The organism is uncultured Caldilinea sp. (assembly GCF_937128415.1).
In the GTDB taxonomy this organism is placed as follows: Bacteria; Chloroflexota; Anaerolineae; order Caldilineales; family Caldilineaceae; genus Caldilinea.
This window is the reverse complement of record NZ_CAKZMJ010000036.1, coordinates 1-86,306: the sequence shown is the minus strand read 5'-3', so window position 1 is coordinate 86,306 and position 86,306 is coordinate 1. Positions and strand designations below refer to the sequence as shown.

The 86,306-nt window shown below is 63.4% G+C and carries 66 protein-coding genes and 1 pseudogene; 40 read left to right on the top strand and 27 right to left on the bottom strand.

Going from position 1 to position 86,306, the window contains the following annotated elements:
* Positions 1-159: 159 nt before the first annotated feature.
* Complete coding sequence (locus tag Q0367_RS06270; protein WP_363325840.1) at positions 160-1,425, bottom strand: ammonium transporter; 1,266 nt, start codon at positions 1,423-1,425, stop codon at positions 160-162.
* A 240-nt stretch (positions 1,426-1,665) separates the two neighbouring features.
* Here Q0367_RS06270 and Q0367_RS06265 point away from each other — a divergent pair, with 240 nt between their 5' ends.
* Positions 1,666-2,541, top strand: coding sequence for a DUF72 domain-containing protein (locus Q0367_RS06265; protein WP_298981257.1), 876 nt, complete (start codon positions 1,666-1,668; stop codon positions 2,539-2,541).
* Between the two features lie 129 nt (positions 2,542-2,670).
* Here Q0367_RS06265 and Q0367_RS06260 read toward each other — a convergent pair whose 3' ends face one another.
* Positions 2,671-7,986, bottom strand: a complete 5,316-nt coding sequence (locus tag Q0367_RS06260) for a trypsin-like serine protease (RefSeq protein ID WP_298981256.1) — start codon at positions 7,984-7,986, stop codon at positions 2,671-2,673.
* A gap of 323 nt (positions 7,987-8,309) precedes the next feature.
* Between Q0367_RS06260 and trpB the strand changes: the two genes are divergently transcribed.
* Genes trpB through Q0367_RS06245 form a run of 3 tightly spaced genes read left to right on the top strand, consistent with a single transcriptional unit; the run spans position 8,310 to position 11,007 of the window.
* Complete coding sequence (gene trpB, locus Q0367_RS06255) at positions 8,310-9,557, top strand: tryptophan synthase subunit beta (RefSeq protein WP_297636096.1); 1,248 nt, start codon at positions 8,310-8,312, stop codon at positions 9,555-9,557.
* Entirely contained in the window at positions 9,554-10,372 is an 819-nt protein-coding gene (trpA, locus tag Q0367_RS06250; RefSeq protein WP_298981255.1) for a tryptophan synthase subunit alpha, read from the top strand. Before trpB ends, trpA begins: the two co-directional genes overlap by 4 nt.
* Positions 10,369-11,007 (top strand): NUDIX hydrolase N-terminal domain-containing protein, encoded by a 639-nt coding sequence (locus tag Q0367_RS06245; protein WP_298981254.1) that lies wholly within the window; start codon positions 10,369-10,371, stop codon positions 11,005-11,007. The genes trpA and Q0367_RS06245 overlap by 4 nt, the downstream gene beginning before the upstream one ends.
* Before the next feature lies 1 nt (position 11,008).
* Here the strand turns inward: Q0367_RS06245 and Q0367_RS06240 are convergent, their stop codons facing one another.
* The gene (locus Q0367_RS06240) at positions 11,009-12,040 is read right to left on the bottom strand and encodes a dipeptidase (protein ID WP_298981253.1); all 1,032 of its coding nucleotides are present in this window, start codon (positions 12,038-12,040) and stop codon (positions 11,009-11,011) included.
* Between the two features lie 129 nt (positions 12,041-12,169).
* On the opposite strand from Q0367_RS06240, the gene Q0367_RS06235 reads away from it, so the two are divergent.
* The gene (locus Q0367_RS06235; RefSeq protein ID WP_298981252.1) at positions 12,170-13,111 is read left to right on the top strand and encodes a DMT family transporter; all 942 of its coding nucleotides are present in this window, start codon (positions 12,170-12,172) and stop codon (positions 13,109-13,111) included.
* A gap of 92 nt (positions 13,112-13,203) precedes the next feature.
* Here the strand turns inward: Q0367_RS06235 and Q0367_RS06230 are convergent, their stop codons facing one another.
* Together Q0367_RS06230 and Q0367_RS06225 are read right to left on the bottom strand one after the other, a co-directional pair.
* Positions 13,204-13,425 (bottom strand): hypothetical protein, encoded by a 222-nt coding sequence (locus Q0367_RS06230; protein WP_297636082.1) that lies wholly within the window; start codon positions 13,423-13,425, stop codon positions 13,204-13,206.
* Entirely contained in the window at positions 13,416-13,697 is a 282-nt protein-coding gene (locus Q0367_RS06225) for a hypothetical protein (protein ID WP_298981251.1), read from the bottom strand. The genes Q0367_RS06230 and Q0367_RS06225 overlap by 10 nt, the downstream gene beginning before the upstream one ends.
* Before the next feature lie 244 nt (positions 13,698-13,941).
* Here Q0367_RS06225 and Q0367_RS06220 point away from each other — a divergent pair, with 244 nt between their 5' ends.
* The gene (locus tag Q0367_RS06220) at positions 13,942-14,574 is read left to right on the top strand and encodes an ABATE domain-containing protein (RefSeq protein ID WP_298981250.1); all 633 of its coding nucleotides are present in this window, start codon (positions 13,942-13,944) and stop codon (positions 14,572-14,574) included.
* Here the strand turns inward: Q0367_RS06220 and Q0367_RS06215 are convergent.
* Genes Q0367_RS06215 through Q0367_RS06205 form a run of 3 tightly spaced genes read right to left on the bottom strand, consistent with a single transcriptional unit; the run spans position 14,571 to position 17,340 of the window.
* Positions 14,571-15,173, bottom strand: coding sequence for an N-acetyltransferase (locus Q0367_RS06215; RefSeq protein WP_298981249.1), 603 nt, complete (start codon positions 15,171-15,173; stop codon positions 14,571-14,573). The two genes, Q0367_RS06220 and Q0367_RS06215, sit on opposite strands and share 4 nt — an antisense overlap.
* A gap of 29 nt (positions 15,174-15,202) precedes the next feature.
* Complete coding sequence (gene trxA / locus Q0367_RS06210; RefSeq protein ID WP_297636070.1) at positions 15,203-15,919, bottom strand: thioredoxin; 717 nt, start codon at positions 15,917-15,919, stop codon at positions 15,203-15,205.
* A gap of 41 nt (positions 15,920-15,960) precedes the next feature.
* Positions 15,961-17,340: a PLP-dependent cysteine synthase family protein gene (locus Q0367_RS06205; protein ID WP_298981248.1), complete on the bottom strand. Its 1,380-nt coding sequence runs from the start codon at positions 17,338-17,340 to the stop codon at positions 15,961-15,963.
* Between the two features lie 292 nt (positions 17,341-17,632).
* Between Q0367_RS06205 and Q0367_RS06200 the strand changes: the two genes are divergently transcribed.
* Positions 17,633-18,952: a LysM peptidoglycan-binding domain-containing protein gene (locus Q0367_RS06200; RefSeq protein ID WP_298981247.1), complete on the top strand. Its 1,320-nt coding sequence runs from the start codon at positions 17,633-17,635 to the stop codon at positions 18,950-18,952.
* Positions 18,953-18,956: 4 nt separating this feature from the next.
* Here Q0367_RS06200 and Q0367_RS06195 read toward each other — a convergent pair whose 3' ends face one another.
* From Q0367_RS06195 to Q0367_RS06185, 3 genes are all read right to left on the bottom strand, one after another.
* Positions 18,957-21,410, bottom strand: a complete 2,454-nt coding sequence (locus tag Q0367_RS06195) for a hypothetical protein (protein ID WP_298981246.1) — start codon at positions 21,408-21,410, stop codon at positions 18,957-18,959.
* Between the two features lie 325 nt (positions 21,411-21,735).
* Positions 21,736-22,401 (bottom strand): LysE family transporter, encoded by a 666-nt coding sequence (locus Q0367_RS06190; RefSeq protein WP_297636058.1) that lies wholly within the window; start codon positions 22,399-22,401, stop codon positions 21,736-21,738.
* A gap of 5 nt (positions 22,402-22,406) precedes the next feature.
* Complete coding sequence (locus Q0367_RS06185; RefSeq protein WP_297636055.1) at positions 22,407-23,495, bottom strand: alanine--glyoxylate aminotransferase family protein; 1,089 nt, start codon at positions 23,493-23,495, stop codon at positions 22,407-22,409.
* A 194-nt stretch (positions 23,496-23,689) separates the two neighbouring features.
* Between Q0367_RS06185 and Q0367_RS06180 the strand changes: the two genes are divergently transcribed.
* The 26 genes from Q0367_RS06180 (at position 23,690) to Q0367_RS06055 (ending at position 56,280) form a co-directional block, all read left to right on the top strand.
* Positions 23,690-25,798 carry a hypothetical protein gene (locus tag Q0367_RS06180; RefSeq protein WP_298981245.1) on the top strand — a complete coding sequence of 703 codons (2,109 nt, stop codon included), beginning with the start codon at positions 23,690-23,692 and terminating at the stop codon, positions 25,796-25,798.
* Between the two features lie 280 nt (positions 25,799-26,078).
* Positions 26,079-26,858 (top strand): sorbitol-6-phosphate dehydrogenase, encoded by a 780-nt coding sequence (gene srlD / locus Q0367_RS06175; RefSeq protein WP_297636049.1) that lies wholly within the window; start codon positions 26,079-26,081, stop codon positions 26,856-26,858.
* Between the two features lie 13 nt (positions 26,859-26,871).
* Complete coding sequence (locus Q0367_RS06170) at positions 26,872-28,425, top strand: FGGY-family carbohydrate kinase (protein WP_297636045.1); 1,554 nt, start codon at positions 26,872-26,874, stop codon at positions 28,423-28,425.
* A gap of 76 nt (positions 28,426-28,501) precedes the next feature.
* Positions 28,502-29,518, top strand: a complete 1,017-nt coding sequence (locus Q0367_RS06165; RefSeq protein ID WP_297636042.1) for a zinc-binding dehydrogenase — start codon at positions 28,502-28,504, stop codon at positions 29,516-29,518.
* The gene (locus tag Q0367_RS06160; protein WP_297636039.1) at positions 29,511-30,512 is read left to right on the top strand and encodes a sugar-binding transcriptional regulator; all 1,002 of its coding nucleotides are present in this window, start codon (positions 29,511-29,513) and stop codon (positions 30,510-30,512) included. The genes Q0367_RS06165 and Q0367_RS06160 overlap by 8 nt, the downstream gene beginning before the upstream one ends.
* 50 nt (positions 30,513-30,562) lie before the next feature.
* Positions 30,563-31,627, top strand: a complete 1,065-nt coding sequence (locus Q0367_RS06155; RefSeq protein ID WP_298981244.1) for a 2-dehydropantoate 2-reductase N-terminal domain-containing protein — start codon at positions 30,563-30,565, stop codon at positions 31,625-31,627.
* A 12-nt stretch (positions 31,628-31,639) separates the two neighbouring features.
* The gene (locus tag Q0367_RS06150) at positions 31,640-32,797 is read left to right on the top strand and encodes an iron-containing alcohol dehydrogenase (RefSeq protein ID WP_298981243.1); all 1,158 of its coding nucleotides are present in this window, start codon (positions 31,640-31,642) and stop codon (positions 32,795-32,797) included.
* A 281-nt stretch (positions 32,798-33,078) separates the two neighbouring features.
* On the top strand, positions 33,079-33,849 hold the full coding sequence (locus Q0367_RS06145) for an SDR family NAD(P)-dependent oxidoreductase (RefSeq protein ID WP_297636028.1): 771 nt from the start codon (positions 33,079-33,081) through the stop codon (positions 33,847-33,849).
* Positions 33,850-33,997: 148 nt separating this feature from the next.
* Positions 33,998-35,539, top strand: coding sequence for an extracellular solute-binding protein (locus tag Q0367_RS06140; protein WP_297636025.1), 1,542 nt, complete (start codon positions 33,998-34,000; stop codon positions 35,537-35,539).
* A 96-nt stretch (positions 35,540-35,635) separates the two neighbouring features.
* Entirely contained in the window at positions 35,636-36,592 is a 957-nt protein-coding gene (locus Q0367_RS06135) for a carbohydrate ABC transporter permease (RefSeq protein ID WP_297636022.1), read from the top strand.
* 1 nt (position 36,593) lies between these two features.
* Entirely contained in the window at positions 36,594-37,427 is an 834-nt protein-coding gene (locus Q0367_RS06130) for a carbohydrate ABC transporter permease (RefSeq protein WP_297636019.1), read from the top strand.
* A 1-nt stretch (position 37,428) separates the two neighbouring features.
* Positions 37,429-37,716: a hypothetical protein gene (locus Q0367_RS06125; protein ID WP_297636016.1), complete on the top strand. Its 288-nt coding sequence runs from the start codon at positions 37,429-37,431 to the stop codon at positions 37,714-37,716.
* Positions 37,717-37,743: 27 nt separating this feature from the next.
* On the top strand, positions 37,744-38,850 hold the full coding sequence (locus Q0367_RS06120; protein WP_297636013.1) for an ABC transporter ATP-binding protein: 1,107 nt from the start codon (positions 37,744-37,746) through the stop codon (positions 38,848-38,850).
* Between the two features lie 4 nt (positions 38,851-38,854).
* A complete protein-coding gene (locus Q0367_RS06115) occupies positions 38,855-39,967 on the top strand; it encodes an ABC transporter ATP-binding protein (RefSeq protein WP_297636011.1) in 1,113 nt (370 codons plus the stop codon).
* 49 nt (positions 39,968-40,016) lie between these two features.
* Positions 40,017-41,090, top strand: a complete 1,074-nt coding sequence (gene dhaK, locus Q0367_RS06110) for a dihydroxyacetone kinase subunit DhaK (protein ID WP_297636008.1) — start codon at positions 40,017-40,019, stop codon at positions 41,088-41,090.
* Positions 41,087-41,737 (top strand): dihydroxyacetone kinase subunit DhaL, encoded by a 651-nt coding sequence (gene dhaL / locus Q0367_RS06105; RefSeq protein WP_297636005.1) that lies wholly within the window; start codon positions 41,087-41,089, stop codon positions 41,735-41,737. The genes dhaK and dhaL (Q0367_RS06105) overlap by 4 nt, the downstream gene beginning before the upstream one ends.
* The gene (ptsP, locus tag Q0367_RS06100; protein WP_298981242.1) at positions 41,734-44,283 is read left to right on the top strand and encodes a phosphoenolpyruvate--protein phosphotransferase; all 2,550 of its coding nucleotides are present in this window, start codon (positions 41,734-41,736) and stop codon (positions 44,281-44,283) included. The genes dhaL (Q0367_RS06105) and ptsP overlap by 4 nt, the downstream gene beginning before the upstream one ends.
* Positions 44,280-45,242, top strand: coding sequence for a carbohydrate kinase family protein (locus Q0367_RS06095; protein WP_298981241.1), 963 nt, complete (start codon positions 44,280-44,282; stop codon positions 45,240-45,242). The genes ptsP and Q0367_RS06095 overlap by 4 nt, the downstream gene beginning before the upstream one ends.
* An 18-nt stretch (positions 45,243-45,260) precedes the next feature.
* Positions 45,261-46,364 carry a RuBisCO large subunit C-terminal-like domain-containing protein gene (locus Q0367_RS06090; protein WP_298981240.1) on the top strand — a complete coding sequence of 368 codons (1,104 nt, stop codon included), beginning with the start codon at positions 45,261-45,263 and terminating at the stop codon, positions 46,362-46,364.
* On the top strand, positions 46,361-46,801 hold the full coding sequence (locus tag Q0367_RS06085) for a cupin domain-containing protein (RefSeq protein WP_297635993.1): 441 nt from the start codon (positions 46,361-46,363) through the stop codon (positions 46,799-46,801). The genes Q0367_RS06090 and Q0367_RS06085 overlap by 4 nt, the downstream gene beginning before the upstream one ends.
* A gap of 199 nt (positions 46,802-47,000) precedes the next feature.
* Complete coding sequence (locus tag Q0367_RS06080; protein ID WP_297635990.1) at positions 47,001-47,999, top strand: dihydroxyacetone kinase subunit DhaK; 999 nt, start codon at positions 47,001-47,003, stop codon at positions 47,997-47,999.
* A 10-nt stretch (positions 48,000-48,009) separates the two neighbouring features.
* Positions 48,010-48,651, top strand: coding sequence for a dihydroxyacetone kinase subunit DhaL (gene dhaL / locus Q0367_RS06075; protein WP_298981239.1), 642 nt, complete (start codon positions 48,010-48,012; stop codon positions 48,649-48,651).
* A 249-nt stretch (positions 48,652-48,900) separates the two neighbouring features.
* Positions 48,901-49,215: a stage V sporulation protein S gene (locus Q0367_RS06070; protein WP_298981259.1), complete on the top strand. Its 315-nt coding sequence runs from the start codon at positions 48,901-48,903 to the stop codon at positions 49,213-49,215.
* A gap of 18 nt (positions 49,216-49,233) precedes the next feature.
* Entirely contained in the window at positions 49,234-51,357 is a 2,124-nt protein-coding gene (locus tag Q0367_RS06065) for a YafY family protein (RefSeq protein WP_298981238.1), read from the top strand.
* A 173-nt stretch (positions 51,358-51,530) separates the two neighbouring features.
* Entirely contained in the window at positions 51,531-54,926 is a 3,396-nt protein-coding gene (locus tag Q0367_RS06060; RefSeq protein WP_297635978.1) for a UTP--glucose-1-phosphate uridylyltransferase, read from the top strand.
* A gap of 7 nt (positions 54,927-54,933) precedes the next feature.
* Entirely contained in the window at positions 54,934-56,280 is a 1,347-nt protein-coding gene (locus tag Q0367_RS06055; RefSeq protein WP_298981237.1) for a C69 family dipeptidase, read from the top strand.
* Positions 56,281-56,853: 573 nt separating this feature from the next.
* Here the strand turns inward: Q0367_RS06055 and Q0367_RS06050 are convergent.
* From Q0367_RS06050 to Q0367_RS05995, 12 genes are all read right to left on the bottom strand, one after another.
* A complete protein-coding gene (locus Q0367_RS06050; RefSeq protein WP_298981236.1) occupies positions 56,854-57,624 on the bottom strand; it encodes an inositol monophosphatase family protein in 771 nt (256 codons plus the stop codon).
* Positions 57,621-58,439 (bottom strand): carbohydrate ABC transporter permease, encoded by an 819-nt coding sequence (locus tag Q0367_RS06045; RefSeq protein WP_298981235.1) that lies wholly within the window; start codon positions 58,437-58,439, stop codon positions 57,621-57,623. Before Q0367_RS06045 ends, Q0367_RS06050 begins: the two co-directional genes overlap by 4 nt.
* Complete coding sequence (locus Q0367_RS06040) at positions 58,436-59,290, bottom strand: carbohydrate ABC transporter permease (RefSeq protein WP_297635967.1); 855 nt, start codon at positions 59,288-59,290, stop codon at positions 58,436-58,438. The genes Q0367_RS06045 and Q0367_RS06040 overlap by 4 nt, the downstream gene beginning before the upstream one ends.
* Positions 59,291-59,346: 56 nt before the next feature.
* Positions 59,347-60,672 (bottom strand): ABC transporter substrate-binding protein, encoded by a 1,326-nt coding sequence (locus tag Q0367_RS06035; protein ID WP_298981234.1) that lies wholly within the window; start codon positions 60,670-60,672, stop codon positions 59,347-59,349.
* Positions 60,673-60,732: 60 nt separating this feature from the next.
* Positions 60,733-61,524: an ABC transporter permease gene (locus Q0367_RS06030; protein WP_297635954.1), complete on the bottom strand. Its 792-nt coding sequence runs from the start codon at positions 61,522-61,524 to the stop codon at positions 60,733-60,735.
* Between the two features lie 3 nt (positions 61,525-61,527).
* Complete coding sequence (locus Q0367_RS06025) at positions 61,528-62,364, bottom strand: ABC transporter permease subunit (protein ID WP_298981233.1); 837 nt, start codon at positions 62,362-62,364, stop codon at positions 61,528-61,530.
* Between the two features lie 146 nt (positions 62,365-62,510).
* Positions 62,511-63,617: an extracellular solute-binding protein gene (locus tag Q0367_RS06020; protein WP_298981232.1), complete on the bottom strand. Its 1,107-nt coding sequence runs from the start codon at positions 63,615-63,617 to the stop codon at positions 62,511-62,513.
* A gap of 59 nt (positions 63,618-63,676) precedes the next feature.
* A complete protein-coding gene (locus Q0367_RS06015; RefSeq protein ID WP_298981231.1) occupies positions 63,677-64,750 on the bottom strand; it encodes an ABC transporter ATP-binding protein in 1,074 nt (357 codons plus the stop codon).
* 19 nt (positions 64,751-64,769) lie between these two features.
* Complete coding sequence (locus Q0367_RS06010; protein WP_298981230.1) at positions 64,770-65,549, bottom strand: SDR family NAD(P)-dependent oxidoreductase; 780 nt, start codon at positions 65,547-65,549, stop codon at positions 64,770-64,772.
* 90 nt (positions 65,550-65,639) lie between these two features.
* Entirely contained in the window at positions 65,640-67,127 is a 1,488-nt protein-coding gene (locus Q0367_RS06005; RefSeq protein WP_298981229.1) for an FGGY-family carbohydrate kinase, read from the bottom strand.
* 37 nt (positions 67,128-67,164) lie between these two features.
* Positions 67,165-67,977 (bottom strand): BtpA/SgcQ family protein, encoded by an 813-nt coding sequence (locus Q0367_RS06000; RefSeq protein WP_297635935.1) that lies wholly within the window; start codon positions 67,975-67,977, stop codon positions 67,165-67,167.
* A gap of 448 nt (positions 67,978-68,425) precedes the next feature.
* Positions 68,426-69,187, bottom strand: coding sequence for a DeoR/GlpR family DNA-binding transcription regulator (locus Q0367_RS05995; protein WP_298981228.1), 762 nt, complete (start codon positions 69,185-69,187; stop codon positions 68,426-68,428).
* A gap of 271 nt (positions 69,188-69,458) precedes the next feature.
* Between Q0367_RS05995 and Q0367_RS05990 the strand changes: the two genes are divergently transcribed.
* On the top strand, positions 69,459-70,700 hold the full coding sequence (locus tag Q0367_RS05990) for an aspartate aminotransferase family protein (protein ID WP_297635930.1): 1,242 nt from the start codon (positions 69,459-69,461) through the stop codon (positions 70,698-70,700).
* 83 nt (positions 70,701-70,783) lie between these two features.
* The gene (locus Q0367_RS05985; RefSeq protein WP_297635920.1) at positions 70,784-71,731 is read left to right on the top strand and encodes a DUF6206 family protein; all 948 of its coding nucleotides are present in this window, start codon (positions 70,784-70,786) and stop codon (positions 71,729-71,731) included.
* A gap of 252 nt (positions 71,732-71,983) precedes the next feature.
* Here Q0367_RS05985 and Q0367_RS05980 read toward each other — a convergent pair whose 3' ends face one another.
* Positions 71,984-76,240, bottom strand: coding sequence for an alpha-amylase family glycosyl hydrolase (locus Q0367_RS05980; protein WP_298981227.1), 4,257 nt, complete (start codon positions 76,238-76,240; stop codon positions 71,984-71,986).
* 260 nt (positions 76,241-76,500) lie between these two features.
* On the opposite strand from Q0367_RS05980, the gene Q0367_RS05975 reads away from it, so the two are divergent.
* The 3 genes from Q0367_RS05975 to hutI all read left to right on the top strand — a co-directional run bounded on the left by Q0367_RS05975 (position 76,501) and on the right by hutI (position 81,323).
* On the top strand, positions 76,501-78,699 hold the full coding sequence (locus Q0367_RS05975) for a Tex family protein (RefSeq protein WP_298981226.1): 2,199 nt from the start codon (positions 76,501-76,503) through the stop codon (positions 78,697-78,699).
* A 121-nt stretch (positions 78,700-78,820) separates the two neighbouring features.
* Positions 78,821-80,035 (top strand): M20 family metallo-hydrolase, encoded by a 1,215-nt coding sequence (locus tag Q0367_RS05970; RefSeq protein ID WP_298981225.1) that lies wholly within the window; start codon positions 78,821-78,823, stop codon positions 80,033-80,035.
* Between the two features lie 10 nt (positions 80,036-80,045).
* Entirely contained in the window at positions 80,046-81,323 is a 1,278-nt protein-coding gene (gene hutI / locus Q0367_RS05965; protein ID WP_298981223.1) for an imidazolonepropionase, read from the top strand.
* Positions 81,324-81,325: 2 nt separating this feature from the next.
* On the opposite strand, the gene Q0367_RS05960 is transcribed toward hutI, so the two are convergent.
* From Q0367_RS05960 to Q0367_RS05950, 3 genes are all read right to left on the bottom strand, one after another.
* On the bottom strand, positions 81,326-82,261 hold the full coding sequence (locus Q0367_RS05960; RefSeq protein WP_298981222.1) for a patatin-like phospholipase family protein: 936 nt from the start codon (positions 82,259-82,261) through the stop codon (positions 81,326-81,328).
* Positions 82,258-82,584, bottom strand: a complete 327-nt coding sequence (locus tag Q0367_RS05955; protein ID WP_297635902.1) for a hypothetical protein — start codon at positions 82,582-82,584, stop codon at positions 82,258-82,260. The genes Q0367_RS05960 and Q0367_RS05955 overlap by 4 nt, the downstream gene beginning before the upstream one ends.
* Positions 82,585-82,704: 120 nt before the next feature.
* Positions 82,705-83,970, bottom strand: coding sequence for a hypothetical protein (locus tag Q0367_RS05950; protein WP_297635899.1), 1,266 nt, complete (start codon positions 83,968-83,970; stop codon positions 82,705-82,707).
* Between the two features lie 270 nt (positions 83,971-84,240).
* On the opposite strand from Q0367_RS05950, the gene thrC reads away from it, so the two are divergent.
* Both thrC and Q0367_RS05940 read left to right on the top strand, forming a co-directional pair.
* Positions 84,241-85,563: a threonine synthase gene (gene thrC / locus Q0367_RS05945; RefSeq protein WP_297635896.1), complete on the top strand. Its 1,323-nt coding sequence runs from the start codon at positions 84,241-84,243 to the stop codon at positions 85,561-85,563.
* A 363-nt stretch (positions 85,564-85,926) separates the two neighbouring features.
* Positions 85,927-86,306: pseudogene (locus tag Q0367_RS05940) on the top strand (hypothetical protein); the annotation flags it as partial.

The following is an 86,306-nucleotide window of genomic DNA, read 5'->3' as shown; positions in this document are numbered from 1 at the left end:
CGAGGAAGAGCAGAATGACGCGCCTTCGTTCGCTGTCCATAGGCTGCATCATAGCACGAATCGCACCTGGAGGGTAATCGATCGACGGAAAAAACAAAGGCCGCTTCTGGACACACGCATCCAGGAGCGGCCCTGAAACGAGGTGGAAACCAGGTGAAATCAGTCGCTGCTGAGCACGCCCAGGCCGGTCAGCGAATAGGCGGCGGTGCCGTGCTCGGTGAGGTCCAGGCCGATCTCCTCCTCCTCAGGCGAGACGCGCAGTTGGCCGATCGCTTTGAGGGCGGAGAAGAGGGCGAAGCAGGTGAGGAAGGCCCAGGCGGGAATGGCGATCGAGCCGATAATTTGCGCCACCAGTGAATGCCCACCGAAGATCGCAGCGGCCAAACCGCCCCAGATGCCGGCCGCGCCGTGCACCGGCCATGCGCCCACCGGGTCATCGATCTTCAAACGTTCAAGCAAGATGGTTGCAAGCACCATGATCACGCCGGCGATGGCGCCGATCAAAATGGCGGACGCATTGGTGACCGAGTCGCAGTTCGCCGTGATGCCCACCAGCCCCGCCAGCGCGCCGTTGAGCGTCGCCCCGAGGTCGGGACGCTTGATCAGAAACCATGTAAAAAGCATGGCGGCTACTGCGCCTGCGCCAGCGGCAAGCGTTGTGTTCACGGCAATCAACATCACGGCGTCGGTGTTGGCGGAGCCGACAAAGGCAAGCTGGCTGCCGGGGTTGAAGCCGTACCAACCGATCCAGAGGATAAAGACCCCCAGGCCGGCGAAGGCGTAGTTGTGCGGCGCAAACATGTGCTTCGGCGAGTCTTTGGCGAAGCGCCCGATGCGCGGGCCGAGCACGATGGCGCCCGCCAGCCCGGCGAAACCGCCCACCGCATGCACCACCAGCGAACCTGCAAAGTCATGGAAGCCCAGCTCGCTCAGCCAGCCGCCGCCCCATTGCCAGAACCCACTGATAGGATAAATCAAACCGGTGATGAAGATGGTGTAGATCAAATAGGCGCTCACCTTGATGCGGCCTGCCACAGCGCCGGATACGATCGTCGCCGCCGTCGCAGCAAACGCCACCTGGAAGAGGAAATCGACCTGGGGATTCAGCCCCTCCAGATCGGAGCCAACCTGACTCACCCCTACGCCGCCCCAGGCGAGCACGCCGGGGATCAATGCGCTTGCGCCGTACATCAGCCCAAAGCCGACCAACCAGAAGACGATGACGCCCGCTGCCAGGTCGAGCAGGTTTTTGAACATGATGTTCACAACATTTTTGGAAGAATTGAAGCCGAGCTCCACCAACGCAAAGCCCGCCTGCATGAAGAGCACCAGCACAGCGCAAATGAACAGGGCGAAGTTGTTGATGGCGTACGTGATCTCGGCTGCGCTGACGTCGCCATCTTGGGCAAATGCAGCGGTCGCCATTAAACTCAGCAGTACGCCAATCAATGCTGCGTGAACAAATCGTTTAATCATTGACACAAACTCCCATGACAACAAAATGATGGTGAAAGGTTTTTCAAGATGCCCCATTGCCGGATGCGCCGTTGCGTATAACCGCTTTTGAATCATAAGGCGGGAGGCGGCAACCGTGCAATGTGCGTTTTGCACAAAAAGTGCTGGCGACGATTTGTGTATGACGACGAGAGATCGTAGATTGTGGATATGAACGAACTTGATTTACAGCAGAATGAACAAAAATTGGCGCCGATCCATCTCGGCGCCTCTTCATGGACGTTCGATGGCTGGCGCGGGGTCTTTTACCCTGAAAAATTGCCCAAGACGCAGTATCTGGCCTACTACATCCGCCAGTTCGACACCGTGGAGGTGAACGCCAGCTTCTACGCCATCCCGGCGCCGGCGACGTTGCTCGCCTGGGTGGAAAGCGCACAGCCGGGTTTCACCTATGCGCTCAAAGCGCCTCGCCTGATCACCCATGAGCGTCGGCTGGTCGATTGTGAGACGCCGACGCGAGCGTTTTTGGATGCGTTGCGCGCCCTGGGCGACGCTGCGGCGCCTGCGCTCTTTCAATTTCCGCCTGATTTCACGCGCAGGTTGTACGGCCGCGCGCTGGCGGCCTTTCTCGACTGGCTGGCGCAGGAGGCGAGTGATCTACGGCTGGCGGTCGAGGTGCGCGCCGCCGACCTGATGACGCTGGCGTTCGCCCGCTTCCTCGCCGAACGAGGCTTTGCGTTGGCGCTGGTCGATCGAGAAAAGAGCAGCGATCTTTTCGATGGGTGGCTGGAGCTGCTCGGCGCAGGCGCTCCTTCGTTTGCCTACATCCGTTGGATCGGCGACGACCGCAACGGCCCCCAGGGAGATCGGGAATTGCAGGTGTTGCGCGATGAGCAACTTGCACAATGGGCGGCTCGCATCGAGCGGTTGGCGCGGCGCGGCGTGGAGGTCTTCGGCTACATGCACAACACCTACGAGGGGCATTCGCCCGCCAGCCTGCGTCGCCTTCAAAATCTGCTGGCGTCTCGCATCCCGTTGCCAGTGTGGCCGCCCGCCCCTCCCAACGCACAATTGAGCATGCTGTGACCGGCGCGTGTCGTCCCCGGCTGGAGGACGAAAAAGGCGAAGAGCAAGGAAGATGAAGGACGAGACAGAAAGAACGAGCGCCTTCTCCCGGCGTGCAGCCCAACGAGAGAAGGCGCTCGTTTGCGTCGCTCAGCGAGAGATGATGGGCAGCATCATCTGCAGCGTGCGCACGATGGTCGTGATCCGATCGTCGCCCACGTAGCTGTGGCCGGGCAGGTTGGTGCCGTCCGTCACCATGTAGCGACCGGTCGTCAGCGTGTCCTGCTGGAGCTCGATCCAGTCGATGAAATTGGCGACGCGTGTGTAGACGCCGGGCAGGCCGGGGCGAGCGCACCCGATGCCCCAGCTGACGACGCCCGCCAGCTTGAAGCCGCCGACGCCGTCCGGCACGATCAGCGGGCCGCCGCTGTCGCCCTGGCAGGCGTCCTTGCCGCCGATGGGCACCCCTGCGCACAGCATATTGTTCGTGATCTGCGCGCCCTGCGCCGCATAGGTGAAAGCGCAGATATCCTGCGCCACGATCGGCACGTTCACTTCATAAAGTTCATTCGGGAAGTCCAGCGCGCCTTCGGTGCGCGTGCCCCAGCCGGTGACCGTCGCCTCCACGCCCGGCGCAAAGAGCGCTGCATGCCCCGCCGTGGCCAGCGCAATCGGCTGCACCGTCGTCGTCAACGTGGCCGGATAGCGCAGCCGCAGGAGCGCAATGTCGGAGTCGAACGTGACCGGATTGTAGTTCGGATGCACGTGCACCTCGGCGACCGGGATGCGCTGCCCGGCGTTGGTGGTGAGGTCATGGCGGCCCACCACCACATGCAGCGCCGATGGCGAAGTGACGACGGAGCCACCCTCGGAGACGCAGTGTGCAGCCGTGGCGACCCACGACGGCGAGATCAGCGAGCCGCCGCAGCCCCACCATTGACCGGTGTTCGCCTGCAGCAGCGCCGCCTGCCACGGATACTCGCCCGGGTCGGCCGGCCCGCCGCCGATGATGGCCGGCGAGTGCGCCGACGCTGCGCCGACCTGACCGGCCGCCACGCTTTCATCCAGGCGCACGCTGTACTGCAGCTGCGTCGTAGCGCCCGGCCCCAGCATCGGCACGGAGAAGGAGACGATGCCGCCGGAGACGCTTCCGCCGGCCACGTGTTGTGAGCCGACCGGCATTTCCGCCATCACGGTCAGATTGTTGGCGGCGGCGGGGCCGCGGTTGGCGACCGTCAGCGTGTAAGTGACCGGCGAGCCGGTGAAGACGCGGCTCGGCCCATCGATGCGCATGCTCAGCGCTACGCCCGTCACAAAGAGAGCGCTGGTGGAGCTCTGCACGCCGAATCCCGGGGCGCTCAGCGCGCTTTCGATGACCGTCGTCTGGAGCGAATCGAGCGCGGCGTCGTTCTTCACCTGCGTGCGATAGGTGAGCGTGATCTCCTCAACCGTCCAGTCGAAGCAGATGAGCAGTCCGTTCCTGAGCGCATCGGTGAAGCTGATCCCCTGAGACCCCGCCAGGTTCTCAAGGCCGGTCACCGTCGAAGGCAACGCCGTCGTAATGTTGTTGTAGGCGAAGACGATTTCCGGGAAGTCTGGGAGAACCTCCCGCCACATGTGAACCTGCATATCCAGGCTGCCCGGTTGGGCGTCGTTGCGTTGAAGGCGATTGTATTCCACGACCATCAGCGCGCCGCCGTAGGCGCCGGCCACGCGCACGCCAGCGCCGGCGTTCTCATCGTAGACGATCTTGAAATCCGCCCAGGCGGGAGCTATCAGGCCGTTCGGCGCCGCCGGCGTGGGGATAGGCGCATTCACGCCAGCGGTGAGCGCCGGGTCGAAGCCCACCACCGAGAGTACGCCGTCGTCGGTGAAGAAGAGCGCAGGATGGTTCTGGCCGAAGAAGGCGTATGGGCCGGCGCCGCCGAAGAAATCATCCACGTTCCAGCGCTTGCCGTTGCCCTCCACTCCAGGCAGCAAGGGAATGCCGACCTCGCCGAGGCTGACGTAGGCGTCGCCCAGAATGGTGGCGCAGGCGGGGCTGTAGTCCGCCCGATTCGGGTCATTGGTGCTCATAATATAGCGAGGCGTCGTGGCCACGTTGGGAAGCGACCAGATCAACCGATTGCCGCTGACGATCGGATCGATTTGCACCTGGGAGGCGCTGCTGGCCAGCACGGCGCTGCCCGGAATGTACGTCTGGCCTGCGGGCAACGTCGCCGTGATGGTGTAGTTCACCGGGCCCGGTGCATTTCGTTCAGGTCGCAGCGTCAGCGTATGGGTCACTACTTCTCCGGGCAAGACATATCCGCCCTGCGCCAGGTTGGGGCTTTCCGAAGTCGCAGTGACGTCGTCTTGCAACCTGCGCAAAATAACCGGAAGCGAGAGGATGTTGTTGGGTTGACTGTTGCTCGTTCCCACCTCGAGCAGGGCGAATCGTCTTTCACCCGCCTGCATGCCGGGGAAGTTCCACGTCAGTTGCAGGTTAAAGGGGACGCCGAGCGTGGCGCCGGGAGGCCCCGTCACGGTGAACGCCGGGCTTTGATTGCTGCGGCTCACTTGCGACACGGTCAGCGTGAAGGAATCGGTCGCTGCGCCGGAGCCTTGCCAGTTCTGCACGATCGCCCAGTAGTTCCCCGGCGTCGGGTCGTCGAGCACACAGTATTCATCCCAGGAGGGCGAGGCGCTGAAGCACAACAGTTCTTCAATGTCCGGCTGTCCGTTGTTGTTCTGGTCGAAGCCTACAAACAGGTCCAGGTCAGGCGCTGTCGAGCTATCGATCGAGAAGGCCAGTCGCGCAGTCTGGGGATCGGCGACCGAGACGAGTGTGGTGAAGACGCCGCCGCTCTCAACGTCGAAGGGGTCGAAGTTCGTCGGGTCCTGAGCCACAGAGCCGGTGATCGTTTGAGTTGCGCCGAGATAAAGCGCCTTGGTCAGCGTCGACGTATGGATGGCGCGCACGCCCTCCAGTGTGACGATCCCCTGGCTACGCCGCGTGTCGATGACCACTTCGGAAAGCCCGGCTGGCGCTGCGCCCCCGCGCGTGTACACGGCCACCGGCATGTGACCATCCGCAATCGCCGGGTTCGCTGCGTCGAACGTAATCTCGCCGAAGATCCAGGCGTTGAGGTTGGCGGCGGTTACGTTCGCCGTGATGGTGATCACCTGCGTTCCGCCAGCCGGCAAGGTGAAGGCGCTGGGCTGCACGCTGAGCGTCATGCTCACCGGCGCGGCGACGTTGACCGTGTAGCTCTCCGCCGTAGGGCGCACGCTCTTGAGGGGGCGCGTCCAGGTGCAGACGCCCACGCACTGTGGGTCGCTGAGGCTGGCGAGGTTGAGAGTGCGAGGGTCGCCGCCGGTGTTGGGATTGGCCTGATAGAAGTTCAGTGCGCTTTCGTCGAGGACGAAGCCCGTGCGCGCCGCCTGCGCCACGTCGATGCGACCGGCGCCGCGGTCGAAGGGTTGTCCGGCGGTGGCGCCATCCTCCTTGAGCACGGGGGACTTGGAGGTCAACATCAAGGCGGAGCGAATCTCGGCGGGCGACCAGCCGGGGAAGAGCGCGCGCAGGAGCGCCGCTGCACCGGCGTTGTGCGGCGCAGCCATCGACGTGCCGCTGAGCAGCCCGTAGTTGCCGCCGGTGTGAATGGCGGCGATGATGTCCACGCCCGGCGCAGTGACGTCCGGCTTCAACACGAATGGCGAGGTCGCATCCGGCCCGCGCGAGCTGAAGGCCGCCAGAACGTCGCCAGACGCCGGGTTCAAGGTGGGCGTTGCGCCGGCGATGGCGGCTGTAGTTGCGCCGCCGCCGGCGATCCAGTTCTTAAGCGCCACGCCATCTGCATAAGTGATGTGCACGCCGGGGATGGCGTAGGCGTCGGAATTCAGGGAGGCGCCGCTGGTTGCGTCATTGGCCAGGACAAAGCCGCCTGCGCCGCCTGCGGCGACGTTGTAGCTCTTTTCCACGCGAGAGACGAGGCCGCGATCGCAGACCACAATCTCGCCGTTGAACGTCCCCAGCGGGAAGGGCGCCTGGCAATAAGGGTCCGGCTCTCCCAACGTGCTGGTGTAGTTGCCTGCGTACACGATGCGTGCAGGCCCATACGGGCCGGTCATGCCCTGACCGGTGATGTTCGGCGGAGGCGCCAGGTTGCCGCCGGCCAGATTGATCAGGCCGTTGACAAAGGTGCGATGATGCGTGGCCGCCGCCACGGAGGTGACCCAGGGCGCATTCGACGGCGAGCCGATGGTCTCGGCGCTTGGGCCGGAATTGCCGGCCGAAACCGAGACGTACACGCCCGCGTCCAGCGCAGCCAACATCGCCAGGGCGTCGGGGCTGTTCCATGGGTCGCGCGAGCCGCCGCCGATCGAGTAGTTGATGACGTCGACGCCGTCGGCGACCGCCTGGTTGATCGCCGCCAGCAGCGAGCTGCCGGGGCAGGCGGAGCCGGCGCAGGCGTCGTAGGCGATGATGTTGGCGCGCGGGGCCACGCCGGAGATGACATTGGTGTACACATAGGTGGGCGCCAGGACCGAGGCGAAGACGACGTTGCCCGCCGCCGTGCTGGCCGTATGGCTGCCGTGGCCGTCGTTGTCATAGGGGCCGTCAGGCGTCTCGAAGACGTCTGCGAAATCCCAGGCGCCGATCAACTTGTTGTTGCAGGGAAAAGAGGGATCGTAGATAGCGTCGTTGGCGGGATCGCAGACGCCGTAGAACTTGCCGCGCGGGTTGCTGTGCACGTGCCCGTCTGCGCCGACGTTGGCGAAGGAGAGGCTATAAGGATTGACGCCGGTGTCGATGACGCCGACGACGATCCCTTCGCCTCTGGTCGCCGGCGCGCCGCTCCAAATCGCCGGCGCGCCGATCCAGGCCGGGCCGGCGTCCGTGTGCACCTGGTCGATAAAGTCCCGATAGAGGCGCGCCACGCCCGGCGCATTCGCCAGCTTCGCCGCCTCCACCGGCGTCAGGACCAGGGCAAAGCCGTTGAAGGCGACCTGATAGGTGAATTTCACCTCCACCGCGCGTCCCAGAATTTGCTGAATGACGTCGAGCGCGGCGCGCTGCTCTTGTGAAAGATGGTCGAGGTAGGCGCGCGCCTCGGCGCTGCGCAGGTCGAGCCTGCGGCCGGTGACGGCGGGGCTGGTGGCCGGTAGATTCGCGAGGCCGCCGCGATAGCTGGCAAGCGGCGCCCCGCTCAACTGCACGATGTAAATCGCTTGCTCCGTTCCTCCCGGATTCGTCTCGCCGATCACGCGCGGGGCGGGCTGATTGCGTTGCGCGTTCGCTTTGGGCGCGCGGGTGGTGAGGCGCGTCGGCGAAGGCGAGGCAGGTCGAGCCCATTGCTGTTTCGGAGCGTTTTGCAACGCCGTTCCGTTCATTTCATCGACGAAAGGCGCTGCATGCGCCGGCATGACGAAAGCGAACAATAGCAAAATCGTGATTAACCATTGCGAAGATTTGTGCAGCATGATTCCTCCAGTGCCACTTCCAAAGCGCTATTCATAGACGTTACGCTGCTGACAACCTTTCACAAGAGCCCTTCCTCCAACGCTGCTGAAACAAACTTACCTCGGCCTTGTAAAAACGTTGTTAACGATGATTATGATTTGTGGATGGCCGCGGAAGTTTCCGACAATTGTCTGTTTACTCCCTGTGACTTCCATTCGACTTTGAGTATACTAGCAGTGTATAAGCAAGGAAACAATCGCCTATTTTCGCCCATGCGGGCATGCAGGGAACTTTCATAGCCGAAAGGCAAGATCACACCATCACCGCGAGCGGAGTGAATTCAATGACCAGTCTTCCCGTCACGCAGTCCAAGGTGAACTATACAGCCTGGCCCGATGAAGCCGGCCACTTCGGCCCCTACGGCGGCAAGTTCGTGCCCGAAACGCTCATGCCGGCCCTGGATGAGCTGGAGGAAGTTTACCTGAAGGCGAAACACGACAAAGAGTTCCAGGCCGAGCTCGATCATCTGTTGCGCACCTTCGTAGGCCGACCGACGCCGCTCACCTACGCGCGTCGATTGACCGAATACTTCGGCGGGCCGCGCATCTACATCAAGCGCGAAGACCTCGCCCACACCGGCGCACACAAGATCAACAACGCGCTGGGCCAGGCGCTGCTGATGAAACGCAAGATGCAAAAGACGCGCATTGTGGCCGAAACCGGCGCCGGCCAGCACGGCGTCGCCACCGCCACCGCCGCCGCCATGCTCGGCATCGAGTGCGTGGTCTACATGGGCACGGTCGATATGGCGCGGCAGGAGCCCAACGTCTATCGCATGCGGCTGCTCGGCGCAGAGGTGCGCGGGGTCGATTCCGGCAGCAAGACGCTCAAGGACGCCATCAACGAGGCAATCCGCGACTGGGTGACCAATGTGCGCAACACGCACTATCTGCTCGGCAGCGCGCTTGGCCCCCATCCCTACCCGACCATCGTGCGCGACTTCCAGAGCGTCATCGGCCGCGAGGCGCTGCGCCAGATGCTCGACCCCGAAACCGGCCCTGGACGCCTGCCCGACGCCATCGTCGCCTGCGTCGGCGGCGGCTCGAACGCCATCGGCATCTTTCATCCTTTCCTGGAATACGAACACGTGCGGCTGATCGGCGTGGAGGCGGGCGGCCGCGGCATCGAAGGGGGCGAGCACGCCGCTCGCTTCGCCGACCCGAAGCTGGGCCGTCTGGGCGTCTTGCAGGGGACGAAAAGCTACGTGCTCCAGGATGAAGATGGCCAGATCGCCCTGACCCACAGCATCAGCGCCGGCCTCGACTACGCCAGCGTGGGGCCGGAGCACGCCTGGCTGCGCGACCTCGGACGCACCGAGTACACCTACGCCACCGACGACGAGGCGCTCGAGGGCGTGCGGCTGCTCAGCCGGCTGGAAGGCATCATCCCTGCGCTGGAGAGCGCCCACGCCGTTGCGCATCTGGTCAAGCTGGCGCCACAGATGAGCAAAGATGAAGTCATTCTGGTCAACCTCAGCGGCCGCGGAGACAAAGACCTCGGCACCATCATGAAAGAGCTTGGCGCACTATGACCGGCCTTGAACGCATTGAAGCGGTCTTTCGTCGTTGTCGGGCGGAAGGCCGCGCCGCCTTTATGCCCTATCATGCGATGGGCTATCCGGATCGACAGAAAACGTTGCACATCATTCGCACCCTGAGCGAAATCGGCGCCGACCTCTTCGAGATCGGCATTCCGCACAGCGACCCGCTCGCCGACGGGCCGACGATCCAAACCGCCACCTATACGGCGCTGATGCAGGGAACCACGGTCAAGGACTGTCTGGCCATGGTGCGCGAGCTGCGCGCCATGGGGGTGGATCAGCCCTTCTGCGCCATGAGCTACTACAACCCGATCTTCGCCTATGGCGTGGAGCGTTTTGTGGAGGACGCGGCCACCGCCGGCGTCGACGGCCTGATCGTGCCCGACCTGCCGCCTGAGGAAGCGGGAGAGCTGGAGGCCGCCTGCCGTCAGGCCGGCCTGGCGACGGTCTACCTGCTGGCGCCGACCAGCACCGAGGAGCGCATCCGCTACGTAGCTTCCCACTGCACCGGCTTCATCTACCTGGTCAGCGTGACCGGCATCACCGGCGCGCGCAGCGAGCTGCCGCCGGACCTGGCCGAGTTTGTGGCGCGCGTGCGTCGTCACACCGACCTGCCTCTCGCCGTCGGCTTCGGCATCGCCAACGGCGCGCAGGCGGCGGCGGTTGCCCGCATCGCCGAAGGGGTCATCGTCGGGTCGGCGCTCGTCAAGGCCGCCGGCGGCGAGGATGGCCTGGCGCGCGTGGCTGCGCTGGGCCGCGAGCTGGCGCACGGCGCCCATCATCCTCGAACGAACGGAGCGTCATGACCCTCTCACCGGCGCAACAGATTGCACTGTGGGCGGACGCATTGCGGCACATGGCTGCATCCGGCCTGCGTTTTGCGCCGACCCTCTATGACCAGGAGCGCTACCACGCCTTGCAGACGCTGGCGATGGAGATGCAGGCGTATGCCGGCGGGCAGGCGCCGGAGGCGTTGGAGCCGTTGCGCGCCGGCGTCTTCTCCCATGTGACGCCCTTCTGCACCGCCGACGCCGCCATCATCGACGCGGAGGGTCGGCTGCTCCTTATCCGTCGCGCCGACAACGGGCTGTGGGCGCTGCCCGGCGGCGCGCTCGAGGTGGGCGAGACGCCGGCGCAAGGTGCAGCGCGCGAGGCGCTCGAAGAGAGCGGCGTGGCGAGCGAACCGGTGGCGTTGGCGGGCGTCTGGGATTCGCGATTGTGCGGCAGTATGACGCGACATCATATGTACCATTTCGTCGTCCTCTGCCGCCCGCTTCCGACGCAGCCGAAAGCGCCCGCCTCTCACGCGCATGAGGTGCTGGGCGTCGGTTGGTTCCGGGAAGCGGAGCTGCCGACCGATCTCGACCCGGGCCATGTCACGCGCATCCCGCACGCCTTCAAAGTGTGGCGAGGAGAGGCGTCGGCTCATCTCGATCTGTGAATCATCCGATCACTTGCTGCAGCACGCGCAGCCAGTTGCCTCGCAGCACCTTTTCGATCTCGTCTGCGCGAAAACCGCGTTCCCGCATTCGCCGTCGCAAATTGGAGGCGTGGCTGTGATTGGTGAGCCCAGGCGGCTGGTGCGCTTCAATCATGCTGGCGGCGAGAGCGGCCTGCTGCTCCGGCGTCCAGTAGCGGAAGAGGAACTCAATAAAGTCGAAGCCGACGCCGACTGCGTCAATGCCCGCCAGGTCGGCGACATAGGCGATATGGTCGATGTAGTGGTCGAGCGTCGCCTTCTCTTTTTCGGCGCTCAGCAGAACGGCGTTGATCCCAACGACGCCCCCGCGTGCGCCGACGGCGCGAATATGCGCATCGCCGGTGTTGCGTTCGATGTCGTGAAAGCGCCGTGGGTTGGTGTGAGAAATAATCACCGGTCCATCGGTCAGCGCCAGCGCGTCGTCGACGCCCGCCGGGTTGAGATGGGCCAGATCGATCACGATGCCCAGCCGCTGACACTCCTTCAACAAAGCCTTCCCAAAAGGGCTGAGGCCCGCAGGCGAGGAGCCTGCCGACGCGAAGACGCCGCCGTCGCCTGCGGCGTTGCGTCGAGCGTGCGTCAGGCCGACGCTGCGCACCCCTAGCTCGTAGAAGACGCGCAACAGATACAGGTCTGTTCCCAGCGGCTCGACGCCCTCCATGGTGAGCAAGACGCCGATCTTGCCTTCTCGTCGGGCGCCTTCGATGTCGGCGTAGCTGCGACACAAGGTTACGTCCTGGCCGGCAAGCTCGATCTCCTCGAGCAGCCGGGCCGCCTGATCCAACGCCACGCGCAGCGCCATTTCCGGCAGGTATTTCTCCTCGATGTACAGCGCTGCGCCGATTAGCTCGACGCCGCCGGCGCGCAGCTCGGGGACGAACTCATCTCGCAGCAGGCCGCGCTGGGCGCGGCGGTCATAGAGCGCCAGCGGCAGATCGAAGTGCATATCGACAAGCCCTGGAAGATGATCGGAAGTTGGTCGTGCAGATGCCATGGCGACGCCTTTCTGTGTTGAGGTCGCGTCTCCAGCGTGACGTGGGAGACAATTGTATGCAATCGAACAGAGCATAGTACAATCTGGGTGCTGTTTCAAACTTCACTTCACAGAGAAGCGAGCCTCATCATGTCTTCAACGCACATCGGGCTGCGCGCCCGTCTCCACGAATGGGCGCAGGCGGGGTGGCGTGCTCACACCGGCTGGGTGTTGGCGATCTTCGCCACAATTTCGTTCAGCATGGCGCCGCCGCTGGTGCGTTACGCCATCGTCGATGGCTTCGATCCGGTGGCGCTGCTCGTGGCGCGTATGATTTTAGCGTCCGCCCTGTTGGGGATCACCCTGGGAGCGCTGGATTGGCGAAAGTTGAGGTTGTCGCCGCGCGGCATGGCCGCCTGCGCGCTGGTCGGGGCGGTTAATGCCGCGGGCATGGTGCTCTTTTTTGTGGCGCTTGGCCTGCTGGAGGCGTCGCTGGCCTCGATGATCCTGGCGCTGAGCCCGCCCATGGTGCTGAGCCTGCTGGCGCTGCGCGGGGAGCAGCTGACGCAACGCCATCTGGTGCGTCTCGGCCTGGCGTTGAGCGGCGTCTATCTGCTGGTCGGCCCGAGCGGGGAGGTCAACTGGGTCGGCGTTGCGCTGGCGCTGCTGGCGACCTTTCTGTTCTCTTTACAGATGGCGTTGACGCAATGGACGCTGGCGCCCTACCCGACGCGCACGGTGGCCTTCTATGTCACGGCGTGGATGACTGCGTGCGTGGTGGGGTGGTGGCTGCTGCGCGGGGCGACATGGAGCGCCCCGTCGATGGGCGGTTGGCTGGCCGTCATCGCTCTGGCGATCGTCAGCACGTACATTGCGCGTCTCGCCTTCTTTGCCGCAGTCGGCGCCATCGGGGGCGCGCAGGTGTCGTTGCTGGGGCCGGTGGAGACCTTGCTCAGCGTGACCTGGTCGGTTCTTTTCTTGCAGGAGCGGCTGACGCTCTGGCAATGGCTTGGCGGCGGGTTGATTCTCATCAGCGCGCTGCTGGCTGTGCAGCGACTGGGGCGAGTCAATCTGCGGTTGCCGAGACGGTAGCTCCCAAGGCAAGGGAAAGGCTTCTTGGAATTGCGCTCAGCTCTTCGGCAACCGCCGCAGGGAGCGTCACAGGAAGGTGGGCTGCTTCCAGTCTACTGATCAAACTCCCTCTGTCGCCATCTCCGTCGACGCTCCCATTCCAGGCTGTCGAATCCATCCGTGCTGTCTACGGCGTAGAACCATACGAGCAATTCAAACGCCAACACCGTTATCGCCGCGGCGAGAATCTCGACCATTTCACCCTCCCATTTTTCCTCGGCCTCTTCTAAATCTTCTGCAACGTTCGACCATCTTACGGCCTCTCTCAATTGCATGTCTGCTCCATCTCTTCCGCCAACGGCGTTCCTTGGCTTTCGAGCCAGCTTCCAATGCGAACGAGCACCTTGCCCAGCAGCGCCAAGACGAATAAAACCACGGAAACGCGTGCACCCTCTTTTGGAGCAGTTTGCCGAAGCTGCCGAATCAGCCTGGCTTGCTCAGCAGCGCGCAGCAATTCATTGTGCCGTTCCTTCTGCATCTCCCACTCCCACCCCGGATGATTCCACATCGCTTTCCCCCTTTTTCCCTGTAGCCAGTGCGGCAACATGTAACTATAAAATTAATTTTAGATGGTTACATGGTATCATGTATTTTGTAACTTGTCAATATGCAAATTGATAGTTACAATGAGTATTGATAGTTGCAATGAGTTTGTCTGCGCTATCCGCAATCTCCACGATTCGAGAGTGGGAGCCGCGATTTCGATCGAGAATTTGCGAAGCAGTTCCGTTGATAGGGACGCCATACAGACAGATCAAACAGACAGATCAAGACGAGGAGGAAATGTACGAATGGAAGGCCAGCATGAAGTGCATGGGGATTTCAAAGCTGTCGGGGGATCGCTTTGTCTGGATTTCACCAACACCGCCAGCGCTCGCGACACCGGCTCTCCAAACGAACGTTTACATACGTATGAAGAGCTGCTGACCTGGGGTGAGGTGGTGGGCGCCTTGCCGAAGGAAGGCATCGAGGCGTTGCGGAGAGAGGCGGCGCAACGACCGGCCGAAGCTGAGGAAGCTCTTCGCCAGGCGCTTCACCTGCGAGAGACGCTGTTTCGGATTTTTCTGCGCGTCATCGAAGGCGCAGCGCCGGAGCCAGCCGATCTGACGTATTTGAACGAGGCTGTCGCCGCCACCTATGCTCATCTTCGTTTGGAGCCAGGCGCGCCGTACTACATCTGGAAGTGGGATGAATCCCCCGGGCGTCTTGATCGGATCCTGTGGCCTGTCGTGCACTCTGCGGCGGAACTGTTGACCGGCGGCGAGCTAGAGCGCGTGCGCATTTGCGATGGCGAGCATTGCGGCTGGCTTTTCATCGACCGCAGCAAAAACCATAGCCGCCGCTGGTGCGACATGCGCGACTGTGGCAATGTGGCGAAAGTGCGCCGTTATCGACGCAAGCACAAAATGGAAGCGAGCGTTTAGTCCTCGAGCTTCATGCCATAGCCGATCCATCCATCCCCTTCAAAGACGCGCTGAAAGCCAACACGCTCGTAGAAGTGAATGGCGCGCGTGTTGCGCCGACCCACCCCAAGGTGAACGGCTGGGACGCCCAACGTCTGCAAGCGCTCGAGGAACGTCTCGATCATGCGGCGCCCCCATCCCTGGCCTTGGGCATGCGGCAAAAGGTCGATGTGCAGATGCGCCGGATAATCTTGCAGGGCTGGCTCTGGCCGATAGCCGTGATGAATGCCGCGGATCGCCTCGGCGTCAGGGGAGTGGTCGTCTGCTGCAGGCAGTGGGTAGCGGGTGCGCAACACCGGAAACCACTCGCGTTCGCACCAATCGGCGAAGGTGTGCGAATCGCGCGTGCCCAACACATAGCCGCAGGGCGCGCCGTCCGCCGTCAACATAAAACAAAGATCAGGCTCGGCCACAGCGTAGGGGCCGACGTAGATGTGCCCTAGCAGCTCGGGATCGCGGAAAAGGCGGGTGGCGTCCTTCCCGCTGTCGCCGGTTTGCAGGCAGATGCGATAGAGCGCGCAGAAGTCGCTGGGGTGATATGGACGAATGGCGAAGTGCATAGGGATCACAACGTTGATGCGCCTGGACGTTAAACAAACTTTGCCAGCCGCTGCTGCAACACCGCATAGGGCTGGGCGCCGACGATCTGATCGACGGGTTGGCCGTTCTTGAAAATGATCAGGGTGGGGATGCTCATCACCCGATAGCGCTGAGCGGTCATCGGGTTCTCGTCGACGTTGAGCTTGCCGACGACGGCGCGGCCGGCGAACTCTTGCGCCAGCTTTTCCACCGAAGGCGCCACCATGCGGCAAGGGCCGCACCAGGGCGCCCAGAAATCGACCAGCACCGGCCTCGGCTGATGGATCGTCTGATCGAAGTTGGCGTCGGTCAAGATGAGGGGCTTGCCATCGCTCGCCGCCTGGCCAGTTGGCTGTTGGGCGGCGGCTGACCGCTGGGCGGTTGTAGGCTGCGGCTTGCCCTCGACGAAGTGCGCCAGCCAGGCCGCCACGTTGCGCCGCGCTTCCTCGCTTGCCAGCGCCAGTTCCGGTTTGCCGTTGCGGATAAGCAGATAGAGCGGCGTAGTCGCCACGCGGAAGCGCTGCACCAGGGCAGGCTCCTCGTCCGCGTTGACGCGCGCCAGGATGGCGCGTCCGGCGTAGCGCTTCGCCAACTCCTCTAGCTCTTGCTCCTGGGCAGGCGTCAGCGGCGTCGAGGCCCGCCAGAAGACCAGCATCACCGGCAGCCCGGCGTTTAGGATGCGATCAACGCTCTGGGCGTTGGTGTTGAGCACGTCGGCGATTGTCATAGATGGCTCCTTTTTATCGAAATAACGATCTCTTCGCGCACTCAGGGCAAATTGCCCCGCACCTCGGCGATTATCGGATCAATTTCTTTGATTTTTTCATATTCGGCGTCCCAAAACTCCTGATCGGCCATGCGTCGGATGTATTCGGCGCTATAGCCGAACTTCGTCCACAGGTCGAGCTTCATCTGCTGCAGCCGTTCATGGTGGCCGCCCGTGGTGAGATCGATAATTTCTCCCAGGCTGGCGCCGAGGAAGACGCTCTTGGCCCACATCTCCAACTGATCGTCCGTCGGCTTGCCGCCGTTGCGTTCGTAGAGCGCTTCGCTTACGGAAGGATAGCGGTCGTAGGAATCGGTGGCGATGGTGACGACGTTGTCCTCCGGCCCCAGGCCCAGATATTTCGCCGTCTTGATGGCGCCGATGATGTTGCAGATGCAGCTTGGCCCGAATTTCCCCCAGAGCTGGCAGGCGGCGTCGCCGGGCACGCCGAGTCGATCGGTCAAAATGTGTGTTCCACTCTGGATCACCTCCATGCCGCGCACGGTGTCCTCATCGTGGACGAGCATCAGCAGGTCGGTGTTAAAGACATTGTGGATGAGCGTCACCATCTTGTCGCCGATGCCTTCGATGCGATGTTGGCCTTGCCCGCCATTGTAGAGAGTGCTGCATTCGCGCGGCTCCAGCGCCACAATTTTGGCGTCGGGGTAGACGGCCTTGATGGCGTCGCCGGCGGCGAGCGTGCCGGCGCTGCCCGGCGCACTGGCGAAGGCGGCGATGCGACCGTTGCCGACGCCCTTTACGGCGTCGAGCGCCGCCTTGCCGGTCACGTGGCGATGGAAGCGATAGTTGGGCAGCAGCTCGAACTGCGCCAGCGTCACGTACCTGTCGGGCTTGCTCACATATTCCTTGTGCGTGCGCTCCAGGGTCAGAATCACATCGGATTCGGTGCCGGGCGTAAGGTCGAGTTCGCCTTTGTATTTGCGGATGCGTTCGTACCGTTCCTTGCTCATGTTGTCGGGCATGACGACGACCGCCTTGTAACCCTTCAACATGCTGATGTAGGCGGTTCCGATGCCGAAGTTGCCGGTGCTGGGGCCGACCACGATGCGCTCGCCCGGCCGCAGCCCTTCGAGCGCTTCATGTTCGGCGAGCGTGGCGTAGGCCGGGCCGACTTTCATGCTGCCGCTGGGAAAGTTGCGACCGCTGAGCACGACGATGTTGGCCGGAACGCCCGTCAGCTCCTTGGGCAGGACGATCTTCTCCACCTCTTCGTCGGTGTTTTTCCAGTTGATGTTGAAGAGGTTGAGCGGATCGGTTTCGTCAGCGCGGGCCGCGTTGGCGCGTGCGCGCAGCGCAGCAGGCAACAGCATCGGATTGCGCATTTCGGCGTAGGTGGGGCCGGGGACAATTGGGCGCGACACGGGTCGTTCTCCTTTGCAACCTTCTTATTTTTGATCGAAATGATCGACTCAGCGCTTCCAAGCATAAGCATAATTGGCGATTGTGGCAATCTGATTTTGTCCTCAGGTGCGATTTGCGCCGAAGCCGATGCCGGCGGGCTCCATCCGAGTGTTATACAGGTCTAAACATTTCGGTAAGGAATCCTTAAAGTGCGCGGGTTTGTTCGATGGACGGACTGTCTGGTATTCTGGCCGCATGATGCGTTCGGCTTCAGCGCCTTGCGGAGCTCTGCTCCGCCCACAAACTCGCCCGATGATTTTGCGGACCCTCGTGACGTTGGCCCTTTTCTGCAGCGCAATCCTGCACGTTGCGCCGCTTCGCGCGCAGGAGGATGTCCAACTGAGTGCGGAAGCGCAGCAGATTTTCAACGACGTCAACCAGGCGCGCATCGACAACGGTCTGCCGCCCCTCCGCCTCGACCCTGCGCTGACGCTGGCGGCGCAACGTCACGTGGATGACATCATCGCCAACGGCAACTGGGGGCACTACGGCAGCGACGGCAGCAACGTGCGCACGCGTGCGGCCCGCGTCGGCTATGGCAGCAGCTCGGTCAGCGAGAACTGGGTGGCCGTCCGCTCGCCGGAGCGCGCCATCGTCTGGTGGATGAACGATTGGATTCATCGCGTCAATATTCTCGGCGGCCACTGGGACGACATCGGCGTCGGCGCCGGCAAGGCGCCGAACGGTTTTTATCTGTTCGTCACCGTTTTCGGCAACGCCGATGGAAGCCCGCCTGTCTCTGTGGCTGCGCGCTCCGCAACGAGCGCACGTTCTGTGCAACAGGTGCCCCCGGGCGGCATGGAGTATACGGTGGCGCCGGGCGACACGCTCTCCGGCATCGCCGTGCGCTACGGACTGGACTGGCAGGACATCGCCATCGCCAACAATCTGAAAGAGAACGATCTGTTGCAGATCGGGCAGGTGTTGCGGCTGCCCTCGCCCGGCGGCGTAGGCGGCCCTGTGGAGGTGGCTGACGTCGCCCCTGGCCGGCAACGGTACACCGTCGTCGCCGGCGATACGCTGGTCTCGATTGGGCTGCGCTACGGCGTTGCGTGGCAGGAGCTGGCGGCGGTCAACGGCCTGCGCGAGTTCGATCTGCTGCAAATCGGGCAGGAGTTGATCCTCCCCGCCAGCGTCGACGCGCGCAACAGCGCCGAGGCCGGCGCCTCACAACCCACTGCCCAAAGCGCGACGCCGACGAGCGTCGCGGCGACGTCTGGACGAGAGTACGTCGTCCGCAGCGGCGACACGGCGTTGGCGATTGCGCTGAGTCACAATGTCTCTCTCCAGGCGCTGCTGCGCGCCAACAACCTCAGCGAACGCGATTACCTGCAGATCGGCCAGGTGCTCGTCATCCCTCCGACGGAGGCCGGAGCGCCCTCCACCAATTCAACCGACAACGTCACGCCCACACAAGCGACGTCGCCGGCGCGCACGTACACCGTGCGAACCGGCGACACTGTCTTCGCCATCGCCATGCGCCTCGGCGTCGACTGGCAAGAAATGTTGCGCGTCAACAATCTGACGGAACGCAGCCTGCTCCAGCCCGGTCAGGTGCTGATCGTTCCCTGAGCGATCACCGGGCGACGGTCGGCAGGTAGATGCGGCTGACGCCGAGCACAGGCTCCTCCTCCGGCGGCAGCGCGGTCGGCGCAGTTGTCGTTTCCACCTGACCCGCGGCCGAAGCGCGCGCCTCGACCTGCGGCAGCACACCGCCGCCGAGAAGGGCTGTGGAGGTCGCCACCGCAGTGTTCACGAGCGCTTCCTCCAGCACGACCGGGCCGAGCGCAGGCAGCAAGCTGCGCGTGATCGCCAGGGATGCGCCCGGCGCCAGCGGCGCATTGAGGACAAAGCCGTTGACGCCCAGCGCAGGATCGTCGATGGTGTGGGCTGTAAAGGTCACATCCCCTGTATTGACGAGCGTCAGACAGTAGTAGAGCTGCGCCCCCGGCGCAGTCACCAGTCCACCAGGCGCTGCGCAGGCGTCCGGATCGAGGCCCACGCTTTTCACCACGCTCAGGCCGGGATTGAAGACCTGCACCTGGGCGGCGCTGCTTGCTGCGAGCAGCGCCTGCGCCTGCATGGCCGCGTCGTCTCCCTGCTGGGAGACGATAGTCGGCTGCGTCTCCGCCGTCACAGTGGCGACGTTGGTGTAGCTGAGGGCCGGCGCATCGCTGCAAGTGTAGGCGTAGGATGCGCCGGGCGCCAGGTTGGGCAGCGCGGCGCTGCACGCAGGCGCCAGGTCGTCTGTCACCGCTGCGTTGGTCAGGGTGATGGCGCCGCTGTTCGCCACGGTGATCGTGAACGTGGCCGCTTCGCCCAGGCGCACGAACTGGAAGGCCGGCGCTTTGTCGATGGCAAGCGTCTGTTGCACCTCAAAAGGAAGGATGATGGAGAGATTGCAGGGCCCCTGCAAGGTCACCGTCGCTGCGCCGGGTTGTTCAGGCGTAAAGATCGCTTCGATTTCGCCGTCGTCGTTGAGAAAACTTGGTACGACGGCGCCCTGGCTTGCACCCACCTGAAGCTGCCCGTTCGAGGCTGAAAGCGTGAACGGCGGCGCATCCAGGTTCGAGCCGGGGCCGCCGGCCAATCGCCAGGTTGCGCTGCTGTCCTGCGGTCGGAAAAGAATCGTCACAGGCAAGCCTGGTTGAATCGGGCCTGGGCTGACGTTCACGTGGATTTGGTCGATCCACGGTGCAAAGTCGATGAAGCCGCCTTCGAGATCGTTGGGAGGGTCGGGGGCGTAGGTGGCTGCGTCGCGCACATTGTCGCCCGTCCCTGCAGGATTGGCGGGATGCGTCGGCCCGTTGAATGCGCCCCACCAGCTCCCCTTCGCCGCAATCGTCTCTGTATACAGGGAAGAATCGGCCAGCATGACCATGCCCGCCTCCTGGTTCTCGCAGACGGCGTTTTGCGCAAAGATCGTCGGCGTGTTCGGGAAGCTGTACGGGTCTTCGAGGGTGCGCGCGTCATACAACACGCCGACGGTGTTGCTCTGGATCAGCGAGCCGGTGATAGTGTACTGGTGACCACCGCTGAAGGTGGGGAGGATCGCGACGCCGGCGTTGGCGTTCTGTCTTGCCGTGACGCGATGGAGGCGGGCGAACGGCGGCTCGCCGATGAAAAAGCCGCCCTCTTCGCCCAGGTTGCCGATCGCTGCGCTGTTTTCGATGTCGACGCGTCCCACCGGCGGGCAGAAAGGCGGCTCTACGTAATTCATTCCGTTGCCGCCGTTGAAGAGCAGTTGACTGTCCACCATCCTCACCGCCAGGGAGCCATCAAAACGTCCAATTTGCACGCCGTTGAAGGCGTTCTGTTGCACAAACACGCCCTGCAACAGCACAGGCGTCAGGCTGCAACGCTCCTCGAAGGTGCGATCGCTGATCCAGAAGCCGACGTCGCCGTTGCCGATCGCCGCGCTGTTGGTCACCGTGATCGCGGCGTCGGTAGCCAGCTCGACGCCGCTGGCGCCGGCGTTGATGGCTTGCGTCCCGGTGACGAAGATGGACTGCTGCGCCTGCAACAGGATGCCGGAGACGGCGGGCTGGAAAGCGACCACGTTGGCGACCGTGATCGCGCCGTTGACTTCAATGGCGTCGTGCGTGTCCGCAAAGAGGTCGATGGCGCTGGCGTCGGGCGAGGTCGTCGCTAGGTCGATTAAGGTCACGTCTCCATCGAAGCGGGCGCTAATCCAGATGGCCGGGCCGGCGGCAGGCGCGATCGTGACCGGCCCGCTCGCCTGAAGGGTCAGGTTGCCCATTGGGCCGGAGATGGCCGACCCCATCAGGCTAAGGTCGACGCTCTCGTTGTAGACGCCTGCGCAGATGGCGATGACATCTCCAGGCGAGGCGTTGTTGACGGCCGCCTGAATCGTAGGGTGGTCGCCTCCGGACGGGCAGACGGTGATGGTCGCTGCGTGGGCGGCGGGCGCGCTGATCAGCGTCGTCAGCGCCCAAAGCAAAGCCAACGCCAGCAGCAGTGCGCTCCAGCGCGGTGCATTTCGGTGTAATAAGGGGGTAAACTTTGACACTGGCTTGCTCCTTGTTGGATGAATGTCAGGTTAGATGAAATCAATGATCGGTGGATAGAGAGGCGGAGAGCCATTCCCCATGGCGACGCGTTGGAGCGCGAGGCGTGGATTGTAGCTGCGCCTTTCCGATTATCGCTTACGTTTTCTTAAAGCTCAAAACGAAAAAATGGCTGATGGTTTTTCGCAAAATCGTTTGGCGATTGTCGTTGCTGCAGCTCGTAGCCGCAGGTTTTAGGCATACCGGCAAATTGCCAAAATCATTCGCCAATCCCAAAGGCCATGAAATGGCGCCGGCAGATTTTAATTCCGATGTGTTACAGAAGCGTTACGCCGTGAGCGAGCAATTGAGGCAGCGCCAGAAGACTAAGCCTTCGCTGTTGAACTGGATGAGCGCCGTCCCCAGCGCAAAGGCGCCGAGCAGCGCCGCCCCGACGCCGCAGAGGAGATTGAGGATGCGGAAGGCGCGGGTGATTGCAGGCGGCTCAAGCCGGAGCAGCCCAAGCAGCAATAAGCCCCACAACGCGGCGCCGAGGACGAGGCCGATGAAAGTCAGCGCATAGTCTGACGGATCCACGGGCGGCGCGGTGAAGAGAAGCGCCGCTGCACTCACGCCCACCCAGAAGCCAAGCGCGTAGGGATTGGTGAAGCCGGTCCTGACGCCGCTGCGAAAGTCTTGTCGCCCTTCGTTCAAGTCGAGGCGAGGCGCAGCGCCCTGGCGGGCGTCCAGCAGCGCGCCCAACGCCAGCCGCAGGAAGAAAAAGGCGCCCACGAGGGTGAAAATGACGCGCAACGGCGTCAATTCCGCCGTGGCGTAGAGCAGAAGCAGCGCCGCAGCCATCCAGAGCGCATCGCCGGCGATGGCGCCGGCGAAGATGGCCAGAAGTCTGCCGGGGCCTCGGCGCCTGCCCTCGGAAAGCGCAGCGGCGGCGAGGGTGATCTGTTGCGCATAGAAGAGAAAACCGGCGGCGAGGGAGAATAAGAAGGCAGCCATGCGCTTCACCCTTTCTGTGCAAGCACGCGACGGATGACCTCAAGCCCGCGCTCCACCAGCGCCAGGTTGGCCTGGCTGCCCATGTGGCCGATGCGAAAGACCTTGCCCGCCAGCTCGCCGTAGTTGCCGCCCACCGCCATGCCGTAGCTGCGCAGCGCGCGATCGAACTCAGGCCAGCTCCAACCCTCGGGCACATAGGCGGCGGTCACAGTCGGCGAATTGTACGCCTCCTCGGCAGGGAAGAGCCGGATTCCCAGCGCCTCCAGGCCGCGGCGACAACGCTCCGCCACCGCCGCATGACGCGCATAGACCGCCTCCATGCCTTCCGCCAACAGCAGATCAAGCGACGCTTCCAGGCCGGCCAGGGCGCTCCAGTTGTGCGTGTACGGCAAATACCGCTGCGCCGGGCCATCTCGCCAGGGCGCCAGCGCGTCGTAGCCCGCATAGTTCACTTCGGCCACAGCCTGCCAGGCGCGCTCGCTCACGGTCACCATTGCAAGATCGGGCGGCAGGCTCAGCGCTTTCTGGCTGCCGAGCAGTCCCAGATCGATGGAGCAGCGATCGACCTCGACAGGGACGCCGCCGCCGCTGGCGACAAAGTCGACATAAAACAATGCGTCCACTTCCTGACAAATCTGCCCAAGCTCCTCGAGCGGGTTGAGCGTGCCGCTCGGCGTCTCGCAGTGCACGGCGGTGACCACCTTGGGGCGAAAGCGTCGCGCCGCCTCGCGCACCGGCTGCGGGTCGAGAATGCGGTCGAAGGCAAAGCCGACGACCTCCACCTCGGCCCCGATCTGGCGCGCCATGTCGCCGATGCCGTAGCCGAAGAGGCCGGTTCCCACCGCCAGCACGCGGTCGCCCGGCCGCACCACGCTTTTGAGCGCGCCCCACAGCGCGAGCATCCCCTCGCCCGTCTGGATCGTCACCTGCGCACTTGCGCCTAGAACAGTCTGCAGCTTGCGTGCGCAACGTTCATACAGCTCAAAAAACTCCTCCTCCAGGTCTGCGCTGCCATAATCGATGGCGTAGGCGGCGCGCACAGCTTCTGGCACCGAGACCGGCCCCGGCACAAGTGGAATTGAATAGCTTTGCATCTTGGCCTCCCCCTGAATTCACGGTAACATGCTGAATCGACGGCTGGAGCGCTTAAGACAAATGCACATGAACGCGAAGCCACAGAGGCGCAAAGAAGAGGGACGGAAGAAGATCGGCGGCCTGGTGGCTGCGTGAGAGTTCATCGCTTTTGTGCTCCATGTTTGACTTGATATGTTACTACGAGATCGTTGCTATGAGTATGTCGTTGGCGCCTCTGAACCGAAAATGTTTTCTCACAGGGCCGTTCGGAGCGGGCAAAACGACGGCGGCCATTGCGCACCTGCGCCAACTTCTGCGCAGGGAGCGCGTGCGCGGGGACGACATCCTGGTGCTCTTGCCGCAGCGTTCGCTGGCTGCGCCCTATCACGAGGCGCTGCGCAGCGCCGACCTGCCGGCGGGGCCGTTCGTGCGCGTGACCACCTTCGCCAGCCTGGCGCGGCAAGCCGTCGAGCTCTACTGGCCGCTGCTGGCGCCGGTGGCCGGCTTCGTCGACCCTGCGCGTGAACCCACGTTTTTAACGCTGGAGACGAGCCAGTATTACATGGGGCCGCTGGTGGAAGCCGCCATCGAGGAAGGGGCCTTTGACGCCGTGCGCGTCGAACGGCCGCGCATCGTCAGCCAGGTGCTCGACAACCTTAACAAGGCGGCGCTGCACGGGCTGAGCATCGACGAGGCGTATGAACGGCTAGAGCTGGCGGTTCCCCCAGGCGAGCAGCGCACGGCTCGGCTCAACGCTCTGCGCGCAGCGCGACGCATCTCTCATCAATTCCGTCAGCGCTGTCTGCAGGAGACGCTCCTCGACTTCAGCCTGCAGGTGCAGCTGTTCAACGAGCACGTCCTGACCAACCCATGGAGCCGCACGCATCTTTTTCGGACGCACCGCCATTTAATCTACGACAACGCGGAAGAGGACACCTTCAGCGCCCATCGCCTGATCGGCGAATGGCTGCCGCAGCTCGAAAGCGCCCTGATCATCGTCGACAGCGACGCCGGTTATCGCACCTTTCTCGGCGCCGACCCTGTGGGCGTGGAGACTTTGCGTCGCCTCTGTGAGGAGGAGATCGTCTTCGAGCGTTCGCACGTTATGCCGCCTGCTCTTGGGCATCTGTCGCAGCGCATTGACGCCCTTTTCGACAGTCGGCGTCGAATCCCTGCGCCGCCGACGTCTGAACCTGCAGCGACGCCCGCCCTCGTCATTCCAGACCAGCTCTTCCGCTTTTATCCGCAGATGATCGCCTGGACGGCGGAGCAGATCGGCAGGCTGGTGCACCAGGAGGGCGTTCCACCCGGCGAGATCGCGGTGCTGGCGCCCTTCGTCAGCGACGCGTTGCGCTTCAGCCTGCAGATGGCGCTGGAGCGTCGCAACATCCCTCTGGCGACGCACCGCCCCAGCCGCGCGCTGCAGGATGAGCCGGCGGCGCGCACGTTGTTGACGCTGGCGCGGCTGGCGCACCCTTTCTGGGGGACGCCGCCTCTGCCCGCAGACGTGACGCTGGCGCTCACCCTCGCCATCGAGTCGCTCGACCCGGTGCGCGCCAGCCTGCTCTCGGAGCGGGTCTATCCTCCGCGACGCCGGGACAATGAGTTGGGCGCCTTTGCGTCGCTGCCCGAATCGGAGCGGCGGCGCATCACCTATGCGGTGGGCGAGCGCTACGACCGGCTGCGCAACTGGCTTTACGACTATCGCAGCGAGACGGAGCCGACCCCGCTCGACCAGTTTTTTGCGCGGCTCTTCGGCGAAGTGCTCAGCCAACCGGGCTTCGGCTTTCATGAAGACAGGGACGCTGCGCGCGTGGCGAGCCAGCTCGTCGAGTCGGCGCGCAAATTTCGCTGGACCTTCGAGAGCGGGCGTGCGGAGGCGCCCGATCCAGCTCGACTCGGCCGCGACTACGTGCAGCTTGCCGAGCGCGGCGCGTTGGGCGCCCTCTACCTGCCCGGCTGGCGCACGCCGGAGGACGCTGTGTTCCTGGCGCCTGCCTACACCTTCCTGCTGCGCAACCGCCCCGTGGAGATTCAATTTTGGCTGGACATCGGCGCCACAAGCTGGTGGGAGCGCCTCTATCAGCCGCTCACACATCCCTACGTGCTCTCCTCGCGCTGGCCCCTCGCCGCACCGTGGACCGATCGCGACGAGTATCGGGCGAGGCAGGAGACGTTGCGTCGTCTGCTCCTTGGCCTGGTGCGGCGCACGCGACGGCAAATCTACCTGGCCGCCAGCGACTACAGCGAAAGCGGCTTCGAGCAGCGCGGCCCGCTGTTGACGGTCGTGAACCGCCTGTTGGGGGAAGGGACGAGGGGATGATGGCGCCCAATCCTTGCAGAAACGCGGAGTTGCAATTGCAGTCCCCAATTTTCCCGCTTGACAATCCCTATTGACTGTGCTACGCTGTTTGCAAGTTTGTCCACACTGTGGACAAATGTGCAAGATAGGTGCAGCTATTTTCTGCTTGCTCCCAAAAAGCCGGAAATTCAAATAGTCTTTTTGTGTTCGCTTGAGTTGAGGTTCTGATGCAGGCAACCCGGTCACGTGCAATGCGCACGCGGCGACGCGTCCCACTCTGGTCGCCGGAAGTCCCGGTCCCATGAATAACCAAATCGCCATCGTCACCGGTGGCGGCCAGGGCTTGGGACAGGCGATCTGCCGAAGGCTGGCGGAGGCGGGCGCACAGGTGGCGGTCGTGGATCGCAACGCCGAGAGCGCACGCGCCACAGCGCAGGAGCTGGAACAACTCACCGGACGCCCTGCCCTGGCCGTGCACGCTGACGTCACGGTGGAGGAAGATGTGGCGGCGATGGTCGCTCAGACGGTCGCCGCCTGGGGCCGCATCGATCTGCTCGTCGCCAATGCCGGCGTCGTGATCGCCGGTCAGGCGACCGAGCTGGACAGCGCCAGTTTCCGTCGCGTGATCGACGTCAACCTGACCGGCTACTTCCTGTGCGCCAAATATGTCGCTCCTGTCATGAAGGCGCAGCGGAGGGGCGTCATCATTCAGATCAACTCCATCTCCGGCCTGCGCGGCAGCTTCGGCAACGGCGCCTATTGCGCCAGCAAGGCGGCGGGCATCGGACTGACGCAGAGCCTGGCGCTTGAGCTGGCGGAATATGGAATTCGCGTCAACGCCATCTGCCCCGGCCATCTGCTCGATTCGCCGCTATGGGTGAATTCGTTGTACAAACAGTACGCAGCGCGTTTCCAGATCACGGAAGCAGAAGTGCGCCAGAAATACATCGACGCCGTTCCGTTGCGCCGGCCATGCACCTACGACGATGTGTGCAACGCATTGTTGTTTTTGGCCTCAGATCAGGCGAGCTACATGACCGGCCAGGCGATCAACGTCAACGGCGGCCAGGAAATGCGATAGGAAGGACAGAACTATGGGTGGAACCCCAGGACAGGAGTCATTCGTTATCGGCATCGACAGCAGCACGACGGCGTGCAAGGCGATCGCCTGGGATCGCGCCGGTCGCGCCGTCTCGGAAGGACGCGCCAGTTACCCCTTGCTTCAACCCTTCCCTTCCTGGCATGAACAGGACGCAGAGCATTGGTGGGCGGGCGCCTGCAAGGCGCTGCGCGAGTGCGCCGGCCAGGTGAACGCTGCGAAGATCGAGGCGATGTGCATCACCCATCAGCGCGAGACTTTCGTTCCCGTCGATCGCGCAGGGCGACCGTTGCGCAACGCCATCCTCTGGTCCGACGAGCGCAGCCGCAAGCAGGTGGCCGAGCTGGAGCAACGATTCGGCCGCGACGCCTTGCACCGGCTGACGGGCAAGCCGCCCTCCATGACGCAGTCGTTGCCCAAAATTCTCTGGCTGTTGGAGAACGAGCCGGAAGTCGTCGCCCGCGCGCACAAGCTGCTCGACGTTCACGCTTTCCTGGTGCACCGCCTCACCGGCCATTTCCGCACCAGCCTCTCCTGCGCCGATCCGATGGGTTTGATCGACATGGTCAATCGTCGCTGGGCGGAGGAGCTGATTCAGGCCCTGGGCCTGCGCTGCGATCAGTTCGCCGATCTGGTGGAGCCAGGGGCTGTCATCGGCCATCTCACCGCAGAGGCGGCGCAGGCGACCGGGTTGCCCGAAGGGCTGCCGGTCATCGCCGGCGCCGGCGACGGCCACTGCGCCGGGCTGGGCGCCAATGCGGTGACGCCTGGCCGCGCCTATCTCAACCTCGGCACCGCGGTGGTGAGCGGCGTGATCAGCGCCGACTATCCCTGCGATCGCGCCTTTCGCACCCTGCTGGCGCCGGTCCCTGGCTATTACTTCGCCGAGCATGTGCTGCGCGGGGGCGTCTATACGATCGCCTGGTTCGTCGAAAAATTCGCCTCTGACCTGCGCAACACCTGGCTGCCGCTCAGCCCGGAGGAACAGCTCGAGGCGGCGGCGACCAAACTGCCGCCTGGGGCGCAAGGCTTGATGCTGGTGCCCTACTGGAATAACGTCATGAATCCTTACTGGGACCCGGCTGCAACCGGCGTCGTGATCGGCTGGACCGGCGCGCATGGGCGCGAACATCTCTACCGCGCCATCCTGGAAGGCATCGCCTATGAACAGCGGTTGGTCGGCGACGCCATGATGGCGGCGGTGGGACAACGCTTCAGCGAATATATCACCATGGGCGGCGGCAGCCGCAGCAGGCTCTGGTGCCAGATCATAGCGGACGTGACCGGCGTGCCCGTGTTGCGCTCCACCACCACCGAAGCCACCTGCCTGGGTGCAGGCATCCTGGCCGCCACCGCAGCAGGTTGGCATCCGAGCGTGCAGGCCGCCGCCGAAGCCATGACGGCCACGGCGGAGCGCTTCACCCCGCAGCCGGATGTGCAGGCCCATTACGATCGTCTGTATCGAGAGGTCTACCGGCCGCTCTTCCCAACGGTGCAGCCGCTGGTCGACCGCCTGACCGAGTTGGCGGGGGAGCATGGTCCGACATGAAGCTGCTGCATTCGCCCTGGGTGCGAAGTAGGCGACCATCAAGGCGCGAAGACACAAAGGGGGAGCATGGTCCGACATGAAGCTGTTGCATTCGCCCTCTCCAGGCGTCGTCGAAGTCATGGAGGCGCCCATTCCAACGATTGGGGCGGGAGAGGCGCTGGTGCGCATGCGCTGCTGCGGCGTCTGCGGCACCGACCTGATGAAAGTGTATTCGCCTGGGACGCCCAGGCCGATCCATCTGGGGCATGAGGTGGTCGGCGTGGTGGAGGCGGTGGGCGATGGCGTCGCCCTGCAGCCGGGGACGCGCGTCGCCCTGGCGCACCACGCGCCGGATTTCGCCTCGCATTACACGCGCCGCGGCAGCGGCCCGATGGACCCGCTCTTCAAACGCACCAACATCGATCCCGGCGGCTTCGCCGAGTGCATCCGCGCCTCGGCGCTGCACGTGCAACACACGCTGCTTGCGCTGCCAGAGGAAATGCCCGACCTGCGCGCCGTCTTCATGGAGCCGCTGGCCTGCTGCCTGCGGGCGCTCGACCGCGTTTCGCTGCTCGAAGGCGACGCCGCTTTGATCGTCGGCGTCGGCGCCGTGGGGCTGCTCTTTGCGCCGTTGCTGGCCGACCGCAGCGTGACGACCTTCGCCGTGGACGTGCGTCCGGAAAGGCTCGATCTGGCCAGAGCGTGGGGCGTCGCCCAGGGCTTCCTGGCCGATGACCGAGAGGCGGCGAGCGCAATGCGCGACCTCACCGAAGGCCGCGGGGTCGACGTCGTGATCCTCACCGTCTGGACGCGTGCGACGCTTGATCTGGCCTTGCGCTCCGTGCGCGACGGCGGGACGCTGCTCCTCTTTGGCGCAAAGCCCGACGCTGCGTTTCCTGTCGATGGTTGGGAGCTTTGGCGTCGCGAGATCAATCTGGTCAGCAGCTACTCTGCTACGCCCGATCTTTTCCCTCGCGCACTGGCGATTTTGCGTCGCTCCAGGTACACTTTGGAAACAACCGTCAGTCATGTGTTTAGCCTGGAGGACGGCGCAAAAGCGTTTGAAATTGCTCATCAAGGTCTGGCTTCAAAGGTGGTGATTGCCTGTGAGTAACGCAACAACCCATTCGCCCGATGAACTCCGTGGAGATCGCACCGACCTCCTGGTGACGGTCGCCACTTTGTACTATGAGCTTGGTCAGAATCAGCAACAGATCGCCGACCGGTTGGAGACCTCGCGCTCCAGCGTCTCGCGCATGATCAAAGAGGCGCGCGACCTGGGCATCGTCGAAATCCGCATCCATCGCCCGGTCAATCGCGCGTATGCGTTGGAACAGGCGCTGATTGACCGCTTTGGCCTGACCGACGCCTACGTGTTGCTCACCAATCCCGACCAGCGCGACGAGGAGCGCCTGGCCGGCGTCGGACGTCTGGCCGCCAGCTATTTGGAGCGGGTGCTCGGCCAATTGCCGCCGCACGCCTGCATCGGCATCGCCTGGGGAACCGGCGTGCACGCCGCCATCAGCGCGCTCAGCGAAGACCGCAGTCGACAGATCGACGTGGTGCAGATTCTAGGCAGCCTTGGCGCAGCCAACCCACTCATCGACGGCCCTGACCTGGCGCGCCTGTTGGCGAGCAAGCTGGGCGGCCGCTATTTCGACCTGCATGCGCCCGCCCTGGTGGAGCAGCCGGCGCTGCGCGATCTCCTGCTCAACGAACCCTCTGTACGAGAGGGCTTGCAGCGCGCGCGGTCGGTGGCCCTCGCCATCACCGGCATCGGCACCGTGCAGGAGGAGGCCGCCAGCTTCCTGCGCGCCGGCCATTTGAGCCCGGAGGACCTGGCGGAGCTGCGCAGGCAGGGCGTCGTCGGCGAAACGGTCGGACGCTTTTTCGATGTGCACGGGCGTTTTGAACAGTTCGACATCAACGCGCGTGTGATCGGGATCGACCTGCCGGACCTGCGCAAGATTCCGCGCGTGATTGCCGTGGCGCGCGGTCTGCCTAAGGCGATGTCGATCCTGGGCGCATTGCGCGGGCGCTACATGACCGTGCTCGCCACGGATGATCAGACCGCCCAGGCCGTGCTGGCGTTGGCGGACGCCCGCTGAGGTGAAATCAACAGAAACTCCAATCCACCATACGGAACAGGGAATTGATTATGGCAAAAGTTGTGGTTCTTGGCGCCGGCGTGATGGGCAGCGCGTTCACGATGCCGCTCGCCGACAACGGCCATGCGGTCAGCCTGGTGGGCACCCATCTCGACACCGACATCATCGAAGAAATCCATGAGACGCGCGTTCATCCGCGGCTGCGCACCCGGCTTCGCGACAGCGTTGCGCCGTACACGTACGACCGGCTCGGCGAAGTCATTCGAGACGCCGACCTCGTCGTCATCGGCGTCAATTCGCTCGGGGTAGACTGGGCGGGCGAGATGTTGCGGCCCGTCTTGCCGGAAGGGACGCCGCTGCTTTTCCTCACTAAGGGGCTTGCCGGCGACGGCGAGCGGCTGCACCTCCTGCCTCATCGCCTGCGCATGCATCTCACCCCGTCGCAGCAGCAACGCACGCCATTGATGGCCATCGGCGGCCCTTCGATTGCGGGCGAGCTGGCGGCGGAGCGCGACACCTGTGTGGTGATTACGGGTGAAGACGCCGGCTTGCTCGAGCGCACCGCCTCCATGCTGCGCACGCGCTATTATCACGTCTGGACATCCACCGACATGGTGGGCGTAGAAACCTGCGTGGCGCTCAAGAACCTATATGCGCTGGCGGTCGGCTGCGTGGGGGGGCTGCTGGCGAAAGCGGGCAAAGCGTCCAACGACGCCGTGATGCACAACCTCTCCGCCGCCATCTTTGCACAGGGTCTCTGGGAAACGGCCTACATGGTCGATTTTATGGGCGGTCGGCGACGCAGCGTCTTCACGCTTCCGGGCGCCGGCGACCTGTACGTGACCAGCATGGGCGGCCGCAACAGCCGCATGGGCTGGCATCTGGGACAGGGCGTCCCCTATTCGGTCGCCAAACGCGAGTACATGCCGGATGAGACCATCGAAGGTGCGCAGCTGGCCCAGGCCATCGGCTCCACCGTCGAGGCGTTGACGGCGCAGGGAGTGCTCGATCGGGCCGCGCTCCCCTTGATGTTGAAGATGATCGACATCGTCTGTCACGACGCCCCCGTTGAGTTTCCGTGGGACTCTTTTTTTGCAGGCAACGTCCGGGACTAGAAAGGGGAACGGATGTCTAAGTTTGAATTCGCCACTGCGCAACGCATTCTCTTCGGCGAGGGGACGTTGCAGGAGGTGGGCGCGTTGGCAGGCGCTCTGGGCAAGCGCGCGCTGGTTGTAACCGGCGCCCACCCGGAGCGTGCGCAGCCGCTGTTCGATCTGCTCGAGGCCGCCGAAATCAAGGCGGCTGTTTTCAGCGTGGCCGGCGAACCCACCGTCGCCGACGCCGTGGCCGGCGTCGAGGCTGCGCAGCGCAGCAAGGCGGAACTGGTGATCGGTTTCGGCGGCGGCAGCGCCATCGACGCTGCGAAGGCGATCGCCGCCCTGGCCGCCAATCCGGGCGATGTTTTTGATTACCTGGAGGTGATCGGCAAGGCGCAGCCGCTGACGAACCCCTCCCTGCCTGTGATCGCCATTCCCACCACTGCGGGCACCGGCAGCGAGGTGACGCGCAACGCCGTGCTCGCCTCCCCACAGCATGGCGTCAAGGTGAGCGTGCGCAGCGCCACCATGTTGCCGCGCGTGGCGCTGGTCGATCCGGAGCTCACGTATTCTGCTCCCCCCTCGGTGAGCGCCGCCACCGGCATGGATGCGCTCACCCAACTGATCGAGCCGTTCGTGTCGAGCCGGGCCAACCCACTGACCGACGCCATCTGTCGCGAGGGGCTGCGCCACGCCGCCCGTGCGTTGCCGATCGTCGTGCGCGATGGGCGCAACGTCGCCGCGCGGCGCGATATGGCCTTCGCCAGCCTCTGCGGCGGTTTGGCGCTTGCCAACGCCGGCCTTGGCGCCGTGCACGGCTTCGCCGGCCCCTTCGGCGGCATGTATCACGCGCCGCATGGCGCCATCTGCGCCGCCTTGCTGCCCGAAGTGTGCGCCGCCAATGTGCGCGCCTTGCGCCAACGCCAGCCGAATCATCCGGCCCTGGCGCGCTACGCCGAGCTGGCGGTTTTACTCACCGGCGGCGCGGACGCCACCATCGAGGACGCCATCGCCTGGCTGCGCTCGCTGGTCAACGCCTTCGAGATTCCGCCCCTTTCTCACTATGGCTTTAAGAATGACGACGCTCCGCTGGTGGTCGCCAAGGCGCGTGCAGCGTCGAGCATGAAGGCGAACCCTATTGTCCTCACCGACGAGGAGCTGACCGCCGTGCTGCTGGCTGCAGCGTAGCAACCCTGCGCGCTCTCCGCGCACACTCGAGGCGAAGAGGCCGTTTTTCAGCGAATTGACAACCCATCATGGTTGTGTTACCATCTTGCACGTCCGTGCATTGGTGGAAAATATGTGCGCACTTGCCGAACGTCTCTGGCGATGACGCCTCTGGCCGCGAGGCTTGCTTGCGCGCTGCGCGGTGCATTCATTCCGGCGCAATGAATGTGTTTGCAACTGACGTCACTCATACAAAGCGCAACCCGAATCAACACCCATCGATAAAACGCAAGAGGTGATCTATGACAAACCCACTGGAGCGTTTTGCTGTGACAGGAAGACGTGCGTTGGTGACAGGCGGCTCCAAAGGCATTGGCGCAGAGGCGGCGGTGGTGCTGGCGCAGGCCGGTGCAGATGTGGCGATCGTCGGCCGGGATCGGGAAGGGTTGCAGGCGACGGCTGCCCAGATTGAGGCCGCCGGCAGACGCTGCGTGGTGATCGAAGCCGACATGCGCACGACCGAAGGGCCGTTGCACGCTGCGCAGGCCGCCCTGGATGCGTTTGGAACAGTCGATATTCTCGTCAACAACGCGGGCATTGCGCGCATTGCGCCGATCCTGGAGTCGCCGTTGGCGGACTGGGAGGAGACGATCGCCGTCAACCTGCGCGCGCCCTATCTTCTGGCCCAGGCGCTGGCGCCCAAGATGATCGAGCAGCGCCGCGGCAAAATCATCAACGTCTCTTCGCAGGCGGGGGTGGTCGCCATCGAAGGCCATGCTTCCTACGCCGCCTCGAAGGGCGGCCTCAACATGCTCACCAAGGTGATGGCGCTGGAGTGGGGGCCGTACAACGTGCAGGTCAACGCTGTGGCGCCGACGGTGATCCTGACGCCGATGGGCACGCAGGTGTGGGGCGATCCTGTCAAAGCCGAGCCGATGCTGGCCAAAATCCCGCTGCGCCGCTTTGGTCAGCCGGTGGAAGTCGCCGACCTGATCCTCTTTCTGGCCTCGCCGGCGTCCGACCTGATCACGGGCGAGACGATCCTGATCGACGGAGGATACACGGCGATCTGAGAAGCGTTCATGAAGTCGCTTCTTGGATCGAACCCTGGAAATGGAGCTCCCCAGCGTTGTTCTGTGTGCTCTGCGCAGAGCGCTTCCGTCGTCCTGCGTGGAACGATAAATGGCTATCCAGTTGATGGAAAAAGGAGGCAATCCAACCATGTCCGACAAGAGTCTTTCCCAAACTCCGTTGTCTCGGCGTCAGTTGCTCAAAGGCATGGCCGCCGTCGGCGTTGCGGCGGTCGCCGGCAATGCGCTGGTCGCCTGTGCGCCGGCGGGTGCGCCTGCGCCTGCGGGTGCGCCGGGTCCTGCCGGAACGAGTCCGCTCGCCGGCACGGTGGGCGACGAAATGCGCGGCAAGACGCTCGAATTGAGCCTGGCCGTCATCGCCGGTTGGCCGCCCAGCCAGCTTCCTGTGGAAATGTTCCCCAAGTTTGCGGAGATGGCCAAAGAGAAGTACGGCTACACCGTGACGGTGCGCAAGACGGAGGCGCCCTTCGCCGCCCTCTTCCAGAAGGTGGCGCCGACGCTCGCCTCGCGTTCGCAGGAGTTCAACCTGATCGTCTCCGACAGCCAGTGGCTGGGCGCACTGGCGGAGCCGGGCTGGATCGTCAAGGCCGACGACGTCTACGCGCTCAATCCAGAGCTGGACATCGAGCCGTTCTCCAGCCTGGTGGTGGAGACCTATCAGGTTTACCCCGACGGCTCCGGCCAGCGGTGGGGCTTCCCGCAGATGCCGGATACGCAGGGGCTTTTCGTGCGCAAGGACTTGCTCGAAGACCCGGCGGAGCAGGCGGCGTTCGAGGCCAGATATGGCCGCAAGTTGCCGACCACCTATGAAGAGCTGGAGCCGCTCACCGTGCAGGAGTGGGAGCCGATCTTCGAGTTCTTCACGCGGCCGGAGCAAGACTTCTACGGCACGGCGGCGCAATACAGCAAGGAGTATGACTTCTTCTCCTGCGCCTATCATCCCTACGTCTACGCCACGGGCGGCGACATCTGGGACAAAACCACCGGCAACGTCGTCGGCGTGCTCAACACCGACGCCAACGCGGCGCAGCTGGAGTACTTCGTTTCGCTGCAGAAATATCAGCCGCCGGGATCGCCCGACTTCGGCATCGGTGAGATGATCGATCTCTTCACGCAGGGCAAGGTCTTCTCCGCCTTCAACTGGCTGGCCGTCGGCCTCTTCATGATCCCGCCGGAGCTGGAGGGCAAAGTGCTGGCCGTGCCCCATCCGAAGTTCATCTTCCCGGACGGCGAACGCAAGGTGATCGGCGCCATGGGCGGTCAGCCCTGGGTGATCAACGCCTTCAACGACGACGATCATATGCGCGTCTGCATCGACTTCCTGAAATGGTGGTATCAGGACGACACGCAGGCGGAGTTCGTGCAGAAGGGCGGCCTGCCCTGGAGCAAGAAAGGCGTCAACGCGCCCGGCTTCGAGGACTTGAAGCCCTACACGCGCGCCTTCAAGTACATGCTGGAGGAAGGGCGCTCGCGCGACTTCTGGCATCTGCCTGAATACGCCGAGCTGCTCGCCATCCAACAGGAAGCCTACAGCGCCTATGCGTCCGGTCAGGTCACCGATCCGAAGCGCGTGCTCGACTACATCGCCGGTCGGCAGCAGGCGTTGCTCTTTGAGAAGGGGCGAACGCAGACGCCGCCGCCGGACGAGCTGCGCAACCTGACGTTGATGTAATGGCGGAGTCATCTGGCGCCGCCGCGGCCGGTCGGTTTTCGCCAGGCGGAGGTCGGCGGCGCCGATGAAATGTAACCAATCAGTCTGAGAATCCATATGAGCACAGTCAACATCGCCCAGCAAGGGGAGCAGGCGATCGCCCGCAGTCGACGCAGCCCGCTGCGCGCCTTCGAGGAGTCCCGATTTTTTCCGTTGGCGCTGCTGCTGCCCATTCTGTTTTTCTTTGTGGCGCTCAACGTCATCCCCACCATCTGGATGATCGGGATGAGCTTCTACAGCTATTCGCTGATGTCGCCCGCGCCGCCGAGCTTCATCGCCATCGACAACTACGTCAAAATCTACAATGACGCCGATCTGTGGAGCGCCTTCAGCCGCACCTTTGTTTTCGTCGTCCTGGCCGTGGGCATCGAGACGGTGTTAGGCGTGCTGTTAGGGTTCCTCTTCTGGGGCAGCAGCCACATGCCGGGGCGCCGGTTGGCGCTGACCTTGCTCTTCGTGCCGATGGTGGTGACGCCGGTCGCCTCCGGCCTCTTCTGGCGGCTGATCTACGAGCCGACCTTCGGCGTCGCCAATTACTTCGTGCAGTTGCTCACCGGCTCGAAGATCGATTTTCTCACCAACGTCAACTGGGCCTTCGGCGCCGTGCTCTTCGTCGACATCTGGATGTGGACGCCGTTCATGATCCTGATGACGCTGGCGGCGCTTGGCTCTGTGCCCAAAGCGGAGCTGGAGGCGGCGGAGGTCGATCGTCTGTCCATCTGGCAGCGGCTCTGGCACGTGATCTGGCCGCATGGCAAGTTCATCCTGATGCTGGGCGTTTTGCTGCGCACGATCGACGCCTACAAGACGACGGACCTGGTCTTCCTCATGACCAACGGCGGGCCGGGCAACATCACCGAGCTGATCGGGCTGAAGCTCTACCGTTACGCCTTCGCCAGCCTGAACATCGGCTTCTCATCGGCTCTGGCCGTGATTTTGCTGTTGATCGCAATTTCGTTCACGTCCATCTATCTATGGGTGCTCAACCTGCGCCGCTATCGCGAAGGAGCGTGAAATGCAACCAACGCGTGCTCGCACCGCCGTCTACTACCTGATCTTATGGCTGGTGGCGATCTTTTTCTTCCTGCCGGTCTTCTGGATTTTGATGGCTTCGTTCAAGACGCCGAACGACATTCTGGCCGTCCCGCCGAAGTTTATCTTTCAGCCCACGCTGAGCAACATCCTCGACATGCTCTCCAGGCCGAACACCGTGCCCTACTTCATCAACAGCCTGTACCTGTCGATCACGTCGGTGTCGTTGGCGATCGTGGTCTCGTTTCTGGCCGCCTATGCGCTCTCTCGCTATAAATTCCGCGCCACCAATTTTTTGATGTTTCTGATCCTCTCGACGCGCATGGTGCCGGCCGCCGCCTTCGTCGTGCCGATTTTCCAGATGTTCAACGCCTTTCAGTGGCGCAACCAGTTCGGCGTGCTGATGCTCTACACCATGTTCAGCATCCCCTTTTCGCTTTGGATTCTCAAGGGCTTCATCGACGGCGTCTCCACGCGCTACGATGAGACCGGCTTCGTCAACGGCGCCTCTCGCCTGCATGTGATGTTCCGCGTCGTGTTGCCGCAGGTGCGGCCGGGCCTGATCGCCGCCTTTATTTTCAACCTGATCTTCGTGTGGAATGAGTTTTTGCTCAATTTCATTTTGGGAGGGCCGGGCACGCAGATGATCCCCTACGCGTTGGCGGTGGGGTTGGTCAGCGCAGGCGGCAATATCGACTGGGCCTTCGTGGCCTCGCTTTCCACCGGCTACGTCCTGCTGCCCACCGTAATGATCTTTCTCTTCCAGAAATATTTGCTGGTCGGCATGACCTTTGGCACTGTGCGCGGAGAGGTGTAAGATGAACATCGCCAGACGTCCGTTTGCTGCGACGCTGCAGGCTGTGTTGGTGGCGTGGATGTTGATCAGCATCGTGCTGATCGGCCAGCAGGTGAGCATGCGTCTTTACCAGATCGGCCTGGTTTCGCTGGTGCTCTCTGCGCTGAGCCAGATCGCCGTCGGCAACATCCCGCCGACGGCCAATTTCAGGCGCTCGGCGTTGCTTTATCTCTGGTTTGTCTCTCTGATCGTTTTGATCTTCGCCATCAGCATCGCTCTGGCGCCGTGGTTGGCGTCGTTGGGGCGGTGACAACACCTAGCGAGAAACGGGCGACGCATGATTGCTGTCGAATTGCAGAATCTGGCCAAACGCTATGGCCGCAAACAAGTTTTGAAAGATGTGAGCCTGACCGTTGAGTCAGGCGATTTCATGGTGGTCTTTGGGCTGCCTGCTTCGGGAAAATCGGTGCTCGTGCGGCTGCTGACCGGCCTGGAAGCGCCGGATCAGGGGCGCGTGATCTTGCGCGGGGCCGACGTCTCCAAGCTTTCCGCCGGGGAGCGCAACATCGGCTACGTGCCGCAATCCTTTGCCCTCTACCCGCATTTCACCGTGCGTCAGAACATCTCCTATCCGCTCGACCTGGCGCGCGTGCCCAAGGCCGAGATCGAGCCGGAAGTGCAGCGCGTCGCCGGGCTGCTCGGCATCCAGGACCTGCTCGATCGCAAGCCCGACCAGTTGAGCGGCGGCCAAAAGCAGCGCGTGGCAATCGCGCGCGGCCTGATCAAGCGCACCGACATCTACGTGCTCGACGACCCGCTGGTCGGCCTCGACTTCAAGCTGCGCGAACGCCTGATCGACGACCTCAAGCGCACGCAGGAGCTGCTCAAGGTCACTTTCATCTACACGACCTCGGACGCCGTCGAGTCGCTCATGCTCGCCAGCAAGATCGCCGTGCTCGACGCCGGCGAGATCGTCGAATGCGGCGCGCCGGAGGCGCTCTACGCCAACCCTCAGCGCGTGCAGACCATGCATCACGTCGCCTTTCCACAGGCGAACCTGACGCCGGGCATGTTGCGGCAACAAAGCGGTGAACTGCTGGTGGAGACGCCCCTCGCCTGCATGAAGTTCGACGGCGAGCGACCGGAAAAACCCTTCGGCGACGTCCAGGTCGGCGTGCGGCCGGAGCACATTCGCATCGGCGCGCCGCCCGCCGACGGCTGGCTGACCCATCAGGCGAAGGTCCTGTTGCGCGAGGACCTGGGCGGCGAGGAGATCGTCTACCTGGACGTGAACGGCGTCGTGCTCACCACCGTGCTGCGCAGCGACGACCAGACGCAACAGCACGTGGAGATCGATCAAGTTGTGCGCATCAGCATTCCCCCGCAGCAGATGGTGGTCTTTCAAGAAGGACGCCGCATCGGCGTTTGCAAAGTGTCGGAGTGAACCTGTGCTGGACATTCGCGTAGAGAACCTTCGCAAAGAATTCGGCAGCGTCGTCGCCGTCGATGACCTGACCATCACCTTCCCCGCCGGCTCGACGACCTGTCTGCTGGGGCCTTCGGGCTGCGGCAAGACCACGCTCATGCGTATGATCGCCGGGCTGGAGACGCCCACGCGTGGGGAGGTCTATTTCGGCGACCGCTGCGTGACGAAACTTTCCACGCGCGCCCGCAACATCGGCATGGTTTTCCAATATCCGGTGGTCTACCGCGGCAGCAACGTGCGCGAGAACATCGAGCTGCCGCTGCGCGCCGAGAAGCTGAGCAAGGCGGAGATCGACCGTCGCATCGATGAGGTGGTCGATCTGCTGGAGATGCGTCACGCCGTCGACGCCTCCATCGAGGAGCTCGACAACGGCACGCGCCAGAAAGTGGCGGTGGCGCGCGCGGTGGCGCGGCGCCCTCAGATCATCCTCTTCGACGAGCCCATCACCAACGTGGACATCTCTTCCAAGCTGCAACTGAAGCGGGCGCTCAAAGAGTTGGTGACGCGACTCAAACAGACCATCCTCTACGTCACCCACGATCAGACCGAGGCGATGACGCTCGCCGATCAGATCGCGTTGATGAAGGATGGCCGAATCGTCCAGTATGCGCCCCCGCGCGAGTTGTATGATCGCCCCAACGACGTCTTCGGCGGCTGGTTCCTGGGCAATCCGGGCATGAACTTCATCGAAAATTTTGTCAATGGGAGCCAACAAGGAGCCTTTACAAGCCCGCTCTTTGCGCGCCCGCTGCGCCTCGATGGAAGGGCCGCCGGCCCGTTGACGCTCGGCGTTCGACCGGAGCATGTGCGCGTCTACCCGGCCCCCCGTTCCGACGCCGTCCCGGCGCGCGTGCTGAGCCGGGCGATCGTCGTCGGCGGCCAGCAGCTGGTCGCCCTGCAAGTCGCCGATTTCGTGCTCAAGGCGAAAGTTGCAGCGGACGTCGGCCGAACCCTGACGCAGGAGGCGTGGGTGCACGTTCCGCTGGAGCGCGTCACCCTGTTCGGCGCCGATGGGCACAAACCCGGCGTCGCCTTGCAGCATGCAGTCGATGAATCGCTTCACCCGACACCGTGACTTCCAACACCGTGACTTCCAACACCATGACTTCTTGATGGAGCCGCCCATGAAGAAACTGATCAACGCTGTAGACGCCGTCGTGCGTGAACAGATGGAGGGCATGGCGCTCGCCCATCCCGACCTCCTGCGCGTTTCCCTGGAGCCCAAATACATCGTGCGCGCCGATGCACCGGTGGCCGGCAAGGTCGCCGTCGTCTCCGGCGGGGGCAGCGGCCACGAACCGCTGCACGGCGGTTTCGTCGGCTATGGCATGTTGGACGGCGCCTGCCCGGGCGAGATTTTCACCTCGCCGACGCCGGATCAAATTTTCGCCTGCGGCATGGAGGTCAACGGCGGCGCCGGCGTGCTGTTGATCGTGAAGAACTACACCGGCGACGTGCTCAGTTTTGAGACGGCCGCCGAGCTGCTGCATGGCGAAGGCGTCGCCGTGCGCACGGTGTTGGTCGACGACGATGTGGCGGTGAAGGACAGCCTCTACACAGCCGGGCGCCGTGGGGTCGGCGGCACCGTGATCGTCGAGAAGATCGCCGGCGCCGCCGTCGAGGCGGGCTACTCGCTGGCGCAGGCCGCCGAGCTGGCGCAGCGCGTCAGCGTCAACTGCCGTTCGATGGGCATGGCGCTGACCTCCTGCACGACGCCTTCGGCGGGCAAGCCGACCTTTGACCTCGGCGAGCACGAGATCGAGATCGGCATCGGCATCCACGGCGAGCCAGGACAACGCCGCATCCCGATCATCGACGCCGACGCCATCACGACGCTGCTCGCCGAAGAGATCCTCAACGATGGGCCGTACACGCGCACGGTGCGCTCCTTTGACCCGATGACCGGCGACTGGGCCGAGGTGAGCCTGACCAGCGAACCTTTCCGCGCCGGCGATCGCGTGATCGCCTTCGTCAACAGCATGGGCGGCACGCCCGTCTCGGAGCTGTACACCGTCTACCGTCGACTGGCGATGATCTGCAAAGAGCGCAACATTGTGATTGTGCGCAACCTGATCGGCGCGTATATTACTTCGCTGGAGATGCAAGGCTGCTCAATCACGTTGACGCGCGTCGATGATGAAATGGTGCGCCTCTGGGACGCACCGGTGAAGACGCCAGCGCTGCGATGGGGAATATGATGATCACAACAGCAGATATGGAGGCATGGCTGCAAAGGGCGGCCGATGTGCTTGAAGAAAACAAGGGGTATCTTACGGAGCTGGACGCCGCCATCGGCGACGCCGATCACGGCGTCAACATCGCGCGCGGCTTCGCCGCCGTCGTCCAGAAGCTGGCGGCGCAGCCCGGACAGCCGCTCGGCCCGATGTTCAAGAGCGCAGGCATGACGCTGATGTCGACCGTAGGGGGCGCCAGCGGCATGCTCTACGGCAACTTCTTCCTCAAAGCCGCCAACGTTGCAGGCGACCGTCAGGCGTTGACGCCCGCCGAGCTGCTGGCGGTATTGGAGGCGGGGCGCGACGGCATTGTGCAGCGTGGGCGCGCCGAGCCAGGAGATAAAACCATGATCGACGCCTGGACGCCTGCGGTCGATGCGCTGAAGGAGGCGCTGGCGGCGGGACAGCCCCTGCCGGCGGCCTTGTGCGCCACGGCCGCCGCCGCAGAGGCGGGCATGCGCGCTACGATCCCGATGCAGGCGCGCAAAGGCCGCGCCAGCTACCTGGGCGAGCGCAGCATCGGCCATCAGGACCCGGGCGCTACGTCGACCTATCTGATCCTGCGTGCGTTGGCGGACGCACTCGCCGATGAGGATGCAAAACAAGCATGATCGGTCTGGTGATTGTCTCCCATAGCGCGCAGCTCGCCGAAGGGGTGCGCGAGCTGGTCGAACAGGTGGTGCAGGGCGGCGCAGCGATCGCCGTGGCCGGCGGCACCGACATCCCTGACGCGCCGATCGGCACCGACCCGGCCAAAGTGGCGGCGGCCATCGAGTCGCTGCTCATCCGCCCCGAGGTGAGCGACGTGCTGGTGTTGATGGATTTGGGCAGCGCCATCATGAGCGCCGAGGCTGCGTTCGACCTGTTGCCCGAAGCAATGCGCAGCCGGGTTCATCTCTGCGAAGCGCCGCTGGTGGAAGGCGCGCTGGCCGCTGCAGTGCGCGCCAAAATCGGCGGCTCGCTGGCCGAAGTCTACGCCGAGGCGCGCGATGCGCTTGCGCCGAAGATCGAACAGCTTGCAAGCTGGCAGCATCTCCTGCCTGCAGCGGTCCCCCTCGCAGAGGCGGCTCCAGAGCAGGCCGATCGAGAGAGCGTGGAACTGACCATCGTTGTGCCGAATCAGCTCGGCCTGCACGCCCGGCCGGCGGCGCGATTGGTCACGCTGGTCGCCCAGTACGACGCCCGCGTGACCCTCACCCACGACGGCCGCACCGTGCCCGCCACCAGCCTCAACCGGCTGGTGACGCTCGGCGTGCGTCAGCACGACGTGCTGGTCGTGCGCGCCTCCGGCCCCGACGCCTCCGCCGTCATTGAGGCGATCGAGGCGCTGGCGCTGGACAATTTCGGCGACCCGATCGAGGTGACCGAGCCGACGGAGATCATTGCGGCCGCTGTGTCGGAGGAAGGCGATGTGGTGGTGGGCGCGCCCGCCTCCGAAGGCGTCGCCGTCGGCCCCGCTTTTCATTTGCGCGCGCCGGCGATCGAGCTTGAAGAGGGGGTGGTCGCCGACACTGCAGCCGAGCGCCAGCGGCTGCGCGAAGCGGTGGCCGCCGTTATGGAACAACTGCGCACGTTGCGCGCGGAGACCACCCGTCGCGTCGGCGCGGCGGAAGCGGGCATCTTCGACGCTCAGATGTTGATGATCGGCGACAGAGATTTGCTCGACGCCGCCGAAGAAGCGATCGAGCTGCGTCGCCTTGACGCCGCCAGCGCCTGGAACCTGGCCTTGCGCGCAGTGGTGGCGCGCTACCGCGCGCTGGATGATCCCTATCTGGCGCGCCGCGCGGAGGACGTGCTCGACGCCGGCCAGCGCGTGCTGCGCCATCTGGCCGGCGTTCCGGCGGACGCCCTGTTGTTCGACCCGCCGGAGCCGGCCATCCTGGTGGCGACGGACCTCAGACCATCTGACGTGGCGCGGCTGCCCGCAGGCCGCGTGCTCGGCATCATCACGGCGGAGGGGGGCGTCACCGGCCACGGCGCCATTCTGGCGCGTTCGCTCGGCATCCCAGCCGTGACCGGCGTCGGCGCAGTGGCGCTGACGATCGCCGACGGACAGATCGTGGGATTGGACGGCGGCGCCGGCCACGTATGGCTTGCGCCCGATGCCCAGACGATCGAGCAGCTGCGTCAGCGACGGGAGCGTTGGCTGACGGAGCGCAGCGAGTCGCGCAAGCGCGCACAGGCGCCCGCCCGTCTGCGCAGCGGCGAAACGATCGAAGTGGCCGCCAATATTAATCTGCCCGGCGAGCTGGAAACCGCACTCCTGAACGGCGCCGAAGGCGTCGGCCTCTTTCGCACCGAATTCCTCTACTTTGAACGCGAAGCGCCTCCTTCTGAGGAGGAGCAACTGGAAATCTACCGGGACGCCGCACGACGGTTGGACGGCAGGCCGCTGGTCATCCGCACGCTCGACGTCGGCGGCGACAAGCCATTGCCCTATTTGCGCCAGCCGCATGAACCGAATCCATTTTTGGGCCAGCGCGGCCTGCGTTACTGCCTCGACCATCCCGGCCTTTTTCGCCCGCAGATGCGCGCCATCCTGCGCGCCGCAGCCGACTATCCGGTGCGCGTCATGTTCCCGATGGTGAGCCGTTGGGAGGAGCTGGTGATGGTGGACGCCCTGATCGACGAGATCTGCGCCGAGCTGCAGGCGGAGGGGCTGCCGTTCGATGAAGACCTGCAGCGCGGGGTCATGATCGAGACGCCGTCGGCGGTGTTGATCGCCGACCATTTGGCGCGGCTGGTGGACTTCTTCAGCATCGGCACCAACGATCTCGCCCAGTACATCATGGCTGCGGATCGCGACAATGCAGCCGTGGCCAACCTGGTGAGCGCCTACCAGCCTGCAGTGCTGCGCGCCATCCGCGAAACTGTGGAGGCCGGTCGCGCCGCCGGGATCAAAGTCAGCCTCTGTGGCGAGATGGCGGGCGATCCAAAAGCGACGGCGCTCCTGATCGGCCTAGGGATCGACGCGCTGAGCATGAGTCCGGCGGCGATTCCTCTCGTCAAAGAGCGCATTCGTCGCCTCGACATGGCCGAGGCGAAGCGCATCGCCGCCCTGACGCTGGAGATGAGCTCCGCCGAAGAGATCGAAGCCTATCTTAGCGACGTTGAGCAAACAGAACTTGCAGCAAAAAGGATGGAGAGCGAGCCATGACCACCGTCGTGAGTCTGGGAATCCACATCGTCGACATTCTCGGAAGGCCGGTCACGCGCATCCCTGATGGACAGAACGTCGATCTGCTGGAAGAAATCCGCATCACCGTCGCAGGGACGGCGGCCGGCGCGAGCGTCGATTTGGCCAAACTGGGCGCGCGCGTGATCGCCATGGGCGCGCTGGGCAAAGATGAGCTGGGCAACTTCGTCGTCTCCACGATGCAGCACTACGGCATCGAGACGCGCTATCTGCGTCGCAAGGAGGGCGTGCAGACCTCGGCCACCATGTTGCCGATCCGTCCCAACGGCGAGCGTCCTGCGCTGCACGTGCCCGGCGCCAACGGCGCGCTCACGCTCGATGACATCGACTTCGACGTCATCGCCGAGGCCGATGTATTGCACGTCGGCGGCACGTCGCTCATGCCGCGCTTTGACGGCCCGCCTACGGTGGAGGTGCTCAAATTCGCCAAATCCAAAGGCGTCACCACCACCTTTGACCTGGTCGCCATCGACCGCCCCGATCTGCTCGACCTCATCGAGCCATGTCTGCCCTACATCGACTACTTCATGCCCGGCCTCGACGAGGCGCGCATGATGTGCAAACTCCACGACCGCCGCGAGGTGATCGCCTTTTTCCTGGAGCGAGGGGCGAAGCACACCGTCTTCAAGATGGGCGCCGAGGGCAGCAGCATCGCCTACCGAGAAAATGGCGAAATCTGTGAGATTCGCCTGCCCGCCTATCGGGTTCCGGTGGTGGACACCACCGGCTGCGGCGACGCCTACTGCGCAGGCTTTATCGTGGGGTTGGGGATGGGCTGGAGTTTGGAGGAGGCCGGCCGGCTTGGCTCCGCTGCGGCTGCGCTCGTGGCCACGGGCCTTGGCTCCGACGCCGGCATCGTCGATCTCGAGCACACCATCGCCTTCATGCGCTCGGCCACACCGCTGCCGATGACGCAATGAGTCCAAAGGAAAGTCACCGTGCAAGACGCTTTTTCTGTCATCTATCACGTCCGTTCCACTCCCAAAGAGATTGCAGGCCGCGCCGAAGCCATCGCCCTGGAGCAGAGCGTGGAGCTGCCGCGCGCGGCGGTGCGCGATCCGCACATCGTCGAGAACATCCTGGCCCGCGTCGAATCGATCGCACCGCTCGGCGACAATCTGTTTGAGGTGGCGATCCGGCTGGCGCGCGTCACCACCGGCGACGAGCCGGCGCAGCTCCTGAACATGCTGTTCGGCAACACCTCGCTCCAGGAAGATGTCTTGCTCGTCGACGTCGTCATGCCGGACGAAATGCTTTCGGCCTTCGTGGGCCCTCGCTTCGGCGTGACGGGGCTGCGCGCATTGCTTGGCGCCGAAGCGCGAGCGCTCACCTGCACGGCGCTCAAACCGCAGGGGCTTTCCAGCGCCCAGCTCGCCGACCTTTGCCGCGTCTTCGCACGCGCCGGGATTGATCTGATCAAAGACGACCATGGGCTGGCGAATCAGTCCTTTTCGCCCTTCGCAGAGCGGGTGGCGCGCTGCCAGGCCGCCGTCGAACAGGTCAATGCAGAGACCGGTCGGCGCTGCTGCTACGTCCCCAACTTGATCGGCTCCCCGCGTCAGATTGCGGATCAGGTGCGCATCTGCCGTGAACTGGGCGTGCGCGTCGTCATGGTGGAGCCGATGCTGGTGGGCATGGCGCTGATGCACGAGCTGGCCGCCGACAATTCCGGCATGGCGATCCTGGCGCATCCGGCCTTCGGCGGCGCGCTGCGCATTGCCCCGGAGCTGCTCTTCGGCAAAATTTTCCGCCTTTTCGGCGCCGACGCCGTCATCTATCCCAACTACGGCGGGCGCTTCAGCTACAGCCAGCAGACCTGCAAAACGCTGGCGGAGAACCTGCGCCGCCCCTGGGGCGAGGTCAAGGCGGCCTTCCCTGTGCCCGCCGGCGGCATGCAGGTGGATCGCGTGCAGGAGATGCTCGACGTTTACGGCAGGGATGTGATCCTGTTGATCGGCGGCAGCCTGTACATAGCGGGCGACGCGCTCCTGGAGCGCAGCCGCGTCTTCGTCGAAAATGTGCAGAAAGGATTTGTCGCATGATCTTCCGCGCGCATTTGGGCGAATGCCGTTGGGAAGGCACGCCGGTGCTCGAATACAAGCAGGATGGAACGACGACCTTTCGCCACGTCACCCGACAGACCCTTTTTGAAGGTGAGGGGATGGAGTTTCAGTGGCGTTACTTCGAGGTGGCGCCGGGGGGCTATTCCACGCTGGAGCGGCACGAACACGAGCACGCCGTCATGGTCGTGCGCGGCGAAGGCCGCGTCCTGGTCGGCGATGCAGTGCATGACATTCGCCTCTACGATCTGATCCTGGTGCCTCCCATGACGTGGCATCAGTTTCAGCCGGCGGGCGATGAGCCGTTGGGCTTCCTCTGCATCGTCAACGCGCGCCGCGACCGTCCACAGCTTCCCACCGCCGCCGACCTCGAAGCCTTGCGGCGGAATCCAGAGGTGGCTGCATTTATACGGGTGTAGCGGGGGAAGCAGAGAAGGACGCAGCGCCGAACGATGGTTTTTAACAAAACAACTGGGCAATTATCGTAGCTGCGGCTCTCAGCCGCGGTCGGGATGTCACGCCGGAAGCGTGGCCTGACGCCAGACGTCGGTCATCAACCGACGGCGGTTGCTCCTAAGAATCTCCAATACGAAGCATCTCCAGGGAGGAGGAGGCGCAATGACCAAACTCTACAACGATCCGGCCGATTTCCGTGAAGAGTTGATCGAAGGCTTTGTGGCCGCCTATGGCCGCTTCGTCCGCCGCGTGCCCGGCGCCTCCGGCGTAATGGCGCTCGATGCGCCGCGGCCGGGCAAGGTGGCGCTCGTGATCGGCGGCGGCTCCGGCCACTACCCGGCTTTTTGCGGCTACGTCGGGCCTGGGTTGGCGGCTGCGGCGGTGATGGGCAACGTCTTTGCGGCCCCTTCGGCGGAGCAGGTCTATCGCGTCACCAAGGCGGTGGCGAGCGACGCCGGCGTGCTCTACTGCTACGGCAACTACAGCGGCGACGTGCTCAACTTCGACATGGCGGAGCTGCGCTGCCAGGAGGAGGGGATCGACGTGCGCACCGTGCGCGTCACCGACGACGTCGCCTCCGCCCCGCGCGGGCAGGAGGACGAGCGCCGCGGCATCGCGGGCGACTTTTTTGTCTTCAAAATTGCAGGCGCTGCGGCTGCACGCGGGGACAGCCTCGACGAGGTCGAGCGGCTGGCGCGCAAGGCCAACGCACGCACGCGCTCCTTTGGCGTAGCCTTTGGCGGCTGCACCCTTCCTGGGCAATCGGCGCCGCTCTTCACCGTCGAACCCGGCCGCATGGAGCTGGGCTTGGGCGTGCACGGCGAGCCGGGCGTACAATCCAGCCACATGCGACCGGCGCGCGAGATCGCCGACCTGTTGCTGGACGCACTGCTCGCCGACGCGCCGCCCGACGCCGGATCGACGGTGGCGGTGTTGCTCAACGGCCTGGGCGCCACCCAGTACGAAGAAATGTTCGTGCTCTACAAGGACGTGCATCGCCGCCTGCTGGCCGAAGGACTTTCGCCCTACAAGCCGATCGTCAACGAAATGGTCACTTCGCTCGACATGGCCGGCTGCTCCCTGACGCTCTGCTGGCTCGACGAGGAGCTGACCCCCTTGTTGGACGCCCCGTGCGCTTCGGCGGCTTACATCAACTGCTGAGGATGGATTTATGGGTTCATCGGAAATCGCTGTAGCTGTGGTGCGCCGCTGGCTGGCGTTGGCGTTGGAGGTCATCACCGCTCATGAGGAAGAATTAGGCCGACTCGACGCCGCCGCAGGCGACGGCGACCACGGCGCCACGATGGTGCGCGGGCTGCGCGCCGCCAATGCCGCCGTGGAAAAAATGTCGGACGGCGCCGGCCGGCTGCTGATCGAAGCCGGCGCTGCGTTCAGCGACGCCAGCGGCGGCGCCTCCGGCGCATTGATCGGCGCGTTGCTTTCCAGTGCAGGCCGCGTCCTCGACGATGGACCTTTCGACACGGCGACGGCGACGAAGGCGCTGCAGGCCGGCCTGTCGATGGTCATGCGGCTCGGCAAGGCGCAGCCGGGCGATAAAACGCTGGTGGATGCGCTGAAGCCTTTCGTCGATGCGTTGGCGGCGCAGCCCGCCGACCAACCGCTGCTGGCGGCGTGGCGGGCGGCCTTGCCTGCTGCACAGGCCGGCGCTGCAGCCACGCGGGAGATGGTCGCCAAACGGGGGCGCTCCGCCAAACTGGGCGAGCGCAGCCTGGGGCATGCGGATCCCGGCGCCACGTCGCTCGTCTATCTCCTGCAGGCGATGGAGACGGCGCTGGCGGAGGAGTGCGGGTAAAGAAGCGCTTTTGGGCAAAAGACAGCTTGACATGTTCTAGAGGGCGATGACTTCCGCTCGTCCGCGCTGCACCTCCGTCGCCCCAGGGTGGGTCTCCCACCATCAACGCTGCATCAACGTCCACCCCTGTACAAACAGAGTCGAGAACTGACAACCGAAGAACAATGCAGAGCCGCTCCTGCGGAAGCGGCCGCTTTCTGCAGCAGTGGTTTCTGCCTCCATCGGCGTTTGTACATCGGGAGAGTCATGATGAGCGTTGCTATCAAGGTCTCAGCGCAATCACGAACCAGTGCGGTGGCGGGCGCAATTGCGGGGATGATGCGCGAGCGAGGATGCGCCGAGATTCAAGCCATCGGCGCCAGTGCGGTCAATCAAGCGATCAAGGCGGTGACGATTGCGCGCAGCTACGTAGCCGAGGATGGTTTCGATCTCGCCGTTGTGCCGGGTTTTAAGCAGGTTGAAGTCGAAGGCGAGGAGCGCACAGTGCTCCATTTGAAAGTTTTCAAGCTGCCTCTGGCGCATGATGCGCCGAACAGGGCGGCGCCGTCTGTGCAGGATGCGTGAGCCAGGAGACGGTGGCCATTGACTTTCGACGAGCTTTACCTTGCGCAGACTGCTTGGCTGTCAGCGTTGCCTTACGACGCGTTGCGCCGCATCGGCGACTTCCTTGGCGTCGGCTTGCGCGGAGAAGCGCGCAACCGCAAAGAAGGCTGGGTGGCCGCCATTGCCGCACATTGGAGCGATCCGGTGGAAGTTCAGCGATGCTTCCAATGCGCCTCTGCAGCCTTCCGCAGCGCATACGACCGTCTGCGTCGCACGCCCGAGCTACCCGCTGCGCTTTTTCTGGCCGAATATGGCGGGCTGCGTTCCTTATCCGATCTCGCTCCTCCCCACTCGGTGGCGGAGCAGCTCTTTCTTTCCGGGCTGCTTCATGCCGCCGAAGGAGGCGTCCCCTTCTCCGCCGCACGTTTGCGCGTCCTTCCGCTGCCTGGGCTGGCCCCGCTGCACGAGGCCCCTGCGTCAAGCGCTCCGTTTCAGCTCGATCCACGTCAGCCGCTTTTCGATTTTGTGCAGATGTTCTGCTTCTGGCTTCAGCAACGAGAGCCGCAGCTGCTACAGGGGCGCTGGCTGAGGCCCAATTCCGCCCGCCAGCTTTATGCTCGATTGCGCCCACAGGAAGCATCAGCCTCTCTACGCTCTCATAAACAGTCGCCCCTTCTACGCACACTCTGGTTTCTGGCGCGCCACGCTAACCTGATCGCGCCGGAGGTCACCGTCCTCGGCTGGCGTTGGCTGGAGCTGTCGCCGACCGAACAACTTACCATGCTTTGGGAGGCATGGCTCCAGGATGGGGATGATGAACGAGAACGCAGCGCCTATTTGCAACCGGACGCACGATGGGGAATCGCTGCTCGACGCGCGCTCGCTGCATGCATGGCCCGCCTGTCCGGCGCATTCACAGCGCAGAGGCTGGCCGATGCGTGGTCAGTCGATCCTACTCTACCGGTCACTTTTTTCACCACCCATTTCCATACGTTCGGCGACGTCGAACGCAGCCTGCGCCTGCTGCTGGAGACAGTCTTCCATCTGCTTGGCGTCGTGGCGCCGCTCGATACAGAACATTTCGCCCTCACCGACGTTGGTCATCAACTCCTTGCTCAGGGTCGGCTCCTCTTGAGCGCATCTCCATGGTCTTCCGGCGAAGCCGCTGCTGCAGGGTGGTCGCCTTCCCAAGACGAGCGATCCCTTACGCTGCGGTTCGCCTGGTGCGCCTCTTCTTCGGCGCAGGCGCGTATCGCTCTCTTCAGCGAAGATCTGCAAGCGATGCACGGCGCAGCGCCTCAGAACGCTGCAACCGACGTAGAGGAGGATGCGTCCGCTTCCGTTTTCTCTTTGGCCCGTTTTACGCCGGAGAGCATGGCCGCAGCCGCCGTCCAGGGCCATGGACTGGCGCATCTTTGGCATGCGCTGCGCCTGCTGGGATTGCCTTTGCATACGGAGGAGATCGCCCGACTGCATGCCTGGTGGGAGGCGGGCGATCAGGTCACGGCCACGCTGCTGCCGATCCTGCGCACGCGACGCCCGGAGCAGCTTGCGCAACTTGTCCAGGACGGCGATGCGCAGCGCTGGCTGGTGGAAGTTCTGTCGCCGACCGCTGCCGTCTGGCGTGGAGATGCAGAGGTGTTGCAAAGCTGCCTGCGCAAGGCGGGGCTTCCTGCGGCGCTCGATCTGCCGACGGAGCGAGAGGTTGCGGCCAATGACGCCGCAGCGCTCTGGCTGGCCGGCCGCCTCTATCAACGGCTCGGTCGCTTCCTGCCGCTGCCTGCGCCCCTTTCCCATCGCGCGCTGGACGCCCTCTTTGCGCAACTGACGCCGCTGCAGCAGGCCGCAGTGCAGGCGCAGCAGGCGGCGCTTCTGGAGCACCTGGCCGATCTGCTCGACGCGCTGCCGTTCACCCCGCCGCCGTCGCCCGCCGACCCGGAGCAGTGGCGTGGACGTCTGGAAACCGCCATCGCTCGTCGGGCCTCGCTGCTGCTCACCTACGTCAGCGCCGGACGCAACCTGACGACCCGGCGCCGCGTCGAGCCGCACTGGATCGAAACGCGACGCGGGAGCCTTTATCTGCGCGCCTACTGCTACAACGCAGGTCGGGTGCTGACCTTTCGCCTGGACCGCATTCTGGCCATCGAAGAAGGCGAAGCCTGATTTTTTGCGGAGAACAGCTCAAGGCGCGCTTCTTGCGTTCATAGACAGGAGTAGGACGGGTGAGGCTTTCAGCGGGGGAAGTTGGAGGTTGTATTTCGCTTGCGCTACAATTCATTTGCTTGAAGTGAATCCATGAATCTTATCTTTCATCGACTTGATCCGCCGCCGTTATCATGAGCCAACTGATTCAAATCATCACTGCGCAAGACCCGCAGGTGCGCAATCGTTCGTTGGACGCGTTTTGCCGCCGCGCCTCGTTCGATGAGCTGCGCGCCGAATGCGCTGCGCTGGACGCCTTTCGCCGGCGCAGCGAAAATCTCTACGAGCGCGTGCGCGCCCTCTTCTTCCTGTACGCCATCTATCGTTTTCACCTGCCGCAAAGACCGGAGCTGCAGCCGGGCGGCTGGATTCCTTTTGAGGGCTATGACAACTTGCTCAAACGGCGCTTCGAGGAGGCGATCGATCTCTTCCTGGCCGTTCCCCTCAGCGACGGCTCCGCCAGCGCGCTGGCCGAGGCCTACCGCCGCCTTGGCTTTCAGACGCTTGCCAATCAGGTGCGACGCAGCGTCCGCTCCGCGCGCGGCAACCAGTGGATGTTCCGCATCGGCCATCCGGCGGATCAACCGTTGCGCGTGCGCGAGGAGCTTTACATGAACGTGGGGAACTGGGGGAATGGGGCCGCAACGAGCCGGAAAGATCGGACGACGCCTTCCTCTGCAGCGCCTCCCCCTCACCAATCTGCGCATTTGTTCCCCATCCTTCACGAAGCCACGCCTGTGCGCATGGATCTCAGCCACAGCGGCTGGAGCGACATCTTCTTTCTGGGCATGGATTACCCGGAAGGCGCGCGCGTGCTCAATATCTCCATTGACCTGGCGGTGCGCGGGCAGAGCGATGGCCGACCCAGGCCGCCGGTGGAGAGCTTTTTTCGAGTGATCGACCAGCCCATCCTCCGCCTGGTCAGCGTCGACCTGGGCGCCATCGCCGAAATCAGCTCGCTGGCCGAGGTGTTCGACTTCGCCCGAGATTATCTGGGGCTGCTCAAGGCGGCGGTCATCGCCTCGGGCATCGTCCCGCCCGGCGTCGAAGGCTCCGGCCAGTCGCTCGCCGACCTGCTGGCGCGGATGATTCGGCCTGGCTACGGCATCGAGCTGGTCAGCCAGGTCAACGGCATTCCCAAAGGCTCGCGGCTGGCGGTTTCGACCACATTGCTCGCCTCGTTGATTGCGGTCTGCATGCGCGCCACAGGCCAGGCGCAGTCGCTCACCGGCCCGCTCACCGAAGAGGAGCGTCGCGTGGTGGCGGCGCGCGCCATTCTGGGCGAATGGCTTGGCGGCTCCGGCGGCGGCTGGCAGGATTCCGGCGGCGTCTGGCCCGGCGTCAAGCTGATCGAGGGCGTAGAGGCCGGCGAAGGCGACCCGGAATACGGCGTTTCGCGCGGGCGGCTGCTGCCGCGCCACACGATCCTCGGCCCCGATGTCGTAACGCCGGAGACGCGACGGCGACTCCAGGAGAGCCTGGTGCTTGTGCACGGCGGCATGGCGCAGGACGTCGGCCCCATTTTGGAGATGGTGACCGAGAAGTATCTGCTGCGCAGCGAGGCCGAATGGGCAGGCCGGCAGGAGGCGATGCGCATCTTTGACCAACTCACCGACCTCCTGCGACGCGGGGACATCCGCGGGATCGGCCAGGGCACGGAGCGCAACTTCCGCGGCCCGATACAGACCATCATCCCCTGGGCGAGCAATCTCTACACCGAAACGCTGATCGACCGCGCCCGCGCCGCCTTCGGCGACGACTTCTGGGGCTTTTGGATGCTGGGCGGCATGGCGGGCGGCGGCATGGGCTTTCTCTTCGACCCGCGGCGCAAGCCTGAAGCGCAAGGCTGGCTCGAGGAGACGATGCGGGCGGTCAAGCGCGATCTGGAGCGCGCCGCGCCGTTCGCCATGGAGCCGGTGGTCTATGACTTCGCCATCAACGAGCGCGGGACGTGGGCGGAGCTTTGCACGGGCGAGCAGGCGCTGATGCCGGCAGGCTATTACATGTTGACCGCGCCGGCGTTGATTCGCCACGAGCAGCGCAGCCTGTCGCCCTTCCGTCGCGCCGAGCTGGAGGCCTTCGGCGCCGCCGCGCGCACGCAGCCGGCCCTGGCGGGCATGGTGCAGGCGCTTTTCGATCAGTTGCTGCCGCCGCGCGAGCAGGGGATCGACCGTCAGCAGAGCCTCGCCGCCTTGCTCGAAGCCAACGGCTTCGACCGCATCCAGCATGAACAGATTCGCGCCGACCTGCGCAGCGGGCGCATCGGGCTGGCGCAGAACCGCCTGCCCGTGCGCACCGTCATCGAAGACGTCGCAGCCGACGATGTGAACGACATTGCGCGCCTTTCGGAAACGGAGCGGGCCAGGCTGCAGCAGATCGGTCTGGAGGCGCTGGCTGCAGGCGCAGCGGCGGTGGTCACGCTGGCGGGCGGGGCAGGCAGCCGCTGGACAAAGGGCGCCGGCGTGGTCAAGGCGCTCAATCCTTTTGCGCGCATCGGCGGCAAACATCGCAACTTCATCGAGGTGCATCTGGCCAAAAGCCGTCGCATCAGCCGCCTGGCCGGTGCGCCGCTTGTGCACATCGTCACCACCAGCTACCTCACGCATGAGCCGATCGCCGAATTCCTGCGCCGCGAACAGAACTACGGCTATACAGGCCCGCTGCTGCTTTCACCCGGGCGGGCCGTCGGTCTGCGGCTGGTGCCGATGGCGCGCGATCTGCGCTTCGCCTGGGAGGAGACGCCGCAGCAGCTGCTCGACGAGCAGGCGCAGAAGGTGCGCGAAAGTTTGCACGCTGCGCTGATCCAGTGGGCGCAGCAGATGGGCGAAGGATCGGACTACACCGACAACGCGCCTCTCCAGTGCCTGCACCCGGTCGGGCACTGGTATGAAATTCCGAACCTGCTGCGCAACGGCGTATTGGCGCAGTTGCTGGAGGATCGACCCCAATTGCGCTGGCTGATGGTGCACAACATCGACACCCTGGGCGCCGACGTCGATCCGACGTTGCTGGGCTGGCATATCGACCGCGGCGCAGCGATGACGACCGAGGTCATCACGCGGCGCATTGACGACCGCGGCGGCGGCCTGGCGCGCGTCGATGGGCGGCTCCGGCTGGTGGAAGGGCTGGCCATGCCGCGCGAGGAGATTGAGTTTAACCTGACCTACTACAATTCGGCCACCTATTGGATCGATCTCGACCGTCTCCTCGTCGCCTTCGGGTTGACGCGCAGCGATCTCGCCCACGAAGAGAAGGTGGCTGCGGCGGTGCGCAGCGTGGCGGCCAGGATGCCTACGTATGTCACGCTCAAAGACGTGAAAAAACGTTGGGGCAAGGGTCAGGAGGATGTCTATCCGGTGACGCAGTTCGAGAAGCTCTGGGGCGACATGACCACGTTGCCCGGCTTCGACTGTGCGTTCGTGGCCGTCCCGCGGCTGCGCGGGCAGCAGCTCAAGGAGGTGGCCCAACTCGACGGCTGGCTGCGCGACGGCTCGGCGGCCTATCTAGAGACGCTGTGCGAATGGAGGTGAACGCGCCATGTGCGACACGCTGGTGATGACGCCGGAGGCGACGGCGGATGGCGTCGCGCTCTTCGCCAAAAACTCCGATCGGGAGCCAAACGAGGCGCACCATCTCATGGTGGTCCCAGCCCTCGACCATGCGCCGGGCAGCCGCGTGCGCTGCACCTACATCGAGATCGAACAGGCTGCGCACACCTACGCCGTGGCGCTGGCCAAGCCCTTCTGGATTTGGGGCGCAGAGATGGGCGTCAACGAGCACGGCGTCGCCATCGGCAATGAGGCGCTTTTTACACGAGAGCCATATGAAAAAGAGGAGCGGTTGCTTGGCATGGACCTGCTGCGCCTGGGGTTGGAGCGGGCGGCCACGGCGCGGGAGGCGGTGGAGGTGATCACGGCGCTGCTGGAGCAATATGGCCAGGGCGGCAACTGCGGCTTTCAACGGCGCCTCTACTACCACAACAGCTTTCTGATCGCCGATCCAACGGACGCCTGGGTATTGGAGACGGTCGGCAAGCGCTGGGCGGCGAAGCGCGTGCAGGGCGGCTACTCGATCTCCAACGCCATCACGCTGGGCAACGAGTGGGACATGGCATCGCCCGACCTGGTCAGGCATGCGATCGGACGGGGATGGTGTCGGTCGGAAGCGGAGTTCAACTTCAGCCGCGCCTATTCCGACTTCCTGTACACGCGCTTCAGCGATGCACATAAGCGTTGCGCTGCGACCACGGCGGCGCTGCACAGCGTCGGCGGACGCGCTACCCCCGCCTCGATGATGGCTGCGCTGCGTCTCCATGCGCCGGAGGCCGGCCCGGATTGGTCGCCTGCACAGGGGTTGACGGGCGCCACCGTCTGCATGCACGCCGGCTATGGCCCGGTGCGCCGCAGCCAGACGACCGGCTCGCTCGTCGCCTATCTGCATCCCCGTTGTTCGCTGCTCTTCGTCACCGGGACCGCTGCCCCTTGCACAAGCATCTTCAAACCGCTGTGGGTCGACACGCCCCTGCCGGAGAGCGTCGGCCCCGCGCCCACCGGCGTCTATGACCCGCATTCGCTCTTCTGGCGGCACGAACGGCTCCATCGCTCCATCCTGCGCGATTATCCGCGTCGCATTGCGGTGATCCAAGAGGAGCGGGCGGCGCTGGAGCAGGAGCTGCTTGAAGAGGCGCTGGCCTACTGCGATGCGTCGCTAGAGCGACGGCGGCGGATCGTCGAAGAGGGATTCCGTCGCGCCCTGGCTGCAGAAGAGCGTTGGCTGACGCGCATCGCCGCGCTGCCCTCGACGAGACGCTTGCCGTTTTTGTATGCCCGCGCCTGGGCCAGCTTCAACCGCGAAGCCGGCGCGCCAATGGATGCGATCGTGTAGGTTTCATCGTCGCTGCAGGTGGGCCCTCACCCCTGGCCCCCTCTCCCAAGGGTGGGAGAGGGGGGATGGCCCTCACCCCTGCAAATGCACCCGAATTTCACCGTAGCTGCAGCTCGCAGCCGCAGGTGCTCGGCAGCCCCGTGGGGAAGGCCCTCACCCCCTGGCCCCCTCTCCCAAGGGTGGGAGAGGGGGGATGGCCCTCACCCCTGCAAATGCACCTGAATTTCACCGTAGCTGCGGCTCGCAGCCGCAGGTGCTCGGCAGCCCCGTGGGGATGGCCCTCACCCCCTGGCCCCCTCTCCCAAGAGTGGGAGAGGGGGTGGAGAGCGCCGAATTTCCTCGTAGCTGCTGCTCGCAGCCGCAGGTGCTCGGCAGCCCCGTGGGGATGGCCCTCACCCCCTGGCCCCCTCTCCCAAGAGTGGGAGAGGGGGGATGGCCCTCACCCCTGCAAATGCACCTGAATTTCACCGTAGCTGCGGCTCGCAGCCGCAGGTGCTCGGCAGCCCCGTGGGGAAGGCCCTCACCCCCTGGCCCCCTCTCCCAAGGGTGGGAGAGGGGGCAGGAGCGCCGTCGCTACCCCAAGAGCGCCACAATCTCGGCGTGCAGCGCCGCCGGCGCTGCAATCACTTCGCCTCGACGCAGAAACGCATCGCCTCCTCGGTAATCGGTCACAAGCGCCCCGGCTTCCTGCGCGATCAACGCGCCGGCGGCGATGTCCCAGGCAGCGAGGCCGTGCTCCCAGTAGGCGTCGAAGCGACCGCAGGCCACGGCGCACAGGTCGAGCGCCGCTGCACCGTCGCAGCGCACCGTCAACGCCCGTTTGACCATAATTCTCCACAGGTCGGTGTTGTCGTTGGCGCTTGTCCAGGCGTCGTAAGGAAAGCCAGAGGCGACGACTGCGGCGGCCAGGGAAGAGGTGGACGCCACGCAGATCGGCTTCTGATTGAGCGCGGCGCCTGCGCCTTTCTCGGCTGCGAAGCATTCATCGGCGAGCGGGTTGTAGACGACGCCTACGACCACCTCTCCGCTGTGTTCCAGCGCAATCGAGACGCCGAACAGCGGATAGCCCCGCGCAAAGTTCGTGGTGCCGTCGAGTGGGTCGATGATCCAGCGAACCTGCGCCTGCGTCCCCTTGCTGGCGACGCCCTCCTCGCCGAGGATGGCGTAGGCCGGAAACGTTTTCTGCAGGATGTCAACGATGAGCGCTTCGCAGCGCCGGTCATATTCGGTGACAAGCTCTTGTGCGCTCTTCTGCTCGACGGCGAACCCTCCCCGTCGCCATCCTTCGCGCAGCAGCTCCCCGGCGGCGTACGCCGCCTCCAACGCCACATCGAGCGGATTCATCCTTTGACGATCCCTCCTCCGAAACCGCGCACCAGATAGCGCTGCACGAGAAACGATAAGACGATCATCGGTGTGATCGAAAGCAGAATGGCGGCGGACATCTGTCCTAGCTCCACCCCGCGAAAAGTCCAGTAGCCGGCGACGCCCACCGGCAAGGTGCGGCTGTCCCCTCCGCTGAGCAACAGCGCGTAGAACAGGTCGTTCCAAGAGAGAATGAAGGCAAAGAGGGCCGCTGCTCCCAGTCCCGGTCGGGCGGTCGGCAGCAGCACGCGATAGAACGCCTGCCATTGCGTGCAGCCATCCACCATCGCCTGCTCTTCGAGGTCGCGCGGGATGTCGTCGAAAAAGCCGATTAGAAACCAGACGACGAAGGGGAGGATGAAGGTCAGGTGCGCGGCCGTCACTGCCCAGAGGGTGTTGAGCAGGCGAATGTTGTACATCAGCAAGAAGAGCGGCACGATCAGCACCGCAGGCGGCAACATCTGCGCGGAGAGCACGACGAATCTGGCTGCGTCGCCGCCGACGCGGAAACGGGAGAAGGCATAGGCGGCCGGCGCTCCGGTTGCCAGCGAGATGGCGGCCGTCAACGCGCCGACGACCAGGCTGTTCCACGCCTGCCGGGGGATGTCGGAGCGCACCACCGCCGCCCAGTTGGCCAGGGTCGGCGTGAAGCCCCAGTCCAACGGGCGGTTGATCGCCGCTGCGTCCTTCAAGGATGCGATCAGGATGAACATATAGGGAAAGAAGACGGCGACGAGCGCTGCGCAGAGAATGAACAACGCCGCAGCGTCGCCTGCATAACGGCGAAATTTCACGAGGTCGCCTCCCTGCGCACAACATAAAAGAGCACGACGACAAAGAGGAGAATGACCGCCATCAAAACATACGCCATCGCTGCGGCCTCTCCGGCGCGGTAGTACAGAAAGCCGACGCGATAGATGTGGTACTGGATCGTCTCGGTGCTTTCGCCCGGCCCTCCGCGCGTGATGGCGTAGACGTATTCATACACCTTGAAGGCGTCCAACATGCGGATCAGGAGGCTGGCCAGGATCACCGGCCGCATGAGGGGGAAGGTGATATGGCGCAGCGCTTGCCAGCCGGTGGCGCCATCGACGCGCGCAGCCTCAAACGGCTCCGGCGGCAGCGCCTCCAACCCGGCGAGCAGGAGCAGCATCATGAAGGGCGTCCATTGCCAGACGTCGATGAGGGCGAGGCTGAACAGCGCCAGGTTGGGGCCAAACCAGTCAACATCCACGCCGACGCTGCGCAGCAGATGCGGGATGACGCCCAACTGTGAGTTGAGCAGGAAGCGGAAGATCAACCCCACAGCGATGGGCGTGATGAAGGCGGGCGTGAGCAGCAGCGCTCGAAAGACGTGGCGGAAAGGGGTGGCGCGATGGAGCAGGATCGCCAACAGGAAGCCAAGCGCAAACTCCAGCCCGACGGCTACCGCCACAAAGATAACGGTGTTGCGCATAGCGTTCCAAAAGGAGCGATTCGTCGCCAGCGCCGCATAGTGCTCCAACCCCACCCATCGCACGTCGCCCACCGCGGTGAGCCGGTAGTCATGCAGCGAGGCCCACAGCGAAAAGAGCAAAGGGTAGATGAGCACTGCGGCCAGCGTCACGGCCATGGGCAGGAGAAGTCGGTATTTGAAAGGGATCATGGTTTCATCAACGGAGCGGCTGTGGAGGAGAGGGGGCCGCAAGCCCCCTCCTCCTTCTAGGAACGGGCCAGGATCTCGCGCACCTTGGCGGCGGCGGCGCTCAACGCTTCGGCGACGCTCATCTCACCGGCGACTGCGCTGTTGAGGTAGGTGCCGACCTCGTTGATGATCTCCTCGGCGCTCTGCCCGCGCGCCAGCGGCTCGGCGTCTTCCAAAATGCGCAGCACCGTTTCGTAGTACTCGCGGCCGAACCCCTTTTCCCAGACTTCCGGGTCGTTCATGACGCTGGTGCGGATCGGCGCGCCGCCCAGGATGACGCGCTCTTTGTCCACAGCCGGCGAGGTGAGCCAGCCGATGTAGCGCCAGGCGGCGTCCTTGTTCGCCGTGTTGGCCGGGATCGCCCAGTGCCATGCGCCGAGCACCGCTTTGCCGCCCGGCGGCTCATAGAGCGCAAAGGCGCCCGCCAGGTCGCCGGCCGGCCCGTCGGCCTTGTTGAGCGTGGGCAGCATCCAGTTGTACGAGAGCATCGTCGCCGCCTCGCCGGCCGCCATGGCGCGCAGCGCCTCGTCGAAACCCCAGTTCAGCGAGTTGGGCGGCGCAGCGGTCTTGTACATCTCAATGTACATCTCCAGCGCCTTTTGCCCCGCCTCGTTGTCGAGGATGACGTTACCCTCGGCGTCCATCAGATTGCCGCCTGCGGCGTAGAGCCAGTTTTTCCACTCTTCAAAGACCTTGTAGCCGCGCTGGGGCTGCATGGCTGCGCCGTAAATCCCCTGCGCCATGAAGAATTGTCCGACCTCCAGATACTCCTCCAGCGTGGTGGGAATTGTGAGCGGACGTCCATACTCGGCCTGGAATTTCTCCTGATTGGAGGGGTCGTCGAACAGGTCTTGCCGCACGATCAGGCCCAGCGCGTAGTTGTAATAGGGGACGCCGTAGAGTTGACCGTCCACCTCGCCGATGGCGCGCAGCGGCTCGACGAAATCCTGCAGGTTGTACCCTTCCTGTGCTGCTATGTAGTCATCGAGCGGGGCCAGGAAGCCCGCCTTGGCGAACTCGTCCATCCAGGGATTGTCGACGATGATGACGTCGTAAGTGGCCTGGGGCGCCAGGAACGAGGTTAGAATCTTGTCGCGCATGGCGTCATAGGGCATGGGGTCGAAGCGGATGCGCACGTCGGGATGCTCCGCCTCGAAGCGCTTCGTCAGCTCCGCCACGATGTCATAGTCCGGCACCTGCTCCATGATGACGGTGAGCGTGACCGGCTGCGCAGAGGGGGGCTGCGCCGGTGCAGTCATCGGCGCGCAGGCGCTCAGAACAAGTGCAACGACCAGGAGCCAGGGGGCGAAAAGCTTGTAAATTGATCGAAGTTGCGTTTTCATGTTTCACCTCTTTTGGTTCAGACTCTAGCACGCATGAACGAAATATAACCTGGGAATGGCTCAGGCGGCGCGTCTATCTGGCCCGCCGCGTATCTGGGCGCTCAGGTAGGAAATTGCAATAAAGGAAAGCAGAGAATTGTAGACCAGGAATGAGGAAATGGCGCTGGCGATGCGCATGTCATTCCGTATCTGCTGAAACAATTGCAGAGGGAGCGTCTGTCCTGTGAAGCCGGCCACCATACTGGTCACTTCAAACTCTCCGATCGAGATGGCAAAAACTACCAGTGCACCGACGAGAATGCCCGGCATCACGTTTGGAATAATTACATAAACCAACCGCTGCCAGAGATTAGCGCCCAGGCTTGCCGCCGCCTCCGATAACAGTCTTTCGTTCAGTGTTCGGAAAGAGGCCAGTGTATTGCGAAACATGAAGGGCAGTCCGATCAACGAATGGGCAATGATCACCATCCAGACGTTTCCGCTCAACATTAAAGGTGGGCGGGAGAACGCCAGGACTAGCGCTGTTCCTACAGTCACTGGCGGAAAAATTAATGTCAAAATCGGAGCGGTGTCTCGAATCCAACGGCCAAAAGGAGTGTCCATGCGATTCAGTGCATACGCAGCGGGTGCAGAAATGAGGAGAGTGATGGAAACAGCGGCGAATGCAACCACAAGCGAAGTGAGTAAGGCGGAATACGTTCGAGGTCTGGTGAGGATCGCCTCATACCACTGCAAAGTAAATCCTTGTGGAAAGATATCTTGCCAGAAAAGACTGAATGAAAAGATGACCGGCATGCATAGGGGCACAACAATAAAACTAATCAAGAACAAAAAGAGCAGGCGTTTTAGCATTGTTTATCCCCCAGGTCGCAGTTTCTTTTCCATTCGACTCAATGCATAAAGGACGCAGCCGATTAGGATGATCAGTGTGATTGACAAAGCCGCCGCCTGAGGTAAGTTATACGTAGACTCCGATGTGTGATAGTAAATTTGAATCGAGAGCAGATTTTTGGCGCCGCCCACTAAAGCCAGCACAGTACCGAATGCGCCCAACATACCGGCCAACTGAATGCTGAGCCCGGCGAGAAAGCCTGGCGCAAGGATCGGAATGATGATATATCGCCATGTCTGCCAAGGTTTGGCGCCCAGATTACGCGATGCCTCCAGCAGGCTGCGATCCAGATTCTCAAACACCGCTGCCATTGTGAGCGTCATGAGAGGAACCTGGTAAAAAGAATAGACAACCACCAAACCTGGCCATGAGTAGATGTCAAAATAAAAGTCTCGCGGAAGACTGAAAAGACGCTGCACAATCAAATTCAGTACGCCATTTCTGCCGAGAAGCACGATAAATGCAAACGCAACCACCAGACCAGAGAGGGTCAAAGGCAAAGAATACAGCGAGAGAAGAAAGTTTCGTTGATTTCTGGGAAGTGTGACTGCAATATAACCAACAAATGTTCCGGCAACTGCGCCAACCAGACTGCAGGCTGAGGCGAAGAGTAGGCTATTCCGTATTGCGGTGACATAGTGAGGCTGTGTAAAGACATTCAGATAGTAGCGCAGCGTAAAGGCCTGTGACGTTTCATCGAGAAAACTCCGAACAGCCATATTGGTCAGTGGATATAGTTCAAAAAAGGCCAGGAACAACAAAAATGGCGCCAAAAATAGGTGCTCTACTCGGTGCTTCATGGCCTATCTAAATCTCCTGTTAGTGAGGCGCCTTTTGGTACAAAGCGACTCGGAGTACAAACAAAATTTTAGCTCTTTTCTAAGTAGCTGATAGGCTGTGTGGGGTGGCGAGCGGGAAGTTCACTTCCCGCTCGCCTACCCTCTCGTCACTCGCTGGCGCCGGTGAGGGCCGCCCAGGTTGCCTTCAGGTCTTCAGAAATTTCGGCATCCCGTGCATAGTCGATAAAGCTTACGTTTGCGTACTGTTCCTGCGGCGGGAATTCCGCTGCAACTTCCTCGGGGATTTCCACTGACGGATTAATAGGGGACACGTACGCTTTTGCGTAAAGCTTCTGCCCATCTCCGCACAGGAGAAATTCGAGGAAGAGTTTGGCTGTGTTCGGATGGGGTGCATTACGTGCAGCAATGACGCCGCCGCCGGAAGCAATCGTCCCATCAAGCGGGATGATCACTTCCGCAGGCACGCCAAGGTCTTTCTTCCACTGCAGGAGATTGTAGTCAAAATTGATCAGGATAGCGACCTCGCCTCGCTGGAATTTGCTGACATCGACTTTGGGATCAACCGAGGCGATGATGCCCGCCTTGTGGAGCTCCGCCAAAAATTCTGAGCCTGCTTTGTAGTTATAGGGATCGCCAGAAACGGCATACGAAACCGCCTCCACTGTGTTGACGCCGGTGCCTGTTGCACGGGGATCCAAATAGCTGACAAGTCCCTTGAACGCAGGGTTATTCAGCTCTTTCCAGCTTCGAGGCGGCTCTTTCACGATGTTGGTGTTAACGATCCATCCGAGTGTTCCCTTGTACGCAGCCTGCCAGACGGATCCGTTCGCACCGATCCCTTTCTGTCCCTCCGGCAATTCATCCCAGCAGCTCACTTTATAATCCATTGTGAGCCCAGCTTCGGCCAGCTTGGCGGCAAAGGAAGGTTTGAGATCGGCAACATCATTCTTACTGGCGTTTTCCTCTGTCATACGAGAAAGCACGACCGAAGATCCCATGTCAATGTCTTGTTGAACGATTCCATAGCGACGCTGAAACTCGCCAAATATCTCCCCGTAGTTCGCCCAGACTTCTGGCATGCCGTAGGTGTTGATCACCCCTCCTTCGGCGCGCGCTAAAGACTCCAAATCTTCGCCTTCGCTTGGGGGCGCAGTTTGCAGCGCTGATGGGGGCGCTGCGACTGGCGCACATGCCGCTAAAAGCAATAGGGCTGCCATCATTACGCCGATCACCTGAATCATCCGACGGTTCATCTGTCTGCTCCTTTCTCCTGATTCACCTTAGTTGCCTGAAACGAAACAAAGAATTTGAGTTATGACAGAATCAAGAAGGCTGATTCTGGAGAAAACGTCGCAAGCACCTGTTGGCCGGTTTCGAGACGGTCGGCAGCTTCAGCGGTTAGATTGGCGCGTAAAATGAAGTCACCCTGACAACGAACAGTGACGCGTACATTAGCGCCCAAAAATGTGAGCATATCGATTACCCCCTCCAGTAAATTGCTAGGCAGGGACTCACTCGTTTCTTGCGGAGAAAAGATTTTGATCGATTCAGGACGCACCGCCAGATAAGCCTCCTGGTGGCCGGTGTGTTTTTCTGCATTCGATACCCGAAATAGACTAGACTGCCAGCGGAAAACACCTTTGTCCACGATCCTGCCTGGGAAGAGGTTCATCACTCCTACAAAAGTGGCAACGAAGAGATTTTTAGGATGACGATAAATCTCGATGGGGCTTCCCACCTGTTGAATGACACCTCGGTCCATGACGACCACCCGGTCTGAAATCGAAAGCGCCTCTTCCTGGTCATGGGTCACATAGATGGCGGTGAGGCCAAGTTTTTTCTGAATGCTGCGAATTTCATTGCGCAGTTCTTCTCGAATCTTGGCATCCAGCGCAGACAGAGGTTCATCAAGCAACAGGATTGCCGGCTGTTTTGCAAGCGCACGGGCAAGGGCCACCCTCTGTTGCTGCCCTCCAGATAACTGACTAGGGTATCGGTGCTCAAGACCTGGCAGTTGAACCAGATTGAGCAGTTCGGCAACTTTTTCCTGCCGTTCATGTCGAGGCCGACCTTTTATCTTGAGCGGAAACGCAATGTTTTCCGCGACTGTCATGTTTGGAAACAGGGCGTAGGACTGAAAGACCATCCCAACATCCCGCATTTCTGGAGGCAATGAGTTTATGTTGCGCTCACGGAAGTAAATTTCACCTTCATCCGGTTGCTCAAAACCGGCGATACAACGCAATACGGTCGTCTTGCCGCAGCCAGAGGGGCCAAGGAAAGAGACGAATTCTCCTTGCTCCACGAGAAGGTTAAATCCGTCAACCGCTCTGATTTTTCCGAAGCGTTTGCCGACGTTGTTCAGGCGCAACACAATATCGCCCATGGAAGGCCCCTTGCTAGCTTCAATCCATCCACGCGCCGCCGTTGACGTTGATCGCCTCCCCTGTGATGAAATCTGCGTCCTCCGAGGCCAGAAAGACGATCACCTTCGCCACGTCTTCGGGCGTTTCGAGGCGTCGCAGCGGCGTGTCCTGGATGTACAGAGCGCGCACTTCCTCGGGCGCAACGCCGCGCAGCTGCGCTTCCCATTCCACCTCTCGCTCTTGCATGGAGGTGCGCACGTAGCCGGGACAGACGGCGTTGACGGTGATTCCATAGGGCGCCAGCTCGCCCGCCATTGCCTGGGTCAGGCCGATGACGGCGAATTTGCTGGCGACGTAATGGGCCAGGAAGGGCGCGTTGCCCCGTTTGCCCGCCATCGAGGCGACGTTGATGATCTTGCCGCCTCCCTGGGCGATCATGCGCCGGGCGGCGACCTGGCTGCAGAGGAAGACGCCCTTGGCATTGACGTTCATGTTGTAGTCCCAGTCCCGTTCCGTGAGGTCGACGAAACGGTTCATGGTCGAGACGCCGGCGTTGTTGACCCAGACGTCGAGCCGGCCATACCGGTCGAGGATCGCCTGCAGCACGCGCTCCGCCTCGGCCTGGTCGGTCACATCGAGCCGCCACGCCGTCGCCTCGCCTTCTTGCGCGCGAATTTCCGAGGCCGTCTGCTGCGCCCATTCCATGTTGAAGTCCGTCACGGCCAGCGCTGCGCCTTCTCGCGCCAGCGCCAGAGCCGTCGCTTTGCCGATTCCCGAACCGGCGCCGGTGATGGCGATCCTTTTTCCCTTCAGTCGCATAGTCGTCCGCCTTTGCTGCTGTTCTCCTGGAAAGCTCGAGGGCTTTCCAGAAGATTGCGATCGAGTGACAAACAATCAGACAATCAGAATTTACGAAGCTAGACCCGCCAGGCGAGGGTAGACATCCTTCAGCGCTTCGTAGATGGCTCGATACAGGTGAAAGAATTCCCGATAGCGAGCATGGTTGGTTAGATTCGGCTCGACCACACCCTCGATCTGGATGTAACGCTCGATCTCTTCCCACCGTCGAAAAGCGCCGACGCCCATCCCCGCCACGAAAGCGGCGCCCAGCGACGAGCCTGGATGACGGGCGATCTGTTCCAGCGGCAGGCCCAATACGTCTGCCGTGATCTGCTTCCAGAGCATGGAGCGCGCGCCGCCGTTCGTCACGCGTGCGCGCGTGGCGCGCAGTCCACGCTCGGCCAGCACCTCCAGATGGTGACAGAAGCCGTAGCCGATCCCCTCCAGGATGGCTCGGAAAAGATGCGCCCGCGTGTGACTGAGCGTGAGCCCCACTACGGTGCCGCGCGCCAGCGGGTCGTGCAGCGGCGTCTTCTCGCCGAGAAAATAGGGCAGCAACACCAGCCCCTCGGCGCCGGGCGGCAGCGCAGCAGCCTCGGCGTCGAGCGCAGCATAGTCGGTCTCGGGTGCGAAGGCGTTGCGAAACCATTTGATGATGCTGCCGCTGGCGGCCATGCAGCCGTTCACCAGATAGAGGCCGGGGATGACATGATAGTCGAGGAAAAGACGAGCGTCGATGATCGGCTCGGAGACGCAGTACAAGATGTCGCCGGCGCCGCCCAGCTTGACAAGCAAGTCTCCCCCCGCCTTCAAGCCGGCGGAAAAAGCCGAGGCGACATGGTCGGCGCTGCCGGCGACGACAGGCGTTCCGGCCTTTAGACCGGTGTCGTCGGCGGCGTCCTTTGTCACCTCGCCGACGATCTCGGCAGGCCAGCGCGGGGCGGCCAGCCAAGTTCGCGAAATGGTGGAAAGCGCCAACAGCTCATCGTCCCAATCTTCGGTGTGCAGATCGAACAGGCCGCTTTCCAGCGCCCAGTTGCGTTCGATCGAGAAGGCGCCGGTCAGGCGATGGGCGATGAAGTCATAGGAGCCCATCACGCGGACGGCCTGCGCCATCGTTTCCGGCTCATGCCGGCGCAGCCAGAGAAGCTTCGGCCCGATGCTCTGCTGCGTGATGGCGCTGCCGGTGCGCTGCAGGATGTCCTTCTCCTCCGTCCGGCTGCGGAACTCCTCAATTTCCTTCACCGCCCGTGCGTCGTTCTGCTGGATGGAAGGGCGCACGACGCGTCCCTGCGCATCGAGCAGCACGAGGGCGGGCGTCATGCCGCTGACGCCCACGGCGGCCACTTCTTCTGCGTTCACTTGCGCAGAGCGCAGGCATGCGGGAACGGCCGCACAGACATTGGTCCACCACTCTTCTGCGTCCTCCTCAGCCCAGCCGGGCTGCGGCGAGCGCAGCGCGCTGGGGCGTTCGGTCTCCGCCAGGAGACGCCCTTCTGCATCGATCGCGATGACTTTGGTGGCGGTGGTGCCAATGTCAATGCCCAGCAGAACCATCCTTGCCCTCCCAATGCCACAGGAATGGCCGCCTGAATCAGGCAAGCCCTGCACGCACGGCGCGCACCTTGTCCATGAAGACGCGCACCCGCTCCGGGTCCACCGGATTCCAGGTGTAGCCATCCACCTTGAGGCTGGAGCCGACGATCACGCCGTCGGCCACCTCCAGATAGCGGGCGATGTTGTCGGCCCGCGCGCCGGTGTTGAGCAGCACGGGCGCCAGATCGGCGACGGCCTCCTTCGCTTCGCGCAGCGCGTCGATGCCCGGCTCGGCGCCCGCCATGGCGCCGGAGACCAGGATGGCGTCCGCCAGCGAGGAGACGACTGCGCTACGCGCCCTCTGCCCGACCGTGCGGCTTCCTAGCGGGGAGGCGAACTCCGGCGTGACGTTGTAGAAAACGCGCACGTGGTTGGCGCCGATCTGACGGCGATAGCGCAGCAGGGCGGCGGCGTCGGTGTTCCACAGCCCCATGTCGCTCTCATAGACGCCGGTGAAGACCTCGCGCACGAAGGATGCGCCCGTCGCCAGAGCGATGGCGAGCGGCGCCCTGGCGTCCCAAAGGAAATCGACGCCGAAGGGGCGATCCTTGGGCGCCACTTCGGCGATCACGCGCGCCATCACCGCCACCGCCTCGAAGTCCGCCTTCAGCGCGTAGGGACGGTCGCCCTCGTTACAAAAGAGCAGGGCGTCCACGCCCGCATCGAGCAGAATGCGGGCGTCCGATGCAACGGATTCCAGGATTCCCTCCACGCCTTTCTTTTCGTCGTACAGCGGTGTGCCGGGCAGCGGAGGGAAGTGCGTCATGGCAATCACCGGTTTTTCGACGCCGAATAGTTCTTTCAGCAACATTACTTGTCCTGTCCTTTTCTAATGTTGATTGAAAAATGACTCAGCAGCAGCCCTCACCCCCTGCCCCTCTCCCAAGGATGGGAGAGGGGGTGGAGAGCGTCGGCGCTGCGGCTACGCAAACACACCCGGATTTCACCGTAGCTGCGGCTCGCAGCCGCAGGTTCTCGGCAGACCCGTGGGAAGGCCCTCACCCCCTGCCCCCTCTCCCAAGGGCGGGAGAGGGGGAGACGGCCCTCACCCCCTGCCCCTCTCCCAAGGATGGGAGAGGGGGTGGAGAGCGTCGGCGCTGCGGCTACGCAAACACACCCGGATTTCACCGTAGCTGCGGCTCGCAGCCGCAGGTTCTCGGCAGACCCGTGGGAAGGCCCTCACCCCCTGCCCCCTCTCCCAAGGGTGGGAGAGGGGGGAAGAGAGCGTCGGCGCTGCGGCTCGCAGCCGCAGGTTCTCCTCATGCCAGGATCACCTCGACGCCCTGTTCTCGAATCCGCTGCACCATCCCTGCATCCGCCGCAGCGTCGGTGATGAGCTTATGAACGGCGCTGAGGGGCGCTACGGCGGCGAAGGCCACGTTGCCGAATTTGGTGGCGTCCGCCACGACGATGCACTCCTTGGCCGAACGTAGCATCGCCCGCTTCACCTGCGCGTCCTCCAGGTTGTATTCGGTCAGGCCGGCCTCCAGATCGACGCCGGCGATGCCCAGGAAGAGCTTGTCGACGAACAACTCCTGAAAGATGCGCTCGGCAAAATTTCCGACCAGCGAGAGCTCTCCATAGCGAAGGACGCCGCCGGCGACGATGACGCGATTCCCCGGGCGGCTGGCCAGCAAGTTGGCGATGTGCAGGCTCGGCGTGACGATGGTCAGGTTGTGAAAACGGCCAAGCCGCCTGGCGATCTCCAGCGTCGTCGTGCCGACGTCGAGCGCAATGCTGTCGCCATCCTGGATGCAGGCGAGCGCTGCGTCGGCGATGCGCGCTTTTTCCGCCGCCTGTTGCCGACTTCGCACGAGAAAGGGAGGCTCATAGCTGCGGTCGCGCACGCTCACCGCACCTCCGTGCACCCTGCGCAATAGCCCTTTACTCTCCAAAGCGAGCAGGTCGCGGCGGATCGTCATATCCGACGCACCCAGTTGTTCGCACAGCTCAGCAACCGACACGACGCCGCGCTCGTGCAAGGTGAGCAAAATCTGCTGTTGTCTTTCTTCGGCAAGCATGGTTATTGAAAGTCGGGTTGTTTGATTTTGTTTGTATACTACGCTATTTTTGTTTGTTTGTCAATAGATTCAAACAAATCTCAGGGATGTTTAGAGGAATGCAAGATATGGTGCAATTGAAAAGATGATTTGCTAAGGAAAATGAACATAATGCGTTGACGAATTCATGACATGCGATCCATAATGTCGAATATCTTCCTGCCCTACATTGCTCGCCAGCAATGGGTGAGACGGAAGACAGAGAATTGGATTCAGTGAATACGGAATCTCCATGTCGACAGACAAATCCGCCGTCATCGATCGATTCGCCCGTCATGTCTCCTCCGGCAAGGCGGCCTTTTTTCGCCGGGCGGGCATCGAGTTTGTCATGGGCCGCCGCGAGGGGCCGTACATCTGGGACATCGACGGCGAGAAGCGGCTCATCAACTGCCACTGCAACGGCGGCGTCTTCAACCTTGGCCATCGTCACCCCGCCGTTGTGCAGGCGCTGATCGAAAGCGCGCAGACGCTTGACATCGGCAACCATCATCTCCTCAGCGAACCGCGGGCGCGCCTGGCCGCGCGGCTCGCCGAGCTGGCGCCGGGGTTGACGTACACCGTCTTCGCCGTCGGCGGCGGCGAGGCGACCGACCTGGCGATCAAGGTGGCGCGCGGCTACACGGGGCGACAGAAGATCGTTTCGGCCAGCGGCGGCTATCACGGTCACACCGGCTTTGCGCTGTTTACAGGGGACGAGAAGTACTTTGCGCCCTTCGGCCCCCGCGCCCCCGGTTTTGTGCAGGTTCCTTTCAATGACGTCGACGCGCTGGCCGCCGAAGTGGAAGACGCCGCCGCTGTGATCCTGGAGACGATCCCGGCGACGCTGGGTATGCCGATCCCTGCGCCGGCGTATCTTCCGCAGGTGCGGCGCCTTTGCGACGCGCACGGCGCGCTGTTGATCCTCGACGAAATTCAGGCCGGCCTCGGGCGCACCGGTCGCCTGTGGGCGTATGAGCATTTCGACATTGTCCCCGACATGTTGTTGCTCGGCAAGGGGTTGTCCGGCGGCCTCTATCCGATGGCGGCGACCATGATGCGCAAAGAACTGGAGCGCGTCTTCCACGCCGATCCGTTCATCCACATTTCCACCTTCGGCGGCGCCGAGGTCGGCTGCCCGGTGGCGCTGAAGGTGCTGGAGATCAGCGCCGACCCGGCTTTCCTGGCGCACGTGCAGGCCATGGCGCAGGTCTTCGCCGACGGTTTCGTCGATCTGCAGCGCCGTCACGCCGGCGTGCTCGTCGGCCTGCGCCAAAAGGGGCTGATGATGGGCATCGAGATGGTGCATCCTGCGTGCGGCCCGCTTTTCACGAAAGCAGCCTATGACAACGGCTTCCTGTCGATCTACGCTGCCAATGACACGCGCGTGGCGCAGTTTTTGCCTCCGCTGATCATCGAGCGCCCGCTGGCGAATGAGCTGCTTCAGCGCGTCGACGCCGCCCTGGCGCAGGTGGCCGTGATGTTGCGCAGTGGGTGATGGGTGTTGCGTGATGCGTGTTGCGTGCGTTATTGAAACACGCAACGCGCTCGCACAAAACACGAAATAGAAACACGCTCCCCATGAACGAACAACTTCCTGTAGATATAGAGCGCCTTGAACAATTTGAGGCCGGGCTGAACCTGGCGCATCTGGAGCGCAGCGCCATTCCGCCGCAGGTGCTCGGCTACGGCGAAATCAGCGCAGTGCTCGCCATTGGCGACGATGGGCTGGCCTATAAGCGCATGCCGATGTTTCTCAGCGAGGCGGAGATCGAGGGGTATCGCCGCGCCTTCGCACGTTACATCGAGGCGCTGACCGAAGCGGGGCTGACGGTGGCGCCGAGTCGTCTGGTGCAGTTGAAGCAGCGTTGCGGCGCGCACCACGTGCTCTATCTCGTGCAACGGCGCCTGCCGGGGGACGCCATCGGCAACCGGCGCGTGCAGACGGCGGACGCAGACGGCGCCGGACGCCTCCTGGAAAGCGCACTGCGCGAGATCGCAAAGGTGGCGCGCTACAACCAATGTCAGGCGGGAGCGTGGGCGCTAGGCATCGACGGCCAGATCTCCAACTGGGCGATCATAGGCGAGGCGATGGATGCGCCGTCGGCGCTCTGCTACTTCGACATCACGACGCCGTTGATGCGGCGGGCAGGCGTCGAGCAGTTGAACGCCGAGCTCTTTCTGCGCAGCGCGCCCTCCTTTCTGCGCTGGGCGCTGCGCCGTTTCTTTTTGCAAGATGTGCTCGACCGCTACTATGACCTGCGCCGCATTGTCATTGACCTCATCGCCAATCTCCATAAGGAAGGCCGCCCCGACCTGATCCCGTCTTGGATCGAGCGAGCGAATCGCTTCTTCGCCGAGCAACCTTTTCCAATCGAACCGTTGCAACGACGCGAGATTGACGCCTACTACCGGGAAGACGCCTTTATCTGGCGCTTCTACCTGGCGGCGCGACGCATCGACCGAAAGCTGCACCGCTGGCGCGGGCGCACCTATCCTTATCTGTTGCCGGGCAAGATCCGCCGCTGAGGGAATTTGCAAAGCGCTTCTACGCCCTGAGAGGGGCGTTCGGACGGAAGCCGAATTGCGCTGCACCTGGGCATTGTGGCCGCCAGCCGGACATGGCGGCTTGTCAGTGTTTCTTTGCGGAGAAGGGTCCAAGTGGAGGCCAAACCTACATGCGCCTGCGGGTGCTTTTCGTCGGGCGCCAGAAAGCAATGCTGGCTGCCCTCAGAAGCACACAACCTCTGAAGGCAGCCAGCGCATCCAAGGGAGGTTTGCTCAGTTGCCGCACGGCGCGATGTTGCGCCAGTTGAGCACCGCGTCATTCACCGTCTGTTGGCCGTTGGCTCCATAGGCGAGGGTGAGCTGCCGATTGGCAAGCTCCTCGCATGCAGCGCCCTTCTCCACGAAGTCCCAGGAGCCAAGGGTGTATTTGTACTCGATCTGCACGCCCTCTTTACCGGTGAGGGTGATGCTCCATGCGTTGGGGCCGATCTGCGTCATGCTGACGCCGCCGGGGTTCCATTCCGGCAAGCCGCCGTCGAGGCGGTTGAGCGTGCCCGCAATGTAGACTGTGGCGCCGGCGGGCGTCGTCGCCGGCGTGGCGACGTTGAAGGTCACGCTCACCGTGCGCAGCGCAGCCGTCCCCTGCACTTCGTTGGAGTCGGCGGAGCGGTTGAAGGAGGTGTCCACTGCGCGCACGACGTAGAAGTAGCTGCGGTTTTCCTCCACAGCGGCGTCCGTGTAGGTCGTTGCGCCGACCACGAGCGCCAGCGTCGTATAGGGGCCGCCCGAGGCGTCGCTGCGCCGCACCTCATAGCCGTGCACGGCCACATCATCGGTCGAGGCGTCCCATGCCAGCTCGATGCCTGCGGGCGAGCCGCTCAGCACGCGCAGGTTGACCGGCGTCGAAGGCGGGGTTGCGTCGCCGCTAAGGTTGACCGTCAATCGGCCTGGGTTGGAAGGCGCCGCGCCGGTTGGAACCGGACCGTTGAGGTCGGCGTAGAGCCAGGTGCGCCCGCCGTTGGTGCTGTAGCGATAGACGTAGTCATAGCTGCCCACGGCGTCGGGCAGCAGGCTGGCCATAAACTCGTCGTTGTTGCCCACATCGACGTTGAAGACGGCGTCCACCCACGACCAGCCGGCGTCGCTCGCCGGGTTGCTGCCCGCCGGGCCAAAGCCGAGCTGCGCCTGCAGGCCGGGAGTGGGGCCGGGCTGGTTGGTGACGCCGTCGATCCAGACCTGACCGTAGGCGGTCGGCGTGCGGTTGACCGTGCTGATCGTGTGCTCCATGGTCGGCGGCCACTGGAGATTGGCCCAGCCGATCGGGTAGCTGGGTACATCCGACGCTTCATTCGAGGCTGCGCCCACGTTGCCCGCAGCGTCGACCGCCTTCACCACGTAGTAGTAGATTCTGGCGTTTTCCAGGCCGGCGTCGACATAGCTCGTTCCCGTCGTCTCGCCGACCAGGACGTAGCCGCCGCCGGTGACCGGGCTGCGATAGATGCGATAGGTTGCGGCGTCGCTCACCGGGCTCCAGGCGAGCGTGACCTGGCGGTCGCCGGCCGTCGCCGTGAGATTGGCGGGCGCGGCGGGCGCAACCAAATCCTGGCCAGGCATGGGCAGGAGCACCAGCGCGCTCATGGCGGGCATGCTCAGGGTGAGCACGCCGTCCGAGGCTGTGTAGACCGTCGGCGGCAACTGCGGCACGCGGTTGAGCGCATCGTAGAGCGCAACGTTGGCGGGCAGGCGACCGTCGAGGGGAACGGCCAGCGTCTGCGGCGTCGTATTGCGGTTGATGGCCACCACGGCGCCTTGGTCAGGCGTGCGCATCAAGTAGGCCAGCGTGCGGTTGACGTCGTCGGTGAGCAGAAAGCTCAGCTCGCCGTAGCGGAAGACCGGGTTCTGACGGCGCAGGTGGGTGAGTGCGGCAAAATGGCGGAAGAGCAACGGGTCGCCGCCGGCGCCCGCCGGGCCGACGCCGCTCCATGGGAAGGTGCGACGGTCATCGGGGTCATCGTCGCCGGTGAGACCGATCTCGTCGCCGTAGTAGATGGTGGGCGCGCCGGGAAGGGTCATCTGCACCGCGGCCGCCAGCATCAGGCGACGCTTGCCTTCGGCGACGTTGGCGGCGTTGAATTCGCGTTCCTCGCGGTTGCGCGCGCCCGGCGTCAGCGCCCAGAGGATGCGCTGCGTGTCGTGGCTGCTCAGCAAGTTGAGCATCGTGTAATAGGCGGCGTCGGGAGTGTCCTCGCGCACCGAGATCAGCTTTTCGGCGAAGAGGCTGGGCGGCTGGTCGCTCTGGCCGTCGTCGGGGAAGCCCTTGTCGTCGACGCGGCCAAAGAAGCCGAGAATGGCGTTGCGGAAGCGATAGTTCATGGCGGTGTCGGCGGTGTCGCCCAGCACTTTGGGCAGTACCTCGAACTTCTTCCACAGCTCGCCGATGATCGGCGCGTCGGGCCGGGTTGCCTTCACCGCCTGGCGGAAGGCCGGCCAGAAGTCCGGTGGGAAGGAAGGATCGCCCATCACGTCGAGCCGCCAACCGGCTGCGCCCAGGTTGAGCCAATAGCGCGCTACGGCGTTCGGCGCGTTGTAGATCAGGTTGCGCACCTCGGGGTTGTACTTGTTCAACACGGGCAGGCTGTCGAAGCCGAACCAGGCGTCGTAGGTCATGGTGTTGGGGCCATCTGGCCCGGCGCACGGGCCGCCCGCCTGAGGTCGGAAGGTGAACCAGGCGCGATAGGGCGAATCGACGCTCTCGCAGGCGCCGAGGGTGGCGAAGCGGCGATAGCGGTCGAAATAGGGGCTGTCGGATGAGACGTGATTGAAGACGCCGTCGAGCACGATGCGGATGCCCTGTTGCTCGGCCAGACGCACCAGTTGCTGGAACTCCTGATTGTCGCCGAAAAATTTGTCGATCTGGTAATAGTCCTGCGTGTCGTAGGCGTGGTTGGAGCCGGCCTCGAAGATCGGGTTCAAGTAGATGACGGTGACGCCGAGCGCCTTCAGATATTGGAGGCGCTGCATGACGCCGCGCAGGTCGCCGCCGAAGTAGTCGCGGCCGCGCGGGCCCTCGGTGCAGGGTTGCGCCGGCGACTGATAGTGTCGGCAGTAGCCTTCAGGCAGGTCGCCCCACCGTTTGACGATGATCTGGTCGAGCGGTTCGGGCGGATAGCCGTAGCGCGGCTCGTTGCCTTTGGGGTTGTTGTTGGCGCGGCCATCGCGGAAGCGATCCGGGAAGATTTGGTAAACGACAGCGTTCTGCATCCAGGGGATGGGTTGGAAGTCGGGGTCGAAGACGGTGATGGCGTAGCTGTTGTCGCGCAGGCTTGGCCGCGCCTCGCCCCAGCCGCCGTTGCGGAAATCATCGTCGTCGTAGTAGGCCGTGGCCGTTCCATCCTGGACGATGAAACGATAGTAGAGCGTGGTGGGGACGTCAGGCGTGAGCGTCGCCTGCCAGAAGTCGCAGCGTCTGTCCTCCTGCGCCGGGTCGTAGCAAGAGACGCCGCTCGCCACGCGCTCCATGTTGATGAACGACTGCGCGTTGGCGGCGGTGCTCCAGACGCGCATGCGCACGCCGGTCACGTCGTTGGCGTAGGTGCGGAAGCGCAGCGTCACCGTATCGCCGGGGTTGACGGCCCCGAAGGGGGTGCGATAGAGGGTGTCGTGCGAGTTGTGGCCCAGGCCGAAATACTCGACGTTGTTGTCCGGCGCAGATTCGCCCGTCTGCACGCTGATGGTGAGCAGCCTGGTGATATGGCTGTAGCTGAAGTGCACTGTGGCATTGGCGGGCACGCTGAAGGGAATGTTGGGGCCGCCTGGGACGCCGCCCTGGCCATAGTTTTCATCCCAGCTTTCATTGATGGCGACCTTCGCTTCGTAGTCGCCCGGCGGAATTTGGCTCGTGCTGAAGGTGTAGACGCCGTCGGCGTCCGGGTCTTGCAGCCACGAGCGCAGACAGTCGGGCTGCCAGTCGCCCGGACAGCCGATTTCGCTCTGGAAGGAGCCGGGGACGGTGGCGATGACGCTGTTGCGGTTGTCGGTGATCCAGTGTGTCTTGTGGTCATAGTAGAACTTGACGGAGGCGGCTTCTGCGAGCGTCAGCGGAATGTTGGGGCCATTGCGTTGGGCGTTGGCGCCGTAGTTCTCGTCCCAACCGCCGTTGAGCGCCGCTTTGTATTCCCAGGCGCCGGCCGGAATCGGAAAGGCTCCCTGCCACACGTCGTCGTTGGCGTCGAAGGTCAACCAGGTGACCGTGCACTCCGGCTGCCAGTCGCCAGGACAGCCCAGCTCGCTCTGAAAGCTGCCGGCCACCGTCACGCTGGTGGGCGCGGGCGTGTGCGAGGCGGAGAAGAGGGTCGATGCGGAAACTGCGGCGGTCTGAACGGCCGGTAAATACAACCGTGCGCTTGCGTCGTTCTCCGGCGACTCTTGTTGCAGCGCCTGCGGCGTCGCCGGCGCAGCCTCTGCCAGCGGCGTAAAAGAGAGCAATATGGTGATCAACAATAGAAGATGGATAAATCTGCTGGGCTTCATGGTGGGGCTTCTCCTTTGAGGAACAGACGATTGTGCAATGGGAAGGAAAGAGCGGCTGACGTGTTCCTCCCAGATTATACAACCTCTTTAGGAGCGCATGTCAATACCCTTTCTCTGACAATTTTGCGCCTTTGTGCGAAAATCCTTCTTGCGTCTTTGGATCTTTGCGCCTTTGCGTTACTGCATCACTACAAATACAAACCGTTTGCAATGAATCACCGATGCCATCGTTTGCCTGAGGGAATCTGTCCATAACGACCATGTCTGCGAATCCGAATTCTTATCCCGCCCGTATTGCGGCGAAGCTCAACCTGCCGGAGCGCAGCGTCGCCGCCGCCGTTCAACTGCTCGACGAAGGTGCAACATTGCCGTTCATCGCCCGCTATCGCAAGGAGGCCACCGGCGGGCTGGATGAAGAGCAACTGCGCGCCATCGAACAGACGTTGACCTCGCTGCGCAACCTTGATGAACGCCGCGAGACGATCCTCTCCTCCATCCGCGAGCAGGGCAAGCTTGCGCCCGCGCTGGAGGAGCAGATTCTCGCCGCCGAGACGATGACCGCGCTTGAAGACCTGTATCAGCCCTATCGCCCGAAGCGCCGCACGCGCGCCGGCATCGCCAGGGAACGGGGTCTGCAGCCGCTGGCCGATCTTATCCTGGCGCAGCCGCGCAGAGGCGAGACTCCCGAAAGCGCTGCGCAGCCGTTTGTGAGCGACGCCGTTCCCACCGTCGAAGACGCGCTGGCCGGCGCTCGCGACATCGTCGCCGAGACGATCAGCGACGACGCCGAAGTGCGTCGCCAGACGCGCGACAAGGCGATGCGTTTCGCCACCCTTGCCGCTGCGCGCATCGAGGACGCCGTCGATGAGAAGGGCGTCTATGCGCTCTATTACGACTTCACCTGTCGCATCGACCGGCTCAAGCCTTATCAGGTGTTGGCTATCAACCGTGGTGAGCGGCAGAAAGTGCTGCGTGTGCGCGTCGAGATTCCGGAGCGCGACTGGCGGCAGGCGATTCACAAGGTCTTCCCCGATCATCCGCTCTCGCCGTGGGCGGAGCAGCTCCGGCTGGCGACCGAGGATGCGGCCAAACGGCTGTTGTTGCCCGCCATTGAGCGCGATGTGCGCAACGCCTTGACGGAAATGGCCGAGACGCACGCCATCCGCGTCTTCGCCGCCAACCTGCGTGGTCTGCTCACCCAGCCGCCGCTGGCGGGGCATGTCGTCATCGGCGTCGATCCGGGCTATCGCACCGGCTGCAAAGTGGCGGTCGTCGATCCTTCCGGCAAGCTCCTGGAGACGGCCACCCTCTATCCGCATCCGCCGCAGCATCAACGCCGCGAGGCGCTGGCGTTGCTCGCCGATCTGGTTCGACGCCATCGGGCGACGCTGATCGCCATCGGCAACGGCACGGCGTCTCGAGAGACAGAGCATCTGGTCGCCGAGTTGATCCGACAATGGGAAGAGGCGCAACACAACGGCGGCCGCACCGATCTGCGTGGGTCGGGAGCGCCGTCCCTTCGCTATCTTATCGTCAACGAAGCCGGCGCCAGCGTCTACAGCGCCAGCCCGCTCGCCCGCGCCGAGCTGCCCGATCTCGACGTGAGCATGCGCGGCGCGGTCTCCATTGCGCGCCGCGTGCTCGATCCGCTGGCCGAGCTGGTCAAGATCGATCCCAAATCGATCGGCGTCGGACTCTACCAGCACGACGTTGACCAGAAAGCCCTGGCCGTTGCGCTCGACGGCGTGGTGGAGAGCGTCGTCAACCAGGTGGGCGTAGACGTCAACACCGCCTCGCCTGCGCTGCTGACCTACGTGGCCGGCGTCGGGCCGAAGCTGGCGGCGAGCATCGTGGCGCACCGCAACGAACATGGCCCCTTTCCCACGCGCGCGGCGCTGAAGAAGGTCGCCGGCCTGGGGCCGAAAGCCTTCGAGCAGGCGGCGGGCTTCTTGCGCGTGCGCAACGGCGAAGAACCGCTCGACGCCAGCGCCATTCATCCGGAAAGCTACGCCACGGCGCGGCGGGTGCTCAAGCTGGCGGGCGTCGACATGCGCGCACCGGTCGCAGAGCGGCAGGCGGCGCTGGATGCGTTGCTGGAGCGCAAGCCGTTGCCTGCGCTGGCGCAGGAGCTTGGCTGCGGCGAGCCGACGCTGGCCGACATTCTGGAGCAAATCGTGCGTCCTGGCCGCGATCCGCGCCAGGACGCGCCGCCTCCCATCCTGCGCAGCGACGTGCTTTCCATGGAGGACCTCGTCGTCGGCATGCGGCTGCGCGGCGTGGTGCGCAACGTCGTTGACTTCGGCGCGTTTGTGGACATCGGCGTCAAGCAGGATGGGTTGTTGCATCGTTCGCAGCTGCCGGTGGGCGAGCGGCTGAGCGTCGGCGATGTGATCGAGGTGGAAGTGGCGAGTGTGGATAAAGAGCGCGGGCGCATTGCGCTCGGATTGGCGAGCATCTGATCATGATACGCAAGGTCTTGGGTAATCTGAGGAGGCGCAGCTACGAGCAGCGCCTACGGGAATGGAGGACGGGGTGTCCTTAAATAATTTACATAATATTAAACCTGAAAGAATTCGCTCATTGGTTGCTGCTTTCGACGGCGAGCAGCTGCTGGCCGAACTCGACGCGCTCGGCGCCATCGGGTGGAAGCCTGGAGCAGGGTTGCAGCGCATGGCTTACAGCGACACTGATCTCGAGGCGCGGCGATGGGTGCTGGCGCAGATGCAGGCGCTGGGAATGCAGGCGTGGATCGATCCGGCGGGCAACGTCATCGGCTATCTGCCCGGCGGCGAGGCGTTGCCCGCCTTAGCGATCGGTTCGCACACCGACAGCGTGCCCGGCGGCGGCAAGTTCGACGGTGCGCTCGGCGTGCTGGCCGGGCTTGCCTGCGTGCGCACGCTGCGCAGCCAGGACGTCCAACTGCGCCATCCGCTGTTGCTGATCGACTTCGCCGCCGAGGAGGCGACCACCAGCGCCAGCCCCACCGGCAGTCTCTCCTTCGTCGGCGGGTTGACGCAGACGGCCCTCGACGGGCCGGGCTGGGACGGCCGCTCGACCGCCGCCCTGCTCGCCGACCGTGGCTTCGACGTCGCCGCCATGATCGCCAATCGTCCACCCATGCCCATTGCCGCGTTTTTGGAATTGCACATCGAACAAGGAGAGCGATTGGCGTGCGCCGGCGTTCCAATCGGCGTTGTGGAGGGCATCGTCGGCATCCGGCGCTATTACGTTCACTTCCAGGGGCAGGCCAACCACGCCGGCACGACGGACATGGCGCGTCGTCGCGATGCGCTGGTGATGGCTGCGCCGTTCATCCTCGCAGTGCGCGATGCTGCGGTGGCGCATGGCATCGTCGGCACGGTGGGGCGGATCGAGGTGCATCCCAATGCGCCCAACGTGGTCCCCGGCCGCGTGACGCTGGACGTCGAGATTCGCGGGCTGGACGACGCTGTGCTCGATCGGGTGGAGACGATTCTGGCGGCGGAGGCGGCGCGCTGCGAGGGAAGGCTGCATTTTGGCCATCGTAAGGAGCCGGTCCTGGCCGACCCGAATCTAATGGCGGCCATCGAACGAGGCTGCAAGGCGCTGGGTCTGCGCACGATGCGCCTGCCCAGCGGCGCCGGCCACGACGCCATGAACCTGGCGGCGATCTGTCCCTACGCCATGATCTTTGCGCCCAGCGAGCAGGGCGTCAGCCATGCGCCGGAGGAGTGGACGCAGCCGCACGATTGCATCAACGCTGGTCGCGCGCTGTTGGCCGCTCTGCTGGAAGTGGACGCCATGCTCGACGCATAAGGGAGACGCCATGACCGAAATTGTCGATCTCTTGCTGGTGAACGCCGCGCAGGTGGTCACCTGTGCAGGTCCAGGGCCAAAACGGGGCGCCGCTCTGGCGGATGCTGGGGTTATCGAGCGCGGCGCAGTCGCCGTCGACGATGGGCGAATTGCAGCGGTTGGGCCCACGGCGGAGCTGCAAAGCCGCTTTCGCAGCCGCGTTCATATGGACGTCGCCGGCAAGATCATCTGTCCGGGCTTTGTGGACTGCCACACGCATCTGGTGTTCGCCGGCGATCGCGTCGACGAGTTCGAGCGTAAGCTGGCCGGCGCTTCCTATCAGGAGCTGCTGGCCGCAGGTGGAGGCATCCTCTCGACCATGCGCGCCACGCGTGCGGCTTCGCTCGACGAACTGGTGGCGCTGGGGCGGCGCCGTCTCTACGCCATGGCGCGCCTGGGCACGACGACGGTTGAGATCAAGAGCGGGTATGGCCTGGACACAGCTGGCGAGCTGAAAATTCTGGCGGCCATCGAGCAGTTGGCCGTCGCCGCGCCGCAAGATATCGTTCCCACCTTTCTGGGCGCGCATGCGTTGCCGCCGGAGTTCATCGGCGACCCGGACGGTTATATTGCATTGGTCTGTGAGGAGATGTTGCCGGCGGTGGCGGCATGGCGCAACGCTTCGCTTTTCAACGCACTCGGCGTTCCTGTGTTCAACGACGTCTTTTGTGAACAAGGCGTTTTCGATCTCGCTCAGTCGCGGCGGGTGTTGGAGGCCGGTCTGAAGATCGGGTTGCGTCCCAAAATTCACGCCGATGAGTTCGTTTCGCTCGGCGGCGCACGACTGGCTGCCGAGCTTGACGCCATCTCCGCCGACCATCTGGACGCAACGCCGCCGGAAGAGATGGCGGCGCTGGCGGCTTCGCAGACGATCGCAGTGCTGTTGCCGGGCGTCAATTTCCACCTGGGCAGCCATCATTTTGCTCAGGCGCGTCGTTGGGTGGAGGCGGGCGCGGCGGTTGCGCTGGCGACCGACTTCAACCCCGGTTCTGCACCGATCCTCTCCCTGCCGCTGGTGATGGCGATCGCCTGTCGCTATCAGCGGCTCACGCCTGCGGAGGCGCTCAACGCCGTCACCCTCAACGCGGCGCACGCCCTCGGCCTGGGCGACCGCCTCGGCTCGCTGGAAGTCGGAAAGCAGGCGGATCTGCTGGTCGTCGATGCGCCTGATTATCGTCATCTGGCCTACTGGCTGGGAGATAACCTCGTGGCGGCGGTGATCAAAGCGGGCAAACCGTTGGAAATGTAATTTTACGCCTTGCTCATCTGGTTGCGCCGCTGTTGACCCAGGAAGAGATGCATCCATTGGCGCCACCAGGGTGCGCCGGCCGTCTCGCCATTCACCAGTGTGGCGGAATCCCCTTTCTGCATGAGCGCCGCCGCGCGCTCGTAGCCCTGCTCGATCAAGGCGGCCGAGTGACTGAAGTCCGTCGGCTCGATCGGGTCGTCCGTCCATAAGGGAAGATAGTGCAGACGCACGCGGCGCGCCGCCTCCGCCAGATGGAGGTCGTGATCGGCCTGCTGACGCAGCATGGTGGAGACGGCGTGATTGATATGGTCTGCAACTCCGCGCAGCCGCTTTTGCAAGGGTTCGGCGTTGGGTCGATGCAGATGCAGGGCATAGATCTCTGTGGCGCCTCGCTCCAGGGCTACGCGCAGCGGCAGCGGTGTCACCGTGCCGCCATCCACATAGCGCTCGCCGTTGATCTCCCAGGGTGGATGCAGCGGCGTCAGGGCTGTGCTGGCCATCAGAGCGTCGAGCACGAGGTCATGCGGGTTGTCGCCGAAGACGTGCAGCCTGCCGGTGGTCAGATGCATGGCGGTCACGTACAGGCGGGCGCCGCGGAGGTCGCCAAAGGTGAGAGAGGGCGAGCAGCCGCTCTCCTGCAGAAAGGCGTAGAAACGGCGATTGTCGTACAGACTGTCCTGGCCGGTGATCAGGCGCCAGAAAACCTGAAGCTTTGAACCCGGATAGACGCGATCGGTGGTGACGTTGCGCCACACCTGTTCCGCCCGCTCGATCTCGCCGAGAGTCGGGGCGATGGCCAGAAAGGAAGCGTTCAGAGCGCCGGCGGAGCAGCCGACGACGATGTCGGGCGTGATATTCTTTTCCAGCAACAGACGCAATGCGCCGATCTGCATGGCGCCCAAGGAACCGCCGCCGCTCAGCACAAAGGCCCGTTTCATGCGTCTTCTCCCTCGCGTTGGTTCTGCTCCGCCGCGCACCGGGGACAATAGCGTGGATCGGAAAGCTCTATCATATGCCTGGTGCAGACGGCGAAGGTCACCTCCACCTGACTACGCAAGAACTTTCTGACGATCGTCGCTTCAAGCGCCAACTCGCGGCTATTGCTGGAAATCAGTATCTCCGGAACCGGACAGGAATCACAGTGACTGCGCTTCCAAGCGATTTTATTTTCCGGGTTGGCGGCGAGCAGCCGGCATTCCTCTTTGTTTTTGCCTCGAAAATAATCGCCGTAAAAGAAACGGCAGTTGACCGGCTTGTTCATGAAAGCTATTGAATCAAAAGAAGAACAGACCACAAGAAGCGCCTGTGGTCTGTTCAACTAGACGAACGGAGAAATGCGGCGAAGCGGATGAAGCACAGGCTCTAGTTAATGGAAAAGAGATCAATTCTTCCAGAACCATGCGCCGTCGTCGGACTCATCAAATCCATCGTCCTCATCGTCTTCGTAATCCTCAATTTCAGAGCGAAAGGACTCTAGATCGATGAAGAGGCGTTCAGCCAGATCGTCGACGCGCTTGCTTTGCTCGGGCAGCAAGTAGCCAAATTCCTGCTCCAGCCCAAGCAGCATCTCAAGCTCCGCCTCGAGCAAGTGATAGTCAGAATGGGAAAGCGCCTCTTCCGTTCCCTCGGCCATGCGGTGCGCCGCCAGGTACGATTCATAGTCGGGACAGGTGTCCTCTTCGCTCTCCATGTCGAAGAACTCCTCGTCATTATCGAGCCATGCGTCTGGATCGTCGAATTTGAATTCTGACGCAGAAAGGATGGCGTCGAAATCGACCAGCGCGTCTTCCGATTGATCAGGCGAACGACGCTCCGGGCTGGTGGGATTGCGAACAGCCATCATTTTCGTCTTTTTGACGGCGCCGCGCGGGTCAAGCAGATAGCCAGAACCATCCTCAGAGAGGCGCAGTGCGCTATATTGATGAAGCACCATGTGCAAGTCGTCGGGCGGAATCGGGCCCCGATAGAGATTGCGGCCGATCAAAAGAGCGGCAAGCTCCCAAACCGGCATGACTTTGTCGGAGCGACGAGAAGAAGCCACCAGCTCCTCCGCCGCCATCGCAAGCCGGATGTTCTGTTCGCGGATGGCGGCCTCGTCGCGGCTCTCGCGAGGCTGAAGGCGCATCATGTAGCGCCCTTCCACCGCATCCTGAACCAGGATTAAGATATCGTCCTGGCTCTGCCCGCCCAGCGCATCGATCCATTCGGCAAATTCTACGCCCAGACGCAGCGACCAGATCTTCCGTTCGACGGCCAGCTCAGCAGCCAGCGTCGGACCACCCATCAACTCGACGGTGATGCGGCGCACGTCTGCGCGATGGTCCTGAAAGAATTGCGGGAAAAAGACGGCATGCTCCAGCTCATCCAGCAGCAAATAGCCGCGCCGCACTTCTTCGGCTGTCAGTTGATGGCGGAATGTGCTGTATTGCAGAAGATGCGACAGCCAACCGAACTGACTTGGCGCCACCGGCACAGCCTGATACAACTTTCGAATCGCCCGATAAATCTCGTGGCGAGCCCCTTTCCCGAGCGGGCGCTCACGACTCACCGTCAAGAGCAAGGCGTCGATCGAGAGCGGTTCCGTCGAGGCGCTCAGCGCGCGGGCGACGCACGTCGTATAACTTGGATACCGTCCAGACTTTGCCATGCACACTTTCTCCCTTCTCTCAAACAAATTCACTGGGATTATCCCACAGATGTCGCAAAATGTCTATTGTTTTCATACCAATTGCGGCGCACCTCCGGCAAAGGGACGTTTACACCCTCAAAGAGTGGGGCGTTGCGCTATAATCGATGCGGAATTGAGCTTTTTAATTTTGATTGCATTTGATTGCAGTGTAAAACGGTGCGAGGAAGATTGTCTTAACGATTTGCTTGCAAAGCGTCAAGTTATATTCATATTGAATTGGAGGCCGCGATGGGTCAAGAGTCAGTGCGCTCTGAATTGATTGAGCCATATTTCGTCAAAACATTGCGCTGTCTGCGTTGTGGCAAAGAGTATGCGCCAGGCGCAATCGAGTACGTGTGTCCCTGCCGCTCCAATCGCGGCAGCGACCTGGGCACCCTGGATGTCTCGTATGACTACACAGCGATCGCTCGCGTCACCGATCCCGAACGGATGCGCCTGGACTCAGATCCATCGATCGGCCGCTTTTGGCCGCTGCTCCCCATCGCTGGCCGCCAGAGTTTGCCGCCCTTGCCGGTAGGAGGCACTCCGCTCCTCTCTGTCCCGCGACTGCGCCATGAAACGGGTCTTCCCAATCTTTGGATCAAGGATGACGGCCGCAACCCCAGCGCCTCATTTAAAGACCGAGCGTCGGCGATCGCAGTGGCGCGCGCACAGGCGGAGTCTCGCCCGATCGTGGCGACGGCCAGCACCGGCAACGCTGCGGCTGCGCTTGCGGCCCTGGCCGCCGCCGCAGGACAACGCACGGTGATCTTCGTGCCCCAGAGCGCGCCGCCGGCCAAAGTCGCACAGCTCCTCGTCTACGGCAGCATCGTGCTGGCGGTGAACGGGAGCTATGACGAGGCGTTCGACCTTTGCACCAAGGCGTGCCTGGAGTTCGGCTGGTATAATCGCAGCACCGGTTACAATCCCTACATGACCGAAGGGAAGAAGACCGTTTCGTATGAGATTGCGCTGCAGCTCGCCGAACAGACCGAGGCGAAAGCTCCGATGAAGGCGCCCGATGCGGTCTTTGTTTCGGTCGGAGACGGGTGCATCATCGGCGGTGTGCACAAGGGGTTCAAGGATCTGTTGACGCTGGGATGGATCGACCGAATGCCGCGCCTCTTTGGCGTGCAATCTGCGCGCAGCCCGGCTCTGTACAACGCCTGGCGCAGCGGTGCAGAAATTCCAGAGCCTGTGCGCGCCGCCACGCGCGCCGACAGCATCAGCGTCGACGCTCCGCGCGACCCGATCAAGGCGCTGAACGCAGTGCGTCAGACCGGCGGCGCATTTGTCCTGGTGGAGGACGAGGCGATTCTACAGGCGATCTTGCCGCTGGCGCGGTTCGGCGCCGTCTTCGCCGAACCCGCCGGCGCCGCAGCCTATGCAGGTCTTTTACAGGCGCGCCGGGATGGATTGGTGCACAAAGAGGAAACGATTGTCGTCATCAACACCGGCAGCGGCCTGAAGGATGTGCGCGCAGCCATGGAGGTCGCCGGAGCGGCGCACGCAGTTGAGCCTTCGTTGGCGGCGGTGCGCAACCTGTTGGAGCAAGGCGCTCTTTCCACCTGAGCGTGAAAGCAAGTTGTTTGCATCTTGTTGGATTGCTGCAGGAGGCTGAGGAGAGGGACGAACAATTTTTCTGAGAAACCTCGACCGGGTTATAATGGACAAAAAGGTGCGCTTTGTTATAGAAGTTACGCTGTTGAACCTGGCAATCGATAGAGCGGATTGAGTAAATCGTTGGCAGGCAGCGGGTGTGGCTCCCGGCCATAAGTTCTCGATTGGACCACAAGGTCTTGGCGAATTCGAGGAAGCGCAGCGAGGAGTTGCGCATACAGGGCGCCAGTACCATCGCGCATCATTTGCTCTGGCAAAAAGAAAATGACCTACGCGTCGATTATTCGTAAACTTCCCCAGGATATCCAGTACCCTATGCTGGAGCTCATCGAGACGCTTCAGCGGGACATGCGCGAGCAGTATGCGGTGCGTCGCCAGGATTTTGAGGCGTTGAGCGCAGCGGTGGCCGAGCTGGCGCAGGCGCAGAAACGGTCGGAGGAGCGGCTGACTCGGCTGGAGCGCGTCGTCGAGGAGTTGGCGCAGGCGCAGAAGCGCACCGAGGAGCGAGTCGAGGAGTTGGCGCAGGCCCAGAAACGGTCGGAGGAGCGGCTGACCCGGCTGGAGCTTGTCGTCGAAGAGTTGGCGCAGGCGCAGAAGCGCACCGAGGAGCGAGTCGAGGAGTTGGCGCAGGCGCAGAAGCGCACCGAGGAGCGAGTCGAGGAGTTGGCGCAGGCGCAGAAGCGCACCGAGGAGCG

Excerpts from the sequence above, each read along its gene's own strand:
- Q0367_RS06215 (WP_298981249.1), bottom strand. The coding sequence starts at position 15,173 with ATGCACTTCGCCATTCGTCCATATCACCCCAGCGACTTCTGCGCGCTC.
- Q0367_RS06070 (WP_298981259.1), top strand. The coding sequence starts at position 48,901 with ATGAGCGTTGCTATCAAGGTCTCAGCGCAATCACGAACCAGTGCGGTG.
- Q0367_RS05995 (WP_298981228.1), bottom strand. The coding sequence starts at position 69,187 with ATGCTTGCCGAAGAAAGACAACAGCAGATTTTGCTCACCTTGCACGAG.
- srlD (WP_297636049.1), top strand. The coding sequence starts at position 26,079 with ATGAATAACCAAATCGCCATCGTCACCGGTGGCGGCCAGGGCTTGGGA.
- Q0367_RS06035 (WP_298981234.1), bottom strand. The coding sequence starts at position 60,672 with ATGAAAACGCAACTTCGATCAATTTACAAGCTTTTCGCCCCCTGGCTC.
- Q0367_RS06270 (WP_363325840.1), bottom strand. The coding sequence starts at position 1,425 with ATGGCGACCGCTGCATTTGCCCAAGATGGCGACGTCAGCGCAGCCGAG.
- trxA (WP_297636070.1), bottom strand. The coding sequence starts at position 15,919 with ATGACAATCGCCGACGTGCTCAACACCAACGCCCAGAGCGTTGATCGC.
- Q0367_RS06180 (WP_298981245.1), top strand. The coding sequence starts at position 23,690 with ATGAGTATGTCGTTGGCGCCTCTGAACCGAAAATGTTTTCTCACAGGG.
- Q0367_RS06165 (WP_297636042.1), top strand. The coding sequence starts at position 28,502 with ATGAAGCTGTTGCATTCGCCCTCTCCAGGCGTCGTCGAAGTCATGGAG.
- Q0367_RS06225 (WP_298981251.1), bottom strand. The coding sequence starts at position 13,697 with ATGTTGCCGCACTGGCTACAGGGAAAAAGGGGGAAAGCGATGTGGAAT.
- Q0367_RS05960 (WP_298981222.1), bottom strand. The coding sequence starts at position 82,261 with ATGAAACGGGCCTTTGTGCTGAGCGGCGGCGGTTCCTTGGGCGCCATG.
- Q0367_RS06000 (WP_297635935.1), bottom strand. The coding sequence starts at position 67,977 with ATGTTGCTGAAAGAACTATTCGGCGTCGAAAAACCGGTGATTGCCATG.
- Q0367_RS05990 (WP_297635930.1), top strand. The coding sequence starts at position 69,459 with ATGTCGACAGACAAATCCGCCGTCATCGATCGATTCGCCCGTCATGTC.
- Q0367_RS06230 (WP_297636082.1), bottom strand. The coding sequence starts at position 13,425 with ATGCAATTGAGAGAGGCCGTAAGATGGTCGAACGTTGCAGAAGATTTA.
- Q0367_RS06040 (WP_297635967.1), bottom strand. The coding sequence starts at position 59,290 with ATGATCCCTTTCAAATACCGACTTCTCCTGCCCATGGCCGTGACGCTG.
- Q0367_RS06245 (WP_298981254.1), top strand. The coding sequence starts at position 10,369 with ATGACCCTCTCACCGGCGCAACAGATTGCACTGTGGGCGGACGCATTG.
- Q0367_RS06155 (WP_298981244.1), top strand. The coding sequence starts at position 30,563 with ATGGCAAAAGTTGTGGTTCTTGGCGCCGGCGTGATGGGCAGCGCGTTC.
- Q0367_RS06140 (WP_297636025.1), top strand. The coding sequence starts at position 33,998 with ATGTCCGACAAGAGTCTTTCCCAAACTCCGTTGTCTCGGCGTCAGTTG.
- Q0367_RS05985 (WP_297635920.1), top strand. The coding sequence starts at position 70,784 with ATGAACGAACAACTTCCTGTAGATATAGAGCGCCTTGAACAATTTGAG.
- Q0367_RS06265 (WP_298981257.1), top strand. The coding sequence starts at position 1,666 with ATGAACGAACTTGATTTACAGCAGAATGAACAAAAATTGGCGCCGATC.
- dhaL (WP_298981239.1), top strand. The coding sequence starts at position 48,010 with ATGGGTTCATCGGAAATCGCTGTAGCTGTGGTGCGCCGCTGGCTGGCG.
- Q0367_RS06020 (WP_298981232.1), bottom strand. The coding sequence starts at position 63,617 with ATGAACCGTCGGATGATTCAGGTGATCGGCGTAATGATGGCAGCCCTA.
- Q0367_RS06025 (WP_298981233.1), bottom strand. The coding sequence starts at position 62,364 with ATGAAGCACCGAGTAGAGCACCTATTTTTGGCGCCATTTTTGTTGTTC.
- Q0367_RS06015 (WP_298981231.1), bottom strand. The coding sequence starts at position 64,750 with ATGGGCGATATTGTGTTGCGCCTGAACAACGTCGGCAAACGCTTCGGA.
- Q0367_RS06220 (WP_298981250.1), top strand. The coding sequence starts at position 13,942 with ATGGAAGGCCAGCATGAAGTGCATGGGGATTTCAAAGCTGTCGGGGGA.
- trpB (WP_297636096.1), top strand. The coding sequence starts at position 8,310 with ATGACCAGTCTTCCCGTCACGCAGTCCAAGGTGAACTATACAGCCTGG.
- dhaK (WP_297636008.1), top strand. The coding sequence starts at position 40,017 with ATGAAGAAACTGATCAACGCTGTAGACGCCGTCGTGCGTGAACAGATG.
- Q0367_RS05950 (WP_297635899.1), bottom strand. The coding sequence starts at position 83,970 with ATGGCAAAGTCTGGACGGTATCCAAGTTATACGACGTGCGTCGCCCGC.
- Q0367_RS06260 (WP_298981256.1), bottom strand. The coding sequence starts at position 7,986 with ATGCTGCACAAATCTTCGCAATGGTTAATCACGATTTTGCTATTGTTC.
- Q0367_RS05955 (WP_297635902.1), bottom strand. The coding sequence starts at position 82,584 with ATGAACAAGCCGGTCAACTGCCGTTTCTTTTACGGCGATTATTTTCGA.
- Q0367_RS06200 (WP_298981247.1), top strand. The coding sequence starts at position 17,633 with ATGATTTTGCGGACCCTCGTGACGTTGGCCCTTTTCTGCAGCGCAATC.
- Q0367_RS06150 (WP_298981243.1), top strand. The coding sequence starts at position 31,640 with ATGTCTAAGTTTGAATTCGCCACTGCGCAACGCATTCTCTTCGGCGAG.
- Q0367_RS06190 (WP_297636058.1), bottom strand. The coding sequence starts at position 22,401 with ATGGCTGCCTTCTTATTCTCCCTCGCCGCCGGTTTTCTCTTCTATGCG.
- Q0367_RS06125 (WP_297636016.1), top strand. The coding sequence starts at position 37,429 with ATGAACATCGCCAGACGTCCGTTTGCTGCGACGCTGCAGGCTGTGTTG.
- Q0367_RS06145 (WP_297636028.1), top strand. The coding sequence starts at position 33,079 with ATGACAAACCCACTGGAGCGTTTTGCTGTGACAGGAAGACGTGCGTTG.
- thrC (WP_297635896.1), top strand. The coding sequence starts at position 84,241 with ATGGGTCAAGAGTCAGTGCGCTCTGAATTGATTGAGCCATATTTCGTC.
- Q0367_RS06060 (WP_297635978.1), top strand. The coding sequence starts at position 51,531 with ATGAGCCAACTGATTCAAATCATCACTGCGCAAGACCCGCAGGTGCGC.
- Q0367_RS06080 (WP_297635990.1), top strand. The coding sequence starts at position 47,001 with ATGACCAAACTCTACAACGATCCGGCCGATTTCCGTGAAGAGTTGATC.
- Q0367_RS05975 (WP_298981226.1), top strand. The coding sequence starts at position 76,501 with ATGTCTGCGAATCCGAATTCTTATCCCGCCCGTATTGCGGCGAAGCTC.
- Q0367_RS06235 (WP_298981252.1), top strand. The coding sequence starts at position 12,170 with ATGTCTTCAACGCACATCGGGCTGCGCGCCCGTCTCCACGAATGGGCG.
- Q0367_RS06135 (WP_297636022.1), top strand. The coding sequence starts at position 35,636 with ATGAGCACAGTCAACATCGCCCAGCAAGGGGAGCAGGCGATCGCCCGC.
- Q0367_RS06095 (WP_298981241.1), top strand. The coding sequence starts at position 44,280 with ATGACCACCGTCGTGAGTCTGGGAATCCACATCGTCGACATTCTCGGA.
- Q0367_RS06185 (WP_297636055.1), bottom strand. The coding sequence starts at position 23,495 with ATGCAAAGCTATTCAATTCCACTTGTGCCGGGGCCGGTCTCGGTGCCA.
- Q0367_RS06050 (WP_298981236.1), bottom strand. The coding sequence starts at position 57,624 with ATGAATCCGCTCGATGTGGCGTTGGAGGCGGCGTACGCCGCCGGGGAG.
- Q0367_RS06030 (WP_297635954.1), bottom strand. The coding sequence starts at position 61,524 with ATGCTAAAACGCCTGCTCTTTTTGTTCTTGATTAGTTTTATTGTTGTG.
- Q0367_RS06130 (WP_297636019.1), top strand. The coding sequence starts at position 36,594 with ATGCAACCAACGCGTGCTCGCACCGCCGTCTACTACCTGATCTTATGG.
- Q0367_RS06120 (WP_297636013.1), top strand. The coding sequence starts at position 37,744 with ATGATTGCTGTCGAATTGCAGAATCTGGCCAAACGCTATGGCCGCAAA.
- Q0367_RS06240 (WP_298981253.1), bottom strand. The coding sequence starts at position 12,040 with ATGGCATCTGCACGACCAACTTCCGATCATCTTCCAGGGCTTGTCGAT.
- dhaL (WP_297636005.1), top strand. The coding sequence starts at position 41,087 with ATGATGATCACAACAGCAGATATGGAGGCATGGCTGCAAAGGGCGGCC.
- Q0367_RS06010 (WP_298981230.1), bottom strand. The coding sequence starts at position 65,549 with ATGCGACTGAAGGGAAAAAGGATCGCCATCACCGGCGCCGGTTCGGGA.
- Q0367_RS05980 (WP_298981227.1), bottom strand. The coding sequence starts at position 76,240 with ATGAAGCCCAGCAGATTTATCCATCTTCTATTGTTGATCACCATATTG.
- trpA (WP_298981255.1), top strand. The coding sequence starts at position 9,554 with ATGACCGGCCTTGAACGCATTGAAGCGGTCTTTCGTCGTTGTCGGGCG.
- Q0367_RS06170 (WP_297636045.1), top strand. The coding sequence starts at position 26,872 with ATGGGTGGAACCCCAGGACAGGAGTCATTCGTTATCGGCATCGACAGC.
- Q0367_RS06055 (WP_298981237.1), top strand. The coding sequence starts at position 54,934 with ATGTGCGACACGCTGGTGATGACGCCGGAGGCGACGGCGGATGGCGTC.
- Q0367_RS06085 (WP_297635993.1), top strand. The coding sequence starts at position 46,361 with ATGATCTTCCGCGCGCATTTGGGCGAATGCCGTTGGGAAGGCACGCCG.
- ptsP (WP_298981242.1), top strand. The coding sequence starts at position 41,734 with ATGATCGGTCTGGTGATTGTCTCCCATAGCGCGCAGCTCGCCGAAGGG.
- hutI (WP_298981223.1), top strand. The coding sequence starts at position 80,046 with ATGACCGAAATTGTCGATCTCTTGCTGGTGAACGCCGCGCAGGTGGTC.
- Q0367_RS06005 (WP_298981229.1), bottom strand. The coding sequence starts at position 67,127 with ATGGTTCTGCTGGGCATTGACATTGGCACCACCGCCACCAAAGTCATC.